This window comes from Nocardia sp. NPDC004711, assembly GCF_053601595.1.
On record NZ_JBSGCB010000002.1, the window covers coordinates 1 to 115,343 of the forward strand.

Sequence of the window (115,343 nt, forward strand, 5' to 3'; positions counted from 1 at the left end):
CGACCGCCGATTACCTGAACTTCGTCCTGAGCCGGATCACCCTGCCCGGCTCGCTCTACCTCGGCGCTGTTGCGGTGCTACCGAACCTGCTGCTGGGCATCGGCTCCGGAGGTGGCGGCGTGTCCAGCCTGCCGTTCGGTGGTACCTCCGTGCTGATCATTGTGAGCGTCGGCCTCGATACCGTGAAACAGATCGAGAGCCAGTTGATGAACCGAAACTACGAAGGGTTCCTGAAGTGAGACTCGTACTGCTCGGACCGCCCGGTGCCGGTAAAGGCACCCAGGCCGAACTGTTGTCGGAAAAGCTCGGTGTTCCGCACATCTCCACCGGGAACCTCTTCCGCACGAATATCGCGGAGCAGACTCCGCTGGGCCGCGAGGCGCAGCAGTACCTGGACGCCGGCAACCTGGTCCCGTCGGACGTGACCAACCGCATGGTCGAGGCGCGCATCGCCGAGCCGGACGCCGTCAACGGCTTCATCCTGGACGGCTACCCGCGCACCGTGGATCAGGCCGAGGCGCTGGAGAAGATGCTCAAGGAGGCCGGCAAGGAGCTCGACGCCGTCATCTCCTTCGTGGTCGACGAGGACGTGGTGGTCGAGCGCATGCTGGCCCGCGGCCGCGGCGACGACACCGAAGAGGTCATCCGCAACCGCATGCGTGTCTACCGCGAGGAGACCGAGCCGCTGCTGGAGCACTACGACGGCCAGGTCGTCTCGGTCGAGGGTATCGGCGACGTCGCCGAGGTCAACGAGCGGGCGCTGAAGGCCCTGGGCCGCTGAATGGTCTTCGGACGCAAGAGCAAGCGGGTGGTGCCCTTCCGCACCGCCGGTGAACTGGACGCCATGGCGGCGGCCGGCGCTGTCGTCGGCCGCGCGCTGGTGGCGGTGCGAGCCGCCGCCGCGCCCGGCGTCTCCACCTGGGAGCTGGACGAGGTGGCCGAGCAGGTCATCCGTGAGGCCGGGGCGATCCCGTCCTTCAAGGGCTACCACGGTTTCCCGGGCTCCATCTGCTCGTCGGTGAACGACCGGGTGGTACACGGCATCCCGTCCAAGGACGAGGTCCTCGCCGAGGGCGACCTGGTGTCCATCGACTGCGGCGCCATCCTCGAGGGCTGGCACGGCGATTCGGCGTGGACCTTCGGCGTCGGCACCATCATCGAGGCGGACCGCCTGCTCAGCGAGGCGACCCGGCTGTCCATGGAGGCCGGCATCGCCGCCATGCTCCCGGGCAACCGGCTCTCGGACGTCTCGCACGCCATCGAGCAGGGCACCTACGCCGCCGAGAAGCTGCACGATCGCAAGTACGGCATCGTCTCCGGTTACGGCGGCCACGCCATCGGTCGCGAAATGCACATGGACCCGTTCCTGCCCAACGAGGGCGCGCCCGGTAAGGGCCCCGAACTCCGCGTCGGCTCCGTCCTCGCCATCGAGCCCATGCTCACCCTCGGCACCACGGAAACCCATGAGCTGGACGACAACTGGACCGTCGTCACCGACGACGGCACCCGAGCCGCCCACTGGGAACACACGGTCGCGGTCACCGAGAACGGCCCGCGCATCCTGACCCTGCGCCCGGAGTAGGCTCCGCACAACACTTTCCGCACCCGCTTCAGCCCCAGGCCGAGGCGGGTGCGGTCGTTTCCGGCCCGCTCTGCCGGCCGATGTCCCCCGATGGCTCCCTTCACGCGATCGATCCGCGGAGTCTGCCAACGGTTTCCGCAATCGAATTGGCCGAAGCGGCTCTGCCGCAGGGTGTTTCCGGCGTCCGACCCATGCGGGTCGGTCATACCGGGTATGCGGGATTCTCGCTGTTCGCATGCCCGCACCGCCCGTAGCGTCGAGCGTATGAGCACCACGGACAACCGAGAACTCATCCGGGTCGTCTTCGAGCAGCTGGCCCTGGGCAACGGTCGCGCCCTGACCGACGCGATGGCCGACGATTGCCGCTGGACCTTTCCCGGATCGTGGTCCTGGTCGGGCACCTGGGGTCCGAAAACCGCTGTGGTGCAAGGTCTCCTGCGTCCCCTGATGGGCCAGTTCGCCGACGCCTACCGCATGGAGGCGGATCTGATCCTGGCCGACGGCGACCGAGTGGTGGTCCAGGCCCGCGGCTACGCCACCACCCTCGCCGGCGAGCCCTATCGCCAGACCTACTGCCTGCTGTTCACCATGGCGAACGGCCTGATCACCGAGGTGGTGGAGCACTGCGACACGGCCCTGGTGGAGCGGGTCCTGAAGCTGCTCACGCCCACGTCCTGATCCGTCGGGCGTGGCGGCGGGGACCCGGGGCGGGTTCTGGTTCGATGAAGTGATGGCCGAGAGGGTTGTTCTCATCACCGGGACCTCCAGCGGGATCGGGCTGGCGGTCGCCGCCGCGGCGGTGCGGGCGGGGTACCGGACCGTGGCGACACTGCGCAATCTGGACAAGGCCGGGCGGGTCCGGGACACCGGGGCCGACGTGCGGCGCCTGGATGTCACAGACCCTGTCTCCGTCGCGGAGTGCCTGGCGGGCGTGGTCGGCGACTACGGCCGGCTGGACGCCCTGGTCAACAACGCGGGCATCTCGGTGCTGGGCACCCTGGAGCACCTGCCGATGGCGGACATCCGCCGGGCCATGGAGGTCAACTACTTCGGAGTGGTCGAGGTGACCAAGGCCGCCATGCCGCATCTGCGCGCGTCGAAGGGTCGCGTGGTGACGGTGACGAGCGTCGGCGGCGCGGTCGGCCAGCCGTTCAACGAGGCGTACTGCGCGGCGAAATTCGCGGTCGAGGGGTTCATGCAGAGCCTGGAGCCGGTGGCGGCCACGGTCGGCGTCGGGGTGAGCGTCATCGAACCCGGCGCGGTGACAACGGAATTCGTCAACAACGCGCAAATCGACATTCCCGCCGCCATCGACGCCGCCGGTCCCTACGCCCCCGCGCTGGAGGCCTACATCAACCGCACCCGCGGCGCCTACCGCACCGCCCAAACCGCCGACCAGGTCGCCGAGGTGGTCCTGTCCGCCCTCACCGCCTACCCGATCGTCTTCCGCTGGCAGACTTCGGACTTCGCCCGGGCTTTCGTCGCCGACAGCCTCTCGGACCTCGACGGTTCCATCGTCGCGGGCCTGACCTCGAAGTGGGTCCGTTGACAGCGGGGTTCAGAACAGTCGAATATGCCTGACCCCCACCAGGATCCGACGTAGCTCGCTGCGGAGTCTACCGTCGGTGTTCGGGGTCAGGGTGAGGCCGGAGGCGGCAGCGATGTGGTCGGCGACCTCACGCAGCGAGAGCTCGTCGGTGTGGATGTGTTCGGCGAATTCCGGTCGAGCCAGGGCATTCAGGCAATGATCCACCCGGTCGATGGCGAAGCTCTCGTGCCGCAGCCCGCCCAGCGCCCGTTCCCGCAGCCGCCGCACCACCGTCTCCGGACGCGCCATGAGCGCGAAATGCCGTACGTCGTGGCCCTTTTCGCGCAGCCGCCCGACTGTTTCCGCGAAGTAGACCGGCTCGACCACCGTCATCGGCGCGATCACCGGCCCGCCGTGTTTGCTCAACACCAGATCGACTGTCTCGAAGACGCCCTGTCGCCAGGCCGGTAGATCCTGGAAGTCGGGCCGGAACTCCTTGGGGATAACCCGATGCAGCCCGAACCCGACCTCCTCGGGATCGCACACCACACTCCCGGGCAGCCGCCGATGCAACTCGAACGCGGTGTGCGTCTTCCCTCCGCCGAAGGGCCCATTGATCCACAGCAGCATGCCCGCCACCCTAGCCGCGGGCATTGCTGTCCCTGGTCAGCTTTCGAGCAGGATGGTGACGGGACCGTCGTTGACGAGCTCGACATGCATATGCGCCCCGAACCGTCCGGTAGCGACCGTCGCCCCGAGTGTGCGCAGGGTGGCGGCGAACGTGTCCACCAGCGGTTCCGCGACCGGCCCGGGGGCGGCGGCGTTCCACGAGGGGCGACGGCCCTTGGCGGTATCGGCGTAGAGAGTGAATTGGCTGATCACCAGAATGGGCGCGGACAGGTCGGCGGCGGAGCGTTCGCCGTCCAGAATCCGCAATCGGAACAATTTGTCGGCCAGCGCTTTCGCCGTGTCCTCGGTGTCGGTGTGGGTAACGCCGACCAAGGCCACCAGTCCGTGGGGCGCGCCGTGCGCGGCCGGATCGATCCGTCCGACCACCTCGCCGTCGACGGTCACCTGAGCCGATGTCACACGCTGCACCAGTACCCGCATGATCATCGATCTTCTCAGATGGCCGAGCCGTGCTCGCTTGGCTACCCTGGGACGGCCGCGCATGCCCCGAATTTCCTTGTGCGCCACCGGGAGTTCACAGCAGTAGGCTGTGCTGGCATCTTCAGCTGGCAACGGGCGGAGCGACAGTAGTTAGCGATGGCACCTGACAACAAAGACAAGTACAAGGACAAGGACCAGACGGCCTGGCCGACGCTGAAGGACCAGGCGAATTCCGGTCACCTGGAATTCGAGCCGGGCGCGGCGGAGCAGGGAGCCCAGGCCGCGTCGACTCTGGTGGGCGATCTGCTGTACTACCAACAGATCATCGACGGTCATCTCACCGACATCGGCCCGATCGGCGATCAGGAGTCGGGCAAGACGCTGGCCACGTATCTCGGTGCGATCGGCACGCACATGTCGGATGCGCTCACGACGCATATCGCCATCCTGCGGGACATGATCGACACGTTCAATCAGGCGGGGCGGAACTACGTCAACACCGACCAGATGTCGGCGGACAACCTGCGATACCTGCACACCTCGGCGCCGGACACCGCCACCAACCTGAACATCGGCATCCCGAACAAGAAGTCGCCCGACAGTTACGACGATTCGGCCGACGACAGCTACCCGGACAGCCTGAAGAATTACAAGGGCGGAAAGGAGTCCTACTCCGTACGTCCGGAGCCCAAAGACACCAGGAGCTGGGAGCAGCTGTACAGCCTCAGGCAGGATATGAAGCCCGATCCGTACAACAACGCCTATGAGCTCTACAAGCTGCTGAAGACCAAGGTCGACGGGAGCCTCACCGACTTCGACAACAAGATCCAGGCGCTGCAGAGCAAGTGGCGCAGTGATGGCGCGAGCGCCGCGCAGGCCGCGGTGACGAGCTATTGCAACAGCATTCAGCCGCTGCTCGACACCATGGACAACGCGTCCCAGGTCATGCGGTACACCAACCGCTGGATGATCCAGACCGCGGCGGCCATGCCGTACGAGGGTCCGCATCAGCCGTGGAGTTGTGACAAGCAGGGCGAGCTGGACCGTTACCGCGGCCATTACCAAGACCACTACGTCGACGGCGTGAACCACACCGTGCAGTCGACCCCTTCGGTTCCCGTTCCGGTGCCGGTCGACAAGCCCAAGCCGGATCCCAACCCGAACCCGAACCCGAATCCGAACGCCAACCCGAATCCCAATCCGAATCCGAACCCCAACCCGAATCCGAACCCCAACCCGAATTCTGGTGGCGGCACCCCGAACGCCGGTGGTGGTACCCCGAACGCCGGTGGTGGTACCCCGAACGCCGGTGGTGGCACTCCGACCCCGAACCCCAAGATTCCTCCGCTCAAGGACGTCAAGGATCCGAACTCCAACGGTTCCGACCCGAACGGCAGCAATCCGAACGGCACGAACCCGAACGGCTCGAATCCCTACGGTTCCAACCCGAACGGTTCCAATCAGAGCTACCCGAATCAGTCTCAGCCGCAGAACAGCTCGACCGGCAGCAGCTCCGGCGGTTCGGACATGTCGCAGCTGACCAGCGTGTTGAGTTCGCTGGTCAGCGGTGTGAGTACCGGCATCTCGACGGTGGCCCAGCAGCTGCCGTCCATCCTGCAGGCGCTGGATTCGATGCATTCCACGGATCTGTCGACATTGGCCACCGCGCTGGGCGTGCCCGAGGACAAACTGACGACCGCGTTCACCGCGATCGAGCAGGACCCCTCGAAGGTGACGCAGTTGTCGCAGCTGCTGGGCCTGTCGGGGGACACCCCGCAGACGCCCACGCCGACCGCCGGGCTGCCGGGCGACACCACGCCGCTGGGTGTGGCGACCACGCCGAACTCGGGTCTGGTGAACGCGATTCCCGCAGCGGCCGTGACCAATTCGCCATTGGCGGGGCTGACCAACCTGTTCGGCGGCGGTGCGAGTCCGGATGCTGGCCTGCAGCCGCTGGTGGGCGTCGTGGCCGCACCGTCGGACGAGGCGACGCCGACTGCGACCGGGATCCCTTCCGCCGCTGCGGATCCCGCGCCCGAGCAGGTCGACTTCATCCGTGGCTTCGGGCAGACGCTCGAGGGCGTCATCGAAAGGAACCCGGTGGTCGAGGCATGATCTGGGAGTTCACCGACATCGAGTTCAAGGTCCTGTGCAACCTGTACCGGCAGGGCGCGATTCCCTCGCCGCTGGTGTACACGAGCCGGACCATGGATCCGGACGTCTACGACCGTGAGCTGTTAGCGGCCCAGGAGGAACTCGACCAGCGACTCGACCCGGAGTTTCGTGCGGTGTTCGAAGCCGTCTGCAACCCAGAGGTTTTCGTGGGTCTGCACGGCTGGCACGACGCGGATATCGACAATCCGGCGAAACACCTGGTGGTGCACGGGGCGCGGCGAGGCCGCCGCGCCTGCGTGCTGATCCAGCGGCCGGGCGAGACGACGATGCACAGCGCCGGCGTTACGATGATCGAATGCGAGCCGGAGGAGCTGGCGCGCCTGTTGGTGGCGCAGCTCCCCGAGGTGGAGCCGGGCCAGTCGACCGCGATCCCGATCGCCTCCGAGCCCGTGCCCCCGGATCCCTATGAGGCGCCGCGTGCTTCGGCCTTCGACACCTTCGAGGAATCCGTCGACAGCCGGAGTCTGCGCTTCCTGTCGACCCCGGCCGATCAGACCGGGGCCATGCAGATTCTGCAGGGCCGCTCCAAGTACGGACCGCGAGGTGTCGCGGTCTCCACCCTGGTGTGGCGGGATCTGCCCGGGGACGGTCGCTACCTGATCGATCTCGATCCGGAAGCGAAGTCCGCGGTCGGCGTGGACAACCGTCGGCTCATCGATCACCTCGACCGTGTGATCCGTCAAATTCTGGAACACATGGAATCCCGTGGGGAGCAAGAAGAGTACGTGTGATCCGATGAGGAGGCGCGGCAACCAGGACCGTCGCGCCCCTCGGAATCGGCACTGTCCGTTAACATTCCGTCCACGGTCTGGTTGCCCGGGGCTGCCAAGGTCAACATCATGAGCGGCAGTCGGCTGGAGTCCTACCATGATCTGCTGATCACGGCGTCGCAGCGCACCGGCGATGTCCGCGATGGCATCAACGGGGTGGTGAACACCTTCGGCGCTCAGGCGGACGCGCTCGGCACGCCGTGGGGCGATGATTCGCTCGGCAATCAGTTCGCGAATGGCGACCAGGGCTACCTGGCCAGCAAGAAGAACATTCTCGAGGGCGCGACCAATATGGCCGGCACCTTCGCGAATTTTTCGAAGTCGCAGAAGGATTCGGCCGACAAGCTGGAGGCGACCGAAGAGGCCAACCGCGAGGGCTTCCAGCAGGCCGCGCAATGAGCAACGAACGCCAGAAGGCCGAGCTGGCCGAGATCCTCGACGGCTTCGGCGAGCAGATGCGCCTCATCACCCAGCTGCAGCATGAGCGGGCGGCGTTGACCGCGTCGGTCACGGTCCGCAAGCGGGTGACGGTCACGGTGAACGCCGACGGCACCGTGATCGAGACCAAATTCTCTTCTGACATAGAGGATCTCGACTACACGGAGATCGCCCGGGCGGTCACCGACGCCGCGCAGCAGGCCGCCGCCGAGGTGGCCCGCCGCGGCCGCGACATCATGGCCCCGGTCTCACAGAACCGGAAGCGGCTGCCCACCCTCGCCGACCTGGTGCCCGGCATGCCCGACCTGAGCAAGGAACTCGCGATTCCGGACCCGCCGGTGGTGTCCACCGCGCCGCCGAAATCGCCGGAGCGCCTGGGCGGTTACCGCGAGACCGACGCGAATATCGATGCGGCACAGCCGCGACGGGGCGGGGCCACCGATTCCGGATGGTGATACGACCGCGCCGGGCGAGGTAGCCGGACATGGCTCTCGAACTGCCCTCGGAACTCGAATGGCTGGGCTGGATCGTCGGGGTCGAATGGCCCCAGGGCAACGAAGACCAGATGTGGGACCTGGCCACCTACTGGAAGAACGCGGCCGACGGCCTGCGTAACCAGGTCTCGGGCATCGACGCGGCCAAGTCCGCCACGCTGGCCGCGTATGTCGACGGTGACGGCCGTGACCAAATGGCCAAGCAGTTCGATCTGATGGCCGGTGTCGGCGGGAAACAGGACGGCAATACCTCCATCCTGGATCTGGCGGGTTTCTTCGATCAGCTGGGTGATTCGGTGCACGACACCGGCACCGAGATCGAGTCGACCAAGTTGATGTTCTACTCGTCGCTGGCCATGCTGGCGTTCGAGATGGCCGCGGCCTGGATCTTCCCGCCCACGGCCCCGGCCGCGGAGGCGGCGGCGCAGGCGGCCACCCGCATCGCTGTGCGCATCATCGGCAGGGAGGCGGTCGAGCGCATCGCCGAGTATGTCGGCAAGCTGGTCGGCTCGTCGCTGGCGAAATTCATGCTGCGGCACTTCGTTCTGGACGCCGGGCTGGGCGTGCTCCAGGAAGTGGGCATCGAGGGTTACCAGATCGCGGCCGGGCACCGCAGCGGTTTCGACTGGGGCAAGATCGGCGTCACCGCGGTGAGTTCGGCCGCGGGCGGTATCGCCGGTGGCAAGGTCGGCAAGGCACTGGGCGAGCACTTCGAGGGCTCGGCCATGAACCACTACCTGAGTGCGGCCATCACCGGCACCAGTGCCGGATTGGCCGGTGCGGGAGCGGGATTCCTGGCGGGGACCGGCGCGCAGTTCGGGCTCGACGCCTATCAGCACGGCTGGGGCGACGCCTGGAAGAACATGGGCAACGCCTTCACCAATTTCGACCCGCGCATGCTCACCGCCGGTGTCTCCAATGGCGGCCTGTCCGGCCTGAATCACACGGCCTCCCACAGCTTCTGGGAGCCGCGCGTCTCCGCATGGAAGGCGGGCGTGCCCTCCGATCTGGCGAATGTCGGTGCGCGCCCGGACGGTTCGGGCATCAATCCCGGTGACACAGGTGGCCACACCGGCGGCGATACGGGCCACACGGGTGGCGGCGATGTCGGCAACACCGGTGGTGGCGATTCCGGCAACACAGGTGGCGGCGACGGCGGCCGCACCAGTGACACCGGCGGACCCAATACGCACGCGGCCGGATTCGAAGGCGACAGCAGCGATCCCACCGCCAATGCCCGGCCCACCGGCGACGGCAGCACCGCACATCCCGAGGGCGGCGACACCGGTGGCGTCGGCGGCGGCGAAGGCCGTGCGTCCGACCGCGGCGCGCCGACCGACGATCCGTCGGCCACCTCCGGCGGTGACCACGGCCAGGCCCACACACCGCAGGACACCACCTCCCACACCCCCGTAGACAGCACCTCCGGCGACACCCACGGCAGCCCACCGCACGCGGGCACCCTCGAAACCAGCGGCACCTCGGTCGATTCCGGCGTCCAGGCGGGCAAACACGAAACCCCCGCCCCCACCGCCGATTCCACCCCCAACGGCCCCGGCCCCACCCAGAACTCCGCCGCTCCCGCCGCCCAGACCTCGTCGGGCCCCACCCAATCGTCGTCCGGCCCGGCGCAATCCTCGGCGCCCGCCGACTCGCGGGTCGCCTCTTCGCCGGCTCCGGCCGCCGACCCCAAGGCATCCTCGAGCACCTCCACCGCCTCGGATTCCAGTGCCCAGCCCTCGGATTCCGGCTCGCGCGCCGGTGACGCGGGCGCGCCGTCGGACACCGGCGCGAGCGATGCCCCGCGCGCGGGCAGCCCCGCCGATGCGGGCGCGCAGGCGGATTCGGGCCCCCACGACACGCCCGCCTCCGCGCCCCAGTCCGATTCGAACGGGTCGAGCCACGGCCTCGCGCCCCAGAGCGCCCCGGCGGCGGCCCCGCACGACGCGTCCGGTGCCGGGCCCGCCTCCGGTCCGACCGACACCCCGATCGCCGCCGCCTCCAACACGGCCGCCCCGGCGTCGCCCGCCGTGGGGGGCGACCGCGCGGGTGTCACGGCCTCCGCCGCACCCGCCGCCCACACCGCGGCCCCCCAGCATGGCGGTGCCGCACCGGAACCGCGTTCCGAGACACCGCGTTCCGACGCTCCGCGCTCGGATACGTCGCGCGCCGGTGGCTCCGGGGACCGGCCCGCCCCGGCTCGTGCCGGTGATGCCGCGGGCGCTCGGCCCGACGGCCGCCCGGAATCGACGCGCCCCCAGACGGGTACGGACGCCCGCCCCCAGACCGGCACCGACGCCCGCTCGGGCGCACCCGAGGCCCGCCCCGGCGAGGAATCGACCGCGGCCCACCCGGACTCCACCGAGCCCGGCCACGAGCCGACCACCCCGGAGCGCGGCACGACGCCCGTCGACGCCGATCACCCTGTGGCCGAGCGTGATTCCGCTCCCATCGAGGACACCGAACACCCCGGACCCGGGCGCGAACCCGATCCGTCCCAGCCCGAGGCCCCGGTGGAATCCGAGCCCCGCGCGGGCGTGTCTCCCGAGCCCACCCCCACTCACGACGAGACCGCTCCCGCCGAGCACCCTGCGGAACAGCCGGATTCACGAGAGGGCGCAACCCGCGACGGCACAGACTCCGGTACTCCGCGCGCGGACGACGAGCTACACGATCCCGCCGTCAACCCGGACGACCCCATTGTCGTCCATGACGATCCGGCTGTCGCTCACGATGATCCGGCTGTCGTCCATGACGATCCGGCTGTTGCTCACGATGATCCGGCTGTCGCTCACGATGATCCGGAGCACTCGGCCGCAACGGATCATGAGCCCTCGGGTTCGCGTCCCGACGAGTCCGAGCCGGCCGCACGTCCCGAATCCGAGGACACACCCGCGCCGGAGCGCGAGACCGATTCGCGCACTGACGATTCCGCTCAGGCGGCCGACGACAGCCGCCCGAACGGCGACGACAGCCGCCCCGCCGAAACCGAGTCGCGCAGCCGCGCGGATCAGCCCTCCGAAGCGGCCGAACGACCGGAATCATCCGCACCGCGGCAGGATCCGTCCGAGGAGCACGCGCCCGCCGAACGTCCGCGCGACGAGCACACCGCCCGCCCGGCGGGTGAACACCCCGCCAGGGACGGCTCGGCGCGACCGGGCGAGCGCGAGCACGACGGCACGCGCTCCGACGACCACCACGACTCCGGCACGCCCGACGACGCTCTCCTCGTCGCCCCGCTCCCGCTCGGCGACCACCCGGTCCCGCGCGCCGCTGAGCACACCACCCGGCACACGCCGGAAGGCGGACGCCCGCACGAGACCACCGGCGAACAATCCCGCGGCCGAGACGATCACACCGAGCCGCCCGCGGAAAGCCGCGCGGGCCGGCCCGAACGCGGCGACGGTGCGGCCGAGCACCCGGGCAAGCTGGACGAGCCCTCCGATGCGACCGCCGCGCACGATGATGCGGCGGAGCTCGCACCCGAGGAGGAGCAGCCCGGTAACTGCGGCGCCATGTCGCTGGAGCTGGCGCGACAGCTGACCGGCAATGATTCGATCATCGTGCCCGAGCACGAGATCGGCCCCGAAGGCATGACCGCCAAGCAGCTGGTGGCCGCGGCGGGCGGCAAGCTGCGCACCTACGCCGACCACGACGCCATCGCGGACCGCCTGCGTGAGCTGGGCCCCGGTTCCGCCGCCCTGGTCGTCGACCACTACGCCGGTCCCGCCGACGAGCACGGTGTGGGCGCGCACGCCTACCTGCTGGTCAACGAGGGCGGCGAGATCATGGTCAAGGATCCGGCCGCGGGCCGCGAGCACGGCCACCCGCCCATCGTCCCGGTGGAGACCAAGGGCATCCACGCCATCATGTTCAAGGCGGACGGCAAGGCGCTGGATCCGCTCAGCATGCGCACCCGCCACGGTCTCGATCCGAAGTTCGCGCCCCATGCGCACCCCGAGAACGAGCAAGCCGCAACGGATTCCGGCAAGCCGCCGAAGGTCGACGAGACCGTCGCCCCCGAGGAGCTCGACCGCATCGGCAAGGAGCCGGAGCCCGCCGAATCGCACCACCATCAGCCGGGCGATGACGAACACGACGGCGGCGGGGGCCATCGAGCCGACCACACCGACCACGCGGAGGGTGAGCCGTACCGCGCCCCGACGGCCGGTGAGCCCGTGGAGCATCCGGTCACCCTGACGGATGAACTCTCCGATCCCGGTCCAGCGCAACACGTCCACGACCCCGGATTCGAAGAGGACAAGACCCGGGGCGCGGTGCTCGAGCAGATCGATCCGAACGACACGACCCGAGTCACCAAGGGCGAAGACGGCCTGATCAATTCGATCGACGGCAAGCCGGTCCACGAGTACGTGGGTGATCTCTCCAACGCCCGCGCCAAGATTCACGCGGCGAACCGGCTCGAGGGCGACGGGCCGTGCAGCGCCCTCGCGATCGACCTGCGTACCGGTGAGATCACCGAGGCCGTGAACGGTAGCCGGACCGACCTGATCGACGAGGAACACCTCCATCCGCTGCTGCGCGAGAACCACCGTGCCCTCGGCGACTGGAAACACCCGGTGATGGCGGCCGAGGACCAACCGGCCACCCGCAGGGTCAAGGGCCAGTCGGAACCCCAGCCGGTGGTCTTCGAGGGCCGCGCCCACTTCGACGAACCCCTGCGGCACGCCGAGGTCAAGGCCGTCAACGAGCTGCTGTGGGCGCGCCAGCGCGCCCACGACGAGCAATGGCGCAACACCCACGGCGAGGATTCCGATCCGCCGCCGCTGGGCCGGGATGTGCTCGGGGAGCTGCGTTTCGACCCGCGCTGGCTCGCCGACACGAAGCGCAACGCCCTCGGCGGCGAGGCCCCGGCGTGCGCCAACTGCCATTCGATGCTGCGCGACGTCCCCAGCTACAGCGGCCGAAACCTGTTCGTCCCGGGCGACTACCGCCTCGAGGCCGAGGGCGGCACGGTCGCGCCGCACCGCGATCCCATCGAGGCCCCGCACGTCGACGCCGCGTCCGAGACCCCGAAGCCCGGTGACCCGGACAGCGGCGATGGGCCCGACGGCTCGGGCGCCACCGGCCGTGAACCCGGCGGTGACGATCCGGCCCCCGGCGCGGCCCCGCACAAACCCGGCGGCCCCGAATCCGACGACAGCGGCGCCCAGCGCGAGCCGGGCAACTCCGAACAGACCGCCGATCACGCCGGCAAGACCACGACCTCGGAGACCACCACCCGTCCCGAACCGCGACGCCGCGAACCGGATTCGCCGGATCCGGAGGGCGTCCGCCCGGAGCAGCGCGCCGTGCGTGAGCTCGTCTACCCGGTCGTTGGCGACTCGCACTACGTGGACTCGCGCTACCTGGCCGAGGGCGCCGACCCGCGGCTGGTCTCGGTCGCGGAAGTACTGGCACGGACCGATACCGGCCGGGCCGCCCTCGACACCCTGCGCGAGGCCGGGATCTCGGTCCGCATGGTCGACGGCGCGGGCGCACCGCACGTCGACTCCTACGATCCGGTCCGGCGCGAACTGACCATCGACACCCACGAGCGTGGTGAGCTCGATCAGGCCGCGGCCGTCGTGACCGCCGCCGCGCACCTGGAATCCCCGGGCCCCGCCGCCGAACCCGGCAGCCCCGAGCAGCTGCGGCGCGCGGCCGAATCCTTCGCCAGGGAAGCGGAATTCGCGCACGAGTTGCGCGAGGCCGACTACGAGCCGCCGCGCGGCCCGCTCAGCGAACTCGCCGACGCCCCCTACATGGACAGCGTCCGCGACACCTATCAGCGCGCCGCCGACGAAGCCGTGGAGCAGGCGCGCGCCGCGAATCCCGAACTGCCGCAGGACCAGGCGCGCCGCATAGCCCACGAGGCGGGCGTCGAGGCGCTACTGGCCGACGACCGCTTCACCGGCGGCACCGGCGAGGATCACCCCGAGGCGCTCGCCCGGCACTACGGCGAACCGCCCGCCCCGAGCCACGTCACCGAGCCCGCCCACGAGTCCGCGCCCGCGCATCCGGACCAGCCCGAATCTGCTGGCCCCCAGCATGATCGGGCCGACGAGGCCGCCGACGAGGTCTGGCGCGCCAGGGTGGCCGCCATGAGCCACGAGCACGGCAGCGATATCTCGCGCTGGGCGCTCGAGACGCTGGACCGGCACGGCGTCGACATCCGCATGACCGACGATCCGGCCGCCGCAGTCGGCAATGGTGAGCAGGGCCGCTCCGATCGCGGTCCGCTGGCCGGATACGACCCGGCCACCAATACCGTTGTGCTGCACAGTCAGTCGTCCCCGGTCGAGCACGCGGCGGAACTGGTGCGCGCGGCCTCCGAGGCGGAGGCGTACGCCCGGGCCGAGGGCCCGCTGGAGCGCCTGACCCTGACCCGTGACGACTATGTGCGCAGCATGCTGGCCCGGCAGGCCGAGGCGCTCGCCCTGGGCTACGAACACAATCGCACCGCGGGCGGCGGGGACCGTTCCCGCACGCGGCCGTCCGATCCGCTCGAGCGCGTCTACCGCCGGGCCCGCGACGAGGCGTTGAGCCAGGTCCGCGACGCCTTCAAGGACTCGAACCGGGTCACCGACCGCATGCTGGAGGCCGCCGCCTACCGCGCCGCCGTGCAGGAGGTCATGTACCGGCTGGCCGGGGACGGCCCGCGGGTGGAGGGTCGCGATCCCGCGACCGCGCACGCCGCGGCCTGGGATCGTGCCCACGGCATCCCGACCGGTGAGGATCCGGTGCGGCCGCCGCGTCCGCCGCGCAAGACCGCGGAGGCCATCCGCGATCGGGCCGAGGCCTACGAGAACGAGATCGAGCAGCTGCGCGCCATGCGCGAGGCGGGCACCCCGATCCCGGTCGGTCCGGCCGAGCACGCCTACCGGGACGCGCAGACCGAGGCCGCCGCCCGACCGCACGCCTCGGCGTCCAGCGTGCGGGAGGCCGGACTGACCGCGCTGCGCCGCTACCTCGACGATGTCGGTCTGTCGCGCGCCGAGGCCGTCATGGACGTGGTGCGCTCCTTCGGCGAGCCCGGCGAATCCCGTTGGGGCCAAACGAATCTGCACGATCTGTTCAATCCGGGCGATGTCGTGCACCAACCGGGGCCCGGCGAACCCCGGCACAGCGCCGAGGCAGATCGGGCCATGTCCCGGCAGGCGTCCGACAGCGAGATGAAGCGCGGCTCGAAGCGCCTCACCGACCATGTGGTCGAGGCCCTCAACACCACCGGTAGCGCCCGCCGCCTGGTCGTGTACGCGGGTGAGGGCGGGCACATGCGGGCCCTGCAGGAGCTGGCCGAATCGCATCCGCGGCTGCGTAATTCCCTGTGGGACACCTGGACCCGGATCGAGTACAGGGAAGTCGCGCCCGACGGGTCGGTGCGCGAGATCTACGCCAGTGCGGCCGAAGGGCCCATGCGCCGCCCGTCGACGAGCGAGGCGTTGGGCGAGATGCTCGCCCACTACCTGAGCTACCGCGAGGACGGCCGGGTGCACGTCGGATTCGACGAGTGGATCCGCGGCCTGGGCGACGGCGCCTTCGAACTCGCGCACCGCCCGGGCGCCAAGCTGCCGCGCGGCGCGGACCGGCACGCGCTGAAGCTGTCGGACAACTTCGTCACCGAGGGCCACCGGGCCGTCGAGCGCAGTCGTTCCCTGGGCTATCCGCATCCGGCGCAGGTCGCCCACGACCTGATGACCCGGCGGGTGTCGCTGGGCGCGTTGGGCGCGGACAACTACCGGTACCGCGCGCCGGACCGCTACGACCTCCACGAGTTCAAGGTCGGCACCACGACCCTGAACATGTGGCTGGAACGTGACGGCGAGGGCGGCTGGCGGGTGCCCGGACCCACCGGGCGCGGCGGTTCCTCGGACGCGCTGGCGCATCGCTTCCAGGGCATGGGCGATCGGGATCCGGTCAAGCTGTCCAACCGGATTCGCGACATGCTGCTGGACGGCTCGGCCCCGCTGCGCCCCACCGATCCCGAGCCGCACCGTCCGCTGTGGAAGCGCGTGACCGACCGGTTCGCCGGCCGCGGATCCGACCCGGTCGAGGCCGGTCCGCGCGCCCAGGAGGCCCCCGCCGAACAGCCACGCCACGACGGCCCGGCCCAGCGCCGCGGTCCGTTCGAGCAGCCGCAACCGGTCGAGGATGCGGTCGCGCACGATTCCGGTGCGCAGCACGAGAACGACCACGCGACACCGGATTCCGAGGGGCATGATCATGCCCCGGACTGGTCGCCGCACCCCGACGACGCCTGGTCGACCCTGGACCACACGCGCATCGCCGACAAGCTCCGCGACGATCACGGTGTCAAGGTCACCAGCTACGACGAGCGCCTCGGCCGGGAGGTCGAGGGCTTCGCCGATTACTACGACGTGGAGGCGCTGCGCGAGTACGCCCGCGCCGTCGACGATATGTTCAATGCCGTCCCGGGCACCCCGGTGGGCGAGGTTCACGTCGGACCCATCGACGAGTCGGGTGTCTTCGCCGAGACCACGCCCGGACGCATCGAGAACGGTCGGATCCGGACCGACCGGATCACCCTGAACAGCCGTTTCGCCGACGATCCCGCCGAGCTCGCCCGGCGGGTGGCGCAGGCCGAGGACGCGGGGCATCTCGCCCCGGGATCGGCGCAGCGGCCGGTGTATTCGACGATCGTGCACGAGTTCGCGCACGCCCTGGACTTCTCGGGCGGCCTCGACGCCCGGCACCAGGCGTTCGACGCCATGCTGCGCCACTACGCCGAAACCCGCGGCACCCTCGACGGTTTCGAGGAATGGTTTCACGACCAGCCCGGCACGGCCTTCGACCGCGAGGGCAACTGGGATCCCGAAGAGGCGCTGGCCGAGGCGTACACCGACGACGTCCTCAATGGCGCGGCCGCCTCCGAACAGTCGAAGGTGCTCAGCCAGGCGCTCATCGACGCCCACACCGCGCGGTTGGAAGGCACGACCCACGAAGGCACCCGCTCGGGCGTGGACGACACCCACGCCGCCGAACCCGCACAGCGCCAGGGCCTCCCCGACGACGAGGGCACCCCGCCGCCCCGCAGCGAATGGCTGGATCGCCAGCTGGCGGTCAACGCCGACTGGCTCGCGGGCGAGTACCGCCGCAACGCCGAATTCCTGCGCGAGGCGGCCGAGAACTTCGAGCCCGGCACCGCCGCCCGCCGCGACCTCGACGCCGACGTCGCCGACGCCGAGGCCCGCGCCGACATCTTCGCCCACAAGGCCGACCTCGCCTGGGAGCGGGCCGGTGGCCGCCCCGAACAACCCGACCCCAATGCCTCGGACCCCAACGCGACGACCCAGCAACTCCCGCAACCAGGTTCGTCGGCCCACGATCCGAATGCGGCGACGCGGGAGCTGCCGCAGCCGGGTTCGACGGTGCACGATCCCAACGCGGCCACGGTGGAGTTGACGCGGCCGGTCCACGACCCGAACGCGGAGACGCAGGAGCTGCCGCCCCAGGGTTCGACGGTGCACGACCCGAATGCCGCGACCCAGGAGATCCCGCAGCCCGGGTCCACGCAGCACGACCCCAATGCGGACACGGTCGATCTGACGCGGCCGGTGCACGATCCCAATGCGGCGACGCAAGAGCAGCCGGTTCACGATCCGAACGCGGCGACCCGGGAGCAGCCGGTTCACGATCCGAACGCGGCCACGCAAGAGCTGGCGGTCCACGATCCGAACGCGGCGACCCAGGAGCTGCCCGTTCACGATCCGAACGCCGCGACGCAAGAGCTGGCGCGGCCGGGTTCGCCGGTGCCGCAGGATCCGGTCGACGCTTCTCCGGCCCTGCGGGCGGCCGCGGATTACCTGCTGCGCAACGAGCCCCCGGTGGGCGCCCGCACCCACACCCCCGCCGAGCGCGAGTACGGCCGCCAGCTGAGCGAGGCCCTCGGCGTGCGCGAGACCGTGGGCGGCCGCCGCGAACCGCTCTCGGCCTTCCGCGACATCGCCGAGAAGGCCCGCGCCCGCGGTCATTTCGGCGACCCGGAGGGCGACGTTCCCTCGCGCCCCATGCGCGCCGAGGACTACGCCCCCATCTCGAACCAGGAGCGCTTCGACTCCCGCCAGCGCACCGAGTTGCCCCCGGGCCCGAGGCCGGACCCGCGGCCGCTGGAGCCGTGGTCGGAGGTGAATCGTTCTGCGGCGCACGATCAACCGCGCGCCCTGACCCTGAACGAGCTGCGCCGAGAGCTCGCCACCGAGCTGGGACTGAGCCCCGAGGACCTGAGCCCCGAGCACCTGTCCCGGGTCGTCGGCGACATGCAGTACCGGAACATGTTGCGCGCCGGTGCGATCGAGGCGCTCAGCGACGCGGTCGACTGGCATGCCCGTGCCGGCAACCCGCAGGAGCGCCAGCGTTTCGCGGACGCCCGCGACGAATGGGCCCGCCTGCTCGGCGTGGACCCCGACCGCGTCCTGCCCGAGCACGCCGCGCGGACCCTGGCCGAGCTGCGCGACGAAACCCTGCGCCGCGCTTCGGATGTCGCGGACCTGATGGCCGCCACCCACCATGTCGAGGATCCGGCCGCCGGTCACCACCTGGTGCTGGAGTCCGACGGTCACCGGGTGCACGTGAAGGTCACCGAGGACGCGCACGGCAACCGCCACGTCGAGGTCGTCGACCGCCCCGACCTGCCCGCTCCGCCCAAGGAGCCCGCGCCCGAGCCCGAGAGGCCGGGCATCGTCAAGCGCGTCCTGCGACGGCTGTTCAGCCCCTTCAAGGGCGACTACCCGAAATATCCCTCCGGCTCCGGCAATGACAGCAAGGGCCAGGGCGAGCTGATCAACTTCGCCGGCGACGTCATCCACGACATCGCCCACGTCGAGGTGCACGAGGTCGAGGAGGCCAACCCGGCGCGCATCGCCAAGGAGGCGGCCACCATTCTCAAGGTGCGTGAGCAGATGCCGCTGCTCGAGCATCTGACGAGCAAGATCGCCGACGTGTCCGCCGACATCGTCCCGATGCGGACCCGCGACGGCGGCGAATACCAGCCCTGGCACACCGAGGTCGATCATCAGCGGAGCTGGGAGGAGCGGCTCGACCACCAGGAGAGCATCGATCTCTACCGGGAGAATCACCCCGACGATTACGAGGTTCCCCCTGCGCCCGAGCGGGATCCGAACTCCGAACTGCAGGCGCCGCCGGAACGGCAGCTGGCCGACGACGTGCCCCAGCCGCTGGTCGGTGCGATCGACGCCCGCGACGCCGCCCTCGCCGACCTGGTGCGGCTGGCCCACCGCCACGGCATCGACCTCACCGATGCCGACCCGGCCACCCTGCACCGCGCGGTCGATCACGCGACCTACGAGCTCATGCGCCGCGCCGGTGCCATCGAGGCCCTGCGGGACGCCTCCGAGCGGTACAACGAGGAGGCGGCGCTCGTCCCCTTCCGGGAAGTCAGCTTCACCAACAAGGATCCGCTGGGCCGCTACGTCCGTGAGCTGTGGGAGGTCAGGGAGCGCGACATCCAGCAGCAGCGCGCCGATGCCCGCCGCGCGCGCGACGGCGTCTCTCCCGACGATCCGGACCCGTACTACCTGCCCCGCAAGAACCGCGTCACCGCGCTGGATTCACACGGCGTCAACAATGGCGGTGAGTGGGCCCGCCACTTCGACGATCCCGAACCGGAATTCGCGCAGAGCGAGGAGGGACGTCTCTTCGAGGACGCCCTGAATCGCGATCAGATCCGCGAGGAGCGCTCGAATTGGGCGCAACTGCTCGGGGTCGGCCTCGACGAGCTCACTCCGACCGCGAACGATCCGAACCGGCTCGCGCACACCATCGCCGATCTGCGCATGCAGGTGCGTGACGATGCGGCCGGACTGCACGAATTCGCCGAGGCGGCAGAGCATTTCCTGCGCCTGGACACCGAGGCCCGCGACCTGACCGATCAGCTCGGCGATCGCACCGCGCACGCCTGGCTGGACGCCCACGGCGGCACCATGCTCGAGGACGGCGTCGGCCTGCGCCCGGGCGAGCGCCCCGGCGACCCGAACCGCCTGGTCGTGATTCGCGGCGACGACGACCACGAGGCGCGTCTGGCCGATGCGCTGGCCGCCCACCCGGATCTGGGCGAACTGCTCAATCGCGGTGAGCTGCAGCTGGATTACCGCGTCATCGGCCTGGACGCGGACGGCCACATCGTAGTCCGCGAGGCCGAGGCCCCGCAGGCGCGCTTCCACGAGATGGAGGTGGACGGCGAACGCACCCCCGTGCTCATGGTGCGCGAGGACAACGAGCCGTGGCGGGTGGTGCAGCCGGAGCAGGGCACGCACGATCCGGCGACCGTTGCCCACGAGGCCGAGACCGTCGCGACCGAACCGCAGCGCAGCGTGCCCCGCGATCCGGATGTCGTTCGCGGCGAACGCAACGAGGTCGCCGCGCGACTCTCGATCGACCACATGAAGCTGGGCCCCGAGCATCTCGAGGCCACGATCGAGGCGCTGCGGCACGACAATGCCCTGCGCGCCGCGCAGATCGAGGGCATGGCGGATTTCATCCGCAGCGGCGATGCCATCGAGAACTTCCACGAGCTCGATCGTCGGCTCAACAACCTCGCCCACTCCATCGGCGTGGATCCGGAGCATCTGACGCCGGAGCGCCTGGCCGAGGCCATGGGCGATCCGGACGTGAAGAAGGCCGCACGTATCCAGCGGCTCGAGGATCTGCTCGACTACGCGAAGACGCTGCGCGACAGCACCGACGGCAAGGCCGTGCTGGCGGCGCGGGACCGCCTGGCCAAGCGCCTGGGCGTCGACCCGGAGGACCTGTACGGGAAGAAGCACGTCAAGGACGAGAACAAGGAGATCGTCGGCTACGGGCCGGATCCCAAGAGCACCAAGCCCAAGGCCGTGCTCCGTGCGATCAACGATGTCCTCGAACGGTCCGGCGATCGGCCCGAACTGCTCGCCGCGCTGGCCGAATACGCCCACACCATCGCCGAATTGGATCCCTTCCGCAAGGGGATGCGCTTCGACCCGAGCGCCGATCCGCGCGCCGCGGACGGTGTGGTCCGGATCTACGACGAGAACGCGCCCGCGCTGCTGAAGAAGCTGATGAGCGGTTCCATCGGCGAGCCGTTGGTCGCCGAGAATCCGTCACGGGCGGAGGCCGTCTGGTCGCGGCTGCTCGGCGTGGACGTTCACGACGTCAACCGCCTGATGAAGCTGTACCGCGACGAGTTGCCCGGCCTGCACGAGCGGCTCTCGCCCGCGCAGATGGACAAGGTGCTGCGCTCGGTGCTGGAGCGCGAAGAGGCCGACCCCCAGAAGCGCACGCTGACCGAGGACGACAAGCACGCGGTGCACGCCGAGTACGTGGCGGGCATGGAGCCCGGACAGCGCCCGCTGTCCGAGGCCGAGCTGTTCGAGGTGGTCAAGGAGATCCGGCACGACCGCTACGCCGAGGTCTACGAGGTCTACCGCGACGGCAAGATCGAGAAGCACGAGCATCCCAAGTCGAGCGAACTGTCCGGGATCATCGACGGCCTGCGCGAGGAGATCAACGTCCGCGAGGCCGATATCGACGCGCTGCAACGACTGGCCGACGAGCACAACCACCTCACCACCCCGTGGACCCCCGAGACACCGCGCACGCCGCGGGAACTCGCCGCGGATCTGGCCGAGGCCCGCCACCAGCTGCTCATCGCCGGCGACAACCGTGCGCACGCCATGGGCCGAATGTGGTTGCAGGACAACCGGCCGCTGTCGGAGAGCGATCTGACGCCCGAGCGGATCCACGGCACCACCGAATACCTGCGGACCCGCAATGCGGACGAGGGCGGCACGCTGCCCAATTTCGAGCCGCGGATCAATGATCTGGCGCGCGCCGCGCACGAGTTCAACCAGGCCCAGGACCGGGTGCGGGAGCTGGAGTCGCAGCTGCGCGCGGCGGTCGAGGCCGATGCCGGTCCGGCGGAGACACCGGTCGAGGTGTGGCAGCGCGAAGTCGATGCCGCGCGTGCCGAACTGGTCGACGCGGTCGACGGCGCGTCCGGCAACTGGAACTCGGGCGATCTGGATCGGGTCATCCGCCAGGTCGAGCGCATGTCCAATGTTTCGCGCGATTCCGCCTCGCTGTGGACCGATGAGCAGATCCCGGTCCGGGACGCGGTGCACCGCTACCAGACCGCCCGCGATTTCCTCGGCGCGGCCGAACACGACGCGCTCGAGTCGGCCCGCGCGGCCGAGACGCCCGAACAGCGCGCCACCCGCGAACTCGGGTATGCGCAACAGGATCTGGCTCTCGCCGAGGCGGCCCGCGACAATGCCATGGCGGGCCTGCCCGTCACCGAACCGGAGCTCACCCGCGACTGGGTGGACGCGACCCGGGAACAGTTGGGCGGCAAGTCCTTCGGCCAGCTCACGCCGCAGGAGCGCGCCCGCCTGACGCTGGCCGAGGCCGTCGAACACCATCTCGACACCCAGGATCGCGTCTCCCGCTGGGAAGCCCAGGTGGACCACCTCGCGGCGGAGGCGGCCATTGCCGCCGACACCCCGCGGGCCGCCGCGGCCCGCGCCCTGGACTCCGCGCGCACCGCCCTCGACGCGGCCATCACCCGGCTGGAGTCCGAGACCGGTCTGCAGGTCTCTCACACCGATCTGACCTCCGTCGACAACGCCCGGATCACCTTCGAGGCCCTCGACGCCGCCGTCCCGCCGCACCCCGACGGTGACCGCCACGACGCCGTCACCGCCCTGCGCACCGCCGCCGAGAACTTCCACCGCGCGGACGCTTTCGACGACTTCATCAAGGAGCACACCCCGCCCGACCGCGTCCCGGACCCGCGCGAGGCCTACGCGAAGCCCCCCGAGCCCGAATCGGCCACGCAGGTCACCGATCCGCGCGAGGCCTACGCGAAATCCACGGTGCCCGAGCCCGGTAAGAACGTCACCGACCCGCGCGCGGCGTACCGCAAGCCGCCCGAGTCGGATCCCGGCGATCCGAGTGGCTCGGGTGCGAAGACCGATCCGAACGACCCGGGCGACTCGGGCAACTCGGGTGCGAAGTCCGATCCGTCCGGTCCGGGCGACCCGTCGGATCCGCAGCAGCCGGATCCCGGCGGAACCGACCCGGCGGGCGGGGATTCGGTTGGGGGACACCATGGTTCGGACCCGGCCGCGGCCTGGGAGCCGGTCGGACCCCCGGAGCAGCACGTGCCCGTCGACGCCCGCGTCGAGGCCCGTATCACCGAGCTCATGGGCAATGCGGTCGAGGAGGACCGCGCGGCCGCGGCGGTGCATCAGGCGCTGCGCGACCAGGCGCGCGAGATGGGCATGCACGCCCTGCGCAACGACGAGACCCTGACCTCGGAACAACGGGCCGAACGCCTGCGCGAGCTGGAGACCCGCCTGGCCGATATGCCGCCGGGCGAGCTCTCGAACTACATCTTCGATGCCGACAAGGCCGAGATCGCCGCCATCCAGCAGATGCTGAAGGCCGAGGGCGTTCGCGCCGGAAACCACGGTTCGTACTGGGACAAGGTGGCGGCCTCCGATGTCCGCCGGGCCGAGCTGACCGAGATCCGCCGTGCCACCGGCGAGCACCGCGACGCCTACCGCGCCCATTCCGACGAGGCGTTCCGCCTGCGCGAGCAGGCGCACTTCATGGCCGTCGACGACGTCCTGGACAACATCACCTCCGACCGGAGGGGCCGGGGTGTCGGCCTGGCTTCCGACCCGACCAGGCTGGTGGTGGTCACCCACCACGACGATCCCGGGGCCGTGATCGGCCCGAAGATTCGCGAAGACATGGCGGCGCGGGGCATTCCGGTCGAGGACCGCATCGTCCATGTCGACGACGACGGCACCATCACCGTCCAGACCGTCCGCCCCGCAACCGATCCCGACACCCACCGCCCCACCCCGACCGACCCGCGGACCGCCTGGTCGCGCGGCGAGGGCCCCTTCGAGCGCGATCCGAATGCGGGCCGGCACGGCCCGGCCAACGGCACGGAGGAGAAGGACCCCGCCGGTGCGCCCGACCCCGCGGGCGGAAAGGATCCCGCAGCCGAGTCGAATCCTGTTCAGGAGCAACAGACCCTGGCCCCGGGGGAGTGGCCTCCGGCCGGTCCGGCCGAGCACTTCGTGATCGAGGATCCTCAGGTCCGCGCGGAAATCCTGGATCTGTCCGAGCGCGCCACCCACGCCTGGGAGGCGGCCGGTCAGACCCGCGCCTCGCTGGACGATCTGGCCCGCGGCCTGGGCATCGAGCCGACCGGCATGTCGGCGCGGGAGCTGGAAAGCGCTGTCGCCCAGGCCCTCACGGCCGAGGAGGCGCGTGTCGCCGAGGTGATGCAGCGCAATGTCCCGCCGGGCGCGGGCAACGGCCTGGCCGAGTACATGGAGGTCGAACGCCCCGCGGCCATTCAGCGCGGCGGCGAACTGGGCCGCCTGCGCGCCATCGCGGGCAGCGAGTTCACCCGGTTGCACAACCAGACCGAAGAGGCGATGAATCTGCGCTCGCAGCTTCATTTCCGCGCCGCCGACGTGGTCCTGGAGTCCATGGCCGACACGGTGCTGGGCAAGGGCGTCGGCCTGGTCGGCGATCCGGCGAAGCTCCTGGTCGTCAGCCCCCTCGACGACCCGGGCGTGGTCATCGGCGACAAGATCCGCAACGATATGGCCGCCCGTGGCACGGAGATCGACTACCGCCGCGTCCGCGTGGCCGACGACGGCACCATCACCGTCCAACCCGTCCGTCCCCCCGACGAGCCCGGCACCCCGGTCGCCGCGGGCACCGAACCCAACCGGCCCCCGGGCGGCGGTGGCCCGTCCGCGCCTACGCCGCGTCTCGCGACCCCGCGCGGCCCCGACCCGCGGGAGGCCTGGTCCCGAGGCGAGGGCCCGTTCCAGCGCGACCCCGATACCGGCGGCGAGGAAGAACCGCCGACCGGAGGCAACAACGCGGTCCCGCCATCGGATCCCACCAAACCCGGTGCGCCGGGCGCGAAGTCGGAGCCGACCACGCCGCGTCCGGCGGCCCCGCGCGGCCCCGATCCGCGTGAAGCCTGGTCGCGCGGCGAGGATCCCAGCACCCCGCGTGCCGAGAACGACCCCAAGGCCACCTCCACCCCGGAGGAGCGGACCACCCAGGTCGTGGTGCGCGAGGAGCAAACCCGGACCACGCCGGACCCGGTCCGGGAAGCGAAGACCGAAACCACGCCGGTCCAGGGACACGAGGGCACGACCGAGACCGCGCCGGTGCAGCAGGAGGCGACGCAGAACGCGCCCGTGCCGCTGCACGAGGCGACGACCCAGACCATGCCGATCGCGGTGCACGAGGGTGATCGGGTGATCGATCCCGTCGCGGCCTCACCCGCCCTGGCCGCGGTCGCGCAGCACCTGAGCGAGCATCCGGTGCAATCGACCGGTCGCCCGCGCGGCATGGAAGAGGGGGCCTACGCGGTCCGCCTGGCGGACGCCCTCGGTCTGCGGGAGGCGCTGTCCCATCAGCGTGATCCGCTCGGCGCCATGCAGCGACTGGCCGAAACCGCACGTGACAACGGCCATTTCGGCGACCCGGACCACAATCGCCCGCCCACGCCCATGTCCCGCGACGAGCTCGCGGGCACCGAGCCGCACGAGGGCGAGCACCCGCAGCTGACCGCGGGCGATCCGGCGCTCCCGACCCCGGTCCGCGATCTCCCGCTGGAGCCGTGGTCGCAGGTGGAGCGCGGGTCGGCGGGCGAGGCCCGCCTGATGTCGCCGGAAGAACTACGCGCCGAACTGATCTCGCGCCTCGGCCTGTCGGACGACGATGTGGCGGACCTGCCGCGGGTGGCCGGTGAGATGCAGTACCGGAACGTCCTGCGCGCCGGCGCCGTCGAGGCCCTGGCCCATGTCCTGCACCTGCACGACGAGGCCACCCGGCCGGAGGAGCGCGCCCGGCTCGCCGAGCAGCGCGACGACTGGGCGCGCCTGCTCGGAGTCGACCCCGCCCACCTCGAGCCCGCGACCCGCGTCGCCGTCCTCGACGATCTCATGCGCGAAACCCTGCGCCGCGCCTCGGATGTCGCGGACCTGGTGGCCGTCAGCCATTACCGCCCGGACCCCGCCGAGGCCCCGCACCTGGTGCTGGAGGCCGAGGGCGACCGCGTCTTCGTGCGACTGGCCGAGGGCCCCGACGGCACCCGCGTCGCCGAGGTCGTGGCGCGGCCGGCACTGCCCAAGCCGAACGCGCCGGTCGCGGTCCGCGAACCGGAGGCCCCGCGCGGCCGATTGCGCAAGCTGTGGGACCGCCTGACCGGCGACTACCTCGGCCACTCCCCGAAGTACCCCTCGGGGTCCGGCAATGACAGTAAGTACCAGGCATTCTGGGCGGTCGAGGTCGGCTACGCCTCGCACAACGAGGTGCTGATCGGCACCAAGGACAAGTTCAACCCGATCCGCATCGTCAAGGAAGCCGCGACGCTGTGGAAGGATCGCGAGAAGCTGCCGTTCGTCCGCCGCTTCAGCCGTCTGGTTGCCGATATCTCGCCCGAAGTGCTGCCCATGCACACCCGCGACGGTCGCGAGTACCAGCCGTGGCTGACCGAGACCGACAATGCCCGGCATTGGCAAGAGGTGGCCGAGCACGACGAGAGCGTGCGCCTGTTCCTCGAGAGCCACCCCGAGTTCGCCCACGCGGAAGAGGTGCTGCCGCCCGCCGAGCTGCCGCCCGAACTGCCGCCGATCACCGAACGCGAACTGGGTGCGGCGCTGCCGCAGCCGGTGGCCGAGGCCATCGTCGCCCGCGACCGCGCACTCGACGATCTGGTGAAACTGGCACGGGAGCAGGGCATCCGGCTCTCCGACGCCGAACCGGCGACCCTGCGCCGACTCGTGGACGAGCAAACCTACGAGCTCATGCGCCGTGCCGGTGCGATCGAGGCGTTGCGGGATGCCGCGCAGCGGTTCAACCTCGAGGACGCTCGTGTCCCGTTCCGCCCGGTCAGTTTCCTCGACAAGGATCCGCTGGGCCGCTACCAGCGCGATATGCACCACAACGAGCAGGCCGCGCTGGCCGAGCAGCGACTCGCGGCCCTGCACGAGGAGATCCGCGGTCAGGACCTGACCCAGGAGGAGATCTGGGCGCTCGAACGCAAGGCCGGGATTCCCGAGACCACTGCGCTGGAATGGCAGGGCGCCGCCAATGGCGGTGAGCCCGGCCGCGATTTCGAGGATCCCGACCCGGATCTCGAACACAGCCCCGTGGGCCAGCTGTTCGAGCATGCGCTGCAGCGCGACCAGATGCGTGACGAGCGCGGCAATTGGGCGCAGATGCTGGGAGTCGACCTGGACCGGCTCACCCCCGAGCACCTCGACCACACCCTCGCCGACCTGCGCATGCAGGCCCGTGACGAGCTGGACCGGTTGAACCGGCTGTCGGACGCGGTGGATCACTTCCTCGACGCCGACTCGACCATGGTCGACCGCGCCGTGGACTTCGCCGACGGTCACGTCCGCGCCTGGATGGATACCCTCGACGGCGGCATGGTCGACCGCGGCGTCGGTCTCGCGCCGGGGGAGCACGCCGGGGATCCCAAGCGGCTCCTGGTGATTCGCGGTGTCCGCGATCACGACGTCCAGCTGATCCGGACCCTGGCCGAGCATCCCGAGCTCGCCGCCCGCCTCAACTCCGGTGAGATGCGCCCCGAGTACCTCGGCATCGACGTGGACGGACACGGCAACGCCAAGCTGGACTCGCTGGTGACCCCGCAGGCTCGATTCCACGAGATCGACACTCCCGAAGGCAAACTGGGCGTGCTCATGCTGCGCGACGGCGACGAGCCGTGGCGCATCGTGTCCCATCCGCTGGAAGGGGCGGGCCCGCACGCGATCGAGAACACCGAGCAGGCCGTTCCGCGCGACCCGAATGTCGTTCGGGCGGAACGCGATGCGATCGCCGATCGGCTCTCGATCGAGTACGGCGAGCTCACTCCCGAACAGCTCGCGGCCACCCTCGACGCGCTGCGCCACGACAATGCCCTGCGGGCCGCGCAGATCGAGGGTATGGCGGACTTCGTCCGCACGACCGATGCCATCGACAACTTCCACGCGATGGAGAAGCCGCTCGGCCAGCTCGCGAGCCGCGTGGGTCTGGGCGATCCCCGCGAGCTCACGCCGGAACGGATCGCGCAGGCGCTGACCGATCCGGATGTGAACGCGGTCCGCCGCTGGCTGCGAAAGCTGCGGCGCGAGCAGGGCATCGGGGATCTGCTCGATTACGCCAAGGTGCTGCGCGAGGGCAATGAGCAGGCCGTGCTCGACGCCCGCAACCGGCTGGCCGTCCGGCTCGGCGTCGATCCCAAGGATCTGTACGCCGAGAAGTTCGAGAAGAACAAGGCGTCCGGCCTGATCACCGATTACCAGGCCGATCCCAAGAGCACCGACCCCAAGAAGTTGGTGCACGCGATCAACGAGGTGCTGAAGCGCTCCGAGGAGCGGCCCGAACTGCTGGCGGCGCTCGCCGACTATGTCGGGGAGCTGGGTGAACTCGATCCCTTCCGCGACAATATGCGCTTCGATCCGGCGCAGGATCCGCGCCTGGCCGACGGCGTGCTGCCGATCCACGATCCGAACGCGCCCGCGCGTCTGCGTGCGATGCTGCACGAATCCCTCGGCGAGCCACCGCGTTCCGACAATCCCTCGGAGGCGGCGGGCGTGTGGTCGCGGCTGCTCGGGGTGGACAAGTTCAGTATCGACCGCACCGTCAAGCTCTACGAGATCCATCAGCCCGGGCTGCACGACCGGATGTCGCCGGAGCAGATGCACGACGCTTTGACCGCCGCGCGGAAGGCTTCCGATGTCGAGGCGGGCTACCCGGCCTATCGCGACAGCATGCCCGCCGGGCACGAGCCGCTCACCCGGGAGCAGTTCGTCGACCTGCTGCAGAACGCCCGCAAGGCCCGCCTGGCCGAGGTGTTCGAGGCCTACCGCGACGGCAAGATCGACAAGCACGAGCGGCTTTCGCTGTCGCAGATGTCGAAGGTCATCGACACCATGCGCGAGGAGGTGCGGGGCCGCGCGGCCGATATCGACGAGTTGGAGCGCCTGGCCGCCGAGCACAACAGCCTGACCGTGCCGCCGGAACCCGAAGCGCCGCAGCGGTCCCCGCGCGAGGTGGCCGCCGAGCTCGCGACCGCCCGCACCGCGCTGGAACAGGAGGCCGCGCACCGCGAATACGCGATCGGCCGGGTCTACCTCGAGCACAACCGCGCCATCGAGCACTCCGATCTCACGCCGAGACGCCTGTCGGCCACGCTCGACTACCTGGAGGCGCGCTCGCGCGAAGAGGGCGGCGAACTGCCGGGTGCGCAGCAGCGGATCGAGGACTTGTCCACGGCCGCAACGGATTACACGAAGGCCGCGGACCGGGTCGCGAAGCTCGAGGCCGAACTGGGCACCGCCGTGGACCGCGCGGCGGCCGGACCGGGGGAGACCCCGGTCGAGGTGTGGCGCCGCGAGGTCGACGGCGCCTACGCTGATCTGCAGCGGGAGATCGCCGAGAACCCGGCCGCTGGCGGCCGCTCCCCGGAGCGGGTGATCGCCCTGGTCGACGGGTTGCTGCGGGTGCCGGAGGGCGAGCACTCGGTGTGGACCGAGGAGACCGCCCCGCTGCGGGACGCGGTGCAGCGCTACCGGACCGCGCAGGAGTTCCTGGCGCACGCCGAGACCGACGCCGCGGCCCACCACGCGGCGAGCGAGACCCCCGGCGACCGCGCCCTCCGCGAACTCGACACGGCCCGAAGGGATCTCGAGACCGCTGCGGCCAACCGTGAGCTGGCCGCGTCCGGCCTGCCGTACACCGATGATCAGCTCACCCCCGAATGGGTCCGTGAGACGCGCGAGGGGCTGGCCACCAAGCTGCGCGCGGACATGACGGTGGACGAACGCGCCCGCCTCGCGCTGGCCGAGGCCGCCGACCGCTACCACGAGGCCCACGACCGGGTGGGCCGCTGGGAGACCGAACTCCGCCGTCTCGAGATGGAATCCAGGGCGGCGGGCGACTCCCTGCCCGCGGCCGCCGAACGGGCCCGCGCCGTCGCTCACGCCGCTCTCACCGAGGCCCTCGCCGACCTGCACCGCCGCACCGGCCTGGAGGTCTTCGAGGCGGACCTGACCCCGTCCCGCTACGAGGCCACCCTCGCCGGACTCGACCCGCGCGCGGCACTCGTGGTGAACGTCGACCCCCACAACGTCTTCCACGCCCTGCGCGACGCCGTCACCCGCGTCCACCGCGCCGACGAGTTCGCCCGCTGGGTCGCGGGCGAGCCCGAGCCGACCGAACCCCACACCCGGACCCTCCCGGACGGTGGCATCCCGGCTCACGAGCGCACCCTTCCCGACGGCGGAACTCCGCCGCTCGCGCGCACCCTGCCCCTGGGCGGCGCGAAGCACGACCCCGCGCTGGGTGCCGCGGCGGCACACGAGAATTCGGGTGCGGAGCACGGAAAGCCCGTGACCGAGCACGAACAGAAGCCGCCGACCGAGCAGAGCGAGCAGACTCCGCCGGCGAATCACGAAGGCGGCGGGTCGAAGCCGCCGGGTGACGACGAGGCCCCGGGCGGTCTGGCCGACGGGGACGACGACGGTTCCGGCGATCACTCGGAGGGCGAGCCGTACCAGGCCCCGACCGCCGCTGAGCCGATGGAACATCCGGTCACCCTGACCGATGACATCTCCGATCCCGGTCGGCCCCAGCACATCGACGATCCCGACTATCTGGCCGACCAGGCCCGCGGCGCGATCGTGGAGGAGATCGATCCGCACAGCAGCCGAGTCCTGCTGCGGGACGGTCTGATCCGTGCCATCGACGGCAAGCCCGTGCACGAATACATCGAGGAGCTCGCCCGGTCCCGCGCCGAACACCACGCGGAATACCGGTACAGCGGCAAGCAGCTGGAAGGTCCGGTCAGCGCCCTCGCCATCGACCTGCGGACCGGCCTGATCACCGAGGGCATCAACGGCTTCCCGTTCGACGTGATCGACGACGAGCACCTGCACCCCCTGCTGCGCGAGAACTTCCGTGCACTCGGTGACTGGCAGCACCCGGTCATGGAGTCCGAGGGCAAGATCCTGCAGGGCAAGCTCACCGATGAGGACGGCAACCAGATCCGGGATGCCAAGGGGCAGCCGGTCAAGGGCGACATCATCAACCAGGGCCGTGCCCACTTCGACGCGCCCCTGCGGCACGCGGAGGTCAAGGCGGTCAACGAACTGCTGTGGGAGCGCCAGCGTGCCCACGAGGCCCGATGGCGCGCACAGCACGGCGAGGATTCCACGCCGCCGCCCCTGGGCCGCGAGGTCCTCGGCGAACTTCGCTTCAGCCCGCGCTGGCTCACCAAGACCAAGACCTGGAACATCGGCGATCCCTCCGCGGCCTGCGCCAACTGCCACTCGATGCTGCACGGAGTCCCCAGCTACACCGGCCGACTGCCCTACACCCCGAAGGACTACCGCCTGGCGGGCAACGAGATCGAACCCCATGTCGATCCCATCGGCGACACCGAGACCCCCCTCGGCCAGGAGCCTCTCCCCGCCAAGGCCGAGCCGCCGAAATCCGCTGCGCCGCAACCCGGTGACGACGAGCCCGACGGCACACCGCCCGAGAACCGTGAACCCGGTGACGACGACCCGACCCCGGGCGTGAGTCCCCGCAAGCCCGGCGGCCCCGAAACCGGCGACGGCGGAGCCGCTCTCGAACCCGAGCCGCACAAGCCCGCAACCCCGGTGATCCTGCACGAATCCGGCCTGCCCGAACGCACGCCGGTCAAGGAACAGGTTCAACCGCAACCCGTTGTGGAACAGGCTCAACCGCAGCCGGTGGTCGAGGAGCAGCCCAAGTTGCAGCCGGTGGCTGAAGAGCAGCCCGAACAGCAGCCGGTGGTCGAGGAGCAGGCCGAATCGGCGTCTGCGGTCGAGGAACCGCATCGTCGGCAGCCGTTGCTCGAGGAAACGGTGCAGGCGAACGAGCCTGCCCCGCAGCCGAATTCCTCGGCGCAGCAGGAACAGCCGGTGGCGGAGGGCGATCCGCAGGGCAAGGAGCCCGGGCAGCGTGTTCCGCTGGTGAAGCCGGAGGCCGAGCAGGCTCCGCCGATCGTCCCCGAGCCGGAGGCCGAAAGTGGCCCGCCGCCGGGCGATTCCGGCGATCCGGACCAGAACGAGCCCGAGCCGCAGCCGCGCGACGAATGGCACAACCCGGGCTGGCGCTCGCACGTGCCGCACCCGGTGCACCCGTTCAACCCGACGTTCCCGCAGTACACGCCGCAGCCCTCCCAGCAGGCGGCCCCGTGGACGATGCCGCAGGACGACGGCGACCCGAACCAGTCCGGCGGCCCGAATCAGCCTGCGGGCCCGAGCTATCCGGGCGGCCCCAACTACCCCGGTGGCCCGAACTACCCAGGCGGCCCGAGCTATCCGGGCGGTCCGGGCTCGGGTCCCGGCGGTTCGATGCCTCCGGGCGGCGCCCCGCACACGCCGACCGATCCCGGCATGCCGCAGTGGCCCACCCAGCCCACCCCGCCGCACATTCCGACGCCGCCGATGACCCCGCCGGGCGGTTGGCCGCAGATCCCGGGCATGCCCAACGGTGAGAACGGCCGGCCGCAGCTTCCCGGCACGCCCGCGAACAATTCGGGCTGGCCGCAGATCCCGGGCACGCCGTGGAGTCAGCCGGGCTGGCCGCAGTCCCAGGACCCCTCGAATACCGCTGGCACACCACAGAATCCGGGTGGCCGGCCGCAGCAGCCCGGAGGCTTGCCGCACACCCCGAAGGGCCCCAATGGAAACGGCCCGCACGCCCCCGGCGGTCCGAACGGACCGGGCGGCCACCCGTCCGCCCCGAACGGCCGGCCGCCCAACGGTTTCATACCGTCCGGCCCGGACCCGGGCACGCCGTGGAACGGCGTACCCGCCAACGGATCCGGCGCGAACGGCATGTCCGGTGGAATGCCGGGCGGCCCCATGGGCGGCGCGCCCGGTGGCCAGCAGGGTGCGGCGGGCAACAGCCGAGGCAAGAACACCAGCCGCTTCCCGCGCGCCACGGCACCGGGCTCCGGCAACGGCAGCCATGGCATCTACCTCCGGTCGCATTCCGGATTCGGGGAATTCGCGACCCTGGACCCGGGTACCGGCGCCCTGCAATCCGCACCGGTGGGCGCGGGCTCGCTGGCGGGCGTATACGACCATGTGGAAGGTCTGGCCGTGATGTTCTACCGTGACCGGAACTCCGGTCTGGTGCTCCGCATCGGTGATCAGGCCTTCGAGGTGGACCGCCTGGGCGCGGACGTGCACTGGGAGCGCACCCAGCACGGCTACAACCGACTGCTGGTCGGCGTGGCCGGAACCGCACAGTGTGAGCTGCGCTATCGCAGTGTGCCCGCGGACGCCGATCTGGGCCTGCTGATCCGTGACGTCCTCGCCGATCCGGACCGCCGGGCGGGCATCTTCGGATGACCACCCAGCACTCGAACGTGTGAGTTCGCCGATTTTTATGGTTTCGGCAACCGCACGGACATTCGCGATATGTGATGCTGACGTTTGGTTTTCGACGGAGGAGGGTGGACGTGCGCGGTAGCCGTCCGAGCGAGGAGCAGTTGCGGCACAGTTTCGAGTCCGCGCTGGCCGCTGCCCGGCAGGGACTCGGCGTGCGCAGCGCGACCGGCCTCGACGCCCCCACCAAGGAGGCCCTGTGGGCCATCGCCCGCTCCCACCCCGATATCCCGGACGCCATGATCGCCGCCGCCGAGCGATCCTTCGTCGGCCAGCTGGACGGCAGTAATGCCGATCGCTGGCGCGCGGAGATGTCCCGACGGATCGCCGAATTCGATGCGGCGACCGAGAGCTAGTGGCGGCACAGGAGACGATCGCGTGACGATTTCGCAGGAGAACAACGGAAACCCGGCTGCGACACCGGAATCCGCCCCGGGCGAGGACGCCCCGGACTTCGACGGTCTGGCCGCCGTCATCGGCGTCGAGGAACCCGATGCCGAGCCCGCCCCCGATATCGGCTTCAGCATGACCGCCGCCGAACCGGATATCCCGCAGCGGGCCCGCGCCCTGGCGCACCGCCTCGCCCAGCAGCTGCGCGACCAGGGCCCGGAGGGCTGGACGCGGGTGCACGCCGCCTTCTCGCTCACCGTGAGCGGTCACCGCGCGCGCATCGACTACTCCGACGACGAGCAGCGCCACGCGCAGCTGCCCGCCACCCCGGAGATCATGGACCTGGTGGTCCAACACCGCAGGCTCGCCGCCGAACTGGGCGACCCGTGGTGGCGGCTGGAACTGCGGGTGACCGCGGCGGGCGAGCTCACCGTCGACCACGACTACGGCGACGAGCCCTTTCCGGCCGACCAGATGCTCGCGCCCCAGGACTATCTGGCCGATCTGGTGGCCTTCCCCCGCGACAGCCTGCCGACCTGGCTGGCCGCCCTGCTGCGCCACGACGACCGCCAGTCCCGGACACCACACCAGGCCGCGGCCGCGGCGCGCGCGGATCGGGAATCCGGCTATTTCCCAACGGTTTCGGAGAACGACTTCCCGAATCTGCCGGTGCTGTGGGCGCGTTGGGCCGCCATCGCCGCCGCGTTCGTGGCGGTCGGCTCCGAATGGGGCCCGCGCGTGCTCCCGTCCTTCGGCTGGTTCGAGGGCTCGCGCCGCTCGGGCGCGTCCCTCTACCTGCTGCCCGGCGGTCGCGCCGTGCTGTCCGGCGGCGTCTGGAACGCCCCGGAACTGGTGGCCGCCTACGACAATCAGACCCCGCTGCCGAACCTGTACGCCGGTGCCCCGGCGTGGGTCGCCAACCCGGTGCTGAACACCCGGGCCAGCGGCGGCATGCTGACCTTCTGCTACTGGTGGGAGCGCGGCCGCTGGTATCGCGGCGCGTCACCGGCCGCCGCCGACCTCGCCCCCGCGGTTCCCGGCATCTGGACCGCCGCCACCGTCGTCGGGGTGATCAGCGATCTGGTCGCCGCCGACCCGACCGACGAACAGCGTTCCGCGGTGGCCGAATTCGTCGCCGCCGCCGAGCGTCGCGACGTCACCCAGGCCGTGCTGGAGGCTGCGTTCGGCGAGCGCGATCTGGACGCCGCCCACTACCAGCTGGCCATGGCCGGGGTGTCGCGCATCGGCCCGGAACCGCTGCCGGAGCCGGAGGCACTGGACGCCGTGCGCCACCACCTCCGCACCGAGGACATCGACACCACCGCCTATCCGCTCGATCGGCTGCGCGCGGAACGACTTCCGGTCGGCTGGATGGTCTATGTCCCCACCGAATCCGAGGAGCCGGTCATCGACCGTGCCCTCTACTACGTCGCCGACGATGGCGTGGTGGAGGCGACGACCTCCAGCATGCCCGCGTCGGTCTACCTGCCGGGCCTGGAAAGGCGTTTCCGCCAACGACATTCGCAGTGAAGCGGGTCGGACGAATGGGGAATATGTGTCGGCGGCCCGTAATCTTTCATGCGTTGGTCGAGTTAGGAGCGGTACATGGGTGACGGCGACAAGTTCTACAACCCTTGGCGCGATCTTTCCGCGGACTCGCACGCGAAACACGACCGCCTGCAGCTGGATCCGGGTTCGGCCGAGGCGGGCGCCAAGTACGCCGCCGAGGCCATCACCTCGCTGAACGCGGCCAAGGGCTACACCTACCTTCTCAACCAGTACACGGGCTTCAGCGACAACAGCATCCTGCAGTCGGCGCTGAACCTGGAGGACCGGTTCGCCAAGGAGGGCGGGCGGGTCGGCGGCATCATCGACGACTACATCACGATGCTGAACTCCATGGGCGACACCTTCGTGGCCGCGGGCAAGACCTACCGGATGACCGACGACCAATCGAAGTCGGACTTCGACGCCATCAAGACCCAGGCGAATGTCGACGTGACGTTCGACGGCATCCCGCTCGACGGCGCGACGGCCCTGGACAGCTGGTCGGACTCGTCCTCCCCGACACCCTCGGACGCGAACGGAATGGGCGACATGGCCGCGGTCGGGAAGGCGACCTCGGGCCGCTACACCGATGCCATCGGTTCCGAGGACCCGTCCCATCATGACGGCAAATGGTTCTTCGATGTGGGCCAGGGCATCCATCCGACGCCGATCGCCGACCGCAGCGCGCTGTGGAAGTGGATCGCGCAGGTGATCTCCTCGTCCTTCGAGACCCTCTCCGGCTGCGTCAAACGCCTGGAGTCCGACGGCCACTGGACGGGCAAGGGCGCCGATGCCGCGGTCGCGGCATCGCAGCAGTTCGAGGCCCAGGCCAAGGCCTTCTCGACGGATCTGTACGCCATGTCCGAGAACCTGCTCTACACCGCGACCTGGCTGAACCAGACCAAGGCGGCCATGCCGACGATCTGGGACGACAGCTACCGCGGGACCTCGACCGAGACCTACATCATCAATACCGGCACGGCCGCCTTCACCGCGTGGTACATCCCGGGAATCGGCAACTCCAGCACCACGATTCCGATCCTGGTGGATCCGACCGCTCCGCCGAAGAACGACAACTCGGGATCCCCGCGCAACGACTACACCGGGCCCGGGCCCGACAACAAGAGCGGCGGCCCGCGCGGCAATGTCTCGCCGAGCGGTCCGGGGGGCGGCGCGGGTGACCCGAGCGCGAAGAAGCCGGGCGGCAAGACCGATCCCAAGGGCGCTCATCCGGGCAAGGACGATCCGAAGAACAAGGACGCCAAGGACCCGAACGGCAAGGATGCCAAGGATCCCAACGGCAAGGACGCCAAGGATCCCAACGGCGGCAAGACCGACCCGACGGGTAAGAACCCGAACGGCACGTCACCGAACGGCTCGAATCCCGATGGCACCAACTCGAATTCGTCGAATCCGAGCTCCTCGTCGAACACGGGTCAGTCCGCGCTCTCGGGCCTGCAGAGTGCGCTGCAGTCGATGACGTCGCAGGGGTCGCAGACCACCGACCAGAAGAAGGCACAGGACCTGAAGGACGCGCTGAAGGATTCCCCGCTGACCAATCTGCTCGACAATCTCAAGACGCCGGGGGGCGGTTCCCCCGGCGGTGGCGGCCCGGGCGGCTCCCCGATCAAACCGCTGGCTGAGGTGGCCAACGCCCGGCTGTTCCCCCGTGCGGCCGTGGCGGAGGAAGCGATCGACGGCAGCATCGCCGGAGCCGCCCGCGCGGGTGTGGCTTCCGGTTCCGCCGCGGGCGGCATGGGCGGTGGCGGCATGGGCGGCATGGGTCACGGCGGTGGCGGTGCGCACGGTGGCCAGGGCAAGGAGCACAAGCGTCCCGAGTTCCTGGACTCCAGCGAATACCTGGACGAGGCGATGGGCACCGCGCCCATCGTCGCCAAGCCGGTGGTCGAGGGCTGAATCCGTGCTTCGGACCTGGAAGTTCACCGATCTCGAGTTCCTGTCGCTGTGGCAGGGCCTGGAGGAGGAGTTCCTGCCGTACCCGCTGACCTTCGCCAGCCGCACCGAGTGGTGGGACGACCATCTGGCGAACATGGCGCGCGCCCGGGAGAGTCTGCTGACCCGCGAGGCCGACTACGCCGCGGTGCTGCAGGCGATGCTGATGCCGGAGGTGCGCGTCGAGGTGGAGGGCTGGGACGGCCGGGAGCTGCTCTCCGCGTCCGCCCGCATCCGCCTGCTGGGCGTCCGGTCGGGCGACGCCGGCTACCTGCTGGTGCAGCATCCGGGCGAAACCTACCGGCACGGCAGCGGTTTCACGCTCTCGGAGTTCTATGCCGAGGAGCTGGCCGAACGGGTGGTGGCGGCGCTGCCGGACACCCCGGCGGGCCGCGACTTCGGTGATCTGGTGCTCGCCGAGACCGAGGACACCGACGACACCGACTACGACTTCGGCATGTCGCCCGCGCACGAAACCCTGGAGGGAACGGTCGTCACCCGCGCCGCCGACTTCCTGGCGGCACCCGCGCCGAGCATGGGCACCATCGATGTGGTGCAGGGCCGTTCGCGTTTCGGCCCGCGCGGCATCGCCCGCTACCGCCTGGAGTGGCGCGACCTGGAGGACGACGGTCGCTATGTGGTCACCGGCGAGCATCCCCCGGTGGCCGCCGCGGCCGACCGCCGCCGCCTGGTGACCACCCTGAATGCCCATATCACCGAGGTGGTGCAGGTGATCGCCGATGAGTGAAGGAAACAGCGTGCCCGTGGCATCCTCGGACTTCCCGACCGAGTTCACGCTGTCCTCGCGGACCGGCTCGATCGTGGTGACCACCACGGAACAGGGCCTGCCCCGGGCACTTTCGGTGGAACGCGATCGTCTGCGCGAGGACCCGGAGCTGCTGGCCGCGGAGATCCTGCGCCTGTGCCGCCAGTCCGCGGCCCGCGCCGGGATCGAACGCCGCGCCCAATTGAAGGCCGCCGGTCTGGCGCCCGAACTGCTGGCCCTGACCGGCCTGCCGACCATGGAGGAGGTGACCCGCCAGGAATATGTCGAGGAACAGGAGTACGAGACGGAGCCCGACAGCTGGCTGCGCCCGATCTGAGCCGATCCGGTCCGCGCCCGCCCATCCGGTTAGGGTGGTCCCGTTCGATCAGAGGCCGACCGGCCGTGTCATGACCCCCGCGACGGAGTAGACGATGCGAATCAGCCGCGATCAGGTGGAGCTCGACGACTACGGGCGCATCTGCTATGAGGACGAGCCCTACACCGGCGAGGTCGAGAAGTACGCGGACAACGGGCAACTGGTGCTGTTGTTCACCTACGACGACGGCGTCGAGGACGGACCCCAGCACGAGTGGTGGCCGGACGGCAGCAAGCGGTCCGAGGGCGTGACCCGCATGGGCTCCGCGGTGGGGGAGTGGCAGTACTGGTACGAGAACGGCCACCTCAAGGAGCGGGTGGTGCTCGACGACCAGGGCCGGGTGCTGGTCCGGCAACGCTGGAACGCCACCGGTGAACAGACCATGGACAAGACGACCCGCCGATGACCAAATTCACGGTGCGGCAACATCATCCGCTACGAGCCAGGTAACCTGCGGAATACTTGGCGTTCACCGGACCGTTGGGCTGTTCGTGAACTCTTCGCTATACCGGGCGAATATCCGCTCTGTATAGTTCAATTCGAAATGATCTTCCTGATGGGGGTCTCATGAGCCACCTCGTTGCCACACCGGACGCGATTCGCGCCTACGGAGAGGCCTCGGCCACGATGGCGAGCGCCGTCGCCGGTGCCGCCGCGGTCGACCAGGTCGCCACGGTCGCCGGGCTGGTGCCGGTGTTCGGGCTGATCGGTCAGGACTTCTTGCTGAGTTACGCAGGCGCACAGGGCAATCACCTGACGTCGGTCGCCGAACTCGCCGCCGTGCACGCGGGGACGGCGGTCACCGCCTACCAGGCGGCGGCCGATTACGAAGCCGTCGACGACGCCGCCGGAGTCGATTTTCTCTCCCTATCGCGGGACCTGTGAGTACGCCCTTCGACCAGGGCTCGACCGGCGCCGTGCAGGCCACGCCCGCTGCGGCGAGCGCCCAGTCGGTGGCGGATGCCTTGCGCGACACCAACTTCGCACCGCTGCTGGACAGCCCGGTCGGCGACGTCCTGCAGACGCTGGGCCTGCCCGCGCTGCCGCAACTGCCGGCCATGCCGCCGCTGCCGGATATGCCGCCGCTGCCGACCCTGGATCTGACCGCGCTCACCAAGCCGCTCACCGATCTGGCGTCCGCGTTCGGCACCGGCCAGCTGGGTCAGGGGCTGGACGCGTCGAAGATGCTCTCGGGCGTCTCGAGCGCACTGCAACAGGTGATGTCGATCGCCCAATCGGTCATGTCGCTGGCCGGCTCGAATTCGTGGCAGGGCTCCGGCGCGACCGGCGCGGCCGAGAAGGGCACCGCGGCCCAGACCAACGCGCTGGAGCTGGAAGGCCAGAACCTGCACCAGAAGACGGTCATGGCCGGCGCGGCGACCTCGGTGGCCACCGGCGCGGCCCTGATGTCGGCCATCATCACCAAGTTCGTCACCGGTGTCACGGTGGCGGCACCCTTCATCGGCACCCCGCCCGGACAGGCGTTCCTGCTGTCCCTGGCCAGCGAGACTGCGGCCGAGGCGACCGCGGTGGTGGCCAAGACCCGCACCGAGATGACGGTGCACAGCGCCAATATGACCACGGCCGGACAGAAGGTCAAGGTCACCGACGCCCCGAAGGGCGTGGACTCGCTCTCGCAGGTGTCACAGCTGCTGGGCCTGATCTCCCCGCTGAGCAGCGCCGCGAGCACGGGCGTGCAACAGCTGCAGCAGCTCCAGTCCATCAGCCAGACCTTCGACGTGCAGCCGACGCCTGATGCGGAACCGGTTGCCGCGCGGACGGATTCGGGCGCACTCGGTGGTGGCGGACTCGCGCCGATGGGCGGTCTGGGTGGCCTGGGCACGCCCTCGGCGCCGCTCGGCCAGGCCAGCCCCCGCACCATGAGCGCGACCACCACGCCGCCGGTCCCCGCGCCCGTGCCGATGCCGGCCACCGGCGCGTCCGGCATGGGTGGTGGCATGGTGCCACCCATGGGCGCCGGCGCGGCCGCGCAGGCCGGTGACGCCGATGAAGAAGTGCGCACCACTATGGTCACCGCCGAGCACGGCGACGAGGTCGTCGGCGAGCTGGGCTACACCGGTGTCCCGGTGGTCGGCGCGGTCGGCACCAACGGCCCGCGTCCGGCCCAGTGAACCGGGTCGATGTTTGTCGGCGCGAGCGGGTAGGATTCGCGCGGAAAGGGAGGGACGATGAGCGAATTCAACTTGGGCGGTGTGCGTTTCGACGCGGACACGGTGCTGTCCGCCGCCGCTGACCTGGATGCCATGGCCGATCGGCTGGAGGCCGCCCTGGGTGCGGACACCCAGGCCCTCTCGGTGCCCGCCGCGGGCTCCGACAAGGTGTCACTCGCCGCGGCCGACACGCTCACCACGGTCGGCGCGTCCTTTGTGACGCAGAGCGGACTCGGCGTGGACGAGCTACGCAAGCTGGCCGCCGTGGTGCGCAATCAGGCGAACACCTTCGGCCAGGTCGAGGTCGACAACTCCACGGACTTCACCAACCTCTGACCGGCGGCGGAGCCCCGAGAGTTGGGCTACTCAGAGCGGCGGCGCGGAGGGGTGCTCGATGCGGGCGGGCATGGGGTCGCCTGCATCCGATTCCGGGTCGAACGGCGGTGTCGTCCCGGCCAGGCTGAGGTATCCGTTCACGCTTTGGGTGAGGGCGAATCCGTATCCGTCAGGTGTATTCGCATAGCCGCTGCGCGGCATCACCTCTCGCCCGATGCGCGTCGACCAGCCCTGTTCGCTCCACGCCCGCAGCACCAGATCGAAGTACCGATCCGACGCCTCGGGCGCGGTGCCGAGCACCCAGTACCGGATGTCCAGGAATTTCGGCCCGTCGTCGGGATCGTTGCCGTCCCAGGACAGTGCGACGCCGTCGTGGAACACCGCCTTGGGCAGGTCCGGATGGCGCAGCGCCAGTGCCATTTCCGTGGGTAGCGCCCGCAGCGTCGCCTCGAAGTGCCGCACAAGCTGCGCGCGGGCGGCGGCCTGCGTTGTCACTGTCGGCATTCCGTCCTCCTCTCGTTGATTCAACCGGGTGTCGATTGCCTCGGGTGCCCGACCACTCAGCCCAGCAGGTGGGTCCTGCCGGTGATGATCAGTCCCAGGCTGTCCCAGGATGGCTGATGGTTGGAATTGAAGTAGTTCTTGCCCCCGTGGTCGTCCGGGTTCCAGCCGAGCCGCGTCCGGCTGGGGGTGGTGCCGGACTCGAAAACCCTAGCGCCGAACTCCGGATCGGTCGGTGCGGGACCGTGGGTGGGCGGCATCATTACCAGCGAGTCGTACTCGGCCAGGGTCGCGAACACATGATCGCCGGTCTCGGCCGGATCGACACCGGTCAGGCGCAGATCTCCGACATTGGTGACGCCGGTGCCGAAGCTGCCGATGAAAACCATTGCGTCGGTGTTCAGTTCGTGTCCGTGCCCGGCCGCGTGCCCCGCGGTGACGGCGCCGTAGGAGTGCGCGAAGGTGGTGATGTTCGCGGGCGGTCCCTGATGGGTGACGCGCAGCCCGTCGTGGAACTCCCGCACCTTGGCCGCGCCGCCCTCGGCGTGCTCGGAATGCATGGCCTGGATCAGCGAATTCGGGTTGTTGTAGGCACCGAACAGAATCACCGACGTCTCCGCGTGCGGATCGATCGCCAGGGCGGCCTGCCGCACCTGCGCCAGCGTCTCGAGCGCGTAGCCGACACCGCTGCGCCGCCGGAACGCGCCCGCGATTTCGACGACCACGTGGTCGGCGGTATCGGGATCGCCCAGGGCATAGATGTACTGGAGCTTCTCGTCGATATAGGCGAGGTGGACCTCGGGCATGCCTTCCTTGGTCCTCAGGTCGAGGTAGTTCTCCCGGATGTCCCGAATGATGTCCAGGCGGTCCTTGATCAGCTTGCGCTCGGCCAGGGTGTGCGGTGTCTCCGGTTCGGCCTGAGCCCGCAGCATGTCCTGCTCGGTCTGGTGCCGCAGCATCTCGAGGGTCTGCCGGTTGTACCGGTCGCGATCGGCATGCGGTATGCCGTCGCGGTTTCCGATGAACGGATCCGCGTGGTGCCAGGCGTCCTTCTCCTCGGGGGAGAGGTGCTGCCAGGCCTCGTGCAGCTGCGCCGGATCGGTCGGCAGCCGGTGGTCCGGATCGGTGGGCAGCCCGACCTCCGGTACCGGCGTGTGGGCGGGGTATTCCTCCGTGCCGGGCGGCCACCGGAACCAGCGTTCGCCGGTGCGGACGTCTTCGACCGTATGGTGGTCGCCCACGAGCCGGATCGGTCCGGAGTCCGTTGCGGGGCCGCCTGTTTCGTGTGCCTGCGCGGGATGGTCCGCCATTTCGCGCAGGTGCTCGAGATAGCCCGCCATTTCGCGTCGGTACTCGATGTGGGTCTTCATCACGGCCCCGTGGGTCGGGATGGACAGGAAGTCGAGCGCGTCCGCCGCCCGGCGTTCGAGCCGGACCGTCTCGACGTGCTCCCGATCGACGGCCGACAATTCGGTGTCGCGGCGGCCGACATCGGCGAGCAGCTTGTCGACCCGGTTGCGCGCGTGCTCGCCGAGGTGTTCGGCGACGATCGCGCGGCGCTCGGCCGCGCCCGGTGTGCCCTCCCGCAATCCGAGTTGCTCGACCAGGGCCAGCGCTTCGCGACGGGTCTCGTCGTGGCCCTCCGGCAGCCGTTCGGCCAGCTCGTGCAACTGCCGGATGCGGCCGAGATCGTGCGCGGTGGGAGCGGCGTCGTGATCGACAGGTCCCGGTCGCAGGATGCCCGGATCCGGAATACGCGCCTGGTCGATCAGCCGTGCCAGATCCGGATCATGCTGTGCCAGTAGCCGTTCCACGGTGGGCGCGTGCTCCGGATCGTGCAGTCCCAGGTGGTACATCAAATCGTTGAGATCGCGGCGCAGGGGCGCCAGGGCATTGGGTTTGACGCGCTCCGCGACGCCTTCGCCGATCTGCTCGACCAGCACCCGGAGTTCGGCGAAGCGGCCGCCCAGATGTGAGGTCATTCGCGTCGGCCGATCGTCGACCGGATCGATGACCACGTTCTCGTCCTGTGCCAGCCGGATCTCGGCCAGCTCGTGCGCGACGGCCCGAACGACATCCTCGTCCCGGGCATGCGGGGAAACCTTGACGTCGTACCCGGTGATGTGCCCGGATTCGTCTGTGCGCGCGCGGAATTCGGCGACGGCATTGTCGGTGGTCGGGCCGACGCCCACGGTGATGTCGATCGGGCGGCCGTCGTGCGTCATCTCGAATCGACCGGTGTCGTGGTTCCACGCCACGCCCTCGGGCTCGATGAGCCGCAGATTGCCCTCGACCTTGCCGACCACGGATTCCAATGTCAGATCCGCCATCCCGGCCGGGCGCGCGTCACCGCGGAATTCGCCGACCGGACTCGCCGTGCCGTGCTCGGCCGGCGGATCCGCGTGCGGAGCCTCGATCGGGGTCGTCCGCTCCTCGGCACGTGAAGCCGCGGCGGGATCTACCGGCTCCCCGGTGGGTGAAGCCTCAACGGGGTGAGCGGGTTCCGCTGTCGGCGGGAGCCCGCGCGGTTCGGACGGTCCGCCGGGCGGATCCAGGGCGGACCGCGATGGGCGGAATTCATCGACAAGGTTCTCGGGTCCCGAGGGGAAGTCGGCGTAGCGGCCACTGAAGTTGTGGCATTCGCCCATGCTGTGGTTGCAGTTGGCGCAGTACGGGGTGGCCTTCGGTGCGTCGCCCTCGAACGGTTTGTAGGTCTGGGAATACATTTCGCCCAGGGCTTCCGGGCCGGTGGGCATTTCGGGCCGCCCTTGCCTGCGGAGTTCCAGGTTCGCCCGCTCCCGCGCCCACAGCGCCGCATTGGCGGCCTTGACTTCGGCGTGGCCCCAGGGCCGGTCGAAGTGCGGGTAGGGCCGAACCCCTTCGGGATAGCCGGGATAGGTCTTGCTCTCGGGTCTGCCGTCGCGGCTCAAGTTGGGGTAGCCACCCTCCGGACGCGCCAGCCCGGCGGCCTTCATCGCGTCGATATTGGCCTGCAGCGTGGGATGGCGCTCGTCCTTCGGGACGACCTCGTTCTGCTTGCCGTTGATCCCTTCGTAGGCGATACCGGTCCGCAGGTCGACCACCGCGGCGGTGACGTTGCCGTGCGACTTCGGGCCCACGTAGGTGCCGTCGGCCTGAGCCTTGGCCACTCGCTTCTGTGTCTTGACCGGCTTCTCGCCCGGCTGCTGCGAGAACTCATCGGCCGCGGCACGGATCTTGGCGGCCCGCTCGCGCGCGATCTTGTCGACATGCTCCTCGACGGGCCTGCCGTCGACGGTGGCGATGAGTTCGCCGATCTTCCCGATGCCACCAGGATGCTCGTTCAGGTCCGCGAGCGGCTTGGTGTCCGTGGTGGTCGGGGCCGCCTCATGATCGTGCGTGTGCACAGTCTGCGGATGTAGGTATGCCTCAGGGATATTCGGGTGCGCGTGACCGGCATCGTGCCCGCCCTGCTCTTCGAGCTCGTAGCGGTGCGCGAGCTGAGCATCGTGCTCGGTCAGCAGTCGGCGCACGGTGTCGGCATGGGTGGGATCGTGCATGCCGAGGTGGTCGGCGAGCTCGCGCAGGTCCCGGCGCAGACGCGGAAGTTCGTGCGCGTGCGCCGGATCGGCGTTCGCGCGGTCGATGTGCTCGGTGAGCACCCGCATTTCGGCGAACCGGCCGCCCAGGTGGCTGGTCATCGTCGAGGGGCGATCATTGTGCGGGTCGACGAGGATGTGCGGGTCCTGTGCCAGCCGGATCTCGGCCAGTTCGTGTGCGAGCGCGCGTGGCACGTCCACATCGCGTGCGCGTTCCGAGAGCACCACCTCGTAGCCGGAACCGTCTGCCCGCGCATGGAATTCGGCCACGTTGCCGTCTTTGGTGGCGCCGATCCGGACGTCGACGGTGCGGCCGTCGGGGAGCCGGAAGTGCTGTTCGTCGTGGTTCCACACGACGTCCTCCGGGGCGATGTGCCCCAGATTCTCCCGGATCTGCTCGTGGACGAATTCCGGTTGGAGGTGCTCCGTGCCCTCGCGGGCATCGCCGTGGAAGTCGCCGATCGGGCTCGCGTTCCCGTGCTCGTGTGTCCCGGGGGCGTCCGGCTCGTAGGAGATGGTCCAGCGATGCTCGGGCTGTGGCGGCGAGTATTCGGCCATCCGCTCGTGCGGCAACTTGTTGCTGCCGCCCGCGTCGATTGTGTAGTAGTAGTCCCGGTTTCCGGGATGCTCGAAATCCTTTTCCTCGATGAGCTTGAACGGGTTCGCACCTTCCCGGTGCGCCCCTTCCAGCGCCTCCCACAGCTTGGTGCCCAGAATGTGGTAGCGAGTACCGGGATCGCCGCCGACCTTGTCGGGTTTCATGTCCCACTGGATCTCGACGCGTCCGCCGGGCGCGAGGATCTCCGAAAGATGCCCGGCGATGGCGTGATACGCCGCATCCGGGAGTTTGGCGCTGACATTGTTGATGAAGACCCGCGCGATATCACCGCCGAGCAGGTGGCCATTGCCCAGCATGTCGCCGTACACCATGACGGTGCCGGGTTCCATGAGCGGCCCGGCGTCGAGCAGGCCCAGATCACGGCGGCGCTGGGCGCCGATCGCGGCATCCGCGAGTTCGGTCTTGATGATCAGCCCGCCGCCGGCGCGGTCGGCCGCCGGGGTCATCTCGACCGCGAATGCGCCGCGGCCGACACCGACATCGATGGTGTGACCACCCGCCGCGGCCGCGGGAACCGAGGGCCGTGGCTGGCGCTCGATGGGCTCGTTGTGCTCGCCGAACCGATACTGCTCCAGCGGAAGCCGATGCTGTGGCTGCGGGCGGGGCATCACCTCGACCGTGGACAGGCCGTCGACCGCATCGTGCAGGACGACTGTGTACTCGATATTGAGCCCGTGCTCGGCCGCCGCGCGGTTGGCGCGGTCGATGCCGCGCAGGAAGTCCGTGAGGGTGGTGTGCTCTCCGCCGACGTCCATCCGCCCGGTCGCGTGATCGATGGTGGCGGTGATGCGGTCGGGCGCGGTCGCGAAAGCATCAGCGGCGGCGTGCATCTGCGCGAAGCGTTCCGGGCCGAGGGCATCGCGCGCCGCCTGCGGCATGCCGTCGTGGAAGCCGTCGATGGCCCGATGGATGGCAGCGGCCTGCTCCGGGCCGCGCAGGGTCGGATGGTTGATGGCCGCATTGATCGGATTGAGCGCCTTCAGCAGGCCGGGCACCTGGCCCCGGGCGGGCCTGGCCTCCTCCTCGAAGAGCCGCTCGAATAGGCGCCGCGAAAGCTCCTCGCGCATACGGCCGTTCAAGCCCTGCTCCTCGGCGCGCAACAGATCGCCGGCGTGCTCGCCGGTCATCAGTTCACGCAGCCGGGCGAGATGATTCTCCGCGGCGTGCTGGAATTCGTCCTCGGTGAGGTGCTGGTTGAAGGTCGGCCGATCGGAGAGGACGCCCGCCTGTTCGAGCGCTATCCGGTGTGCGAGGTCCGGATCGTGCGCGGCCAGTAGGCGTTCCACGGTCGGTGCGTGCGCCGGATCGTGGAATCCGAGGTGGTCCATGAGATCGTGCAGGTCATGGCGCAGCCCGGGCAGCTCGGCGGCCCGGGCCGGATCCATGACGGCTCGATCGACATGGGCGGTGAGCGTGCGCAATTCGGCGAAGCGGCCGCCCAGGTGCGTGGACATGCGGGTGGGCCGATCGTCCCGCGGATCGATCAGGATGTCGTCGTCCTGCGACAGGCGTATCTCGGCCATTTCGTGTGCGAGCGCGCGCACGACGTCCTCGTTGCGAGCCTTGTTCGACACCCGCACGTCGTAACCGTCCGCGCTGGGCTCGAATTCGGCCACATGCCCGTTCGAGGTCTCACCGACCTCGATCCGCACGATGCGCCCGTTCGACAGGACGAAGTGGTTCTCGTCCGGATTCCAGGCCACCCCTTCGGGGGCGATGAGTCGCAGATTGTCCTGAATCTGCTTGTGCACGACATCGGGCGTGAGATCGCCCTCGGTGCGGGCATCTCCATGGAAATCGCCGACCGGACCCGCCGCGGCGACGTCGTATCTGCGTGAGTCCGCGGGTCGGGTGCGGTCCGCGTGCTGGGGCGGGTCGACGGGAATCGGGAGGATGGTCGCCCCGTCGGGGTGCGCGTTGGGCGAATCCGCGTGATCACCGGGCGATTCGTGGTGATCGCCGGGGCGCGTGGGCTCGCCGGACAGGTTCAGGAAATCGTTCGGTCCGCTCGCGTGCGCGTCCACGTGCTGCTCGTGGTCGCCGGTGGAGACCGGCTCGGCGCGCGGTGCGGTCGGTTCGACGCCGGTGCGGGTCGCCTGCACCGTGGCGTCCGGCCGGGTGGCGCGGTCGACCCCGGCGCGGGTGTCGGGGGTCCTGGGCGAGCTGCCGTCCGTGGGCTTGGGCGCCGTGCCGTCGGCCGGCCTGGCGGTGCTGCCGTCCGTCGGGGTCCGGAGCGGATCGCGCGGTGCGACAGGCGATTTGGCCGGGTCTCCCGCCGGTGCGCGAGCCTCGCCGGGTGCGCCGTGCGTGGACGAGGTCGTCGCGCCCTTGGCGGGTTCGCCGTCGGCGCGGGTGGTTCCGTCGTTCGAGAAGTTCGTCGCGGTCGTGGAATTCGCACCACTGGACGGATCCGAGGTGTGGTCCGAGACGGATTCCGGTGTGCGCGCATCCACCCCGGTGTCATGTGTACGAGCCGGATCCATCGCGGCCGTCGCGTCTCCGGCACGATGCTCCGGAGTGCCGCTCGCGTCGGGCCGCGCCGCGTCGCCGGATGGCGAGCCCGAGTGGTCGCCGACCGACTGGGTGTCGGCCGAACGCTGCGACGGGGAATCAGTTGCGCCGCCGTTGTCCTGCGCGTTCGCGTCCAGTCGCTCGCGCCTGCCGTCGGAGGTGAACGAGCCGTTGTTGTCGGACCGGTTGGAGTCGCCACCGTGGTCGGCCTGCTGGTCGTGTGCATGGTCGACGGGTGCCGGGCCGGCCGCCGTCGGGGCACTGGCCGCATGCAGCTGGGGGCCACCGGCCTGCTGACCGTTGTCGTCGCTCCGCTCGCCGGTCGAATCGCCCGGATTCCCGTGCTGTCCGTTGGCGCTGGGGTCGGCGGGGGTGCCGTGTTGTCCGTTGGCGTTCGGGTCCGCGGGAGTGCCGTGCTGTCCGACACTCGGGTCCCCGGCCGTATTGTGCCCGTTTCCGTTGGCGTCGGCTCCGGGGGTGTGCCCGTCCGGGGTGGTGCCCGGTTGGTCGAATGTGGCGGGTTTGGTGGTGGTTTCACCGGGGAGATGCGTGCTGCCGTCGCCGGTGTCGTGCCCCCGCATCGGGCCGTTGTGGTTGGTGTCGCCGTTGTATCCGTGCAGGCCGCTGGGTCCCGCCCCGCCGAACGCGCCGCCGGTCATGGAGCGCGGGTCGAAGCTCCAGTCGCCGTTGACCAGTCCATTGGCGAGCCAGCCCGCTCCGGCGCCGCCCACCCCGGCGGTCGCGCCGGTGAGCGCGCCGTTGAACGCGCCCTTCCAGCCGCCCATTTCGGTGGGCAGGGCGTGGTTCGCGCCGAAGCCGATCGCGCCGCCCGCACCGCCGGACAGTCCGGCGACCAGTGCGTTCTTCCCGATCGCGCCCCAGTCGAAGCCGTGCCCGTGCCCGTCCAGATTCTGGATGGACTCGACCAGCAGTTCCTGCGCGGTGGACTGGATGACGGAAGTCACCGCGCCCTGGCCGATCTCGTAGATGAGCTTCGGCAGGACCTGCTTCAGCAGCGCATTGGTGATCCGGCCTTCGATCATGCTCTCGATCCGCCTGACGAACCCCTCGCCCAGCTCACGGAACGCGATGCGCGCCGAGGCGAATACCGCGGCCTCCGATTCGGGCGCGAACGGCCCGGTGGCCGCGGCCCAGGCGAGCTCGCCCAGCAGCCACCCGCCCGCGATATAGAAGTTGAGCTTGGCCGACTGCAGTTGATCGCCGAATCCGTCGGCGGCCGTGGACAGCTGGCGGTAGTTGTCGCCGAATTCCTTGACCGAGCCGTGCCCGGAGTCGTCCCCGTAGCGCAGCGGCTTTAGCCATTTGATGATCTCTTCGCCGCCGGTGCCGTCCGGATAGGCCTTGTCGAGCGCACCGAGCAGGTGGTCGAGGTCCTGCAGTAGGTCGTCGGCCTGTCCCGCAACCGATTCCAGGTCACGGGCCATCTGCCACATGGTGTCTTCGTTGCCATGCGGCCATTCGGAGCCCACCAACCAGCTCAGCCATTCGAGCCACGATGGAAACTCCAGCGCCACAGGCCACCTCACGCCGGTCGGTTCTGATCTTGGCGAGACCGACTGTGCCACAAGGAAGCAGGTGAACTCAACACGAACGCCAGATGAGTTGCCGGTGACCGGCCCGGGTACACCCGGCGGTGATAGGGTCCGGCGGGAAGGAGGCCGCATGGGCGAGATTTCGGGAGCGCGGGCAGAACTGGACCGGCTGGGTGCGGTCCTGCGTGCGCAGCTGGTCGAGCTCATCACCGACCTGGCCCCGGAAACCAACCTCCGCCTGCTGTTTCTCGACGAGCCGACGATCGTCGGATGGAGCGAGCCACCGCGCTACCAGTACTCGGGCCTGATCCGCGGCGAGCGTCCCGCGACCGTCTCGGCCGCCGATATCGCCCGGCGCGCGGCCGCTCTCCTCGGCGCGGCGGGCTGGGAAGTCGGTGAGGCGCAGGACTCCACCGGTCCGAAACCCGCCGTGGTGGTCACCGGTCAGCGTGACGGCATCGGCATCGAAGTGCGTGTGGGCGACCATACTTCGGCGGTGATGTTCAGCGGCCGGACCCCGGCGCTGGCGCTCCGCGACCCGGAGGAGTTCCGGCTGCCGGACCCGGTGCGCACTCCCGAGACCCTGTCTCCCGGCTTCGTCCTCTGCTACGAGTGCGGCGGCCTGGGCTTCTGCCCGGAATGCGGTGGCCGGGGTCGGCTGCCCGACGGGGAGATGTGTCCCGAATGCTATGGGGCCCAAGTCTGCCCGATCTGCCAGGGCGCAGGCCAGCTGCTGATCTCGGAGCTGTCGCCCTACCAGCGCACCCACTATCCCGAATTGCGCGGGACCCCTGAGTAATTCACCACCCCGAGTCGGTGGCTCCCCGATTCTCCTGCCTCTCGGTCCACGCCTCGTAGCCGACGGCATTGCCGAAGTCGGGCGCGGCCTCGCGAAGCTGAGACAGTCGTTCCCGTGACTGCGGGGGAGCGAGCGAGGCGGGTTCGATGGTCGGCGCCCGGGATTCGAGATCCGGCATGCCTTGGATCAGATCCGACAGTTTGGGCATGCGTGCGCGCTTGTCCCGCAACGGCTGCAACAGTTCTCGCCCCTGCCGCGCCACGTCGAGCGCGGCGCTCTGCGCGGCGGTCGTCGTCGCCTTCGCGATTTCGTCGTAGGTCAGTTCGCCGATATCGGAGGAGAAGCGCGTCGCGATCACCACCCCGTCCGCGTTCACGGTGACCCGCACACGTCCACCCGCCGCGGTGCCGGTGGCGGTGAGCTGGGTGCGCTGGCGTGATGCCTCGGCGATCGCCCGCAGCTGCGTGGTGAGTTCCTCGACGATTCCGGCCTTCGCGACTTCCCCGTTGTGCCCGGTCATTTCGCCGACCTACGCGAACGTGTCGAAATTGCCGTGCTCCATGGTGTCGAGCTGATTGGCGGATTTGGTCAGCCCGCCGTGCAGATTGTCGAAGGAGTTCGCCAGGTTCTCGGTGCCGGTGGCCAGGTTCGCGCTGCTGGTGACGAATCCCTTGGCGCCGTCAGCGAATTTGCCGCCGAAATCGTCATCGCCCCACCCTGAGGCGCCCGGCGAGACCGCCGCGCGGGCATTACTGGCCATGGACTGCAATCGCGCCTGGATATCCGCGGCGAAGCCCGCCGCATCACGTACCGCCTCCGGATGTACCTGCACTCTCCCGGCCATAAGATCTGACTGTCCCACAACCGATCAGTGAACACAACATGAACGAGACGTGCCGCCGCCCGCCTGGCAAGATCGTTCCCACACCATCCACCCGGCCGAAGGAGCCCCCATGCCCGACACCCTCCCGCTGGCCAGAACCAACGCCGAGGCCCGTCTCTACCTCACCCTGCAACCCTGCCCCACCTGCGGCGAGACCCGCTGCCAATTCCGTAGCGCCGTCATCACCGTCGACGGTGACCTGGCCAGCCGCTACACCGGCGACTGCCCGTCGTGCGGCACGCCGCGCGCCTACGAGTTCCGCCTCCCCGCCGAGGTCTTGCCCCCGCCGGCCGACTCCGTCCGCTTCGGCCTGGACAACCCCTCCGAACTCCTCGACCCCGGCGTGTGGCTCTGGTACTCCGACGTCTGCATCCGTCAGGTCCCGCCCACGCCCGCGGGCCTCGATGCCCGCGCCGAGCGCGCCGCCCGCCACACCCTGTCCACCGCTCTGGCCGCGGTCGAGGAGACCTTGAAATTCCTCCCGCCCACCGCCGACCGAATCCCCGCCCCGGCCTTCACCTCCGCGCAGGGCCGCACCACCTACAACACCGAACCCGGCCGCTTCACTCGCCCCCGCCTGGAAGCCCTCCGCGACACCTACGCCGCCGCCCTCGCCGACCGCTGACGGGCGATTCGATAGGTTTGGGCGAAGACCGCCGGCGAGAGGGACACATGAACAGGATCGACTACCGCGTGAGTCGCCGTGAGATCGCCACCGACGACGATCTCCGCCTGACGTTTCGCGGTGAGCCCTTCACCGGCGAGGCAGTCGAAACCATCGGCGACCAACTCCTGTTCCAGGTCTTCTACGTCGACGGCATCCCCCACGGCCCCGATCGCGAATGGTGGGCCGACGGCCCCCTCAAGTCCGAAGGTCAAGTCAATTACGGCACGCCGGTAGGCATCTGGCGCACCTGGCACCACAATGGCCAACTCGCGAGCGAGCAGGAATTCGACGACGAGGGCGACCCCATCGCGACCCGTAAGTGGGACGAGTCCGGCAACCCGATCCAGTCCTGACCCGCTCAGCTACCGGTAATCACACGAATGGCCGCGTCCTGGGCGGCATTGCTGACCTCGCCGACTCGAAATCCACGACTCGTAATGTGCTCTACGAGTTCCAGCTCCGGTGGCAGACCGTGCTTGTGCAGATAATGAGCCACCGCCCCCGCCCAAACCCACACGCCATCCGTCCGAAAGTTCAGCGGCACATCCCGATCCGCAGGCGCGAACTCATCCTGCTCGAAACTCCTGGCCGCCAGCACAATCGGCGCAGACTCCAAGTACGCCAACACCGCAGTCCGCGTATTTCCCTCCACCGCAGGACGATCCGCCACCGGACGTCCGTCAGCGTCCTTGCCGTCATAAACCTTCGCCATTCGCGGCGGTCGCACAGCAGCCGGCTCCGGCGCAATCCTGGTGGTTGCTTCGACCTCCGATGCTGGAGCGGCGGCCGCGAAGGGATTCGGTGCGGGTGACGCGGGCGCGAAGGGGTTCGGCGAAGGCGTCGCGGGCGCGAACGGATTCGAACCGGGTACGGGCTGCGCCACAGGCGCAAAAGGATTCGATCCGGGAGTCGGTGCGAATGGGTTCGCGCCGGGTGGCGGCACGAACCCCGGCGTATAGCCCGGCCTCGGCTGAGCCATCAGCCGCGGCCGCGCCAACTGCGCCACCAGCCCCGCCACGGTCGCGGCGAAGGACAGCAACAGCGTGAGCATCGTCAACCAGAACCCGGCACCCGCGTACTCCCAGAAGTTCAGTCCCCCCAGGTCGAACGCGATACTCAGCCCGCTGATCGCATTCGCGAAGATCAACGCGGCAGCGGCACCACTGGCCGCTCGCACGGCCGCGTTCCGCACCCCCGCGTCGGCCAGTAAGGCGATGGCCACGACAACGACGGCGATCAATCCCACTGAGAAATGCACGGCGGGCAACGGAACAGAGCCGTCATCGCCCTCCCATATGGATATGACATGGGAGGAACGTCGCACCAACGCGGGGAACGAACTCCAGAGATTCACCGCCGCCGCGACCAGCAGGAGAACGGCCCCCACCCGATCCGCCGCCCCACCAACGAGCTCCTGCGCCGCCCCACGTCCCGCCACCGCAGCATCCCGCAACCCACTGACCAAAGCCGCGATGCCAACCAACATCACCAGCATGATCACCCAGAATCCGAACCCCGGTGACACATGATCCCCGAACTGGCGCGCATAGCCCACCACATCACCCGACGCCATCTGCGCCATCAGCCCACCCGCAAACGCCGCCGCCCAAAACAACACCCGCCGCCGAGCCCCCACCCCCGCAGCAAGCAACGTCCCAACCACCACGCCACCCATCACCATGAGCACATACGGCACAGCAGTGAAGTAGTCAGTAGCCCGCATCCCATGCCCGTTGCTCTTCCAGACATAGATGTCCCAACTGCCATGCAGCCCAATAGACATCACAGGCAGCCAGAACATCGCAAACGTCAACACCGCCGCCGCAAGCAGCAAGACCCCGGTGATCCGTCCGACGCCCCGTGCTCCACCCACCTGTCCCGCGCTCCCCGGCACTGGTTCAGGCCCACTCATGAAGCCTTCATTCCGTGTGTAGGCCATAGGTTCTCGCGCCCTTCCCGATACAAGATGTGCCCCGCCGCCGCCCGAAACAGCATGTCCTCAACCCCATCGGTCCAGGCCGTCCGCCGAACCTTATCGATGATCAAGGTCCGACTCATCTCCTCCCGCCTCGGCCCGAACCAGTACTCCGCCTCGTCCGGCTCATCGCGCACCTGCCGGTAATAGACAAGCAACGCCATAGCCTCACCAGTCGTCCGCGCGAATCCGGCCGGGGGTTATGTCATCCAGATCTTCGACATCGGTGAAGGTCATGATCGATTCGCTGTTCTGGTGTCGCTCCGGCGAATTCGGGGGTGCGGTGGAGGCTGGGATGGGTTCGGGGATTCGCTCGGTGAGGTCCGGCAGGCCCTCGATGAGGTCCGACATCTTCGGCATCCGTCCGCGCCGTTCCTGAATCGGATTCGTGAGTTCGGCGCTCTTGCGGCCCAATTCGGTGGCCGCGGCCTGCGCGGCTTCGGTGACGGCCTTGCTCAACTCGTGGAGCGAAAGGCCCTCGAGATCGTCGTCGAAGCGGGTCTCGATAACCGTCCCATCGGCATTCACCACCACCGTGACCCGCTTCTGCAGCGCGTACCCGGTGGCCATGAGCTGCGCCCGTTTCTGCTGCATCTCGCCGAGAATCCGCATCTGCTGCTGGAACTCGTCGAGCATCGAGGCCAATTCGGCCTTCACGCTCTCATTGGCCATGGCTACTTGCCGAACGCGTCGGCGTTACCTTGATCGGTACCGTCGAGCTTCTTGCCGGACTGGTTCTGCCCATCGGAGTTGTTCTCGGCGTTCTTGGCCAGGGTCTCGGAGAGACCCTTCAGCGTCTTGCGGGCGGCCAGATAGCCGGACCCGTCCTCGGTCCCAGCGAATTCCGTGCCGTAGCTGTCGTTTCCCCAAGGTTCGCCCATGCCGCCGGTGCTGGCCATGAGACCGTCCACCACCCCGCGTAGCCGACTGTTGACCAGGTCCGTTTTGGCCGACGCCTTCTTCAATAGCTCGGGATCGACGTCGAGTTTGTCTGTCATCAGGTATTACTCCTCCCCATAGCAGCCGGTCAGCGCGTCAGCCGCGCTGCCGCATCCGTTCCTGAAACCGTTGAGTGAACCCCGCGATGTAGACCGTCGGCGGCACCGAGGACGAGGACGGTTCGATCACGCCGTCGTCGGCCATGTAGTAGATCGCGCGACCGATCATGATCTCGCCCGGTCGGGTGGGCACGAAAACCATCCAGCCGTTGTCGATTCGTTCGGCGGTCAACTGGTCGAGGGGGTAGCCGCTGGTGTCGGTACCGCGCGCCAGGATGAATCGGCTGACCTGCTCGATGGCGTCGATCCGGCTCAGCGGCGGCGCGGTGACAAAGGTCCGAAGGCCCGCCAGCGTGAACTGGTTGAGGGCCGAATCTACTTCGTGCTCGGCCGGATCGAAGACCGCGGCCACCGTCTCGTAGGTCACCAGTCCCGCCTGTGCCGCCGAAACCAGCGTCGCGACAGCGGATCTGGTGGCATCGGTGACCGTCTTCCCGGCGGACGTCATGACCTGCAGGATCACGTCGATGGTCGAGTCGGTGGTCCAGATACCGGGTACGGCGCCAGCTATGCCGGGACCGTCCGGCGATTCCCCCCGGAACCACTGTCCGTCCTCCCACCAGTAGCAGAAGGTCAGCTGCCCGGTGGCCGCCCGCGGATTCAACACCGCGTCGGTCACCCAATCCGGTGCGCCCGCGTACAAGCTGGGTAGTAGAGCGCCGTCGTTGTAGACAGCATCGAGTTCGGGTGCGTTGAGCACACCGCCCGAGATGACCGCCCGATCTCCCGGCAGCACGTACAGCGTGCTCCCACTGCGATTCGGTCCCTCGAACCAGGCGAGCGACGGCAGCATCCGGGGGCCGTTCGGTGCGTCGAGAGCGACGAATACCGCTGCGAGCGTGGTCCAGTGCGACCACATCAGCGGTAGCGGCGGGAAGACCTCGGTCGTCGCCTGGCCGCGAATCTCCTTCGCGCGATCGGACCGAGCCTGCTCCGCGGCGACTCGCGGCGAGCGCATCAGGCGTCCACCGTGGCTCACGTACGCGGCCAGCCAAACGGGTAGTCGGTTGCGTGGGTACTCGCGCAGATCGGCCAGATACGCCTCGGCCGGAAATAGTTGGTTGTCCGGAAACGGCTCGTCGCCGTAGTCGTAGTCGGTCTGCACCTGGCCCGCGTTATTGAGGCTGATTCGGATCCGCCACCACGGTCCTTCGCTCATCCCCGCCGCGACGTCGCGCTGCTCCTGCACCAATTGCAGGACCGACTGCGCGGGTTCGACCTGAACCGCCTGCTCCCCGGCCGAATACACGATGCTCCAGGTCTTGTCGGTCACGGTCCACGCGAAGGTCGCGTCGACTCGCTCCCAACTCTCCGGTGCGGCGGCCGCGAGTTCGTGTGCGATCCGATGCGTCAATCCCCGCGCTCGCTCGATGATCTCCTGCTCATCGGCCACAGCTTCGGGACCGGGATGCGAAACCAGGCTGAATCCGATGTCCGGCTCCGCGTTGGACTCCGCGAACCCAGCCATGAACGACTTCATGAATTCGTCGTCCGGATTCCCGCCCTGAGGTCTGCTCACGTCCCGACTCCCCTCCTCGACCGGTCCCGCGCCTTTCACCCCGGTCGGATACCTGTGCGACCTTACACATTCGAGGTGTCGGTGTCGGCCGGGGTGTGGTTAGCTCAGAGTTCGCGGGAGCTTACGTAGCCCTCGTCGGTAATGCGCAGAGCATCCAGCGTCGCCGTCGGGCTGCCCGACAGAACGACGTCCCAGCCACCGTCGATGCGCTGCGGGGCGAAGCCCATGGCCCCGATATCCACGCCGGCACCGATCAGATACATCCGGATTCGGCTCGATGCCTCGGCCGCGGACATCCCGCCCGGAGCCGCCGCGTGCACAGGCCATGGACGGCGATCGAAAAACCCGAGGCGTTCCGCCTCGCGTTGCCGGTTCTTCTCGCTGTGCCGGTAGTGGTCGGAGGTGTTCGTGAACGGTATCCGCCAGAGTGCCGGGCGCTTGGCCCAACCGTAGAAGTAGGGCCCGCCGGTCACCTGCAATCCCGCGGTGATCAGTCGGGAATCCTTCGGCTGAACGAGCGTGATGATGCCGCTGTGTCCGGAACCGTCGGCCAGCCGAACACGGCAAGTCCTGCGGTGGGTCGCGGTGCGGTTCTCGACCTCGCCGACGACATCGGAGGGCATCGCGACGAAACGGCTCACCAGCTCATCGAATTCCGCTGGTGGGCCCGAGAATCCGGCGGTGATCTCGTGGAGGCGGCCGTTGGATCCCTTGTCGACCCGGTTGAACCCCTCGCCGACGAAGGCATTCGCGCTCCAGGTTTCGGAGCCGTCACCGTCGGCGGTGAATCCCGCGCCCTCCAACAGCGAGACCAATTCCGAGGCACGCCTGCGCCCGTGCGCGATGACGGCCGCGGCCTGTGCCTTGCCGATGGGCTTCAGCGTCGAGGAGACCCCGCCCCGATATCCGGTGCTCTCCTCCGGCCCGACCACGGCGATGCCGTGCGGAATGAACCACAGTGATCGCACGGTGACACTCCTTCGGTGGCGGCTGTCCCGATTCCGTTGCCGACCCTAGCCGATCGATAACGGCGGTCGCTTTCCCAGTTGATCGTCGGCGCGTTCTGTGGCAGCGTGTCGCGAGATCGTGAACTGTCCGCGCGCCGAATGCGCTACTGGACAGCGAATCAGCAATACAGATCAGCGCGTATTCGGGGGCGATAGTGGGGTCACGGGGGTGTCTGATTGAAGCCACCGCTGCGCGAGTGATTCTCGTCGCAGGCGGTCCGCGATGATCTGGAAGCCGCCCGCGGCGGGAGGTCTCGGCTGGCTCGTCGGCATGAAATGGCCCGAAGGCAATGAAGACCTCATGTGGGGGATTGCCGACGACTGGACCGGTGCCGCGAAGGATATTCGCAGTATCGATGCCGACATCGATGCCGCGATCGCGGCGGTGCGCCAGGCCTATCCGACGGGTGACGGCGGCGACAAGATCATCGCTCAGCTGTCGGACATGCGGACCGGCAACCAATCGATCGACAAGCTCGCGGACTGGTTCGACACGATTGCGGGAACCGCGAACAACACCGGGACACAGCTCGAATACACGAAGCTGATGTTCTACACGACGCTGATCACGCTGGCCGCGGATATCGCAGCGGCGTGGGCGTTTCCGCCCACCGCGCCGATGGCCGAGGGCGCGATCATCGGCGTCGGCCGGATCACCGTGCGGATCCTTACCCGGCGCGCGATCGACTTCCTCGGCAAGGAAGCCGAGAAGGCCGGTGAGATCGCGCTGAAGAAGTTCATTCTGAAGCAGGTACTCATCGGTGGTGCGCTGGGTGGATTGCAGGACGGTGCGATCCAGGCCTATCAGAACGAATTCGGACGCCGCAACGGTATCGATTACAAGCAGTTGGGGTTGTCAGCGGCAGGTGGTGCTGTCGGTGGTCTGATCGCCGCTCCCGTCGGCAAATACGTCCCGAAGATGCTGCTGAGCCCGCTGTCGAAGGACGTTGCCCAGAAGATGGTGACGCAGAAGGCCGCCAACTTCCTCGGCGGTGGAGTCGCCGGTGGTGTGGCCGGTCTGGGCGGTTGGGTCGTCAGCGGTGGTGTTACGCACAACTGGGAATTCGACCCCCGTGTGGTCACCGCGGGTATCGCGGGAGGCACGCTGCCCGGTGTCGCCCACGAAGTCCCGTCGCCCTGGAAGGGCGGCGAGCCGAAGCTGTCCACTGCGGGAGCCAAGACCGACGGCGCTCCGTCGGGCATCACTGAGCAGCACAAGACGCCTGAGATCGAAACCGGCAAGCCGTCGATCGGTGAGCAGCCTCAGCAGACGCCTTTGCCCGCCGAGAACGCAGCTCGAGATGGTGCTCCGGCGGCCGAGCATCCCCAATCGGTGGAGCCGAAAGCGCAACTGACCGATCACGGGAACCAGCACGAAACTCCGGCCGGCGGGCCGCAAGCCGCACCGAATGCGCAAGCGCAGGTGCACAACCCACAGGTTGTCGAGGCGCGTCCGGCGGACGGTCCGCAGGCCGCCAACACCGGGCAGTCACCGGCTTCGGCTGATCAGCGTCAGGTAACCCCCGCGGGCGCGCCGCGCGCCGAGACGCCCGGTGTACTGCGCACCGAAACACCAGCTGCGCTGAAACCCGAAACACCGGTCACCTCGAATACGGCGCGTGCCGACGCACCCGGATCACAGACCCCGCAGGCTGCCGAACCGAGAGCCACGGCCGCCCCGGCACGCGATGGCGGTGCCGCGCTGACTACGATGAGTACCAGGGCCACCGGGCAGGACGTTCCCACTCGCGTGGGCGAGCACACGGATCTGAGCCAGTCCGCGCGGACAGCGGAACCGGCGGCCGGCCGGCCGGACGGCAGGGATCTGGTGGGGGCCGGTAGCGGTCCGGCTTCCAGAATCGGCGCGCGACCCGAGAATCCTTTGGGCGGAAGGGAACCGCGGCCCGATGGGCAGTCGAATCATCCGTCCGGGTCTCCGACAGAGCACAACCGGGGACCCAACGACCAACGCGGCCCGAATCACCCGGCGTCGGGTCCGGCACCCGACCCGACGGCCACCCATACGACACCGCCGCACGATTCCACGCCCGCGCTCCCGCGGGACCCCGAACATCCTGTGCTGCCGAAGGATTCGCCGGTCACCGAGGCCGAGCACGCGCACGCTCGTGAAGCCTTGGATCGCCTGGGCCCGGAGGCGACGCCCGAACACCTTGCGCACGAACAGGACAGCTCTGTCGGGGCCGCGCACGACCGAGCGACCGAGAACCACGAGTGGTGGCACTCGCTCACCCCGGAGCAACAGGACGCCATGCTGCGCGTCCACCCGCACGAGCTCGGCAATGCCGACGGCATCCCACCGCACATCCGCGACGAAGCCAACCGCCTGGCGATCGCGCGCGACATCAACCAGGTACGCGAACAGAATCCGCGGGTCGACAAGTTCCTCACCCGGTTCACCGATCCGGAGAGCGTCCGGCAGTGGAAGAACCTGCGGTCCACCGTGGAAGCCCTCGAGCACGCGGACGATCTGGCTCGCAGCTTCGCGGACAAGAATGCCGGTCACGAGCCGCCGGTACAGGTGCTCTCCTACGACTCGGAGGCGTTCGGCGGCGAGGGTCGCGCGGTAGTCGCATTCGGTGATACCCAGCACGCGTCCACCGTTTCGTTCCACGTTCCGGGTATCACGACCACGGTGCGAAGTCTGGGAACGAACCTGGACAACGCCTTCAACCACTACCGGGCCACTTCGGAGAACAGGGATCCCGCCGAGGTCGCGTCGATCGCGTGGATCGGTTATGACGCGCCGAGCGGATTCCCGAAGATCCTGCGCGAGATGACCGACGCGCGGCTGGCTTCACGCGGAGGCCAACTCCTCGCCCGAGATGTGGCCGCGTTCAGTCAATCCCGTCGCTCGGACGCCGCCCTGCCCGGTGGCTCGCCGACACCCGACGTGCACCTGTTCGGCCACAGCTATGGCTCCACCACCACGGCCTTCGCGGGCGCGGGCGGGCGCCTGTCCGGCGACATCTCCACCATCACGCTGCTGGGATCGCCCGGTGCGGGACCGGTGGGGCACGCCGCGGATTTCGGCATCGGCGCGCACAACATCTTCGTCGCCAGTTCCTCGCGCGATCCGGTTACCTGGATCGGCGCCAACGCACACGGCGAAATCAGCCGCATGGCACCGGGTCTCGGCAACGGCCTGGGAATGGACCCCGCCATTTCGGCATTCGGCGCCAACCGCATCGCCGCCCAATTCCCCGGCGGCATACACACACTCAGCGACATCTCGACCCACACGGGCTACTACAACTACCTGGACAAGGGCGCCACGGTCCCGACCGAGTCCCTGCACAACTTCGCCCGTATCGCCAACGGCGAGAGCCCCCACACCCTGCCCGAATACCCTCGCCCGGGCCGCGACGACCTCAACGCGTGGCAGCGCAACATCGGCTCCCTGCCCCACGACCCGGCGGGCTTCCGCGCTCCCGAACCCAATGTCCATCAGGGCGAACACCCGTACGGCTACGACGATCTGGTCAACCAGCACCGCACCCAGGACCCAACCCCGGTCGCCCCTGATCGTACGCACTCCCAGGTCAACGACTGCGGCCCCCAGGCCCTCCGCCAGGTCCACGAGCTAACCGGCAACCCCGACGTCCACGTCCCCGAAGACGCTCACATCGCCGAACACGGCATGACCGCGGCCGAACTCGAGAACGCCGCAGGCGCCCACCTCGACCGCCACGAAACCCGGGGCTCGATCGCCGACCAACTCCACCGACTAGGCGACGGCGCCACCGCCCTGGTCGTCGACGAATTCCACGGCCCCACAGACGCCAACGACATCGGCGCCCACGCCTACACCATCACCAACGACGGCGGCCGACTAGTCGTCCACGACAACGCCGTCCCCGGCGGCCCCCACTCCTTCCCCCCGGACCACACCAACGTCAAATCCACCCACGCCATCGTCTACGACTCCCATGGCAACCCGGTACATCCGCTCGAACGAACCCCTGAGACCACTCCGGCGAATGTCCGCGATACTCGCCCGGAAGCCCGTATAGGCCAGCCGGATTCACGCTCCGAACCCGCGCATCAAGGGCAGCACCCCGAGCCCCAGCACGAACCAATCACCCACGAATTCACCCATCCGACCGATCATGAGGTCGGTGGTCCCGCCCACGATTCGATCCGGCGTTTCGACACACCTGATGCTGCCCGCCACTATGGCGAGGAGATACTCGGTCCTATCCGAGACATGATGTCCGGCCCTGAACTACGTGAGCTGCAGGCATACACCAAGAAGTCTTGGATCAATGAATTCTTGCGCGCGGCGGACCCGGTGAAGTTGCTCACCAAGCTCGGTGAGGACGAAGTCCACTACGGGCAATTGATGCGGCTCACCGGCGGCAGCCCGATTATGCCGAAGATCGAAGTGCTCGAGCGATTGCTTGCGGAGCATCCCGATCCTCGCGATCCGAATCTCGATCCGCCCCTGCGCGCTGCGATCGACAGCATCCTCAACGAGGACAATCCGCACGCTCGGCTCCAGGAGCTGTGGCGTAACTCCGGCAAGCTGCCTTCGATGCGTGAGTATTTCGGTGGTGACCCGACGATGGACATCCTTCGATCTCAGGTCGCTCACCTCGACCAAGCAACGAATCGTCCGCTTCCCGAGGGAGTGGAGGTTTCGCGCGGTATCAGCATGAGGAGTCTCGACCGTCTCATCGGACCCGACGGTCGGCCACTGAACGGTCGTAATCCAAAACTGCTGAAGGGCACGGTCCAGGACGACCACGGCTACATGTCGACCAGTCTGGGACCGACCCCGCCTCAAGAATTCAGGCTCAAAGTCCGTATGGAACTAGAGGTTCCGGCTGGATCGAAGGGCGCGTGGGTCGGCGACAAGGGACTGTCCGGACCTGAGAACGAACTCATCCTCCAGCGTGAATCCCGCTTCCTGATCACAGATGTCATCGAGGATCCGCAAGGCGCGAGATACGACGATGGGTACGTCGACTACCTGGTCAAAGGAACCCTCGTACCGGCGGATTACGTCCACGAGCCGCACGTCGAAGTCACGGATGCCCACGATCCGAACTCGACGACGGACAAGCCCGAAGCGGATCCGGTTCATCCTCCGACGGACGGACCCGACGAAGACCACGTTCCCTTTCGGCTGGGCGACGAGACGCAGCATCCGGTCGAGCCGGAGCACCCGCAAGAGGCTCCGCATGCCGAAGACAACGGACCCGAACATGTGCCGACCGATCCTGCCGATCGACCCTCGACGCTCACACCGCATCTGGCCGACCGCTTCAACGAGATGCATGAGCGCATCGCCGACATAGCTGCCGCCTACAACGATCCGACTCGCACCGCCGAACTACCCGGACTACGACTCGGACTCGGCGAGCTGATGGACAAACTCGGAATGCTCGACCGCTCGACAGCGGTGACTGCGATGCGACTGTTCAACGAGTACAACCTCGAGTTCGCGAAGTATCTGAATGAATACTACAAGGCCCTACTGCCACACCCATCGGACGTTGAAAGTCATGGCGCGGTTCCGACGCACACGACTGAGCACCCTTCAGAGGTCGCCGATCATACCGAGCCATCCAAGGAACATTCGTCAGCTGACGAGCCGAACTCGGAACCCGCTCACGAATTGCCGGGAGCCGGTGCTCCATCGGAGCTCACCCCACACGAGCAAGATGCATTGCACCGCTACACCGACCCCGACGCGGGCGTCTACGCCGATCTGAACAAGCGCCTTCGCAGTGGCACTGACCTGGATCCCCATCAAGCGGAACTCGCAGACCATATCTCCTCGGCGCTCGATAAGCTTCCTACCTTCGAAGGCACGGTATGGCGAGGCACAAACCTCTCACCCGAGGACCTCGCTCGCTACGTGAAGGGCGCCACAGTTCGTGAGCCCTCATTCACCAGTACCTCGACCGACCGCAACCGAATCTTCACCGGCAATGTCGAATTCATCATGCACTCGACGAATGGTCGTGAAGTCAGCCCGCTTTCGGCCCGTCCGGCTGAGAAGGAGATCCTGTTCGACCGCAACGCGACGTTCGAAGTCCGAGGCGTAGTCCACGACCCCAACGCCAACCTCTTCGGCGTCACTCGCATCTATCTGGTCGAAACCCCCAGCCACACAGCCATTCACGAAACTTCGCCGGAGCATGCCAACACCCATCCCAGCGATAGCGAGGCTACCCATGCTCCGAACACTCGAGACCTGGTCCCCGAGGATCCTCCCGTCCGTTACGGAACCGACCGCACCTCACTAGGCGATTCCCCCGAAGTAGAGCGAGTCTTCCAAAACCTCCGTAACGAGGGCGAACACGATGTAATCCTCCACGGCGACCGCTTCGGCCGCCCCACCGCCGACGGCGGCCACGAGATCGACCCGCAAAAGGTCGTAGAAGCAATCCGCAACAACCCGGACTATGTACCGGGGACCCCGGTCCGCCTCATCTCCTGCCACAGCGGAAACGAAATCGGCTGGGCCCAACACATCGCTCATGAACTGGGTGTCCCGGTCCGGGCCCCGTCCGATCTGGTCGGTGTGAGGGCTCACCCGGATTCTCCAGCGGTCGTCCACAACGAAGGCACTTGGAAGACCTTCCACCCGGAAGGGCCGGACGGAAGAACCCCCGAACCCACCGTCCACCAGCCGGATCCCCTTGTCGACGCGGACCTGCCCAGAGGCGGGGACACCCGAGATGGCTGGGACATTCTCGGCAATGAGACAGCGGATGAGCATTCGGGTTCGCCGCACGATGAGCAGTCTGATTCGCCGCACGATGAACACGGGCTCGACGGCGATTCGGCCTCTTCGAGGTACGCGGACCTCGAAGACGATGTGATCATCGATTCGGGCGATCCGAAGTACAACGAGCGATTCGTGGAATGGAATCGCCCTAGTCACCGACCCCCGGATCCCGAGAATCCGCACGCGCCGCGGCGGCCGCTCGATGTGCACGAAGAGATCCGAGCGCCACACCGTGACCGTGATAATGTGCCGGACGGCAACACGGAGCCTGACAGACTTCGGCCGGATGAGAGCCCGGATCCGATACCTGAGCCGCTGGGTGACTTGGCCGGGGACGGCGGGCTCCACCCGTGGACGGAATACCCTGTGGTCAACCAAAATGGCACTCGCACAACATTTTTCACCGACGGTGATGGTGTCGTCAAATGGGTTGAGGCTACTCCTGGTGCACGTGATATGGCCGTCGATGGCAAGGGAAAATGGTCTGGATTCAACCCCGACCTGAGCTTCCCATTGCTACCGGACGTTCAATATCAGGTTCCAAATTTTCATAACAATGAGAAATTACTGAACTTCCATACCGACGAGCATGGCCAGACGGATCGACTCACTGGAGATGTCGAAGCGCGGGGGCAGGACAAGAACCATCGCGACGACGACAGCAAGAAAGGCGCGCAGAAGCGTGCCAACCAGGAAGGGGAAGCTGCCTTCCCGAAGAACCCTCCCGGGCGTACGCTGACCCTCCTTGAACGAGCGAAGGCTCGTATCAAGTGGGCGGGCGGGCACCTGCTCGCGAATGAGCTTGGTGGTCTTGGTGAATATCTGAACATGCATCCGCAGATGGCAGCATCGAACTCCGGAAATGATCGAGACGGATGGGTTCATGCTGCATCGTGGCGGGCAAAGGAGAACCAGCTCGTCGAATTCGCGAGTCAGGATCATCAGGATATTCGAAATTATCAGGTCAAGATGATCAGAGAAGCCGACGGAGTTCCGGCTTCGGTTGTCATGCGCTGGCAAGAGGTTACCTACGCACGCAATTCCGACGGCACCGTGCAGCTTGGTTTGAACGGTAAGCCCGTGGTGGAGTCGGTGGTTACCAAGGAACGAGCGTTCTCGAACAAGGAGGCGAACTTTGGACCAGCCACCCCGTACAACGGTCGCTGAGATCTGCGCGATAGTGGAGCGTGCGGCGCCAGTGAGCTGGGCGCGCCTTACCCTGCAGGTCTGGGCGAATGTGATGTCGTACGAAGTCGCGGTGTCCGCGCAGGATGCCAATGGCAGGTCCGCGGGCGAGGTGAGCCAGCCGGCGGTGACCGATCTGCTGGTACGGCTGCGGAACGAGATGTACGAGCCTGATCGTGGAGCTTGGCTCTCCGCGAGGTTTGTGCTGAATCGTGGGGAAGAACCAGATATCTCGTTCAACTATAACGATGATCCACAGTGGTCACCTGACTTGCATCCGCTGATGTACGCGCGCGACCTGGAGGTGTATCCACGTGCGGAGCAGCATGTTCCGCAGTGGTTGCAGGATCGGGTGGCGTTCGGCCTGGAACTGGAACGCCAGCGTGAGGCCGACGGCGATACACAGTAGGCTGTGCATTGATGATCGGTTTCCGAGGAGGACTTGCCTGATGTCGAACCAGCCGTTGAACCCGATGGAACAACAGGAGAAGCTGTCGGACATCACATTGGAAATACTCGAGACCCTGCCGATGGGATGGACGCGCTTGATTGTTCGCGGTCGGATTCTCGGTCGGTACGCTGAGCGTGAGAGTGGGGTGAAGATGCCGGATGGATCTGTGCAGGGCTTCTCCTTCCCGCCTACCGCATGGCGAAAGTTCCAAGATTTGCGAGACGGTATGTACGCCCCTGGTCTGGGCACCTGGGTCGAGTTCGAATATGTACTGGATCCGCCCGGCCGGTTTGTTATCGACTACAACCGTGACCAACTTCCTCGATTCAGTAAGAAAGGTCCGGCGAGCAGCGATTTTGCCCTCGAGAACGAGTGGTATCCGCGCACGGCCGAGCACATGCCCGAATGGTTCCACCATGGATTGGGCACGCCTTCCTCGGAACATCTCGGCTGATGCACACAGGAGTGTGGTGGTGATCGGTCTGAAGCCCGTTGGTATCTACCAGGAGATGTACCGAAAAGCGCGGGAAGGACTTCCGTCGTTGCGAGATTCGTACACCGACCAGGTGGTTGGGGAACGAGATCTGGTAGTCGCGTATATGAGGTCGGCCACGCCGGTCTTCGACGTACCGGCGGATGTCACGGATCTGGTCGATGTTTCCCAGACTATCCGTAACGGTCCATCACTGCTTTCTGACGGAGAGTGGATCTGGCGCATCGACTCGATCCATTATCTCGCGAACTACTCCCTCGCAATTCCGTCTGCGTTCCTCGATCACGTGCGCGCGCAAAACTACCGTCCCGCAACCGATGTCGACGTGTCTGACGCAAAGTTCGACGCTGCGATTTCCGCGTACTTCTGAACGAACTCAGGAATCCGCCATGACGCTTCCGCATTGGGTGACCCCGCCGGATGAAACCGACGACAGCGAGATCGACAAGAAGCTCGCGGCGAGACTGGGTGTCACCGTCGACCAGTTGCACGAGATCGACCGGCAGATGGCCGAGGATGTACGTGCCCGCGACGCTGTTCCGCCTGCGGACCGAATCGTCGACAGCAGTCCAAAGTTCAATGAGGGTTTCGGGCCCGACAACGCCGCGGACATCGCACAGTCCGGCGAGATCCGAGCCTCCGCCACGCTCCCGCCTCTTGTGTCGGCGGACGACGCGATGGCGCCGAACTACGACGCCTGGACGCGTCTTCCGGTATTCTACTTTCCGATCACGGTAGGCGACACCCTGATCGGCTACCTGTGGGGGTCACAGGACGGGAAGTCCGCGGGGTTCTTCCGGAACCTCGCATCCGCGGTCGATCGTGTGAAATTCGCTGTGTACTGGAACAATCGGCTCGAAGAGACCTACGGTATGGGGCTCACCCCGGCGGAGGCGATCGAGTATTGGCGTGGAAGGCCTGGGGACCCCCAACTCGGTGCGATCGCTGGTGACGTGGAGCGAGGTGAGTCGCGGACTATCCAGGAGTTGGCGCTGCGCTTGAATCCCGATAAACCGTTGGGCGATGGTCCATGGGTCCAGGACGGCACCTTTCCAAGTGGCAGTCCGGAGGATCGCTCGGAGGGATTCAGCGCGATCGCGCCTTCTCCGACAACCACATACCCCGAGGAAACCGCTTCGGCTGTCATTTATCTGCCCGTCAGTCTGAAAGGCACGATCGTCGGGTACGTGTGGGCGTCGACGAGTGACGATGCCGCCGGGTACATCCCGCGCACCGCGGTCGGCCACACGGGCTTCGTTGCGGGGGGACTGTGGCGCTCACGTCTCATCAATGCACATATGGCTGGTCTGTCGGCGCTCGATGCGGTTCGGCGTTGCCGGTCGCTACCAGACAATGCCCCTGGGACATTCGGTGTGATCGATCCGATTCCGGAGCAGGAGGCGCCCACGCTCGCCGATCTCCGCCGGCTCGCCGATCAAGATTGACCGCTGCGAGAGCTGCGGCCGCGACATGGGCGCCGTGAAACGGATCGATCGGACCTACGACTACCACCAAATCTCCACCGGTGATGATCTGCGACTCGAGTACCGGGGCGAGCCCTTCACCGGCGAAGTGGTGACGACACTCGGTGACCAACTTGTGGCCCAGGCCTTTTACGTGGATGGGATCAGCCATGGACTCCAGCGCGCGTGGTGGTCAGACGGTCAGCTGAAGTCCCAGGGGGAGATGGACTTCGGTACACCCCAAGGCGTGCACAGGGAATGGCATCGGAACGGTCGACTCGCCAAGGAAAGGCAGTTCGATGAAATGGGTCGACTGCGAGCCGTGCAGATCTGGGATGAGAGCGGAAGCGCGGTCGAGAGGGCACGACCGTGGGACAAGATGTAGTCGTAGGCCCATGCCGATCTTCGCTCGAATCTCCAACCAGGATCAGGGAGCTCTGGCCGTGGCGAACTGCCGTATCGGCCACGGCCACGACTCCCTGATCTTGAAGTGTTGATCGCTCCCGACAGTCAGGTGACGAGGTCGTGGCAGCCCTGGGATTCTCGGTCGATGCGGGCGCGTATTTCCGCGACTGAGGTACCTGCGGGGCGGTGGTCGGAGCGAATCGCCGGGGCGATCCATCCGAGGATGAGACCGATTCCAGTACCCAGGATGAGGAAGACTACTTCACTGGTCATGGTCTTCCCCTTCATGATTCGGGTCCATGAGGAGAACAGACCGGGGTTGAGCGCTCAGCTGGTCGAGTGCGTGGCCTCCGACTCGGAGCAAAGTCTGTAGGGCCATCGCGCTGACGAAAAGTTCCAACCCACCGGGCTCGCCGAATACGAGAGTGACTGTCTCGTCCTCGGTGTGTACGACGGGACGAATGGGACATTGGTCGTCGATGCAGGCCCAGGTGCCGACCTTCAACTGCTCGAACATGGCCGTCCTTTCGACGGTTTGGGCTGTCATGCAAGCAATCTGGGATATGGATTGACGCTAGTGTGGCGTACGCCACACATTGAGAATAGGCTGATATATCAGCGGATTCAATGGGCTGGAGCCGATGATGTTGGTCGGCAGGGAGATTCGTCGCAGGCTGCAAGGAGGACCAGGTGAACGAGCGTTCCGACCCGTCCGCGCTGCGGTTTCTGATCGGGCACGAGCTACGGGTCGCTCGGGAGCAGGCACGGGTGAAGCAGAGTGAGGCATCGAAGGCGATCGGATGCAGTCAGCCGAAGATCGTTGCGATGGAGGCCGGGAAGTACCTGCAGCAGCCCGATGATGTGACCGCTCTACTGAGGTTGTACCGAGCCGATGTGGCGCAGATCGACCGGCTCGCATCGCTGGCCGGGCGCGCGGACCAGAAGACTTGGTGGGCACCGTTTTCCGAGGTGCTGCCCAACTGGTTCAAGACGTTTGTCGGCCTCGAGGGTCTCGCGCGGAGCCAGTTCATCTATCAGACGGTGACCTTCACCGGTCAACTACAAACCGAGAGCTATGCGACTGCGCTGCACGCGGGCAGTCCGCTGGTGGCGTCGGTTGACGTTCCGCAGATCGTCCGGGCCCGCATGGCGAGGCAGCGGGTCGCGGACACCGCCGACCCGATGGGTTTGAGTACCGTCATCGAGGAGGCAGTTATGGTCCGGGAGGTTGGCGGTCCGCGCGTGATGCGCGAACAACTGGACCACCTGCTGACCCTGATCGAGCACGACCACATCGATATTCGGATTCTTCCGACCAGGACCTACGCCCATGGCGGGAATGTCGGCGAGTTCACCTTGCTGTACTTCGACGAAGCGCAGACAGTCGGCTACATCGAATACCCGACTGGCGCTCTCTACCTGCAGGATTACGATGGGGTGGCAGTGTACGAGATGTTGGCCGACCAGCTCCGCGCGGCGGCACTGTCGAAAAGTGAATCCGCCGAACTGATTCGGAGCCGGGCGGCCGAGTGGAAATAAGGGAGTCGGCGCATGGCCCCGGTCGCAGGTCGCCTATGGCGTAAGTCCAGCTACAGCGGAAGCAACGGGGGCCAATGTGTCGAGGTATGCGTCACTGCGCAGACGGTTCTGATCCGCGACAGCAAATACACCGGTCCGAGTGAGTCCCGGCCGATCGTCTCGGTACCGGGTGCTCTCTGGCCCGAGGTACTCGACGTAGTGCTCGCGGGGAGCTCAGCTGCGGTCGGGGCGGAGCTCGATATCAAGGTGGACGCCGACGGTGCCGCGAGTCTGACGGACAGCCGCGGTAGGCGGTTGACATTCACCGCAGGCGAATGGGATGCGTTCACGAAAGGCGTTGCGGACGGCCAGTTCCGATAGCGGTTCGGCCGCTATTTCACCGGCATCGTCGTGGTCCACTGGCCCTTGCTGTCGGCGATCGTCGCCTTTGTGAACATGCCCTGACTCGGGTCCGAGAGTACGACCCAGGCGTGGAGGGTTTCGTAGGTGCCCGCGGCACAGGACGGGTCGCACTTGTTCACGTGGTAGGTGCCTTCGCCTACCGCCACATCGGATCCCCAGATCTGCCAGGTGACGTCGGTGAGGTACTGGTGGGCCGAGGAGCAGCCGGGTTCCAGTCTGGTCGGCTTGGCGGACGGGGTACGGCTGGTGCAGTCGAGCACCTGCGAGTCGGCCTGCTTCGCAGGGGCGGCGGTTGCCTGCGGGGCAGCCATTCCCGACGCCACGGTCAGTACGACGGCGCTGGCTCCCATCAGCAGTGCCGTTGTCTGTGCCATCATTCGATTCGCCATCGCCCGTTCCTTTCCGTCGACCCCGATCCGGTGCTTCGGCCGGGTACGTTGTCGACGGTAGAAACCGGGACTAGGCGACTTCTAACGAACTTCCAACGGAGACCTGGGAGACTACAGCCCGCGTCCGCGCTTGATCAGCGCATACAGCAGGTTGAAGTTGGTCAGCGAGCTGATCGGAACGGCGATCGAGGGATGCTTGGCCGCGGTTTTGATGCGGAGCCGACCCTCGGCGACGTCAACGTCGGTGATCTCGGCCCACTGCACCAGGGTGCTGTATCCGGTCACTCCAGCCGGGCTGAGGGTGATCGAACCGAACTCCACCGCTTGGCCTGATCCCAAAGTCGCCAGGACGGTAGGCATCTGGTGGACGGCTACACCTTCCTGGATCCGCGGCCCCCACTCCTGAGGGTTGACGATCCCCTCGCGTAGACGCAGAGGCCGGCCGTCGAGGTCCTGCATCTCATAGGCGTAGGTGACCCGGGTAGTGATCCCGTTCCGGCGATGGTCGACCAGGTCTTGGATCACGCTCGTCGAGTCGTACCGAACCACCCGCAGTTGTTCCCGGGACACGAAAATCAGCCCATGCTCGAAGAGCTCCAGCCATTTGCCGGAATTCCGCTGCCCGTAGAAGAGCCCGTGCACAATCGAAAACAGCGCCGCCAGCCCCACGATCAGCGCGAAGTACATCGCTGCTTCCAACAACTCGACTCGCACGGCGAACCCCAGCACCGTCACCGCGACCAGCCCGACGAATATCATCCCGAGTCGTCCGATGCCGCGCCAGTCCATCGTGACCGCGCCGTAGGTCTGAACGTGCCTCCCCAGACCCGCCCGCACAGCCGCTTCCGAAATGCGCTGTGTGTCATCGGTTTGCAGGCCTGGCTGCGTCATGATTCCCCCTGTCGTCAAACGTTCTTCCAACGATGGTGCACGAGCGTGTCACCCGCGGTATTGACCACCGCTATTGAGCTGCGCCGCAGCCTGGTTGACGGCTGTGGCGAGCTCGGTCATCAGTCGTATGACTTCCAGGTAAGCGGCAGAATCACGGGGGATGGTGCCGCGGATCCAGCAGATCAGTACTCCATCGTTGACGCGAATGCGCGCCGTAGGGGCAATCTGGACGATCGCGTACGCCGCCTTCTTGACGGGGAGCGTCAGTAGCTGCCGGGCATGATCAGGGTTATTGGGGGTCAGACCGAGGTACCAGCGATCGAATTCCGCGTCACCGCTGGAGAATCGGCGGTGTTCGACCGATTTCTTATTGAACTCGAGAAGCCACTCACCCTGGGTCGACAGGAGGTCCAGCCGGTCCACCGTGGGATCGACGCCTTCGAGCAAGGCCGCGGTGTGTCGCCAGGTCTTGATCGTATTGAGGTACATGGTCTCGTGCTCGACCAAGAATGTGGTGAACGGGAACCCGAGGGCCTGACCGTGGATGGGCTCCTGGTATTTCGCCTTCGAAGGGTAGGGGCACAGCCCGACCTTCGCGTGTTGCTCGCGCCAGACCTCAGTGGGCCAGCTGGGCACACCACCCATCGCGGCCGCCATCGCCGCATGCGCCTCACGGTTCTTCGCAGTGCCACTGATCGCCAGCGCACCCCACGCCACGACGATGACCACCCCGATGACAATGGCAATAACCATGAACTCCCCCTGTAATCAAGCGTCCATCAACCGCCCGCAGCCTAGTCACCGCCCGGATACGCCGCTATTCGACAGCTATGTCCGCTGGCCAGCGGCCCTGCGACTGCCCGGCTAGGATCGTCTGAAACGTGTCGGGGTGGGAGGGTTCCAAGGGTGAGTGCCGAATTCGACGAGCTTCCAAGGCTCGCACGCGTCTATGACCACCGCGACGAAAACGGTCGCCCGGTCGCAGTCAGGGCGTCGCTGCCCTCACACCTGCGTGACCGGCTCCTCGCCTACCTCGACTCCGCCCCGATCGTCCTGGCCGCGCAGTTTCGAGGCCGACGAATTCATCCCCTCCGTCCGTGACGTGCCCCTGACTTTCCGCACCGACGGCGTCTGGATTTGGTCCGGCGCGGTATCCCACTACCTACGCAAGCACGCCTTTCCGCCAGACCCAGAGCTGGTGAGCCACATCATCGCTCGTGACTTCCAGTTCCGCGAGGTCAGTCCGGAGGAGAAAAATCTCGCTGTACGCGTGATCACCACCGGATGACCACAATCTCCCGCCGGTGGTACGGTCGGGCCGTATCGTCACCGGGGGCTGGGTAACGCAACGCGGTGTAGTCGAAGCCGTATCAGTGTTGGGTCGCAACGCTGTTGGACGGGGAGGGAGAACGTTTCGTGGCCGATGGCGACGCCTTCACCAATCTCAGAAACGACGGCCAGAAGGGTGTGTACTTCGACTCCGGAGCCGCCCAGACGATGGCGCAGCAGGCCGCCGACATGTTGACGGTCGTGAACGCGGCTCTGGCTCTGGTCCAGCCGGAGACGAACCTGCAACCGTTCAATCAGCGAGACTCCGGGCGGATGCTCGCGGACAAGCTCAATGCAGCTACGCAGCGTCTGGGCGGCACGGTCGCGAAGGACCATGTGGAAGTTCTCACCAGTATGGGTGAGGCCTTCGTCGGGGCGAATAAGGCGTACGCGGACGCTGATCAGACGTCAGCTGTGAACTTCGACCAGAATGTGCGCGACAGATTCACCGGTATGCACGCGAGTGGGCAGCCCGGATTGGCGACGTCTCCGCTGGCCGCGCTGACACAGCACGTCGACTCCGTCAGCCTGCCGGGATGGGGGCAATCCAATAGGGGCAACGTCTACGAGTGGTCCGGAACGTCGAAGGACGACTACTCCAACAAGCTCCAGAGCACAGACCAGGCGGGCCAGCTCAGCTCCGCTGCCAAGGCTGCGGGGATTGCGTTGGACGGTAAGCAGATTACTCCCGAACCGGGCAGCCAATACGGCTGGGACGATTTCCATAATCACTGGCAATATATTCACGATTCCACGATCCTCAGCGTGCTCGCGCAGCATGCGCAGGACTGGAAGACCGCGAGCGCTTACATCAAGAGTCAGGCGTCTACTTTTTCCGCGGCCAAGGACCAGTATCTGACGGGCTACCAGGGTGACAACTCGATCGGGGACAAGATCTGGGCCTCCGACGCTGCCAAGCAGGCGCGGGACGGGATCGGGCACTACCTCGACAATGTGAAGACTCTGACCGATTCGATGGATTTGATGAGCGTCAATCTCGCCTTTGCCGAGGGATGGCTGAAGAAGCTGCAGAATTTCTTGCCGTACAAGAGTATTTCGCAGACCACCGAACTTGTCGCGGCGGGAGAATCGGCCGTCGAGATGCCCATTTCGCAGAGTTCCGTCGATGAAGCGATGAACGAGATGCGGCAGGCATGGGATGAGTGGTACGGCAATGGCGTCAGGGACTCGAGCGGTGCGGTGCCCATCATCCCCGACCCGAAGGCTGCGGTCTCGATAACGCCGCCGGGCCCGGCACCCACCGATCAGCCGGATCCGAATGCGAAGCAGCCGGCGGGTACTCCCACCACGCAGACCCCGACCACCCAGACACCCAATATCGACAACCCGGACGGTCAACAGCCGACCAACACTGATCCGAAGGACACCGATCCCAAGAAGACCGACACGCCGACAACAACGACTGACACGACGCTCCAGACGCTGATCACGCAGGCCAGCACGGTGCTTCAGGCTGGCATCACCGCCGCCGAGCAGGGCGTCGAGAAGCTCGCCTCGGCGGTCGAAACGGCGCTGACGCAAACACAGACCACGACGAAGACCACCGATCCGACGGATCAGCTCACTCAGCAGTTGCAGAACCTGGGCTTGATTCCGAACACCGATACACCCGGCGGAACCCCGACCGGAGGCAGCCCCACGGGTGGCACGCCCACTAGCCCCGGGTCGCCCCAGACACCGAAGACTCAGATCGCTCCTCGTTCCGCCAACCAGACAACGACGACCGAGACGGACGCGGAGGAAACCACGACTTCGCGTGCAGGACTGGCGTCTACGTCCTCGGCCTCCTCCAGCGGCTCAACCGGCGGTATGGGTGGTTCGCCGATGTCGGCGGGTTCGCAGGGGCAGGGCAAGGAACACAAGCGTCCGCAGTTCCTCACGAACCTCGACAATCTCGAAGAAGTTCTCGGTGAGGCTCCGGCCGCGGTCACCCCGGTGGCGGAGAAATGACGCCGAGCTGGCGATTCACCGAGGCCGAGTTCTACGCCCTCTGGATGGATCGGACGGGGCAAGTGCCGCCGAAGCCATTCTTGTTCACCTCGGCCACGCAGACCGCGGACGAATTCGACGCCGAGCAGTCGGAGGCTCGGGAAAGCCTGAGCCACAAGGTCGGCGGTAATTTCGAGCTCGTTTTCGACGCCATGGCAAACCCCGATCTGTTCCTGACCGCTTACGGATGGGATGAACGGGACCGCTTCGGTATCGGCTCGATGATTCGGGCCCGCGCTACGCGTAAGGGACCAAAGGGCTATGTGATCAAACAGTCGCCCGGCACGAGCTACTTCCAACGTGGCGGCTACACGGTGACCGAATGTGATCCCATCCAGCTCGCCGACGAAATCGTTCGTGCCATGCCTTCCGTCGAGCGGGGCCGCCTCGGCGACATCGGATTGGCCTCACGCGAGCAAGATCTGGACCACGATTTCGGCCGTTCGTCCGTCGCCGCCGCACCGGACACCGCGGTCTCCCGCACGCGGGAATTTATGGCGCAGTCCATCACGACGGCCGGTGAGGTCCGGATCGTGCAGGGCCGATCGGTGTTCGGTCCGCGTGGAATCACCAGCCACATCGTGCGTTTCCGCGATATCGAAGATGACGGTCGTTACGTCATGGTCGAGAACCCCCAGCGCGCACTCGCGGTCGATCAGACCAGATTCATCTCGGTAGTCAACAACTATGTCGCCGCCGTGGTGCAGACCATCAAGGACGAGCGCGGGTGAACGCATCCGCGCATCGAAATGCTGTTGGCTTGTCGAAGCGGCCTGTGATACTCATACGCATAGCTAACTGGGAGGGAGTTCGGCATGACTGAGTCGGGGGCGACCAGTTCTGGTGCTGGCGAGGGGGATTGGGCCTCGCTAGTTGTTGCCAGCACGTCCGGGTCTATTCGGGTGCGGGCGACCAATCAGGGGTTGCCATTGGCCGTGAAGGTCGAATCCGCTGAGCTGCACCGGGATCCGGGTCAGCTCGCTGGGGAGGTCTTGCGGCTGTGCCAGAAGGCTGCGAATCGGGCTGGCCTCGCGCTGCGGAAGCAGTTGGAGGAGGCCGGGCTTGGGGCTGCCGGGCTCGCGCGGACCGGGCTGCCCACCGAGGCCGACGTTGCTCGACAAGAGATTGTCGAGGAGCAGGACTACGATACTGAGCCGCAGAGTTGGCTCAGGACGGTGTGAGAGGGGGCGCGCGTGGTTTCGTCTATGGATGAGCTGCAGGAGCAGGTTCGGCGGCAGCTGTACAGGTTTCAGGACCTGGCGGATCAGATGGCTGCGGTTCGGGGGCGGGAGACTTCCGAGGACGGGGCTGTGACGGCCGAGGTCGACGGGAACGGGGCGCTCAAGGATCTGCGGTTCACCAGCGCTGTTTCGCGGATGACGCCGGCCGAGTTCGAGCAGGCTGTGGTGTCGACTGCGGCGCAGGCGGCGCGGAAGGCGTTCGAGCGGCGGGCCGAGGTCGTCAACCGGTTCAACGAGGAGATGGCCGGCTAGGCCGGTTTGTTTACAGAACTTTGAGCCAGAGTTTGCATCTTGCGGTCTGGCACAAGAATTTTCGCACTTGTAGTCTGAGCACGATCATAGGTAGTGGGAGGGACACTCATGGCCGATCATGTGGCGGCGGAATTCGCGCCCATCTTGGCGTACGGCACTCAGAAGGCGGGCATCGCTGCGCAGGTCGCGGGGGCAGCCGGTGCCGATGTGGCTACCGCGCTCGCGCAGGCGGTGCCGGTGTTCGGGCTGATCGGGCAGGAGTTCCTGGCGGCGTTCGCTGTCGCGCAAGGTAATTACCTGTTGTCCTCAGCGGAAATCGCGGCGGTCCACGCGGACACCGCGACCACGGCGTACGCGGCTGTCGGGGCCTACGGGACCAACGAAGTCACCTCGGCGGCGAGCTTCCTATCGACGGTGCTGTGACCAACCCGTCGAATCCGACCGTGCTGGACGAGCTCCGCAGCAGTCCGATCGGTCAGTACCTCGATACTCCGGTCTCGGATGTATTGAGCAATCTGGGATTGCATCAGCTGCCCCAACTTTCGTCGATCAGCCTGCCGGATCTGTCGGGGATACAGATGCCCACGCTGCCGACGATCGACCTGACGAGCCTGATCCAGCCGGTCGTCAGTTTGCTGCAGTCGTTCGGGACGGGGAGCCTGGGCAACAGCAGTTTCAATCCGGCGACCATTCTGACCTCGCTGATCAGTGCGCTGACTTCCGCTGTGTCGCAGAGCAAGTCGGCGACCAGCACGGTCATGAACACCTGGACCGGCGATGCCGCCAATGCCGCGGAGGACAAGAGTAAGACGGTCGAGGCCAACAGCGTCGAGGTGGCCGCGCAGGGGGCTCAGCAGCACGGGATCCTGCTGAGCGCCGAGGCCATCGTCGCTGAGGGCTATGCCGAAATCAGCGCTGTCATCGCAAAATTCGTCGCGGAGGTGACCGCGGGCATCGCGATGCTGGCGACTCCCGCCGGCATCCCGTGGTTGATCGCGACCGCGACCGACGCGATCACGGAAGGCACGGCCATCGCGGCCAAGACCAGCGCCGAGCTGGCGGGCAGCACCGCCGAGATCACCGCGGCCGGAACGAAGATCATGATCGCGGGCGCGCCGATCGCATCCAATATCGCGGATCTGGTGAACATGGTGGGCACCGCGCTGCAGCCCATGGCCAGCGTCGCGCCGACGGTCGCGGAAAAGCTGGTCGAGAAGGGTGCTTCGGTCGTCTCCACCGGCGCCAGCGATATCAGCTCGGCTCTGAGCAACAGCAATACCAATACGAACACAAACACCAATACCAATACGAACACCAAGACCAACACGCCCACGGACACCACCACCAAGACCGACGACGCTGCGAAGACCGACAGCCCGGACACCAGCAAGACCGACGGTGGCGGCGGCAGTCCGCTCAGCACCCTGTTCGGCGGCGTGCCCACCACCACGACACCGACGAACACGCCGAGCACCAGCCGGATTCCGACGGGTGAGGTCACCTCCGGCACCGGAGTTCCCAAGACCGCCACCGAGGCGACCGGTCGTACCACCGCCACCACCTCGCCGGGGATGGCCTCGGGCGCTGGTGCCGCGGGTCGGGCCGGCGCGGCCGATGAAGAGTCCACCTCGGACCGCTCGGGCCTGGTCACGGGTGCGCACGGCGACGAGGTGGTCGGTGTCATCGAAGGTGTGGTTCTGCCGGTGGTCGGCGCCATCGAAGCCATCGAGGAGCCGCCGGACAAGGCGCTCACACTCTGAGATCACTGTGATGTAGGGACCGAATTGCCAGGGGTAACAGGAGGATTGGCATGAGCACCAACGCATTCGACGGTCTGCGCTTCGACGCCTCGACCGCGCGCGACGCCGCGGCCCAGCTGGACGCGCTCGCCGACCGGATCGCCAACGGACTGGGCGTCGAGCAGGTCAAGCTCGACTTCGCGCCCGCCGGAGCGGACGAGGTGTCACAGCGCGCCGCGCAGACGCTCAACGCGGTGGCCGCGTCCTTCGTGGCCTCCGGTGGCGACGGCGTCACCGAACTGCGCAATCTCGCTTCGACGCTGCGTAGTCAGTTCGACACCTTCGGGCAGGTCGAGGAGCAGTCCGTCCTCGGCTTCGCCGGCTGAGCGGAGAGACCTTCCCCGATGCTGGAACCGACGAAACCCGGCTTCACCGAGACGGTTTGGGAATCCCGGCCGCCCGAACAGCTGGCGCGCGACCTGGTGACGGGTGCCGGTGCGGTACCCGCCGCCGAGGCCGGTCTCGCGTGGACGCGATTGAGCGCGGGTTTCGCGGCTGCCGCCGTCGAATACGAGCGGATTCTCGTAATCCTCGACAGCGCTTGGGAATCCAAGAACTCCGGTCCGTTCATCGAACGCATCAAGGCGTTGCGGGACTGGCTCGGTGCGTCCGCTTCGGCCGCTGCCGGTAACGCGACGCAGGCGGAATCACACGCCGCCGCATACGAGCTCGCGAAACTGACCATGCCGGACGTCGACGAGGTCGAGAAGCTCAAAGACCTCCAGCAGCTGATGCAGCAGCTCGGTCTGGCCGCCGGCCTGCCGCTGCTGGGCGGACTGGCGGCGACCGAGACCGACGCCGAGAAGGCGAAAGCCGAGGCTGCCCGGGTGATGCGGACGTACGAGGCCGCCACCGAATCGCTCGCCAAACCCTGGGAACACCAGGCGCCGCCACAGGTGACCGCAGGGCTGACGCCTACAGAGCAACCGGCCGAACCTGTGGAGACCCCGGAAACGCCGTCGATCGCGCCGACCTCGCTGCCGACGCTGTCCCTCGACTCGCTCAACCTGCCGCCGATGCCGCTGACCCAGGTGCGCGCGACAACGGTCGAGGCGAAGGAAACGACGACGCAACGTGTGGTGACACAGCCGGTTACGGTTCAGCAGGCCGGCACGTCGATGGCGCCCACCGCCATGAGCAGCGCGGGGCAGGACAACGACGAAGAGCACATCCCGCGCGCCGGACTCGTGGGTGCGCCCACCGGCGACGCCGAACTGGGCCTCACCTCCGGTATGCAGGTCGCGCCCGCCGTGCTCGGCGGAATCGACCCGGCCGCGCAGCGCGCTCCGGTCGACATCGCGTTCAACGCGAGTAGTACTGGATCTGAAAGTGCTTCCGGCGCAACAGAGTACGGTCAAGAGGCTGCCTCATGACGACCCTCACCAACGACGGCGTGATCGCACTCGCTGGACACCTAGGTGTGCAGACCCTACCCCTGGTGCTGTCGATCGGCCCGCAGCAGGATTCGTACCAGGAATGGGAACAGGCGCAGGAGCTAGCCCGCGCCGACCTACGCGCCCGCCGCATAATCGACGCCCACGGTGATGTCGACACCGACACCGCCACAGCCCTTTTCGTACTGGCTCAGCCCGACCGTGAACTGGCCATGCGTGTCCACACCGCCGACGGCCCCATCCGAGTCTGCGTCACCCGCCGCGCCGAAGACCATGCCGTCGCCATCCGCCGCGGCGACACGCTCGACATCCACCCCCTGTGGTCCGACGGCTCCGGCGCCTCCCTCGCCCGCCCCCTCCTCGACGCACTCGGCCCCTGCCCGCCCGCCGACCTGGCCGCCTTCAGCGCCGAATCGGCAGACCTGGCCGAACGCCTCGACACCGCAACAACTTCCGCGGACTACGCGAGCACCGTCTACAGCCTGGGCGTCCCCGACACCGACGCCACCACCTACGGCCTCGCCCTGTCCGCCACCCATGCCTACGCCGAAATCGTGGCCTACGCCTACGCCGATGGCCTCACAGACCGATCGCCCGGAGCCGTCGCTGTCTACGACACCGCACGGGGCCGCATCGTGGCCGCACCGGGGGTCGCCCCGGACCAGCAACTCTGGTCCACGCTGACACCGGGCAGTGATCACCGTATCGCGCAGTCGATCTCGACTTTGATCGACTCGCTGCCTGGGGGGAGGTGGCTGTCGTGAGTCACCTGTGACCCACACACAGCTAGTCACCCCGAACCGGTGATGCGCAACGCATCGCCTATCCATTCCCAAGAAAAGGCAAGGTACAGACGATGGTTGCAAATGATGCGGAAATGGCCAAGGCGGCCCAGAGCCACATGGCGGACGTAGTCGCCTCGATCAAGGACATCCTCCGCAAGATCACCGACCGGGTGGACTCGTCCAAGGGCAGCTTCGCGGGTGACGCGGCCGACGCGTTCAACGCCGCCGCGGTGGCTTGGGATGACGAGTCCCAGAAGCTGAACGCGGCCATGGATGAATTCCAGGACAAGGTCGGCCAGGGCACGGACGTGTTCTCGCACACGGACATCGCCAACAAGGACGAGTTCGCGAAGGCCCTCACGAACCTCGGCTAGCCGACGCTGGCCATTTCAACTTTCGGATACTTGGAAAGGAACCCACCATGCTTTACGACAAGGCTGGAATGACCACCCTCGTGGCGGATCTTCGGCAGTTTCACAAGGACCTGGTCGCTGTTGCCGGTGACGGCACGTCGGCCATCGATACCTCCAGCGACCTCGGCCAGGCCTGCGAGCGACTGAAGCAGGCGTGGTCGAACCCGGCCAGCGGCGCGGAGAACGGCGCGCTGGAGGCGGTTGTTGCCGCGAAGTCCCACTGGGACAACGCCTACGCCGACAAGTGCCTGTCGACGCTGGATGCCGTTGCCACTGCGGTCGAGAATGCGCTGAACAACGCCCTCGCGGCGGACAGCAAGGTCGGCCAGTCCTTCGCCTAGCGAGGACGTCGGTGCCGCTCACGACAGCGCACGCCTCCGATCAGGAGGGGTGCGCTGTCGTCGGCTGACACCCAGTAATCTACGTGCCCGTAGTTCCCGGTTCGACGAAGGATTTGGTCAGTGCCAGCCCAATTGAGCACCCGTGCCCAGGTCAATGGGTACCGCTTCCTGCTGCGCCGACTCGATCACGCATTGGTGCGCCGCGATGTGCGGATGCTGCACGACCCGATGCGCTCGCAGTTCCGATCGTTCATGGTCGGAGCGGTTCTCGCGTTGCTGGTGGTTGCGGGCGCGGCGATCATGGCGTTCATTCGTCCCCAGGGCTCCATCGGGGATGCGAACATCGTGATGGGCAAGGACAGCGGCGCACTCTATGTCGTAATGCGGGACAAAGACGACAAGAACAAGATCACCCTGTATCCGACCTTGAATCTCGCTTCGGCACGGTTGATTTCGGGAACCGGTGAAACCCCGAAGTCGGTCAAGGACAGCAAGCTCAACACGGCACCGCGTGGCCCGATCCTCGGAATTCCGGGTGTGCCCGCAGCTTTGCCGGGCACGGAACAGGGCGAAAGGTCCCAGTGGACGTTGTGTGACAGGGTGCCACTATCAGCCTCAGGTGGGGCAGCCTCCTCCTCCGGTGCGGAGACCACGGTTATCTCCGGAAGCCTCGAGCTCAGTGATCGGATCAAGGTCGCCGATTCGAGCACGGCTGTCTGGGCGAGCAAGGGTGGCAAGGACTATCTGGTCTACGACGGTAAGGTCGCGGAATTCGATCGGAACAAGGATTCGATCGCGCAAGCACTAGGCTTGAGCGGCAAGCGGCCTCGGCCCGCGACGACCGATCTGATCGGTGCGGCCGTCAAGGTTCCTCCGCTGGTCCCGCCCACCATTCCTCGCACCGGCGAGAACGGTGTGGGCAAACTGAGCACTGTGCCGGTCGGCGGCATCATCAAGGTCGCGGCTCTGGATGGTTCTGACCGATCCGACCTCTATGTTGTGCTCGCGGACGGTGTTCAGCGCATCTCCACGTTCACCGCGCAGGTCATCGGCTCCGACAACTCACAGGGCATGAACGGCTTCAAGTCCGTGACACCCGATGTAATCAGCGGAATCCCGGTCGTGCATTCGCTGCCGGTCGACGACTTCCCCAGCTCCACGCCGAAGATCGTTACCGCGGAGGACAACCCGGTAGCCTGCGTCACCTGGGCGAAGAAGAGCGGCCTCGGCAAGGAACAGGCGGATGCTACCGAAGGACCTTCGGACCGAGCGACCGTCCAATTGCTCCTCGGCACCCGTCTTCCGCTCCCCGATTCGCAGAAGCCGGTCGAGCTGGCCACCAAGGACGGAGCTAACGGCGATCGTGTCGATGCCGTCTACGTGCCGCCGACCACCGGTGAGTTCGTTCGTACCACGGGTATCGAACCGGGCAGCCAGCGGCGCGAAAATCTGTTCTACGTGGCTGACAATGGAATCCGCTACGGCATCCCGGATCTGGCGACCGCGCAGATCCTCGGACTCGGCAGCACGCCGCATTTGGCCCCGTGGGAGATCATCGGCCAGCTGGTCCCCGGTCCCACCCTGGCCAAGCAGGATGCGCTGAAGAGTTGGGACACGCTGCCGACCCAGTAGTCACGGTTCGGCAGCAGCGGGCGACACCGAATTACCTGACGTTCTTGCGCAAGATCGGCAGCAGCTTGTCGAGGAGGACCTGTTCGGAGTTGTCCGACCATTGACGAATCGCGGCAACTGCGGACGGGTCGTCGAGGACGATGACGGAAGCCTTGCTACCCGTGACGGCCGAGGGCAGGTTCACCAACCCGCCGCCGCCGGCATCGGTATCGCTGCGGACGGCGACGAGATAGCCGGAATTGATGGGCTGCATCGCGTCGAACTGCGTACTCGACCCCGATGTGATCGGCCGGGGGTTCGGCTCATCGCCGCTGCGAAGAAAGTTGGGGTTGTAATTGAAGCCCAAATCCTCGAGGAACTTCGATTGAGGTCCGGGCTTCAACTGGACATCCATGGTCGCTGAGTGGCCGCTGACGCCTGAAATATCCAGCACAACAATGGTTTTCCCGTTGAATGATGGATTCTGCGCGCGAGCATCGGCTATCGGGCTTCCGGGCGCTGATGCAGTGGAATCGTGCTGCGTAGCCCAGACGCCCACCCCCGCCGCCACTGCGATGACGGTGGCGGCGGCGACTCCGCCTATGAGCCAGGGCCGTTTACGGGCCGTGGATCTCGGGGCGACCTCGGATACTGACGACGGAGGTTCACTGGGCACGGTGGACCGACTGTGAGGCACAGTCGTCATGGACAGGCCGGAAACTCCGTACTCGAGAGCGGATTTCAGGGCAGTCGTGAATTCGTGGCAGGTATCGAATCGTTCGGTGGGGTCCTTTGCCATCGCGACCGCGATCACTTCGTCCACAGCTGCGGGAAGAGTGGGATCGACCGCGCTGATCCGCGGCGGCGCCTCGTTGAGGTGACCCATCATGACCACGGCCGGTTGCGTTCCCGGGTAGGGATTCTGGCCTGTCAACAGTCGGAAGAACGAACAGGCCAGGCTGTAGATGTCGGCACGATGATCGAGTCGGTGCCCGCTGAGCTGCTCGGGTGAGGCATAGGCGATCGTGGCCACGAAGGCACCGGCCTGGGTGAGTTCGTTGGTATCCTCGGTGGACTTGGCGACGCCGAAGTCGGTGAGCAGCACCCTTTCTTCACCGTTGTCGCCCATCGACAACAGGAAATTGGCGGGCTTCACGTCCCGGTGCAGTAGGCCTCGGCGATGTGCGTGATCGAGGCCACGCCCCACTTCGGTAACAATATGCAACGCGCGCCAAGGCGTGATCGACTGCGGATTCCTTTCGGCAGCGGCCGCCGCATCGATGCCGTCGACATACTGCATCGCGATCCAAAGCTGACCGTTGTCCTCGCCGCGGTTGTAGATCGAGACGATATTGGGGTGATCCAGGGCCGCGGCGAGATTTGCTTCGCGTTCGAACCGTGCCCGGTACTCCGGATCCGCGCTGAACTGCGGACTGAGGACCTTCAGCGCGTCCCAGCGCGGCAGTTCCGGATGCTTGGCCAGATATACCGTGCCCATGCCTCCCGCGCCGAGGACGCGCTCGATGCGGTAGCCGCGGATGATGGTGCCCGGTCCGATGTTCATCCCAATTCCTCACATGTACTGAGCGTTTGCCAGCAGGGCGTACTGTGCTGCAGCCCGCTGCTGCACGTCGACCAATTGGGGTCCGGCCACGCGGGCGACGTAGCGGTCGTAGTGCAGGGTGCAGACGTAGGCGGTGCTGGTTCCCGCGACGCTGGAGGCCCACCATGAAGCGCCGGATTCGTCTCCGGGTTTCGCGGTGCAGGAGACGTCGGGCACCTTGGCGGGTGCTTCGGCGTTTGCACCTGCCGCACCGTTGATTCCGGACCACAGCTTGGCAGCGGACTCGGCATCACGAGCGCGGAATAGCAAGCCACCGCTACTCGCGGTCGATATGCGGTCGACGCCGTTGTCGTCGAGCAGTTGTTTCCAGGCCACCTGGTCGTCGGCGTAGTGGAGATAGCCTCGCGGGGTATGGGTCGCTTCGTCGATAGGGTGGGGGTTGAGCCATCCCTTGGGATGCAGCGTCCGGCGTTGCATGGCGTCAGGGTCGTAGTCGAGTCGGAATATCTCATGTGGCGACAGTGCGGGTGCCTTTTCGAGCAGTGACAGCTGCGCCGCGAAGATCTGCTCGGCCAGTCCACGAAGCGCATCGAGATCAGGCTTGGGCTGTGCCACATAGACATTCACGACGTACTGCCCGTACGCCATCGTGGCAGCCATCGAAGGGACACCGGGTCGCCAATGGGCCTTCGCGTTGGGCTGTTTGGCGAGCGTGACACGAACGTTCTGATCTGCCGCGACCGCGAAGTCGGCGGCTTCCATTTGATCGGCTGCGGCCTGTGCACGGTGCTGGTCCGGGAACTGCAGCACAGTGACATTGAAGGCGGTTGCTTCCGGATCACCCGCGGCACCGTTGAATGGATTGAAATTGCCCGAATGATCGCGCAGGCGTGATGCGGACAGCTCGCGGGTGCTCGCGGCTGCCGAAAAGCCGAAAATGAAGCCGTTGCTTTCCAATACGGGCTGCACCGCACCGGCCAGCACCGAATTCAGTGTCGCATTGGTCGAGTCCAATGACAGCGCCAGAACGTTGTGGCTGAACTTCGCGTCGACGTCGGCGCCGATCACGACATTGTCAGCCAGCCGTGCCAGGGCGATCTTCTTCCCGCTGGCACCACTGTGCTGATAAGACATGCGGACATCGAGTGGGTCGGTCGGATAGTTGCCGACAGCCAGTTGTCGTACATCGACCTCGCCTGCGGTCGGGCTCCCGGATGTCTGGCTCCCGCATCCAGAGAGTGATGACACGCCCAGAAGGACGGCGATCGTTCCGACGACTGCTCTACCAGCGAAACGGTGAGCGACAAGCCTCTTCACAAGCCCCCCTATTTGTTGTTCGCCAGGATCGCGTACTGCGCGGAAATCCGTTGGTACACATCCTGTTGTTGCTGAGACCAGACCGTTGCGGCATACCGCCCGTATGTCACGTAGCAAGTGAATGGCGCCGCGTTGTCGTCGGGGCCGTGATACTTCACGCAGCGTGCAGCAGGGAGCCCGGTCGGCGGCTCTATCCGATGCTTGAACCGGGAAGTGGATGTGGTATCGAGAAAGGTCTCGGCCGAGGCCGCGTCCCTGGTGCGAACCAGGATTCCCGCACCGTAACCAGCGCGATCCATCCCGGTCTTCTCGAATAGTGCCTTGTACACGGCCGTATCGCCCACAATGTGGAGCGTGCCGTGCTGGTCGAGCGTCCCGGTAAACGCATCAGCCGTCTGATCGCCTGCCGGTCGTGGCAGGCTCAGTCTGAGCATGCCGTCGGGGTCGGGTGGAAGCTCGGCGAGTTTGTCCGGCGGTGTCGGCTGGAAGCTCTTCAACCGGTCAGTGGTGACCTCGATGGCCTTGTCGGCAACCGCAAGTGGTGCGGCTTCGGGCGCGACGTGGAGATCGTTCTGGACGACGGCGTTCTCGATCTCATTGATCATGGTGAAGACGACGAATCTCCCAGTGGCATACCAGGAGGCAAGCCGCTGTTCGGCAGGAGCCCAGATCATTTGGGCGGTTGGATGGTGGCTCGACTGCACAGGATCAGCCGTAGTGTTCGGCAACTCCAGCGTCATGCCGCTCCGTGCGAGGGCGGTCGCCGCGGCTGCGGCGGCACTGTCACTGTCGAAGATCATGACGGCATTTGTCAGCGTATATCCGACGAAGACATCTTCTGAAGGACGTCCGCTGGTAGCGAAGCCGGCAACGAATCCCGGTGTGTCATCTACGAAATGATCGACATTGAGATAGCCGCCGAACGAGTTCGGTCCGGTGAATACGTTTGCACCGGACCCGTTGTGGGTAAGGGCCGGATCAATCTCAGAGGCGAGAGGAAGAAGGTTGCCGAGCCGTACAGCCTCGAGGATGCGGGCTCGCTTGGCGGGATCCGAGGTGGTCGGGTCCTGCGGTTTCGTCGGGTAGCTGCCGGTGTCGAGCTTGGTCAGATCGGCCGTCTTCTCCTCGGCCGCATGTGATTTCGAACCGCATCCGGCGCTCATCAATACTGAAACCGCGAGCAGTGCCGTCGCTGCCGCGCGCACCCCGATGTGGGCCGACCGTAGTCGGCCATAGCCATGACGCATGTCAAGTATTCCCCCCGCCGAAACGGAATAGCCAGTGTCACCTTGCTTCTGGTGTGCAGAGTGTACTGGGAGGTATGGATGTGCGGGGCACCCCGTCAATTGGCCGGGTGGCATCTCACAGGTACTGACTATTCGCGAGCACCGCGTATTGTGCTGCCGCCTTCTGCTGGGCGTCGATCAGCTGGTTGCTCGCGACGCGGGCGACGTAGCGGTCGTAGCGCACGGTGCAGATGTATTTGTCGTCGACGTTCCAGGCGTCGTAGTCCTTGTCGGAGTTGTTGTCGGCGGCGTCGTGGTTGTCGGCGCAGGCGACGTCGGGGACCTTGGCGGGGGCCTCGGCGGGGGTGGGGGTGAGGGCGGTGATGGCGGTCCACAGGGCGGCGGCGGACTCGGGGTCGCGGGCGCGGAAGAGGAGGCTGCCCTTGTCGGTCTCCGAGACGCGGTCGACGCCGTTGTTGTCCAGCAAGGGTTTCCAGGTTGTCTGGTCGTCGACGTAGTGCAGGTAGCCGCGGGCGGTGTGGGTGATCTCGGTGTCCGGGTTGGGGTTGATCAACGAGCTGGGGTGCAGGGTGCGGCGGAGCATGTCGTCGGGGTCGTAATCCAGGCGGTAGATGTCCTTGGCCGACAGTGCGGGCGCGCGGTCGAGCATGGGCAGTTGGGCGGTGAGGATCTTGCCGGCGAGGCCGCGCAGGCCGTCGAGGTCGGCGGTGGGTTGTTGGACGAAAAGGTCGACCACGTACGAGCCGTCGGTCAAGACGGCCGCCAGCGATGGGACGCCGGGCCGCCAATGGGCGATGGCGGCGGGGTTCCCGGTGAGGGTGACGTGGACGTTCTGGTCGGGGGCCACGTTGAAGTCGGCGGCCTCCATGTCCCGTCCGGCCGTCTGGGCGCTCTGCTGGTCGGGGAACTGGATCACGGTCAGGTTGAACGAACTGGCGGTGGGATCGACGTCCGCGCCGCCGAAGGGCTGGAAGTTCCCGGAGAGGCTGAAACCGCTGGACTTGCCCAGCGGTTTGGTGCTGGAGGCGGTGGAGTAGCCGTAGACCATGTTACTGGCGTCCAGCACCGTTCGAACCGGGTCGGCCAGTATGGCATAGGTACTGGATGCCGAGGTGAGCGACTTGGACAACAGATTGTGGCTGAACGACGGGTCGACGTCCGCTCCGATGACCGTGTTGTCGGCGAGGCGCGCGATGGCCATCGCATATCCCTCGCCGCTGCTGTGGCGGTAGGTCATCCGTACGTCGAGCGGGTCGGTCGGGTAGTTGCCGACCGGGAGTTGCCGGACATCGACCTCCGCGGCGGCCGCGGTACCGGACACCTCGCTGGCGCATCCGGCCAGGGCGGGCGCGGTCACGGCGGCCGCGACGACGAGGGACACCGCACCGAGAACTGTTCTGCCGCAACCGCGGCGCGCACCGAGACGCTTCACGATTCCCCCTACTTCCCGTTGGCGAGGATGGCGTACTGCGCGGAGATGCGCTGGAAGACGTCCTGCTGCTGCTGAGACCACACCGTCGCCACGAAACGTCCATAGACGACCGAGCAGGTGAACGGGAACGCATGAACATCGGGGCCGTGGTACTTCACGCAGAACGCGCTCGGCAGCCCGGGCGGCGAATCGATCCGGTGGAGGAACTTGTCCACGTTGGACTTCACGAAGTCCGTCGCCGCGTTCGCGTCCCGGGTCCGGTACAGAGCTCCTGCGCCGTAGGCGACCGCGTCCACCCCGGCCTTGTCGTACAACGAGCGGGCAAGCACCACATTCGATTCGGTGTGCAGGGCTCCGTGCCGGTCGAGCACGCCGTCGAACGCGTGCGCTGTCTGGTCCCCGGCCGGGCGCGGCAGGGTGAGGCGCAGCAGGCCCTGCGGATCGACCGGCAACGAGTCGACCTGGTCCGGCGCGGTGGGCTGGAACGATTTCAGCTTGTCGGCGGTGACGTCGATCGTCTTGTCGGACTTCGCGATCAGATCGGGGAGATCCGAGATCTTCGCGTAGAAGTTCTCGGCGCTGTTGACCAGCGTGAGGATGAGGTACTTCCCGATCGGGTAGAACGTCGCGAGGTACTGGTCGTCGGGCAGCCACGAGAGGTGCGCGGCGGGATGCGCGGGCGACTGCGCGGGCTCACCCGTCCCGAAGCCGACGTCCAGGAAACCGTTGGCACCCTCGGCCGCCGCGGCCGCGGCGGCGTCGCCGTCGTTGTCGAAGACCATGACGACATCGGTGAGCCGGTACCCGAGGGATTCGTCCGCGTCCGTGCGTGCGGCCGTTGCGAAACCCGCCACGAATCCGTCCGGATCATTGGTGAAGGCCGCCTCATTGAGCCAACCGAACGCCGAATGGCCACCCTTCATCTCGGGACGAAGCACTTCGGAGATATGGGCGAAGGGGTGTACACCACCATCGTCGTGGGTCAGCGCGGGATCGATTTCCATCGGCAGCGGCATGGTGTTCCCGAGCCGCAGCGCCTCCGTGATGCGCCCGCTCGCGCCGGTGGTGGTGACCGGCGTCGGCGCGGTCGCGTAGCTGCCGGTGTCGAGTTTGCTCAGATCTACCGAGTTCACTTCGGCCGCACGGGAATCGGCCCCGCAGCCGGTACTCGTCAAAGCTGTGATCAGTAAGAACGCTGCCGCCGCCGCGCGCGGCCGGACGCGGACCGACCGAGGTCGGTTGAAACCGTGACGCATGTAGAACTTCCCCCGAAACGAATGACCAGCCATACCTGAGCTGCTCGCCTGCAAAGCATACTGTCAGGTTCGAGCAGCGGCACACCTTGGGAATCCACTGGGGGACTTGGCGTCTCAGCGCCGGGCCGTGGCCCCGCTGAGGTAATGCTGTTCCGCCGGGGTGGTGACCATTTGGGCGGTGGTCATGGTGGCGGGGGTGTGCACCGAGATGGTGTGCGGGGCGTCCGGGTGCTGGACGATCGTCACGTCGGCGTCGGGTTGGTAATCGGCGGAGATGGATTCGTGGATTGTGACCACCGTGGCCGAGCCGGGAGGAGCGCTGGCCGGGACACCGTCGAAGACGATGACCGTGGCGGCCGGGCTGGGGAGGCGGCCGGTGACGGCCGTGCCGCGGGAGCTGTGGGTTACCGAGGAGGCCAGGGAGAGGGCGTGGGGGGCGGCGACATTCGTCACCATGCCCTGCCAGGCGCCGGGCCGGGCGGTGTGGACCACCGCGCCGGCGCCGAGAGCGATGGCCCGGAGGATGACCTGCTGGGCCAATTGGAGGCTGGCGATGATGTCGATGCGGCGGGAGCCGTCGCCGATGAGGGGGACCGCGATGCCGCTGCCGGTGGCGTCTGCGCCGATGAGCTGGCCGCAGCCCGCTGTCGGCATGGTGATGTCGGTGAGGACGTCCACGGGGCCGCGGTAGCCGCTGGGGCGAATCTCCTGGGTGCCGTAGGCGAGGATGTCCATGAGCGCCCACATTTGGCGGCGGGGTAGTTCCTTCAGGCCCGCTACCGGGGGTTCGCCGTGCTCGTAAGGGGTGTCGTAGCGGACTCGGGCGTCCACCTCGATGATGCTCGCGGGCTGGCCGGGCTTCGCGCCGGGCTCGGGGACCGGTTGCAGGCGGACGGTCACCGTGGTGGCGAGGCTGCGGACCGCCCAGATCTTGGCCAGGCCATCGGAATTGAACAGCTGCGGATCGATCTGGTAGCTCGTCAGGTGAACCCCGTTGTGCTCCAGGTTGTCCGGGTGCTCGGTGAATTCGCCGACGGGAATACCGCGGGTGAGCTCACGTACCGCGGTCGTCATCTCCGACGTCGTCAATACCGACGCCGTAATACCGTGCCCGGCAAGGCGATTCGCGACCCGGCGGGTGGCGACCAGGGCCGAGCGCAAGGCGCCCTCCGGACCGCCGCCGCGATTGTCGACGGCCTTGGCGTTGTCGAGCGGATTCAGGCGCAGCACCAGCCACATGGTGCGGTGTGCGATGGCGGGCAGCGGGCCCAGGATCTCGTCGTAGAGGCGGCCCAGCGGTGCGATGCTGGCCGCGTAGCCCGAGATCACCGCCTCGGTGCTGGCGGTGCGGGTGCCGGTGCTGATGACATCGACCGAATGCAACTCGACATCGTATTGCCGCAGGCAGGCCGCGATCTCGTCGAGCGGCAACAGCTGATCGGTACTCAGTGAACCGCGCCGCAGCAAGGTCAGCGTGTCCGGCGGCGGATCGATGCGCAGCATGGTGGTCAACAGCGTGCCGTCCCAGCGCAATCCACAGCTGCCGCCATCGGGCAGCGGAACGTCGACCAGGGCGTTCTCGTCGAGACTCGCCCGGCGCGCCTGCTTCCAGCGATACCCGACCCACCGCCCCAGCCGCAGCCCGATCGGCGTGCCGGCCACCGGGACCAGCCCGATGAGCGCGGGCACCAGCCCGGCCACCAGCGCCGCCCACCAGGGCGCGTGCAGCGCCACCACGACCAGCGAGACCGCGACGCCGATCAAGGCCACCGGAATCACCAGTCGCAACGGCAGATTCCGCAGCAGCCACAGATCCTCCGACCGCAGCTCCGCCGCAACGGCATTCGCCGCGGGCCGGTTCGCTGCGGACTGCGAGTGCTGCCCCTGAGACTCCACGGGCTCTGGTGCGGACTGCGCCGCCGGGGGACGCGGTTGCGGCGGCGCCGGTCGCGGCGGCGCGGCTACGGGCGAGCCGCCGTGCGAGAACTCGTCGAACCCGCCACGCCCGAAATCTCCTTCCCCGCTGCGTGAATGGCCGCTCGCCGCACCGGTCGGCGCGAAGTTGCCGGGTCCGCCGGGCCCGAAGCCCGGGTCGCCCGGTCCGTATTCTCGTGGCCCGCCCGGGCCGTAGCCGCCCGGACCACCCTGCGGGTAACCGCTCGGCGGCCTGCCGTGCCGCCCGTCTCCGGGGTAGCCCCCGTCCCCGACTGGGTTCCCACCATTTCCGCCCGGCTGATAGCCGCCCGCTCCCCGCGGAAAGTCGTTCACAGTTCAGTTGCCCCTCAGTCGGCGGCCGACGACAGGTTGAGTGACGTGAGCAAGGTGCTCAGCGCGGCCTTCATGTCGGGGCCCTCGATCCGCATGAGCACCGATTCGTCGATGGCGCTCAGATCGATGGATTCGTCATTGGCCAGGCGGAATTCGCGTTCCTCCTCGGCGGCCTCGATCAGGTTGCGGATGAAACGGCCGTTGCCGGCCACGTCGACACCGCGGCGCGGTTGCCCGCTCTGGTCGGTGCTCTCCATGGTGTAGAGCTTCTCGCAGGTCGTGACCAAGGCGCGCAGTGCGTCCTCGGACAGCTCCGAATCCCGCTTGGACGCGACGACCTCGCCGATCCGGCCGAGCTCTTCCGCGGTGTAGGACGGGAACTGGAGCCGCTTGGCGAAGCGGGAGGCCAGACCGTCGTTGGCGGCCAGGAAGCGGTCGATCTCGCCGTCGTATCCGGCGATGATCACCACCAGGCGGTCGCGGTCGTTCTCCATGCGGGCCAGCAGCGTGTCGACGGCCTCGCGACCGAACGCGTCACCACCCGAAAGACCCTGCTGGATCAGGGTGTACGCCTCGTCGATGAACAGCACGCCGTCCATGGCGGTGTCGATCAGCGCGTCGGTCTTGATGGCGGTGGAACCCAGGTGCTGGCCGACGAAGTCGGAGCGCTTGGTCTCGACGACCTTGTCGGTCTTGAGAATGCCGAGGCCGCAATAGATCTTGGCGACCACGCGCGCGATGGTGGTCTTACCGGTTCCGGGCGGGCCGGTGAACGCGAGGTGCTGACCGCGCGCCGAGCTCGAAAGTCCCTTCTCCGCACGAATCTTCGCGAGCTGCGCGCTCGACTGCAGCTTGGCCACCTGCGTCTTCACCGCGGCCAGGCCGATCTGCTTGTCCAGCTCGGCGCGCGCCTGCGCCAGGATCTCCTTGGCCCGGTCCTCGTGCTCGGCGGCCTGCTTCTCCTCCAGCGAGGGCGCCGAGGCCGGATCCCAACGGTCGGTGCGGGCCTCGATCACCTCCCGGGTAGTGAGCGTGATGCGGTAGGTGCGGTCGCGCATGGCCGCGGTATTGGCGTCGAAATCCGGTGCCTGCGAATACACCTTCTCGAACAGCGCCTGGGCCTCCTCGGCCTGGCCGTTCTCGCGCAGGCACAGGCCGCGGCAGAACATGGCCGCGGTGCGGGCCGCCGGAATCGGGCCTGCCTCGGCGGCCTCCATGCGGCGGATCGCCTCACCGAACAGACCCAGCTGCGCACAGGCCGTACCGACCATTACGTGCGCGCCCGCGGCCAGGTACGGGTCCTCCCAGCCGTCGGATCCGTTCAGCACGGACATGACGTCCGGCCAGCGCTGGGTGTTGTAGTGCAGGATGCCGCGCACGTATTTGGCTATGCGGCCGTCGATTTCGAAGTCGGGCTCGCCCGCCCGCGCGCGGCGGTGCTTGTCGAGCTCATCGAGCACCTGCAGCGCCTCGTCGTAGGACTTCTCGGCGATCAGGTGCGCGGCCCACGCCAGCTGGATCTCGGTGAAACTGGACAGCGGGTAATCGATGTAGAGCCCGGGCAGAAAACGTCCAGCAAGCACCCGCGGCGCCAGCCCCAACCGGCGCTGTTCCCGTCCCAGCGACACAGTGCTGCACTTGTAGAGGTTGCTCAGAACATCTTTGGTGACATCCCCGGCGGCGGCCCGGCCCAGCCAGGCGTCGGCCATGGTGGGGTCCCATTCGGTCGCGCGCTGGAAGGCGAGTTTGGCGTAGTCGAGGTCCCGGTTCGATTCCTGGCCCTCGATGCTCAACCCCAGTGACAGCACTCCCGCATCGAAGGCGCGTTGGGCCTGGCGAGTGTCGATCATCCTAGTCGAACCCCGAATTCGTCGAGCCTGGTTGGTCTTTCGTTCACAATCCCCACCCACACCGTGCGAATCGCACGGCTGCGGACAGTCGGATACATTATGGTTAACCGCCCTGGGCGGGCAACTGTTGAGAGCTACAGGGGAGCAGTTCAGCTAGTGACAGCACAGTCGATCAGCGGCCCGCGGGCGGCTGAACCCGAATTGTGCCGTGTGTCCGTCATCGGGGGGAATACCCAGCTCGACGTCGGTCTGCCGGCCAACGTTCCGATCGCCGCCTTCATCGGTGATCTGGTGCGCCTCATCGAATCCCGTAATCCGGACCCGATCGGCGGCGAGGAGGGGGGAACGCCACTCCAGTCGCAGCATTGGACGCTGGCCAAATTGGGACGCGACATGATCGCGCCCAGTCAGACGCTCAATGACGCCGAGATCTACGACGGCGAATTGCTGGTGCTGCGTGCGGTTTCCGCCAAGGAAGCGCCCGCGCTGTTCGACGACGTCATCGACGCTGTATCGAGGCTCACGGCGGAGGAGTTCCGCAGCTGGTCCGTGACCGCCGCACGGTGGACCGGACTGGTGGCGGGGGTGGCCGCGGTCGCGTTCGCGGTTGTGCTGGGCCTGATCTCGCGATCCGGGGGCGACAAGTTCGTCGCACCGCCGCTGCTGCTGGGCGGCGCCATCGCCGCGCTGGTCGCCGCCGCCATCGCCATGCGCAAGTACGCCGACGAGCTGACCGCGACCGTGCTCACCCTGTGCATGCTGCTGCTCACCTTCGGCGGCGCGGCGCTGGCCGTGCCTGGCTCGGTGGGCAGTCCGCACCTCATGCTCGGCGCGGCCGCGACCCTGCTGCTCGCCGTGGTCGGCTACCGCATCATCGGGGCCGGCGCCGCGGTGGTGTCCGCCGTCGTGACCGTGGTGATCCTCTCCGGAATCGGCGCGGCCGTGCGCATGATCTGGGATGCCGGGGTGCCGAAAGTGGCTGCGGGCGTTCTGGTCGCGTCGATCATCGTGCTGTCGATGGTGCCGCGGCTGGCCGCCATGCTGGCGCGATTGCCCGTGCCGCCGGTGCCCACCGCCGGCGCCGCCATCGATCCGGCCGACCACGAACCCCGCCCCACCATCGAGGGCATCGGCGCCATCGGAGCCACCGTGCTGCCCTCCGCGCACGGGCTCGGGCAGCGTGCTCGCACGGCCAATCAGTTCCAGACCGGCATCGTCATCGGCAGTGCGCTGGGCGCCGTCGCCGGTGCGCTCGGCACAGCCGACCCGCTGCACTCCGACCGCTGGCAGGGCATCGCCCTGGCCGTCGTCATCTCGATCATTCTCTGCCTGCGCGGACGCTCGTTCGCCGATCTCACCCCGGCCGCCACGCTGATCGCCAGCGGCTGTGTCACTTTCATCGGTCTGGCGGTGCTGCTGGCACTGTCCGACGACGGGATGCTGCTCGTCTCCGCCGGGCTGCTGCTGGTATTCGCGGTGGGAGCCGTCGGATTCGGCGTCATCGGCCCGCATGTCGAGGTCACCCCGGTCACCCGGCGCTTCAACGAGCTGTTCGAATACGGCCTGATCGTGTCGATCGTCCCATTGGTGCTGTGGATCATGGACGTCTACTCGACGGCCCGGAACATATGAGTCGGCGTCCTGGAAACTGGGCGCGAACACTGTGTGCGGGGGCGATTCTCGGCGGTGCGCTGCTGGGGCCGCAGGGCACCGCGGCGGCCACCGTCACCCAGCCCGATCCTGACCTCTCCCATATCGGGGATGCGCAGGCGCTGGCCGGCAAGCCCGCGCCACCGGTGCCGACCCAGAAGAACGCGGTCTGCGTCGAACAGTCGCTGAAGGGCGACACACCGCGCGATGAACCCGTCGCGCAGAAGGTGCTCGACCTGCCCGGGGCCTGGCAGGCCAATCCGGGGCCGAACCACAGGGGCGCGGGGCAGAAGGTCGCCGTGATCGACACGGGTGTGAATCGGCATCCGCGGCTGGCGAACCTGCAGGGCGGTGGGGACTACGTCTCCGATGGCGACGGCACCACCGAGGACTGCGACGGCCACGGCACCCTGGTCGCGGGCATCATCGCCGCTCAGCCCAGCGCGGACGACGCGTTCGTGGGAGTCGCGCCGGACGCGGAGATCCTGTCGATCCGTCAGCTCAGCGACGCCTACAAGGCCAAGGACTCCAATGGCGGGGACACGCCGGGCAGCATGAGCAAGTCGGGGTACGGGAATATGCAGACCCTCGCCGCGGCCGTGGTGCGCGCGGTGAATATGGGTGCGACCGTTATCAATATCTCCGAGGACGCCTGCACGGCCGCCGGAGGGGACACCGCGGACAGCACGCTCGGCGACGCCGTGCGGTTCGCCTACGAACAGAACGTGGTCGTGGTCGTCGCCGCCGGCAATGTGGACCAGGCCAATGGCTGCGGAACGCAGAACGACCAGTACAGCAATACCAAGACCAGCTGGGACAAGGTGAAGACCATCTCCAGCCCGGCCTGGTTCAACAAGTATGTGCTGGCGGTCGCCTCGGTCGATCCCAGCGGCGGACCCTCCAGCTTCTCGCTCTACGGCCCGTGGGTCGGTGTCGCGGCGATCGGGACCAACATCGTCTCGCTCGACAACAAGCCCGGCGGGACCGGGCTGGTCAACGCCACCGGCCTCGACTCGGGCCAGAAGGCCATCAACGGAACCAGTTTCGCGGCGCCGTACGTGGCGGGCCTGGCGGCGCTGGTGCGGGCGAAGTACCCGGACTGGACCGCGCGGCAGGTGATGAACCAGATCATGCTCACCGCGCATCAGCCCGGCACCGGCCGCGATGACCGCGTCGGCGCGGGCCTGATCGATCCGGTCGCCGCCCTCACCGCGCAGTTCCCGGCGAGCACACTCACTGCGGACACGCCCGAGCTGCCGATCCATGTCGGGGCCGCGAAATCCCAGGCCTTCCCCACACCGCAAAAGCCTGTCGGCCCGCCGCGATTGCCGCGGCTGGTCGCCACCGTCGGAACCATCGTCTGTCTGTCCGCGCTGGGAATCGGTCTCGCCGTGTCGATTCCGTTCCGGCGACGCCGCCGCGACGACGAGCTACCCGACCTCGATTCCTAACGACCGGAGAAACACCCATGGCTACCGAAGGTTTCGTGCGCCGGCCCCGCATCGCTCCACCCCGCGCCCCGGGCGGTGAGATGGCGTTGACCGCGCCGCCGGAGATTCCGCGTCCGGTGCCCGCGCCGCTCATGGGCAAGCTCATGCCGGTCGTCATGGTGGTCGCCATGATCGGCATGCTCGCCATGATGAGCTTGATGGGCCGGTCGATGCTGTCCAACCCGTACATGATGATGATGCCGATGATGATGATCATGTCGATGGCCGGCATGCTCATGGGTCAGCGCGGCAGCAGCAAGAGCTCCGCGGAGCTGAACGAGGAACGCAAGGACTACTTCCGGTATCTCGACCAGACTCGCCGCGAGGTGCGGCGCACCGGGCAGAAGCAGCTCGAGACGCTGGTTTGGAGCCATCCGGAACCGGCTGACCTGCCGTCCATCGTGGGCTCGCGGCGCATGTGGGAGCGGCGGCCCAACGATCCGGACTTCGGGCATGTGCGCGTCGGCATCGGCACGCACCGGCTCGCGGCCAAGCTGGCGCGGCCGGAAACCGGTCCGCTCGAGGATCTGGAACCGGTGTCCACCGTCGCGTTGCGGCGTTTCGTGCGAACGCATTCCGTGGTGCACCACCTGCCGACCGCGGTGTCGCTGCGCGCCTTCCCGGCCATCAATGTCGAAGGACCGGCCGAGGACACGCGCGGGCTGGTGTGGTCGATGCTCATGGAGCTCACCGCGTTCCACGGCCCCGACCACGTCGCCGTTGCCATCGTCACGGCCGAACCCGACTGCGAGGCCTGGGCGTGGGCGAAATGGCTGCCGCACGTGCAGCATTCGAGCCAGCGCGACGGCATGGGCGCGGCCCGCATGATCTACGGCTCGCTCGGTGAGCTGGAGACGGCGCTCGCCGACGATCTGCTCGAGCGTGGGCGGTTCATGCGCAATCCGCAACCGACGCAGGGGCGCATGCACCTGGTCGTCGTCATCGACGACGGATATGTCAGCGGCAGTGAGCGTTTGATCAGCGAATCCGGTCTGGACGCGGTCACCGTCATCGACCTGAGCGCCGCCGAGAACAGCCTGGCCGCGCGGCGCGGGCTGCAGCTCGTCGCGGTCGAGGGAGAGGTGTTCGCCAAGAGCGCGGCCGGCACCGAGAAGTTCGCCAATGCCGACAGCGTGACCCTTGCCGAGGCGGAGGCGTTCTCGCGCAGCCTGGCTCGCTTCCGCATCGCCACCGCGGCGCAGATCGTCAGCCTCGGCGACAACACCTCCGCCGCCGACCCCGGTCTGATGAACCTGCTCAAGATTCCGGACGCGTCCCAGATCGACCCGGCCAAGGTGTGGCGGCCGCGCGCCGGCCGCGAACGACTACGGGTGCCCATCGGCATCACCCCGGACGGGACGCCCGTCGAGATCGACATCAAGGAATCCGCCGAGAACGGGATGGGGCCGCACGGCCTCTGCATCGGCGCCACCGGCTCGGGTAAGTCGGAATTCCTTCGCACACTGATTCTTTCGATGGTCACCACGCACTCGCCGGATCAGCTCAACCTGATCCTGGTCGACTTCAAGGGTGGTGCGACGTTCCTCGGTATGGACCCGCTGCCGCACGTGGCGGCGGTCATCACCAACCTCGAAGAAGAGCTCTCGCTCGTCGACCGTATGCGTGACGCGCTCGCCGGTGAGATGAATCGGCGGCAGGAACTGCTGCGCTCGGCGGGCAACTTCGCCAATGTCAACGAGTACGAGAAGGCCCGCGCGGCCGGCGTGCCGCTCGACCCGCTGCCCGCGCTGTTCGTGGTCATCGACGAGTTCTCCGAATTGCTTTCGCAGAAGCCAGATTTCGCGGATCTGTTCGTCATGATCGGCCGACTGGGCCGCTCGCTCCACGTCCACCTGCTGCTGGCCTCGCAGCGGCTGGAGGAGAACAAGATGCGCGGCCTCGACTCGCATCTGTCCTATCGCATCGGTCTGCGTACGTTCTCGGCCAACGAATCCCGCGCGGTGCTCGGCATCACCGACGCCTATCACCTGCCCGGTGTCCCGGGTTCCGGCTACCTCAAGAGCGACGCCTCGGATCCGTTGCGGTTCAACGCGACCTATGTATCGGGTCCCTACGTCGCGCCCCGGGCCGCCCGGCAGGCCGCGGACGGCACCACCGTCGTCGAAGCGCCACCGCGCGAATTCACCGCCGCGATGGTCGAAATCCTCGAGCAGGCCGAACCGGAGAACCCGCTCGATCCGCTCGACCTGCTGCCGCCCCCGCCGCCGACGGGCGACGAAGGCCTGCCCGACAGCCTGCTCCAGACCGTCGTGAAACGCCTGACCGGTCACGGCCGCCCGGCCCACGAGGTCTGGCTGCCGCCGCTGGAAGAGTCGCCGACCGTGGACATGCTGCTGCCGGATCCGGACTGGCGGTCGCCGGTCAACCGGCACGGGCAGCTGTGGATGCCGATCGGCATCATCGACAAGCCCTATGAGCAGCGCCGCGACGTGCTCACCATCAATCTCGCCGGGGCGCAGGGCAATGTCGCCGTGGTCGGCGGCCCGCAGTCCGGCAAGTCCACCACGCTGCGCACCATCATCATGTCCGCGGCGGCCACGCACACGCCCGAACAGGCGCAGTTCTACTGCCTCGACTTCGGTGGTGGCTCCATGGCGGGTCTGGTCGGCCTGCCGCACGTGGGTTCGGTCGCCGGCAAGCTCGACTCCGACAAGGTGCGGCGGACCATCGCCGAACTCGCCACCCTGCTGCGCGAACGCGAAGAGCGCTTTGCCGCCCAGGGCATCGAATCCATGGCCGAATTCCGGCGGCGCAAGCACGCCGCGCTGGCCTCGGACCGCGCCGACGACCCGGTACTGGCCGACCGATTCGGCGACGTGTTCCTGGTGATCGACAACTGGCAGGTCGTCCGCGAGGAATTCGACAGCCTGGAGCCGGTGGTCGGACAGCTTGCCGCCCAGGGTCTTTCGTACGGCATCCACGTGATCCTGGGCGCGAACCGCTGGGGCGAGATCCGCGCCTCCGTGAAGGACATGATCGGTACCCGCATCGAGCTGCGCCTGGGTGACCCCTCCGACTCCGAGATGGGCCGCCGCGTCGCGGTCAACGTCCCGCTCAACCGGCCCGGCCGCGGTCTCACCCCGGACCAGCTGCACATGCTCATCGCCATGCCGCGCCTGGACTCCGACACCAACGTCCAGAATCTGGCCGAGGGTGTGGCCGCGGCGCGCACCGAGATGCAGGCCATCTGGGGCGAACGCCGCGCACCCGCCGTTCGCACGCTGCCCGGTAGCGTGCCCCGCGAACAGGCGCTGGAACTGGCCCGCCGCCACGGAATTCAGCAGAGCCCCACCAAGGTGGTCATCGGCATCGGCGAATCCGAACTGCAGCCGATCGTCCTGGATTTCAGCTCCGACCCGCACTTCATGGTCTTCTCCGAAGTCGAATCGGGTAAGACCACGGTGCTGCGCAACATCATTCGCGGCCTGGCCGAGAGCTCCAATGCCGACACGGCCCGCGTCATCCTCATCGACTACCGCCGCACCCTGCTGGGTGTGCTGGAAGGCGATCAGCTGGCCGGGTACTCCACCTCCTCGCAGACCTGCGGCGGCATGATCAAGGAAGTAGTCAACTACCTCTCCAAGCGCATCCCCGGCTCCGACATCACCCCCCAGCAGCTGCGCGATCGCGACTGGTGGACCGGCCCGGAGATCTACGTCGTCGTCGACGACTACGACATGGTCGTCGCGGGCGGAAACCCCCTGGGCGCCTTGGTGGAACTCCTACCGCAGGCTCGCGACATCGGCCTGCACGTCATCATCTCCCGCAATATGGGTGGCATCTCCCGGGCCCTCTACGACCAGGTCCTGGGCTCGATGAAGAACCTGTCGGTCCCCGCCCTCCTCATGAGCGGCTCCCGGGACGAGGGCAAACTCATCGGCGACATCCGCCCCATGCGCCTCCCACCCGGCCGCGGCATCCTCTGGTCCCGCTCCCGCGGCGACGAAATGATCCAAATCGCCGACCTCCCCGCGCTGTAACCGGGTGGCACACAAGGAAGTCGCATGAACATCGGCTCCGGCTCGATACCCGGCGGCCACCGCATCGAACGCGCGCTCGGCAGCGGCGGAATGGGCACGGTCCACCTGGCCGCCCACTCCGCTCTGCCCCGCCGCCACGCCCTCTGGCCCCCTCGCCGAGGTCCCCGAAATCCGTGCCCGCTTGGGCCACGAAGCGAATCTCGCCATGACCCTCGACCATCCGAGCATCGCCGCCGTCCACAGCACGGTGTCTGCGGACGCGTGACCTCGCCGAAAGCGTCTACGCCGGTGACGATCCGGAAATGCGCCGCTGAGATGCAGTAGCCACAGGGATCACGTGGTTGCCGGGCCCGGCTCGGTGATCGCGCCGGGGAGGGTGCGCAGGAGTGGGTTGTGGGTGAGGGACCAGATGGTGGTGGGGTCCGGGTTCCGGGTGAAGCGGGTGGTTTCGCCTGCTGCCAGGGTGAGGGCTGGGCGCGTCGTGACCGGGTGGGGCCAGGCTGCGGTGGGGCGTTCGAAGAGGGCTCGGGAGGGGCCGGTGGCTTCGGGGCCGGCTATGCGGGCGAGGTGGAAGCCGGCGCGGAGGTAGTAGGCGTGGAGGTCGGTGTTGGTGGTCCAGGCGTCGAGGCGGACCCAGGTGCGGTGTTGTCCGCGGGCCAGGTGGGCGGCGTGGGCCAGCAGGGTTTCGCCCACGCGGGTTCCGGCGAAGCGGAGGTCGACGATCATGTAGTGGACGATCACGGCGTCGGCGAGTTCGCCCGGAGACCAGAGGTTTTCGTCGGCGCGGTCGTTGACGGTGATGGTGCCGGCCGCTTCGCCGTCCACCTCGGCGATCCAGGTCTCGCCCTGGCGGACCGCATGGGCGACGGACCGGACGAAGGTCTCGATGGGGAGTCCTCGCCCGGCCCGCGTCCACTGGTCACTGCCGCGCGCCGCCAGCCAGCTCGTACGTTGCAGCCGGAACCGGGTGATGGTCCCAAGATCGGCGATGCGGGCGCGGCGCAGGTGCGGCTTCATGGCGAACCGGGTAGCAGGGAATTACCGAAGGAATGGGAATTTCCGGACGGAAATGGAGCACCTAGAGTTTTACGAATAATGTCCGTTCCTTCGTCATCGCCCAATTCGTATGCCAATCGGTTGCGGGCCGCTGTGGAACGATGGCGCGTCACTCGGGTGACGCGATCGTGATTCGCTCCGATGCGGAGGTGGTCGAGCAGTAGCGTACCCGGGCCCACGCCCAGCAGCGCCGCCTCCTCGGCCGTGGCGGGTCGGGCGACGATGGTGTCGCGATGGGCGGTCTCGCCGAATCCGCGTTCGGCGAGCCGCCGCGTGGTGCCCTCCGGAATGTCGTGTGGTGCGTCGATTCCGGTGGCCTCGGCCAGATCTCGCGGATAGAAGCTGACCTCCCACGACCACGGCTCGTTGTCCAGATACTGCATGATCGTGCGCGACACGACCCACTCGTCGCGCGCGACACCCAGCCAGTGCGCCACTTCCGGACTGGCCGGTTCCATTCTGGCGCTGAACTGTTTGGACGGCTCCCGCCGAGCGGCGCGCGCGATCTCGGAGAAGATGTCGTGCGCCGCCTTCGGCCGGTCCGGCCGAATATGGTTGGTGACAACGGATTCCAGCACTTCCTGACTGCGCACGATGGTGCCCCGGGAAGTGGCGGTGTAAACCAGGTTTTCGGCAACCAGGAGCTGAATTGCGTTGCGAGCAGTCGTAATCGACACCTGCATCTGGTCGGCCAGCTCATTGTGACTCGGCAGTCGATCGCCCGGTTCCCACTTGCCGGCGCGGATCTCCTCGCGGAGGAGGTCTGCGATCCGTTGATATCTCGGACCGTCCGCCATCTCGCTCCTCGGTTGTTGCTTCAAGGCCAAAAGTCTACTCCGGTAGTACTACTGCCGTGTAAGGCTTGACACCAGCATTCTGAGGTTTATTGTAATGAACGTCCTGAATGCGGTGTTGTTATACGTCGAAGAACGCGAGGCAACGTGGCAGGTTCGGAGACAACAAACACGGTCGTTGTGGCATTGCCCGACGTGTCCGCTTCGTATGCGGATATGGAGGCGCAGCCCTTGGCTGCCGGCCTATTGCCGACCTCCGACCTACTACTGCGCGCTTGTCGCGGTCACCGGGTGATCGGCGGACCCCTGCTGTGGTTCGCCCATGATCTCGCGGTGCTGCACGAGCGGCGGCTGGTCGGGCGCGGCGGTATCGGTCCGGAAACCGATCCCACCTCGATCGTCGAAACAAAGCGCCGCCGAATCGAATTGGTCATGGCCATCGACGACTGGATCGTGCGCTCGGTTCCCCAGCATCGGCTGGGTGCGACCCTGCACACCGAAACGGTCGGTTCGGTCATCGATCGCCTCGCAGAGGCTTCGGTTCGGGCTCATCACGCGTTGATGACCCTTGACGCGAATGATGAAATGCTACACGGCGCTTGGCACCATTTAGCCGAATTGTCGGACGCTTACGACGATCTCGTTCGTGATGTGCTCGCCGGTCGGCGGCGGCTGCCCGCCTGGTGAATAACGAAACAACTGTGCGGTCCGGGCCCGAGGGCGGCCCGGACCGCCATGTTCCGCGCGAAAGATCATTTGCAATTACAGTGCGCGGAGTTGGCTACTTCGGCAGTTGCCGGATGGCCTCGTCGAGCAGTGTCACGGCCTTGCCGCATGCATCTGGTGAATTCGACAGATCGGACACCGTGAGCTTCAGTTGCTCGGCATTGCCTTTATCCGTGGGCCGCACCAGATAGCTGAGGTAGCAGTCGTTGCTGGAGCGTGCGCCGATGACGTACGCGGTGAATTCGCCGGCCTGCAGGGTCTCGTAGGTCCACTCGCCCTGATCGGGGCGGCTCTGGTCGACCAGGTCGACGCGGACCCAGCCGTCCTGGCCGATGGTCGCGCAGGCGTGCGGGGCGCGCTGATGGTCGGCGATATCGCCGACGATCTCCCGAATCGTGCTGTCCTGTACCACCGAACACGGGTCCACGCGCAGAATCGAATTCGACGGGACTGTCCGCTGCGGCACGTACGAGGTGAGCTGCTGTGCGACGGCGGTCAGCGCGTCCTCCGCCGCGGTGCAGGCGGTGCCCGGCTGGGCCGCGGGGTCCAGCTCCTCGGCCGACATCCGCAGCGGCACATTCCCGCCGGACTGGGTCACCAGCACGGTGTCGCATTTGTTGTCCGCGGCTCCGGCGCTGAGGATCGGGCCCCAGCCGGCGGTCCGGCCCGTCGGCGTCAACTGGTCCACACCGATGGCGTGGTCGGGAATGTCCAGGTTGTAGTGGACCTTTCGCTGCGTCGAATCGACCACGGTGGTGCCGCAGCCGCCCTCGGGCGAGGCTTGCGGATCACCGGTACGTGTGCCGAGCTTGCCGGGCACCGCCTTGTCGATGACCGCGCAGAAGTCCAGCAGCCGCAATTCCATGGCCGTCAAGTCCAGTGACGGGTCCGTGCGCGGCTGGGCATGGCCGTCGGTCTGCGACGACCGGCTCAGCCCCGCCAGCGTGCCGCTCACCACCACCAGGCCGGTGACGGCCGCCGCCGCCCAGCCGATCGTCCGCCGCCGCCGACCGGCCAAGCGCGCCAGCTGATCCCGGTAGCGGGTCTCCTGCTCACCGCTGGACGCCCACCACTCGGCATCTGCTCGATGCGTCTCGATGAACTCCAGCACCGGTTGCGGCCACGCCGATTCCGCGGGAATGCGCTCCGCCTGCTCCAGCAGCTGACGCGCCGACGGGCGATGCGCGTGATCGGGCGCCAGGCAGGACTCCACCAGTTTGCGCAGCGCATGCGGGACCGCCTGCAGATCCGGTGTGGCGGACATGGATCCGGTGGCGGCCAGGACCAGCAGCATGCCGATTGCGTAGATGTCGACGGCGGAGGTCACCGGCTCGCCCCCGGCCTGCTCGGGGGCCAGGTAGGGAGCAGCGTCGGCGACGGCGGCCGAGGCGCCCTCGCCGTCGCGTGCCCGGGTGATACCGAAATCGATGATGCGCGGGCCCTCGGGCATCAGCAGGACATTGCCGGGCTTGAGATTCCGGTGCACCAGCACCGCCCGGTGCACCTCGATCAGGGCGGTGGCCAGGCCGATCGCCAGCAGGCGCAGGCCCGGAAGCGGCAGCGGACCGCAGGCCGCGACGACCGTCGCGAGATCCGGCGCCGGCAGGTATTCGGTGGCCAGCCAGGGGCGTTCGGCATCCGCGTCACTGTCCACCACGGCCGCCGTATACGGTCCGGTCAGCTGCTTGGTGGTCTCCAGCTCCCGCTGGAAGCGCGCCCGGAACTCCATATCCACGGTCTGCGAGCGGTGAATCTGTTTGACCGCCACCAGCTTTCCGGTGGGCGTGCGGCCCAGCAGCACCCGGCCCATATCGCCGGTGCCGATGACGGCGATCATATGGTGCGGGCCGATCCAGCGCGGATCGTCGGGCAGCAGTGCCTTCATCGCGGACCTCCCATGATCGCGTACTGCGCCGCCGCCAGCTGCCGGACATCGGTCTCGGTATTGCTGTAGACCACCGCCACATACCCGTCGCGCACCACCACACAGCGATAGCGGCGGGCCTGCACGGATTTCGGGTCCGGGCGGGTCGCCTGCGAACAGGTTGCGGCGGTCAGGCCGCGGACATTACGCATCCAGGTGTACTCCGAGTTCTCAGGGTCGGCGGCGAGGTCTCGGCCGTACTGTGCGGCGGCCTTCGAATCCCGCATCCGATACAGGTACTTGTTGTGGGACACCGCCAGCGCTGTCACGCCGCTGCCGGAGTATTTGTCGAAAGTGTGCGGTGGCTCCGGTGAGAGCGCCGAGAAGGCGCGGACCCCGAAGGCGGCGAACGTCTTCGGGTCGGCCAGCGGATCACCGGTGCGCACCAGCCGGATCAGCAGGCCGTCCGGATCGAGCGGCACCGTGGCCGGATCCGGAACGGGGGAGGTGTCGACACCGGCCAGCCCGGCCACCTGCTTGCGATAGGTGGTGGTGACCATGTCGACCAGCCGGCCCAGATCGGGATCCGGCAGTTCGGCGTACACCCGGATCACCACGTTCTGCCACGCCATGAGACTGCCCAGCGCAGGGACGCCCGGCCGCCAATGACTCAGCGCGGCCGGGAAGGCATCCACCCCGACCGGCGCGTTGTCGGGACTCGCCGCGAAATCGACCCGCGCCATCTCCGCCGCGGCCGCCGTCGCCGACTGCTCGTCGCGAAATGCCGTGAGCGATATCGCCAGATACTTCTGGGGCGGACCGTCACCGCCAGGCCGGTTCGCGGCCGCGATACCGAAGGAACCGGCCACGCCGAAGGGGCGCGCCGCCGCCCGCTGCTGCGGCGAGAGCGCGGTCTCGTGGAAGCCGCGATCGTCGGCCGAGATCCCGCCGCCGCGCACCGTCGTCAGGTCGGGATCGATATCGGTCGCGAAGACGATGTGATCCGCCAGCCGCACCGACTCGGCGAAGATGCCGCGGATCCGGCTCGGCTGCCGATCGAAGTCATCGTCGCCATGAATCGCGTACGGCCCGTAATCCGGTGCACCGCCGTCGTTCCCGCACGCGGCGGCCAGGACCAGCACGGCGGCACCCATTCCGGCGGCGCACCATCGCCCGGACCTCAGACGCATCCGTTCCCCTCACCCACCGGTCAGTGGCGGGCCGGCCGTACGTGCAAAACCCGCATCGCGCCGAGGCGAGCGGCGCGATCGAGCCACAAACTAGCACCCGGCCGGTGCCATGTCATGCGCAGCCGTCCCGGTCGAAGCCACTGCCCGCGAACAGATTCGGAACCGGTGCCGGGACCGGCCCCGGCTCAGCCCCGATAGTGCCGGTGGTCGGCCCCGAAATCATCGGCGACGGTGGCCGCCAGCTCGACATACGCGCGTTTGGCGGGCTTGCTCAGGCGGTGCAGATCGATCTCCGCACCCTCACCCAGATGCGCGTCGTAGGGGATGATGTGCACTGCGCGGCAACGCGACAGGAAATAGTCGCGCAGCTGATTGATGCCGACATTCGGGGCGCCCGGGCGCGGCAGGTTGATCACCACCACGGCATTGCGAACCAGATGATCGTGCCCGTGTAGCGACAGCCAGTCCAGGGTGGCGGCGGCACTGCGCGCGCCGTCGATGGCCGAGGACGAGATCAGCACCAGGGAGTGCGCCAGATCCAGCACGCCGGCCATGGCCGAATGCATCAGGCCGGTACCGCAGTCGGTGAGGATGATGTTGTAGAAGCGCTGCAGGATGCGCGCGACCGCGCGGTACTCCTCCTCGCTGAACGCCTCCGACGCCGCCGGATCCCGCTCACTGGCCAGCACCTCCAGGCGGCTGCTGCCCTGCGAAGTGTGGCGGCGCACATCCGAATACCGCTGAATCTGCTCGTCCAGCAACAGATCCCGCACTGTCGACCGGGTCTGCAGCGGCACCCGCTGCGACAGCGTCCCGAAGTCCGGGTTCGCGTCGACCGCGATCACCCGGTCCCCGCGAATCGAGGAGAAGATCGAGCCCAACCCCATGGTGGTCGTCGTCTTCCCGACGCCGCCCTTCAGCGACAGCACCGCGATCCGGTAATCCCCGCGCACCGGCTGCCGGATCCGCGCGACCAACTCCTGCAGCCGCCGCTCCTCCGCCGACATCCCGGGATTGATGGCGCCACCGGACATATGGTGCACGGCCCGCCGCCACCCCGACTCCGGGGCCTTCTTGGCCCGCCGCATCGGCACATCATCCAGCGACGGCACGGGACCACCGGCAAACCCGCGCGGCCCGCCCGCACCCCAGCCGCCCGCCCCCGGCCCACCGACCCCCGGCTGCCCGGAAGCCGGCACACCGTACTGTCCCGGACCCCCGCCTTGCCCAGGAGCCGAAACACCATATTGGCCCGGAGCCCCGGCTTGCCCTGGCGTCGAGACGCCATGTCGCCCTGGAGCACCGGCCTGTCCCGGGCCTGTGCCGTACTGCCCGGGGACGGCGGCCTCCGGCTGGCCCGGCGCAGCCTGGCTCCCGGGCCCACCGAACCCCTGCTGTCCCGGGCCGCCAGGCACATTGCCCGCATCCGGCCCGGATCCGTTCGGGTGAACAGCGCCCTGTTCCTGTCCCGATGCGGCCCAGGGCATTTGCCCACCAGCACCCGTGCCCTGCGCTCCCGGACCACCGGCGTGCGGCCCGGTCAACCCGGCGGCTGCCGCCTCGGACATGGGCGCGTTCGCCCAAGGATTCGCGTCCGGGTTGGTGGCGTCCGGGCCACCCGGCATCGGCCCATCCGGCCCCTGCGCCCAAGGATTCAACTGCGGCGGAACCGCACCCGCCGGGGATCCCGGGGTCTGCTGCATCGCCGGCATCCCCGAATCGGGTCGACCCGGACCATTCGCCTGCGGGCCGTTCAGACCCGCAGCTGCTGCCTCGGACATGGGTACGTTCGCCCAGGGGTTCGCATCCCCATCGGTGTTGCCGGACGAACCGTCCGGATGGGTGAAGTTCGGCCCCGGTGCCTGCCCCCACGGATTCGGCTGCGGCGGAACAGGACCCGCCGGGAACCCTGGAGTCGGCTGCATCGGAGGAAGCCCGGAATCAGCCGCCGGCGGCATCGCCTGTGCGCCTGGGAACGGGCCCGGAACCGGTGGCGAGGGCGGGATCCACTGGCCGTCATTGCCGGACATCTGCGCGCCGGGACCCGGAATCTGGGGCAGCGAACCGGATCCAGTGCTCTGTGCCAGCGGGCCTGATCCCTGCGGACCGGTTGCGGGAACCTGTGGGATGGGTCCCGTGCCGTGCGGCGAGGTGCCGGGCATCGGGGGCAGGGGCGGGCGGTTGTCGTTCTGGCCGGGGGTGGGCGGGGTGGAATTCCCTTGCGGTGCAGGGGGTACGGGGTCGCCGGGGTGAGGGCCCGATGGCTGCGGGAGTGGGACTTCCGCGGCGCGGTGACGGCCCGGGGTCATCGACTGGTCGAAAGCGGTGTTCGGGTCGGCTTGCTCGCCGTCGGTGGGCGTGCCGGACAGACCGGCCGGCTGGGCCTCGAGCAGTTCGTGTACGGCGGCCTGGCCGGGGTCCGCGTGGCCGGTGTCATCGGGCTGACGGGAGTCCGGTTGATCTGCGGCGTGGCCGGTTTCGGGGGCCGGGGGGATCGGTGTGCGTGTGGTCGGGGCGGCCGGGGCGATGATGCCGGAGCCGGTCGCGTCCAGGTCGCCCGGAGCCGGGGGCAGGGGCGGGTGCGCCATCTTGGTGGTGGCGTCGGCCGGATCGGCTGCGGTATCGGCTTCGCCGGGGGACGGGGGCAGCGGCGGGCGCGGGGCGCGGAGCGCCGGATCGTTTGCGGCCGAGTCGACTTCACCGGGGGAGGGCGGGAGCGGCGCCCGGGTGGTGGGATCCGCCGGGGGACGCGCGAGGTTGGCCGGGCCGGGAGTACCCACGGCCGATGCACTGGCGAGGGAGGCGCCCCTCGGATGCGACTCAGCGGCACTCGGGCCCTGTGGTGAGTTCGGCGAAGACGGCAGTGGCGGCGGGGTGAAGTCGGGTTTCGCCTGCTGCGGTTGCGCCGGAGCGGACAGCTCGGCCGGATCCACGGGTTCGGCGGGCGGCGTGGGCGGCATCGAGAATTGCGGACCCTGTACCGGTCCCAGCGGACCCGGCCGAGCCGGTTCGGCACCGGCGATGCGCTGCGTCGGATCAACCGGGGGCGTCGGCGGAGGCGAGAACTGCGGACCGGGCGTGGGGCCGAGCGGGCCCGAATGAGGACCCGGGCGAGCCGGTTCCGGGGCGGCCGGGTGTCCGGGTTGTCCGCCATTGGCTGGAGGGATGTCGAAGCGAGGCCCCTGCGGAAGGTTGGGCGCCTGGCCGGGATGCGGTGTGCCGCCGAAGCCTTGACCGTTGGGCGGCGTGGAGCCTTGCCCATTGTGCGGCCCGGGCGCAGGGCGCCGGCCGTTCTGCGGGAGCTGGGCCGGAGTTTGGCCATTCGGCGGCTGTGCCGGGCCGTGGCCGTTGGGCTGTGGCAGTCGCGTGTTGTGTCCGTTGGACTGCTGATTCGCGCTGCCCGACTGGTCGCCGCGGTGCGGGAGGTTGAAGTGGGTGCCGGGGTCGCGGGTCGGCATCGGGGTGGCCGGCTGCGAGGCCCACGGATTCGGCTCGGCGCCACCGGAGGTGGAGGCGGGATTCGCGGCGGGCGGCTGGGCGGTGGGCTCGGGTGGCGCGTCCTTGCGCGGCTTGCGCCGGCCGAAGAGGCCGCGGCCGCCCTTCTGCTCGGGGATGACCTCGTCCTGAGGGAGGTTCTCGACGGGAGCCTCGTAACCGGTTGCGGCGACGTCGCTCTCGGAGAGCCAGGGCGGGAGCATTGGGAGTCCGTCGTTCTCGCGACTCACATCTACCCCCGGTGTTCGATTGAGCGTGCAGGACAGCGCGTAGTTTAGCGATCTCCGACGGGTGCGTGCCCGGCGTATCTCGTCCGCCCGGTGGCGTGCTGCACGCGACCGGTGGGATCGGCTGTGCACAGCGGGGCACGTCACGACACCCGTATTTGGCCGGGTCTGGGGAAACGGGTAAGCTAGGTCGCTGGTGACTTACATAGTGGTTGTGGCATGTCCTAGTGCCGCCTCCAGTGAGTATGTCACCGGGTTGGCCGCAATGCACCACCAACTTCGGGGCCGACCTGCCGTAATGAGCTTGAACCAACCAGGTTCAGCCTAACCGGGATCGCGGAGGATATGGCGAAGAAGGAAGGGGCCATCGAGGTCGAGGGCCGGGTTATCGAGCCGTTGCCCAACGCGATGTTCCGGATCGAGCTGGAAAACGGTCACAAGGTGCTGGCCCACATCAGCGGCAAGATGCGGCAGCACTACATCCGCATCCTGCCCGAGGACCGCGTCGTCGTGGAGCTGTCGCCCTACGACCTGACCCGCGGCCGCATCGTCTACCGCTACAAGTGAGTCACCCCCGCGGGTGCCAAAGACTTCCGGGGCCGCGAGTCCCGGGTTTTCCCCGGTCAAACCGGCCGGGGAAAAACTGTGTTCACGGCCAGTGAACACCAACCCAGATTGGATCTGACGTGAAGGTTCAGCCGTCCGTCAAGCCGATCTGCGAGAAGTGCAAGGTGATCCGCCGCCACGGTCGGGTCATGGTGATCTGCGAGAACCTGCGCCACAAGCAGCGTCAGGGCTGATTGCGGCCTCGTGCCGTGATCGCCGGGACTGTGGATTCTTCACGCCCCCGGTCGCTCACCGCCAAGCACCGAACGCAGTTCGGATTGGCAACAAAGAAGAAACTCCCAGCACCAGTCGCCGTCGCCGAGTCCCGTAGGGGACGGATGGCGGCCCACCCCCGGTACGGAGGCCGGGGCCCCACTCACGAGGGGACGGACAGGGAGCAGACCTCCGCAAAAGTAAGGAATCGCCAACCATGGCACGTCTGATGGGCGTCGACCTCCCGCGCGAAAAGCGCATGGAGATCGCGCTGACCTACATTTTCGGCATCGGCCGTACCCGCGCCAAGGAGATCCTCGCGGAGACGGGCGTCAGCCCGGACCTGCGGTCGAAGGACCTCAGCGATGACGACCTGACCAAGCTCCGCGACTTCATCGAAGCGCAGGACTTCAAGGTCGAGGGTGACCTGCGCCGCGAGGTGCAGGCCGACATCCGTCGCAAGATCGAGATCGGCTGCTACCAGGGCATCCGCCACCGTCGTGGCCTGCCTGTGCGTGGCCAGCGGACCAAGACCAACGCCCGCACGCGCAAGGGTCCGAAGAAGACCGTCGCCGGCAAGAAGAAGTAGGGATAGCGCATGCCTCCGAAGAGCCGGGCCTCGGGCCCGAAGAAGACTCAGAAGTCGCGTCGCCGGGATAAGAAGAACATCCCGCACGGCCACGCGCACATCAAGAGCACGTTCAACAACACGATCGTGTCCATCACCGACCCCGAAGGCAACGTCATCTCCTGGGCGTCCTCCGGCCACGTCGGTTTCAAGGGCTCGCGTAAGTCGACTCCGTTCGCCGCGCAGCTGGCCGCCGAGAACGCTGCCCGCAAGGCGCAGGAGAACGGCGTCAAGAAGGTCGACGTCTTCGTGAAGGGCCCGGGTTCGGGCCGCGAGACCGCGATCCGCTCCCTCCAGGCCGCCGGCCTCGAGGTCGGCACGATCTCCGATGTCACCCCGCAGCCCCACAACGGCTGCCGTCCGCCCAAGCGGCGTCGCGTCTAGCGGGAAGGAAGAGTAGAAAACAATGGCTCGTTATACCGGCCCTATCACCCGCAAGTCGCGTCGTCTGCGTGTCGACCTCGTCGGAGGCGACCAGGCGTTCGAGCGTCGTCCTTACCCGCCCGGCCAGCACGGCCGCGCGCGGATCAAGGAGTCCGAGTACCTCATGCAGCTGCAGGAGAAGCAGAAGGCTCGCTTCTCGTACGGCGTCATGGAGAAGCAGTTCCGCCGCTACTACGAAGAGGCCAACCGCCAGAAGGGCAAGACCGGCGACAACCTGCTGCGTCTGCTCGAGTCGCGGCTGGACAACGTCGTGTACCGCGCCGGTCTGGCCCGGACCCGTCGCGGCGCCCGTCAGCTGGTCTCGCACGGCCACTTCACCGTCAACGGTGTGAAGGTCGATGTGCCCAGCTTCCAGGTCTCGCAGTACGACATCATCGATGTCAAGCCGAAGTCGCTGGCCATGTACCCCTTCCAGGTGGCGCGTGAGACCGTCGGCGACCGCCCGATCCCGGGCTGGCTGCAGGTCGTTCCCGGCCGGCTGCGGATCCTGGTGCACCAGCTCCCCGAGCGTGCGCAGATCGATGTTCCGCTGCAGGAACAGCTGATCGTCGAGTTCTACTCGAAGTAATAGGTGCGCGTACGCGCGCCGCTGGTTGCGGCCCCGGTGTAACCGCCAGGGCCGCAACAGTTCCCAATCGTGAGCGTCAAATGGTGGGCGCTCGAAGGAGGAAGAAATGCTGATTTCACAGCGACCGACGCTGACCGAAGAGGTCGTGTCCGAGAACCGGTCGCGGTTCACCATCGAACCGCTGGAGCCGGGCTTCGGTTACACCCTCGGCAACTCGCTGCGCCGCACGCTGCTGTCGTCGATTCCTGGTGCCGCTGTCACCAGCATCCGCATCGACGGCGTGCTGCACGAGTTCACCACCGTCCCGGGCGTGAAGGAGGATGTCACCGACATCATCCTGAACCTCAAGGGCCTGGTCGTGTCGTCCGAAGAGGACGAGCCGGTCACCATGTACGTGCGCAAGCAGGGCCCGGGCACCGTCACCGCCGGTGACATCGTCCCCCCGGCGGGCGTGACCGTGCACAACCCGGACATGCACATCGCCACCCTGAACGACAAGGGCAAGCTGGAGATCGAGCTCGTGGTCGAGCGCGGTCGCGGCTACGTCCCGGCCGTGCAGAACAAGGCGTCGGGTGCGGAAATCGGCCGGATTCCGGTTGACTCGATCTACTCGCCGGTTCTCAAGGTGACGTACAAGGTCGAGGCCACCCGTGTCGAGCAGCGCACCGACTTCGACCGGCTCATCCTGGATGTCGAGACCAAGAACTCGATCTCCGCGCGGGATGCGCTGGCGTCGGCGGGCAAGACCCTGGTCGAGCTGTTCGGTCTCGCGCGCGAGCTGAACGTCGAGGCCGAGGGCATCGAGATCGGCCCCTCGCCGGCCGAAGCGGACCACATCGCTTCGTTCGGCCTGCCGATCGAGGACCTGGATCTCACCGTGCGGTCGTACAACTGCCTCAAGCGTGAAGGCGTGCACACCGTCGGCGAGCTGGTCGCCCGCACCGAGTCGGACCTGCTGGACATCCGCAACTTCGGTCAGAAGTCCATCGACGAGGTCAAGGTCAAGCTGCACTCGCTCGGCCTGTCCCTCAAGGATTCTCCGGCTTCCTTCGATCCGTCCTCCGTCGTCGGCTACGACGCGGCCAGCGGCACCTGGAGCGACAGCGGTTCGTTCAGCGACACCGACAACGGCGAGCAGGACTACGCCGAGACCGAACAGCTTTAGGTCATTCGGGGTGTAGCGCCCCGAATCGGCCTTCAACACAGGAGATTCAAACAAATGCCCAAGCCCAAGAAGGGTGCCCGCTTCGGCGGGACGGCGTCGCACCAGAAGGCGATCTTCGCCAACCTGGCGACGGCGCTCTTCGAGCACGGTCGCATCACGACCACCGAGGCCAAGGCCAAGGCGCTGCGCCCCTACGCCGAGAAGCTTGTCACCAAGGCGAAGGGCGGCACCCTGGCCGACCGTCGCGAGGTCATGAAGGTGATCCGCTCCAAGGACATCGTGCACGCCCTGTTCGCGGAGATCGGTCCCTCGTTCGAGGGCCGTGAGGGTGGCTACACCCGCATCATCAAGACCATCCCCCGCAAGGGTGACAACGCTCCGATGGCGATCATCGAGCTGGTCCGCGAGAAGACCGTGACCAACGAGGCCGACCGTGCCCGTCGTGTCGCCGCTTCGCAGAAGGCTGCTGAGGCTCCGGCCGAGGCCAAGGCCGAAGAGGCTGTCGCCGAGGCTCCGGCCGAAGAGGCTGCCGCCGAGGACAAGGCCGCGGAGTAAATCCGGTCCTTCGGACTCGACAAGGGGTTTCCGGGGCATCCCCTGAAACCCCGAGGGTGAGATTCCATGAGTGAGCCCGCCGTCCCCTCCGGGTCGGCGGGCTTTCTCCATGTTAACCAGGAGATCGCTGTGACCGTGGAGGATCCGACGCCCGAACCGGTTTCGATTCGGGTACGGCTGGACATCAGCTACGACGGCACCGATTTCACCGGCTGGGCGCGCCAGCCCGGCCTGCGCACCGTGCAGGGCGTGCTGGAGGACGCACTGAGCAAGGTGCAGCGCGAGCCCATCCAGCTCACCGTGGCCGGGCGCACCGACGCGGGCGTGCACGCGGAAGGTCAAGTCGCGCACTTCGATACGCACACCGAGGTGGACGGCCCCAAGCTGGTGCACCGGCTGGCGCGCTTCCTGCCGAAGGATGTGCGTGTCAAGGCTGTCCGCCTCGCGCCGCCCGAGTTCGACGCCCGCTTCTCCGCCATCCGCCGCCACTATGCCTACCGGCTGACCACGGCTCCCTTTGGCGCGGAACCGCTTCGGGCGCGCAGTGTCGTCCCCTGCCGCCCGGGCCCCGATGTCGAGGCCATGCGTGAGGCGTCCCGAAAACTGTTGGGCCTGCACGATTTCGCCGCGTTCTGCCGCCGCCGTGAGGGCGCTACCACCATCCGCGAACTGCAGCGCTTCGACTGGGTCCAGGAGGGCGACCTGCTGACCGCCTATGTCAGCGCCGACGCCTTCTGCTGGTCGATGGTCCGGAGCCTGGTCGGCGGTGTCCTGGCCGTGGGGGAAG

Annotated in this window: 82 protein-coding genes and 1 pseudogene (1 of these 83 running past the window's edge); 55 read left to right on the plus strand and 28 right to left on the minus strand. The window is 67.6% G+C overall.

Annotated elements, in window-relative coordinates:
• The 5 genes and pseudogenes from ACWEKS_RS01685 to ACWEKS_RS01705 form a co-directional block, all read left to right on the plus strand.
• A pseudogene (locus tag ACWEKS_RS01685) lies at positions 1-239 on the plus strand (preprotein translocase subunit SecY); the annotation flags it as partial.
• On the plus strand, positions 236-781 hold the full coding sequence (locus ACWEKS_RS01690; protein WP_379437318.1) for an adenylate kinase: 546 nt from the start codon (positions 236-238) through the stop codon (positions 779-781). The pseudogene ACWEKS_RS01685 and the gene ACWEKS_RS01690, both read left to right, overlap by 4 nt.
• A complete protein-coding gene (gene map / locus ACWEKS_RS01695) occupies positions 782-1,582 on the plus strand; it encodes a type I methionyl aminopeptidase (protein ID WP_379381583.1) in 801 nt (266 codons plus the stop codon).
• A gap of 264 nt (positions 1,583-1,846) precedes the next feature.
• Positions 1,847-2,260, plus strand: coding sequence for a nuclear transport factor 2 family protein (locus tag ACWEKS_RS01700; protein ID WP_452338322.1), 414 nt, complete (start codon positions 1,847-1,849; stop codon positions 2,258-2,260).
• 52 nt (positions 2,261-2,312) lie between these two features.
• Positions 2,313-3,131, plus strand: a complete 819-nt coding sequence (locus tag ACWEKS_RS01705) for an SDR family NAD(P)-dependent oxidoreductase (RefSeq protein ID WP_452338323.1) — start codon at positions 2,313-2,315, stop codon at positions 3,129-3,131.
• Positions 3,132-3,140: 9 nt separating this feature from the next.
• Here the strand turns inward: ACWEKS_RS01705 and ACWEKS_RS01710 are convergent, their stop codons facing one another.
• Positions 3,141-3,764 carry an AAA family ATPase gene (locus tag ACWEKS_RS01710; RefSeq protein ID WP_452338324.1) on the minus strand — a complete coding sequence of 208 codons (624 nt, stop codon included), beginning with the start codon at positions 3,762-3,764 and terminating at the stop codon, positions 3,141-3,143.
• 12 nt (positions 3,765-3,776) lie between these two features.
• Complete coding sequence (gene dtd, locus ACWEKS_RS01715) at positions 3,777-4,220, minus strand: D-aminoacyl-tRNA deacylase (protein WP_452338527.1); 444 nt, start codon at positions 4,218-4,220, stop codon at positions 3,777-3,779.
• A 156-nt stretch (positions 4,221-4,376) separates the two neighbouring features.
• On the opposite strand from dtd, the gene ACWEKS_RS01720 reads away from it, so the two are divergent.
• The 14 genes from ACWEKS_RS01720 (at position 4,377) to ACWEKS_RS01785 (ending at position 41,130) form a co-directional block, all read left to right on the plus strand.
• Positions 4,377-6,335 carry a hypothetical protein gene (locus ACWEKS_RS01720; protein WP_452338325.1) on the plus strand — a complete coding sequence of 653 codons (1,959 nt, stop codon included), beginning with the start codon at positions 4,377-4,379 and terminating at the stop codon, positions 6,333-6,335.
• Positions 6,332-7,126, plus strand: coding sequence for an ESX secretion-associated protein EspG (locus ACWEKS_RS01725; protein ID WP_452338326.1), 795 nt, complete (start codon positions 6,332-6,334; stop codon positions 7,124-7,126). Before ACWEKS_RS01720 ends, ACWEKS_RS01725 begins: the two co-directional genes overlap by 4 nt.
• Before the next feature lie 108 nt (positions 7,127-7,234).
• A complete protein-coding gene (locus ACWEKS_RS01730) occupies positions 7,235-7,564 on the plus strand; it encodes a hypothetical protein (RefSeq protein WP_452338327.1) in 330 nt (109 codons plus the stop codon).
• On the plus strand, positions 7,561-8,058 hold the full coding sequence (locus ACWEKS_RS01735) for a YbaB/EbfC family nucleoid-associated protein (protein WP_452338328.1): 498 nt from the start codon (positions 7,561-7,563) through the stop codon (positions 8,056-8,058). Before ACWEKS_RS01730 ends, ACWEKS_RS01735 begins: the two co-directional genes overlap by 4 nt.
• Before the next feature lie 29 nt (positions 8,059-8,087).
• A complete protein-coding gene (locus tag ACWEKS_RS01740; RefSeq protein ID WP_452338329.1) occupies positions 8,088-33,554 on the plus strand; it encodes a WXG100-like domain-containing protein in 25,467 nt (8,488 codons plus the stop codon).
• Positions 33,555-33,664: 110 nt separating this feature from the next.
• Positions 33,665-33,946, plus strand: a complete 282-nt coding sequence (locus ACWEKS_RS01745; protein ID WP_452338330.1) for a hypothetical protein — start codon at positions 33,665-33,667, stop codon at positions 33,944-33,946.
• A 22-nt stretch (positions 33,947-33,968) separates the two neighbouring features.
• Positions 33,969-35,510, plus strand: a complete 1,542-nt coding sequence (locus ACWEKS_RS01750; RefSeq protein WP_452338331.1) for a hypothetical protein — start codon at positions 33,969-33,971, stop codon at positions 35,508-35,510.
• A 75-nt stretch (positions 35,511-35,585) separates the two neighbouring features.
• Positions 35,586-37,445 (plus strand): hypothetical protein, encoded by a 1,860-nt coding sequence (locus tag ACWEKS_RS01755; protein ID WP_452338332.1) that lies wholly within the window; start codon positions 35,586-35,588, stop codon positions 37,443-37,445.
• Between the two features lie 4 nt (positions 37,446-37,449).
• A complete protein-coding gene (locus ACWEKS_RS01760) occupies positions 37,450-38,229 on the plus strand; it encodes an ESX secretion-associated protein EspG (RefSeq protein ID WP_452338333.1) in 780 nt (259 codons plus the stop codon).
• A complete protein-coding gene (locus tag ACWEKS_RS01765; protein WP_452338334.1) occupies positions 38,222-38,584 on the plus strand; it encodes a hypothetical protein in 363 nt (120 codons plus the stop codon). Before ACWEKS_RS01760 ends, ACWEKS_RS01765 begins: the two co-directional genes overlap by 8 nt.
• Before the next feature lie 94 nt (positions 38,585-38,678).
• On the plus strand, positions 38,679-39,029 hold the full coding sequence (locus ACWEKS_RS01770) for a toxin-antitoxin system YwqK family antitoxin (protein ID WP_379394533.1): 351 nt from the start codon (positions 38,679-38,681) through the stop codon (positions 39,027-39,029).
• A gap of 161 nt (positions 39,030-39,190) precedes the next feature.
• The gene (locus ACWEKS_RS01775) at positions 39,191-39,508 is read left to right on the plus strand and encodes a type VII secretion target (protein ID WP_452338335.1); all 318 of its coding nucleotides are present in this window, start codon (positions 39,191-39,193) and stop codon (positions 39,506-39,508) included.
• Positions 39,505-40,755, plus strand: a complete 1,251-nt coding sequence (locus ACWEKS_RS01780; protein WP_452338336.1) for a hypothetical protein — start codon at positions 39,505-39,507, stop codon at positions 40,753-40,755. Before ACWEKS_RS01775 ends, ACWEKS_RS01780 begins: the two co-directional genes overlap by 4 nt.
• Before the next feature lie 57 nt (positions 40,756-40,812).
• A complete protein-coding gene (locus ACWEKS_RS01785) occupies positions 40,813-41,130 on the plus strand; it encodes a PE family protein (protein ID WP_452338337.1) in 318 nt (105 codons plus the stop codon).
• A gap of 30 nt (positions 41,131-41,160) precedes the next feature.
• Here the strand turns inward: ACWEKS_RS01785 and ACWEKS_RS01790 are convergent, their stop codons facing one another.
• On the minus strand, positions 41,161-41,634 hold the full coding sequence (locus ACWEKS_RS01790) for a hypothetical protein (RefSeq protein WP_452338338.1): 474 nt from the start codon (positions 41,632-41,634) through the stop codon (positions 41,161-41,163).
• Positions 41,635-41,690: 56 nt separating this feature from the next.
• Entirely contained in the window at positions 41,691-50,099 is an 8,409-nt protein-coding gene (locus ACWEKS_RS01795; protein ID WP_452338339.1) for an alpha/beta hydrolase, read from the minus strand.
• Here ACWEKS_RS01795 and ACWEKS_RS01800 point away from each other — a divergent pair.
• Entirely contained in the window at positions 50,023-50,691 is a 669-nt protein-coding gene (locus tag ACWEKS_RS01800) for a hypothetical protein (RefSeq protein WP_452338340.1), read from the plus strand. The two genes, ACWEKS_RS01795 and ACWEKS_RS01800, sit on opposite strands and share 77 nt — an antisense overlap.
• Before the next feature lies 1 nt (position 50,692).
• On the opposite strand, the gene ACWEKS_RS01805 is transcribed toward ACWEKS_RS01800, so the two are convergent.
• On the minus strand, positions 50,693-51,211 hold the full coding sequence (locus tag ACWEKS_RS01805) for a YbaB/EbfC family nucleoid-associated protein (RefSeq protein ID WP_452338341.1): 519 nt from the start codon (positions 51,209-51,211) through the stop codon (positions 50,693-50,695).
• 9 nt (positions 51,212-51,220) lie between these two features.
• Positions 51,221-51,523, minus strand: coding sequence for a hypothetical protein (locus ACWEKS_RS01810; RefSeq protein WP_452338342.1), 303 nt, complete (start codon positions 51,521-51,523; stop codon positions 51,221-51,223).
• Between the two features lie 121 nt (positions 51,524-51,644).
• Between ACWEKS_RS01810 and ACWEKS_RS01815 the strand changes: the two genes are divergently transcribed.
• Together ACWEKS_RS01815 and ACWEKS_RS01820 are read left to right on the plus strand one after the other, a co-directional pair.
• Positions 51,645-52,199 (plus strand): hypothetical protein, encoded by a 555-nt coding sequence (locus ACWEKS_RS01815; RefSeq protein ID WP_379394548.1) that lies wholly within the window; start codon positions 51,645-51,647, stop codon positions 52,197-52,199.
• Positions 52,200-52,246: 47 nt separating this feature from the next.
• Positions 52,247-52,594 carry a toxin-antitoxin system YwqK family antitoxin gene (locus ACWEKS_RS01820; protein ID WP_379394550.1) on the plus strand — a complete coding sequence of 116 codons (348 nt, stop codon included), beginning with the start codon at positions 52,247-52,249 and terminating at the stop codon, positions 52,592-52,594.
• Positions 52,595-52,599: 5 nt separating this feature from the next.
• Here the strand turns inward: ACWEKS_RS01820 and ACWEKS_RS01825 are convergent, their stop codons facing one another.
• The 6 genes from ACWEKS_RS01825 to ACWEKS_RS01850 all read right to left on the minus strand — a co-directional run bounded on the left by ACWEKS_RS01825 (position 52,600) and on the right by ACWEKS_RS01850 (position 57,761).
• Positions 52,600-54,075, minus strand: coding sequence for a hypothetical protein (locus ACWEKS_RS01825; protein WP_452338343.1), 1,476 nt, complete (start codon positions 54,073-54,075; stop codon positions 52,600-52,602).
• A 74-nt stretch (positions 54,076-54,149) separates the two neighbouring features.
• Entirely contained in the window at positions 54,150-54,380 is a 231-nt protein-coding gene (locus ACWEKS_RS01830; RefSeq protein ID WP_379394554.1) for a hypothetical protein, read from the minus strand.
• A gap of 4 nt (positions 54,381-54,384) precedes the next feature.
• On the minus strand, positions 54,385-54,888 hold the full coding sequence (locus ACWEKS_RS01835) for a YbaB/EbfC family nucleoid-associated protein (protein WP_364605534.1): 504 nt from the start codon (positions 54,886-54,888) through the stop codon (positions 54,385-54,387).
• Positions 54,889-54,890: 2 nt separating this feature from the next.
• Positions 54,891-55,214, minus strand: a complete 324-nt coding sequence (locus ACWEKS_RS01840) for a hypothetical protein (protein ID WP_452338344.1) — start codon at positions 55,212-55,214, stop codon at positions 54,891-54,893.
• A 37-nt stretch (positions 55,215-55,251) separates the two neighbouring features.
• On the minus strand, positions 55,252-56,793 hold the full coding sequence (locus ACWEKS_RS01845) for a hypothetical protein (protein ID WP_452338345.1): 1,542 nt from the start codon (positions 56,791-56,793) through the stop codon (positions 55,252-55,254).
• Between the two features lie 104 nt (positions 56,794-56,897).
• A complete protein-coding gene (locus ACWEKS_RS01850) occupies positions 56,898-57,761 on the minus strand; it encodes a hypothetical protein (protein ID WP_452338346.1) in 864 nt (287 codons plus the stop codon).
• 262 nt (positions 57,762-58,023) lie between these two features.
• On the opposite strand from ACWEKS_RS01850, the gene ACWEKS_RS01855 reads away from it, so the two are divergent.
• From ACWEKS_RS01855 to ACWEKS_RS01880, 6 genes are read left to right on the plus strand one after another with little or no spacing between them, the layout of a single operon-like run.
• On the plus strand, positions 58,024-65,724 hold the full coding sequence (locus ACWEKS_RS01855; protein ID WP_452338347.1) for an ADP-ribosyltransferase: 7,701 nt from the start codon (positions 58,024-58,026) through the stop codon (positions 65,722-65,724).
• Positions 65,725-65,755: 31 nt separating this feature from the next.
• Positions 65,756-66,151, plus strand: coding sequence for a hypothetical protein (locus ACWEKS_RS01860; RefSeq protein ID WP_452338348.1), 396 nt, complete (start codon positions 65,756-65,758; stop codon positions 66,149-66,151).
• A 40-nt stretch (positions 66,152-66,191) separates the two neighbouring features.
• Positions 66,192-66,647, plus strand: a complete 456-nt coding sequence (locus tag ACWEKS_RS01865; RefSeq protein WP_452338349.1) for a hypothetical protein — start codon at positions 66,192-66,194, stop codon at positions 66,645-66,647.
• 19 nt (positions 66,648-66,666) lie between these two features.
• Positions 66,667-67,056, plus strand: coding sequence for a hypothetical protein (locus ACWEKS_RS01870; protein ID WP_364605520.1), 390 nt, complete (start codon positions 66,667-66,669; stop codon positions 67,054-67,056).
• Between the two features lie 19 nt (positions 67,057-67,075).
• Entirely contained in the window at positions 67,076-68,131 is a 1,056-nt protein-coding gene (locus tag ACWEKS_RS01875) for a hypothetical protein (protein ID WP_452338350.1), read from the plus strand.
• Positions 68,132-68,165: 34 nt separating this feature from the next.
• Positions 68,166-68,534, plus strand: coding sequence for a toxin-antitoxin system YwqK family antitoxin (locus ACWEKS_RS01880; protein WP_452338351.1), 369 nt, complete (start codon positions 68,166-68,168; stop codon positions 68,532-68,534).
• A 125-nt stretch (positions 68,535-68,659) separates the two neighbouring features.
• On the opposite strand, the gene ACWEKS_RS01885 is transcribed toward ACWEKS_RS01880, so the two are convergent.
• Positions 68,660-68,827, minus strand: a complete 168-nt coding sequence (locus tag ACWEKS_RS01885) for a hypothetical protein (RefSeq protein ID WP_379394572.1) — start codon at positions 68,825-68,827, stop codon at positions 68,660-68,662.
• Between the two features lie 417 nt (positions 68,828-69,244).
• On the opposite strand from ACWEKS_RS01885, the gene ACWEKS_RS01890 reads away from it, so the two are divergent.
• Together ACWEKS_RS01890 and ACWEKS_RS01895 are read left to right on the plus strand one after the other, a co-directional pair.
• A complete protein-coding gene (locus ACWEKS_RS01890; RefSeq protein WP_452338352.1) occupies positions 69,245-70,093 on the plus strand; it encodes a helix-turn-helix domain-containing protein in 849 nt (282 codons plus the stop codon).
• Between the two features lie 12 nt (positions 70,094-70,105).
• Positions 70,106-70,453, plus strand: coding sequence for a DUF397 domain-containing protein (locus ACWEKS_RS01895; protein WP_379394576.1), 348 nt, complete (start codon positions 70,106-70,108; stop codon positions 70,451-70,453).
• Positions 70,454-70,464: 11 nt separating this feature from the next.
• Here ACWEKS_RS01895 and ACWEKS_RS01900 read toward each other — a convergent pair whose 3' ends face one another.
• From ACWEKS_RS01900 to ACWEKS_RS01910, 3 genes are all read right to left on the minus strand, one after another.
• Positions 70,465-70,884, minus strand: coding sequence for a hypothetical protein (locus ACWEKS_RS01900; protein WP_452338353.1), 420 nt, complete (start codon positions 70,882-70,884; stop codon positions 70,465-70,467).
• Between the two features lie 111 nt (positions 70,885-70,995).
• On the minus strand, positions 70,996-71,775 hold the full coding sequence (locus ACWEKS_RS01905; protein ID WP_452338354.1) for a DUF6585 family protein: 780 nt from the start codon (positions 71,773-71,775) through the stop codon (positions 70,996-70,998).
• A gap of 48 nt (positions 71,776-71,823) precedes the next feature.
• The gene (locus ACWEKS_RS01910; protein ID WP_379394582.1) at positions 71,824-72,528 is read right to left on the minus strand and encodes a hypothetical protein; all 705 of its coding nucleotides are present in this window, start codon (positions 72,526-72,528) and stop codon (positions 71,824-71,826) included.
• A 196-nt stretch (positions 72,529-72,724) separates the two neighbouring features.
• Between ACWEKS_RS01910 and ACWEKS_RS01915 the strand changes: the two genes are divergently transcribed.
• The 13 genes from ACWEKS_RS01915 (at position 72,725) to eccB (ending at position 82,971) form a co-directional block, all read left to right on the plus strand.
• Positions 72,725-73,063 (plus strand): hypothetical protein, encoded by a 339-nt coding sequence (locus ACWEKS_RS01915; protein ID WP_452338355.1) that lies wholly within the window; start codon positions 72,725-72,727, stop codon positions 73,061-73,063.
• Between the two features lie 128 nt (positions 73,064-73,191).
• Complete coding sequence (locus tag ACWEKS_RS01920; protein ID WP_452338356.1) at positions 73,192-75,075, plus strand: hypothetical protein; 1,884 nt, start codon at positions 73,192-73,194, stop codon at positions 75,073-75,075.
• Complete coding sequence (locus ACWEKS_RS01925) at positions 75,072-75,845, plus strand: ESX secretion-associated protein EspG (RefSeq protein ID WP_452338357.1); 774 nt, start codon at positions 75,072-75,074, stop codon at positions 75,843-75,845. The genes ACWEKS_RS01920 and ACWEKS_RS01925 overlap by 4 nt, the downstream gene beginning before the upstream one ends.
• Before the next feature lie 204 nt (positions 75,846-76,049).
• Positions 76,050-76,295: a hypothetical protein gene (locus ACWEKS_RS01930; RefSeq protein WP_452338358.1), complete on the plus strand. Its 246-nt coding sequence runs from the start codon at positions 76,050-76,052 to the stop codon at positions 76,293-76,295.
• 24 nt (positions 76,296-76,319) lie between these two features.
• Positions 76,320-76,607, plus strand: a complete 288-nt coding sequence (locus ACWEKS_RS01935; RefSeq protein ID WP_452338359.1) for a YbaB/EbfC family nucleoid-associated protein — start codon at positions 76,320-76,322, stop codon at positions 76,605-76,607.
• A 108-nt stretch (positions 76,608-76,715) separates the two neighbouring features.
• Positions 76,716-77,030 (plus strand): hypothetical protein, encoded by a 315-nt coding sequence (locus tag ACWEKS_RS01940; RefSeq protein ID WP_364605502.1) that lies wholly within the window; start codon positions 76,716-76,718, stop codon positions 77,028-77,030.
• A complete protein-coding gene (locus ACWEKS_RS01945) occupies positions 77,027-78,367 on the plus strand; it encodes a hypothetical protein (RefSeq protein WP_452338360.1) in 1,341 nt (446 codons plus the stop codon). Before ACWEKS_RS01940 ends, ACWEKS_RS01945 begins: the two co-directional genes overlap by 4 nt.
• A 50-nt stretch (positions 78,368-78,417) precedes the next feature.
• Positions 78,418-78,732 carry a PE family protein gene (locus ACWEKS_RS01950; RefSeq protein ID WP_379381670.1) on the plus strand — a complete coding sequence of 105 codons (315 nt, stop codon included), beginning with the start codon at positions 78,418-78,420 and terminating at the stop codon, positions 78,730-78,732.
• Between the two features lie 18 nt (positions 78,733-78,750).
• Positions 78,751-79,779, plus strand: a complete 1,029-nt coding sequence (locus ACWEKS_RS01955) for a PPE domain-containing protein (protein ID WP_452338361.1) — start codon at positions 78,751-78,753, stop codon at positions 79,777-79,779.
• Entirely contained in the window at positions 79,776-80,564 is a 789-nt protein-coding gene (locus tag ACWEKS_RS01960) for an ESX secretion-associated protein EspG (RefSeq protein WP_452338362.1), read from the plus strand. The genes ACWEKS_RS01955 and ACWEKS_RS01960 overlap by 4 nt, the downstream gene beginning before the upstream one ends.
• Before the next feature lie 92 nt (positions 80,565-80,656).
• The gene (locus ACWEKS_RS01965) at positions 80,657-80,959 is read left to right on the plus strand and encodes a WXG100 family type VII secretion target (RefSeq protein ID WP_452338363.1); all 303 of its coding nucleotides are present in this window, start codon (positions 80,657-80,659) and stop codon (positions 80,957-80,959) included.
• A 47-nt stretch (positions 80,960-81,006) separates the two neighbouring features.
• Complete coding sequence (locus ACWEKS_RS01970) at positions 81,007-81,339, plus strand: hypothetical protein (RefSeq protein ID WP_379381678.1); 333 nt, start codon at positions 81,007-81,009, stop codon at positions 81,337-81,339.
• 120 nt (positions 81,340-81,459) lie between these two features.
• Complete coding sequence (eccB, locus tag ACWEKS_RS01975) at positions 81,460-82,971, plus strand: type VII secretion protein EccB (protein WP_452338364.1); 1,512 nt, start codon at positions 81,460-81,462, stop codon at positions 82,969-82,971.
• Between the two features lie 31 nt (positions 82,972-83,002).
• Here the strand turns inward: eccB and ACWEKS_RS01980 are convergent, their stop codons facing one another.
• From ACWEKS_RS01980 to eccA, 7 genes are all read right to left on the minus strand, one after another.
• Positions 83,003-84,514, minus strand: coding sequence for a serine/threonine-protein kinase (locus ACWEKS_RS01980; protein WP_452338365.1), 1,512 nt, complete (start codon positions 84,512-84,514; stop codon positions 83,003-83,005).
• A gap of 9 nt (positions 84,515-84,523) precedes the next feature.
• Complete coding sequence (locus ACWEKS_RS01985) at positions 84,524-85,648, minus strand: DUF7373 family lipoprotein (RefSeq protein WP_452338366.1); 1,125 nt, start codon at positions 85,646-85,648, stop codon at positions 84,524-84,526.
• A 191-nt stretch (positions 85,649-85,839) separates the two neighbouring features.
• Entirely contained in the window at positions 85,840-87,078 is a 1,239-nt protein-coding gene (locus ACWEKS_RS01990; RefSeq protein ID WP_452338367.1) for a DUF7373 family lipoprotein, read from the minus strand.
• 115 nt (positions 87,079-87,193) lie between these two features.
• A complete protein-coding gene (locus ACWEKS_RS01995) occupies positions 87,194-88,510 on the minus strand; it encodes a DUF7373 family lipoprotein (RefSeq protein ID WP_452338368.1) in 1,317 nt (438 codons plus the stop codon).
• 8 nt (positions 88,511-88,518) lie between these two features.
• On the minus strand, positions 88,519-89,643 hold the full coding sequence (locus ACWEKS_RS02000; RefSeq protein WP_452338369.1) for a DUF7373 family lipoprotein: 1,125 nt from the start codon (positions 89,641-89,643) through the stop codon (positions 88,519-88,521).
• A gap of 237 nt (positions 89,644-89,880) precedes the next feature.
• Complete coding sequence (eccE, locus tag ACWEKS_RS02005) at positions 89,881-92,034, minus strand: type VII secretion protein EccE (RefSeq protein ID WP_452338370.1); 2,154 nt, start codon at positions 92,032-92,034, stop codon at positions 89,881-89,883.
• 14 nt (positions 92,035-92,048) lie between these two features.
• The gene (gene eccA, locus ACWEKS_RS02010) at positions 92,049-93,884 is read right to left on the minus strand and encodes a type VII secretion AAA-ATPase EccA (RefSeq protein ID WP_452338371.1); all 1,836 of its coding nucleotides are present in this window, start codon (positions 93,882-93,884) and stop codon (positions 92,049-92,051) included.
• A gap of 210 nt (positions 93,885-94,094) precedes the next feature.
• Between eccA and eccD the strand changes: the two genes are divergently transcribed.
• The 3 genes from eccD to eccCa are packed head-to-tail and all read left to right on the plus strand — an operon-like array spanning position 94,095 to position 101,025.
• Positions 94,095-95,516: a type VII secretion integral membrane protein EccD gene (gene eccD / locus ACWEKS_RS02015; RefSeq protein ID WP_452338372.1), complete on the plus strand. Its 1,422-nt coding sequence runs from the start codon at positions 94,095-94,097 to the stop codon at positions 95,514-95,516.
• Entirely contained in the window at positions 95,513-96,985 is a 1,473-nt protein-coding gene (mycP, locus tag ACWEKS_RS02020; RefSeq protein ID WP_452338373.1) for a type VII secretion-associated serine protease mycosin, read from the plus strand. The genes eccD and mycP overlap by 4 nt, the downstream gene beginning before the upstream one ends.
• A gap of 17 nt (positions 96,986-97,002) precedes the next feature.
• The gene (eccCa, locus tag ACWEKS_RS02025; RefSeq protein WP_452338374.1) at positions 97,003-101,025 is read left to right on the plus strand and encodes a type VII secretion protein EccCa; all 4,023 of its coding nucleotides are present in this window, start codon (positions 97,003-97,005) and stop codon (positions 101,023-101,025) included.
• Between the two features lie 333 nt (positions 101,026-101,358).
• On the opposite strand, the gene ACWEKS_RS02030 is transcribed toward eccCa, so the two are convergent.
• On the minus strand, positions 101,359-102,042 hold the full coding sequence (locus ACWEKS_RS02030; protein WP_452338375.1) for a GNAT family N-acetyltransferase: 684 nt from the start codon (positions 102,040-102,042) through the stop codon (positions 101,359-101,361).
• Positions 102,039-102,878 (minus strand): GntR family transcriptional regulator, encoded by an 840-nt coding sequence (locus ACWEKS_RS02035; RefSeq protein ID WP_452338376.1) that lies wholly within the window; start codon positions 102,876-102,878, stop codon positions 102,039-102,041. The genes ACWEKS_RS02030 and ACWEKS_RS02035 overlap by 4 nt, the downstream gene beginning before the upstream one ends.
• A 330-nt stretch (positions 102,879-103,208) precedes the next feature.
• On the opposite strand from ACWEKS_RS02035, the gene ACWEKS_RS02040 reads away from it, so the two are divergent.
• A complete protein-coding gene (locus ACWEKS_RS02040) occupies positions 103,209-103,562 on the plus strand; it encodes a DUF4254 domain-containing protein (RefSeq protein WP_354830395.1) in 354 nt (117 codons plus the stop codon).
• 94 nt (positions 103,563-103,656) lie between these two features.
• Here the strand turns inward: ACWEKS_RS02040 and ACWEKS_RS02045 are convergent, their stop codons facing one another.
• The 3 genes from ACWEKS_RS02045 to ACWEKS_RS02055 form a co-directional block, all read right to left on the minus strand.
• Positions 103,657-105,486: a protein kinase domain-containing protein gene (locus ACWEKS_RS02045; protein ID WP_452338377.1), complete on the minus strand. Its 1,830-nt coding sequence runs from the start codon at positions 105,484-105,486 to the stop codon at positions 103,657-103,659.
• A complete protein-coding gene (locus tag ACWEKS_RS02050; RefSeq protein WP_452338378.1) occupies positions 105,483-106,619 on the minus strand; it encodes a DUF7373 family lipoprotein in 1,137 nt (378 codons plus the stop codon). The genes ACWEKS_RS02045 and ACWEKS_RS02050 overlap by 4 nt, the downstream gene beginning before the upstream one ends.
• 221 nt (positions 106,620-106,840) lie before the next feature.
• Positions 106,841-110,353, minus strand: coding sequence for a nucleotide-binding protein (locus tag ACWEKS_RS02055; RefSeq protein ID WP_452338379.1), 3,513 nt, complete (start codon positions 110,351-110,353; stop codon positions 106,841-106,843).
• A gap of 369 nt (positions 110,354-110,722) precedes the next feature.
• On the opposite strand from ACWEKS_RS02055, the gene infA reads away from it, so the two are divergent.
• The 8 genes from infA to truA form a co-directional block, all read left to right on the plus strand.
• Positions 110,723-110,944: a translation initiation factor IF-1 gene (gene infA, locus ACWEKS_RS02060; protein WP_040804562.1), complete on the plus strand. Its 222-nt coding sequence runs from the start codon at positions 110,723-110,725 to the stop codon at positions 110,942-110,944.
• Positions 110,945-111,063: 119 nt separating this feature from the next.
• Complete coding sequence (gene rpmJ / locus ACWEKS_RS02065) at positions 111,064-111,177, plus strand: 50S ribosomal protein L36 (RefSeq protein ID WP_033085975.1); 114 nt, start codon at positions 111,064-111,066, stop codon at positions 111,175-111,177.
• A gap of 236 nt (positions 111,178-111,413) precedes the next feature.
• Entirely contained in the window at positions 111,414-111,785 is a 372-nt protein-coding gene (gene rpsM / locus ACWEKS_RS02070) for a 30S ribosomal protein S13 (protein WP_326309472.1), read from the plus strand.
• A gap of 9 nt (positions 111,786-111,794) precedes the next feature.
• Positions 111,795-112,208 carry a 30S ribosomal protein S11 gene (gene rpsK, locus ACWEKS_RS02075; RefSeq protein ID WP_040855472.1) on the plus strand — a complete coding sequence of 138 codons (414 nt, stop codon included), beginning with the start codon at positions 111,795-111,797 and terminating at the stop codon, positions 112,206-112,208.
• A 22-nt stretch (positions 112,209-112,230) separates the two neighbouring features.
• Positions 112,231-112,836: a 30S ribosomal protein S4 gene (rpsD, locus tag ACWEKS_RS02080; protein WP_040855473.1), complete on the plus strand. Its 606-nt coding sequence runs from the start codon at positions 112,231-112,233 to the stop codon at positions 112,834-112,836.
• Positions 112,837-112,942: 106 nt separating this feature from the next.
• The gene (locus ACWEKS_RS02085; RefSeq protein WP_040855475.1) at positions 112,943-114,001 is read left to right on the plus strand and encodes a DNA-directed RNA polymerase subunit alpha; all 1,059 of its coding nucleotides are present in this window, start codon (positions 112,943-112,945) and stop codon (positions 113,999-114,001) included.
• Between the two features lie 54 nt (positions 114,002-114,055).
• Positions 114,056-114,556, plus strand: coding sequence for a 50S ribosomal protein L17 (gene rplQ, locus ACWEKS_RS02090; RefSeq protein ID WP_433564634.1), 501 nt, complete (start codon positions 114,056-114,058; stop codon positions 114,554-114,556).
• Positions 114,557-114,622: 66 nt separating this feature from the next.
• A protein-coding gene (truA, locus tag ACWEKS_RS02095) for a tRNA pseudouridine(38-40) synthase TruA (RefSeq protein ID WP_452338380.1) crosses the window boundary here: on the plus strand, positions 114,623-115,343 show its 5' portion. It continues 194 nt past the right edge of the window; the window shows 721 of its 915 coding nt (coding positions 1-721); its start codon is at positions 114,623-114,625; its stop codon lies beyond the right edge, outside the window.

What these genes read in the sequence shown, in the direction of transcription:
- ACWEKS_RS01730 (WP_452338327.1), top strand. Translation starts at nt 7,235, where the DNA reads ATGAGCGGCAGTCGGCTGGAGTCCTACCATGATCTGCTGATCACGGCG.
- ACWEKS_RS01710 (WP_452338324.1), bottom strand. Translation starts at nt 3,764, where the DNA reads ATGCCCGCGGCTAGGGTGGCGGGCATGCTGCTGTGGATCAATGGGCCC.
- ACWEKS_RS01965 (WP_452338363.1), top strand. Translation starts at nt 80,657, where the DNA reads ATGGTTGCAAATGATGCGGAAATGGCCAAGGCGGCCCAGAGCCACATG.
- map (WP_379381583.1), top strand. Translation starts at nt 782, where the DNA reads ATGGTCTTCGGACGCAAGAGCAAGCGGGTGGTGCCCTTCCGCACCGCC.
- ACWEKS_RS01910 (WP_379394582.1), bottom strand. Translation starts at nt 72,528, where the DNA reads ATGGTTATTGCCATTGTCATCGGGGTGGTCATCGTCGTGGCGTGGGGT.
- ACWEKS_RS02050 (WP_452338378.1), bottom strand. Translation starts at nt 106,619, where the DNA reads ATGGGTGCCGCCGTGCTGGTCCTGGCCGCCGCGTGCGGGAACGACGGC.
- ACWEKS_RS01840 (WP_452338344.1), bottom strand. Translation starts at nt 55,214, where the DNA reads ATGACAGACAAACTCGACGTCGATCCCGAGCTATTGAAGAAGGCGTCG.
- ACWEKS_RS01855 (WP_452338347.1), top strand. Translation starts at nt 58,024, where the DNA reads ATGATCTGGAAGCCGCCCGCGGCGGGAGGTCTCGGCTGGCTCGTCGGC.
- ACWEKS_RS01700 (WP_452338322.1), top strand. Translation starts at nt 1,847, where the DNA reads ATGAGCACCACGGACAACCGAGAACTCATCCGGGTCGTCTTCGAGCAG.
- ACWEKS_RS01935 (WP_452338359.1), top strand. Translation starts at nt 76,320, where the DNA reads ATGGATGAGCTGCAGGAGCAGGTTCGGCGGCAGCTGTACAGGTTTCAG.
- eccA (WP_452338371.1), bottom strand. Translation starts at nt 93,884, where the DNA reads ATGATCGACACTCGCCAGGCCCAACGCGCCTTCGATGCGGGAGTGCTG.
- ACWEKS_RS01800 (WP_452338340.1), top strand. Translation starts at nt 50,023, where the DNA reads ATGGGCGAGATTTCGGGAGCGCGGGCAGAACTGGACCGGCTGGGTGCG.
- ACWEKS_RS01915 (WP_452338355.1), top strand. Translation starts at nt 72,725, where the DNA reads ATGACCACCGCGACGAAAACGGTCGCCCGGTCGCAGTCAGGGCGTCGC.
- ACWEKS_RS01980 (WP_452338365.1), bottom strand. Translation starts at nt 84,514, where the DNA reads ATGAACATCGGACCGGGCACCATCATCCGCGGCTACCGCATCGAGCGC.
- ACWEKS_RS01955 (WP_452338361.1), top strand. Translation starts at nt 78,751, where the DNA reads ATGCTGGAACCGACGAAACCCGGCTTCACCGAGACGGTTTGGGAATCC.
- ACWEKS_RS01940 (WP_364605502.1), top strand. Translation starts at nt 76,716, where the DNA reads ATGGCCGATCATGTGGCGGCGGAATTCGCGCCCATCTTGGCGTACGGC.
- mycP (WP_452338373.1), top strand. Translation starts at nt 95,513, where the DNA reads ATGAGTCGGCGTCCTGGAAACTGGGCGCGAACACTGTGTGCGGGGGCG.
- ACWEKS_RS01790 (WP_452338338.1), bottom strand. Translation starts at nt 41,634, where the DNA reads ATGCCGACAGTGACAACGCAGGCCGCCGCCCGCGCGCAGCTTGTGCGG.
- ACWEKS_RS01925 (WP_452338357.1), top strand. Translation starts at nt 75,072, where the DNA reads ATGACGCCGAGCTGGCGATTCACCGAGGCCGAGTTCTACGCCCTCTGG.
- ACWEKS_RS02035 (WP_452338376.1), bottom strand. Translation starts at nt 102,878, where the DNA reads ATGGCGGACGGTCCGAGATATCAACGGATCGCAGACCTCCTCCGCGAG.
- ACWEKS_RS01720 (WP_452338325.1), top strand. Translation starts at nt 4,377, where the DNA reads ATGGCACCTGACAACAAAGACAAGTACAAGGACAAGGACCAGACGGCC.
- ACWEKS_RS01905 (WP_452338354.1), bottom strand. Translation starts at nt 71,775, where the DNA reads ATGACGCAGCCAGGCCTGCAAACCGATGACACACAGCGCATTTCGGAA.
- ACWEKS_RS01815 (WP_379394548.1), top strand. Translation starts at nt 51,645, where the DNA reads ATGCCCGACACCCTCCCGCTGGCCAGAACCAACGCCGAGGCCCGTCTC.
- ACWEKS_RS01835 (WP_364605534.1), bottom strand. Translation starts at nt 54,888, where the DNA reads ATGGCCAATGAGAGCGTGAAGGCCGAATTGGCCTCGATGCTCGACGAG.
- ACWEKS_RS01875 (WP_452338350.1), top strand. Translation starts at nt 67,076, where the DNA reads ATGACGCTTCCGCATTGGGTGACCCCGCCGGATGAAACCGACGACAGC.
- ACWEKS_RS01755 (WP_452338332.1), top strand. Translation starts at nt 35,586, where the DNA reads ATGGGTGACGGCGACAAGTTCTACAACCCTTGGCGCGATCTTTCCGCG.
- ACWEKS_RS01865 (WP_452338349.1), top strand. Translation starts at nt 66,192, where the DNA reads ATGTCGAACCAGCCGTTGAACCCGATGGAACAACAGGAGAAGCTGTCG.
- ACWEKS_RS01805 (WP_452338341.1), bottom strand. Translation starts at nt 51,211, where the DNA reads ATGACCGGGCACAACGGGGAAGTCGCGAAGGCCGGAATCGTCGAGGAA.
- ACWEKS_RS01785 (WP_452338337.1), top strand. Translation starts at nt 40,813, where the DNA reads ATGAGCGAATTCAACTTGGGCGGTGTGCGTTTCGACGCGGACACGGTG.
- ACWEKS_RS01970 (WP_379381678.1), top strand. Translation starts at nt 81,007, where the DNA reads ATGCTTTACGACAAGGCTGGAATGACCACCCTCGTGGCGGATCTTCGG.
- ACWEKS_RS01885 (WP_379394572.1), bottom strand. Translation starts at nt 68,827, where the DNA reads ATGACCAGTGAAGTAGTCTTCCTCATCCTGGGTACTGGAATCGGTCTC.
- ACWEKS_RS01795 (WP_452338339.1), bottom strand. Translation starts at nt 50,099, where the DNA reads ATGAGCTCGACCAGCTGCGCACGCAGGACCGCACCCAGCCGGTCCAGT.
- rpsK (WP_040855472.1), top strand. Translation starts at nt 111,795, where the DNA reads ATGCCTCCGAAGAGCCGGGCCTCGGGCCCGAAGAAGACTCAGAAGTCG.
- ACWEKS_RS01775 (WP_452338335.1), top strand. Translation starts at nt 39,191, where the DNA reads ATGAGCCACCTCGTTGCCACACCGGACGCGATTCGCGCCTACGGAGAG.
- ACWEKS_RS02085 (WP_040855475.1), top strand. Translation starts at nt 112,943, where the DNA reads ATGCTGATTTCACAGCGACCGACGCTGACCGAAGAGGTCGTGTCCGAG.
- ACWEKS_RS01950 (WP_379381670.1), top strand. Translation starts at nt 78,418, where the DNA reads ATGAGCACCAACGCATTCGACGGTCTGCGCTTCGACGCCTCGACCGCG.
- ACWEKS_RS01990 (WP_452338367.1), bottom strand. Translation starts at nt 87,078, where the DNA reads ATGCGTCATGGCTATGGCCGACTACGGTCGGCCCACATCGGGGTGCGC.
- dtd (WP_452338527.1), bottom strand. Translation starts at nt 4,220, where the DNA reads ATGCGGGTACTGGTGCAGCGTGTGACATCGGCTCAGGTGACCGTCGAC.
- ACWEKS_RS01735 (WP_452338328.1), top strand. Translation starts at nt 7,561, where the DNA reads ATGAGCAACGAACGCCAGAAGGCCGAGCTGGCCGAGATCCTCGACGGC.
- rpsM (WP_326309472.1), top strand. Translation starts at nt 111,414, where the DNA reads ATGGCACGTCTGATGGGCGTCGACCTCCCGCGCGAAAAGCGCATGGAG.
- eccCa (WP_452338374.1), top strand. Translation starts at nt 97,003, where the DNA reads ATGGCTACCGAAGGTTTCGTGCGCCGGCCCCGCATCGCTCCACCCCGC.
- rplQ (WP_433564634.1), top strand. Translation starts at nt 114,056, where the DNA reads ATGCCCAAGCCCAAGAAGGGTGCCCGCTTCGGCGGGACGGCGTCGCAC.
- ACWEKS_RS01765 (WP_452338334.1), top strand. Translation starts at nt 38,222, where the DNA reads ATGAGTGAAGGAAACAGCGTGCCCGTGGCATCCTCGGACTTCCCGACC.
- infA (WP_040804562.1), top strand. Translation starts at nt 110,723, where the DNA reads ATGGCGAAGAAGGAAGGGGCCATCGAGGTCGAGGGCCGGGTTATCGAG.
- ACWEKS_RS01725 (WP_452338326.1), top strand. Translation starts at nt 6,332, where the DNA reads ATGATCTGGGAGTTCACCGACATCGAGTTCAAGGTCCTGTGCAACCTG.
- rpsD (WP_040855473.1), top strand. Translation starts at nt 112,231, where the DNA reads ATGGCTCGTTATACCGGCCCTATCACCCGCAAGTCGCGTCGTCTGCGT.
- ACWEKS_RS01705 (WP_452338323.1), top strand. Translation starts at nt 2,313, where the DNA reads ATGGCCGAGAGGGTTGTTCTCATCACCGGGACCTCCAGCGGGATCGGG.
- ACWEKS_RS01830 (WP_379394554.1), bottom strand. Translation starts at nt 54,380, where the DNA reads ATGGCGTTGCTTGTCTATTACCGGCAGGTGCGCGATGAGCCGGACGAG.
- ACWEKS_RS01820 (WP_379394550.1), top strand. Translation starts at nt 52,247, where the DNA reads ATGAACAGGATCGACTACCGCGTGAGTCGCCGTGAGATCGCCACCGAC.
- ACWEKS_RS01900 (WP_452338353.1), bottom strand. Translation starts at nt 70,884, where the DNA reads ATGGCGAATCGAATGATGGCACAGACAACGGCACTGCTGATGGGAGCC.
- ACWEKS_RS01740 (WP_452338329.1), top strand. Translation starts at nt 8,088, where the DNA reads ATGGCTCTCGAACTGCCCTCGGAACTCGAATGGCTGGGCTGGATCGTC.
- ACWEKS_RS01895 (WP_379394576.1), top strand. Translation starts at nt 70,106, where the DNA reads ATGGCCCCGGTCGCAGGTCGCCTATGGCGTAAGTCCAGCTACAGCGGA.
- ACWEKS_RS02030 (WP_452338375.1), bottom strand. Translation starts at nt 102,042, where the DNA reads ATGAAGCCGCACCTGCGCCGCGCCCGCATCGCCGATCTTGGGACCATC.
- ACWEKS_RS02045 (WP_452338377.1), bottom strand. Translation starts at nt 105,486, where the DNA reads ATGAAGGCACTGCTGCCCGACGATCCGCGCTGGATCGGCCCGCACCAT.
- ACWEKS_RS01960 (WP_452338362.1), top strand. Translation starts at nt 79,776, where the DNA reads ATGACGACCCTCACCAACGACGGCGTGATCGCACTCGCTGGACACCTA.
- ACWEKS_RS01985 (WP_452338366.1), bottom strand. Translation starts at nt 85,648, where the DNA reads ATGTCTTATCAGCACAGTGGTGCCAGCGGGAAGAAGATCGCCCTGGCA.
- ACWEKS_RS01770 (WP_379394533.1), top strand. Translation starts at nt 38,679, where the DNA reads ATGCGAATCAGCCGCGATCAGGTGGAGCTCGACGACTACGGGCGCATC.
- ACWEKS_RS02055 (WP_452338379.1), bottom strand. Translation starts at nt 110,353, where the DNA reads ATGCTCCCGCCCTGGCTCTCCGAGAGCGACGTCGCCGCAACCGGTTAC.